The organism is Ruegeria sp. CL5, assembly GCF_056536485.1.
This window is the reverse complement of sequence record NZ_JBQFPS010000001.1, coordinates 113,722-225,139: the sequence shown is the minus strand read 5'-3', so window position 1 is coordinate 225,139 and position 111,418 is coordinate 113,722. Positions and strand designations below refer to the sequence as shown.

Genomic DNA, 111,418 nt, shown 5'->3' with positions numbered 1-111,418 from the left:
CCACTGCCATTCTGGCTCATCTGGGATATGAGGTCGCAGCAGTAACCGGTCGCCCGGATACCGCTGAGTACCTAAAGTCTTTGGGTGCAACCACAATTGTTCCGCGCGACGAATTGAACGAAACCACCAAGCGTCCGCTGGAAAGTGAAACCTGGTCCGGGTGTGTTGACGCAGTGGGTGGCGCCATGCTCGCCCGCGTATTGGGTCAGATGAAATATGGGGCATCAGTTGCTGCCGTTGGACTTGCCGGAGGTGCGGGTTTGCCTGCGACTGTGATCCCATTCCTACTGCGTGGCGTGAATCTGTTGGGTATCGACAGCGTCATGCAGCCCTATGACAACCGTGTTCGGGCTTGGCAGCGTATCGCTACCGATCTGCCCATGGAAAAGCTTGAGGCCATGATTCACCCAGCAACACTGTCTGATCTGCCGCAATTGGGCGCGGATATTCTGCAGGGACAAGTCAAAGGTCGCGTCGTAGTCGATGTGAACACCTGATATTGATTGTACCAAGAAGAATCCGACCGAATTCAGTGTTCGGTCGGCCCCTTGGTCGCGATTGGGGCCGGAATGCCGGAAACAGTTCTGGTCATTGCCACAATTCATCCGCATGATTGCTATACATCCCAATTGTGATGGCTTAAGACCCATCCAAACATCACCTGAAGACGGGGAGTGAGCAGCATGTCTGATGATTTCGTACTCGACACCGATGATCTGAAACGCCGTATGGACGGCGCAATGGCCAACCTCAGAACCGAATTCGCTTCATTGCGGACCGGGCGCGCTTCGGCCTCGATGCTTGAGCCCGTGATGGTTGACGCGTATGGCTCGATGACCCCAATCAATCAGGTCGGCACCGTAAACGTCCCCGAACCACGTATGGTTACCGTAAATGTCTGGGATAAAGGTCTTGTGGGCAAAGTTGAAAAAGCAATTCGCGAAAGCGGGCTTGGTATCAATCCACAGCTGAATGGCACGATCATCATGCTGCCGATTCCCGAGTTGAACGAGGAACGCCGACGTGAATTGGGCAAGGTTGCAGGCCAATACGCTGAAAGCGCGCGTGTTTCGATCCGGAACGTGCGCCGCGACGGCATGGACCAGATCAAGAAAGCCAAAGCCGATGGCATGTCCGAGGATGATCAGAAATTCTGGGAGGTAGAAGTGCAGGAGCTGACCGACACGATGATCAAATCCGTCGATGAGGCACTTGAGACCAAGCAAGCCGAGATTATGCAGGTCTGAGACTCGGTCATGCCAAAGGATCCCGATAACGCTTTGCAAGCCGGTCCGCGCCATGTGGCAATTATCATGGACGGTAATGGTCGATGGGCTCAGGCACGGGGACGGCCTCGGTTGTTTGGCCATCACGCAGGCGCGCGGCGTGTTCGTGAGGTGGTCGAGGCCTGCCCAGGGCTCGGGATCAAATATCTGACGATCTTTGCGTTTTCGACCGAAAACTGGAAGCGTACGCAGGTGGAGGTTGCAGGCCTCATGAGCCTGTTCCGACGCTATATTGTCAAAGAAACCAATACGCTAAAGAACAACGGTATCCGGGTGCGATTTATCGGTGACCGCGTACGTTTGGATGCCAAACTTACCGAGCTGATGGATACGCTTGAACGTGAAACGCAGGATAATGATCTGGTCCATCTGACAGTCGCCTTGAACTATGGCGGTCGAGATGAGGTTGCTCGCGCAACCAAACGTTTGGCACGTGACGTGGCCGAAGGTGTTTTGCGTCCCGAAGATGTGGACGAAGAAACTCTGCCCAAATATCTGGACACGCGGGTTCTGCCGGACCCTGATCTGGTTATCCGTACCAGTGGTGAAGCCCGAATTTCGAATTTCTTGCTCTGGCAATCTGCCTACTCAGAGTATGAATTCATAGATACATTGTGGCCCGACTTTACTGCTGCCGAGTTGGAACGTTTATGCCTGAACTATGGATCGCGTGAACGGCGATTTGGGGCGGTTCCGGCATGAGTGATGGCCGATGGTCTGATCTGACCGCTCGGGTTTTGTCAGCGTCCGTGTTGGTCCTCATAGCGGCCATCATGGTGTGGCTGGGTGGACTTTGGTTCGAGGCATTTATTGCCACTGCGTGCGGGCTCATGACGTGGGAGCTGGTGCGGATAGTCGACCCTCAACAACGAGGTGTCGCGATACAGCTCGCGATATTGACCGGTGTCGCCGTTGTTCTGAGTTACCATTTGCCGCCGCTGTATAAAATTCCATTTTTGTTGGCACCTGCTTTGGTTGGCGCGGGTCAAATCAAGTGCGCGCGTGGTACCTACGCGCTTTTTGCGATCTGGATAGCAACTTCGGGGCTGGGGTTTATCTCGATACGCGAAAGCTTGGGGTTTGGATGGATGGTGTGGCTGATCCTTGTTGTCATAGCGACGGATGTTGCCGGGTATTTTGTGGGCAAAACGCTTGGTGGACCTAAGTTTTGGCCAAAGGTCAGCCCCAAGAAAACATGGTCCGGAACGATAGGGGGATGGGTCGCCGCAGGAATAGTTGGTACATTATTTGCGTTCTACGCGGGTTTTGGTTTGGCTTTCGTAGTTGTATCGGTTCTCGCCTCTATGGCGAGCCAGATCGGCGATATCGTCGAAAGCTCAACAAAACGCAGGTTTGGAGTTAAGGACAGTTCGAACTTGTTACCTGGTCATGGTGGCTTTCTGGATCGGTTCGACGGGATGATGGGGGCCTCGGTCTTTGTCCTGTTGGCGGGGTTGCTTTATGCACCCGGAGGCATGTGATGCGAAAGGTATCGATATTCGGCGCGACGGGATCGATCGGGCAGAACACGCTTGATCTGATTTCGAGGAATCCGAATGCCTATGATGTCGTCGCGCTGACCGGTGGCGGCAATATTTCGAAATTGGCGAAAGATGCGGTCCGTCTGGGCGCAGATGTTGCTGTCACCGCGTTTGATGACAGGTTGGATGACCTGCGTTCAGCCTTAGCCGGAAGCGGTGTTCAAGCGGCTGCGGGGCAGGCGGCTTTGATCGAGGCAGGTGCGCGCCCTGCAGATTGGGTTATGTCAGCGATTGTCGGCGCTGCGGGACTTGCTCCGGGGATCGAAGCCCTTAAGCAAGGCGCGACGCTTGCGCTGGCGAACAAGGAAACGCTGGTATGTGCAGGACCTTTAGTTCTGGAGACTGCGCAGAACTACGGCGCAAGGCTACTTCCTGTCGATAGTGAGCATTCGGCAGTCTTTCAGGCCCTTGTTGGCGAAGACATGACAAGTGTCGAGCGGATTATTATCACGGCAAGCGGTGGCGCATTTCGGGATTGGCCGCTGAGTGATCTGGCGAACGCAACTGTCGAACAAGCGTCAAGCCATCCGAATTGGAACATGGGGCAGCGAATTACAATCGACAGTGCTTCTATGTTCAATAAAGCACTGGAAGTCATAGAAACAAAAGAATACTTCGGCATTCAGCCCTCTGAAATCGAAGTTCTGGTGCACCCCGAATCTATTGTTCACGCGATGGTTGGGTATCGGGATGGTGCCGTGATGGCACACATGGGTGCGCCCGACATGCGCCATGCCATCGGATACGCATTGCACTGGCCCGAGCGGCTTGATCTACCTGTCGCAAGGCTTGATCTGGCTCAATTGGGGCAATTGAGCTTCAGCGCTCCAGATGACGCCCGGTATCCTGCGTTGCGTCTCGCACGCGAAGTGATGCAACGCGGCGGATTGTCGGGTGCGATCTTCAATGCCGCAAAAGAGCGCGCGCTGGACCACTTTATCGCCCGTAGAATTCGGTTTCTGGATATGGCTGACGCAGTTTCGTCGGTTTTGGAGCGATTTGAGGCGACAGATGGCCTTATTGATGCTCAGTTGACTCTTGATAATGTACAGCAAACGGACCATCTCGCACGTCAGTGGGTCGATGAAACCGTATTGGAACGAGCAGGATAATACCTTTGGACATACTCTCTTTGATCCCGCAATTCGGCAATCTTCTCTATACGATAGTTGCCTTTGTTATTGCGCTTTCAGTGATTGTCGCTGTGCATGAATACGGTCATTACATTGTCGGGCGCTGGTCGGGCATTCATGCCGAAGTGTTTTCGATCGGCTTCGGTCCGGTTCTGTGGAGCCGGGTAGATAAGCGCGGCACACGGTGGCAGGTCGCGTTGCTTCCATTTGGCGGATACGTCAAGTTTTTGGGGGATGCCAACGCTGCGTCTGGCAAAGATACGGATGCGATAAACGAAATAGTCGAGCAGAGCCCTGAAGAATTGCGTCGAACGATGCATGGGGCGCCGCTGTGGGCACGTACCGCCACTGTGGCGGCTGGGCCTATATTCAACTTCGCGATGTCGATCCTGGTTTTTGGATTTGTGTACTGGTCGCAAGGCGTATCACGAGAACCTTTGACAGTCGGTTCCTTGCAGCCGCTCCCTGGAGTCGAGCAGGGGTTGCTTGAGGGGGACGAAATTGTTGCGATTGCAGGCGTGCCGACACCGGATTTTGATAATGCAGGCAGTTGGTCGGAATTCGTTGATGCTCTGCCCGTACTGCCTGAACTGGACTATACTGTAATCCGGGACGGTGAGACCATCGATGTTTCTGCCCCGTGGCTGTTTCCAGCGTTGATCCAGCAGGTTACACCACGCAGCGCTGCAATGGACATACAATTGCAGCAGGGCGACGTAATTACAGCCGTCGATGGCGACCCGATTTTCAATTTCGAACAATTGAAAGAACGTGTCGAAAGCTCGGACGGGCGCGTGTTGCTTCTGGACGTTTGGCGCAATGGAACCGAGCTTGAATTTGCGCTGGCCCCCAGACGTACTGACGAGCCGAAAGCAGATGGTGGTTTTGTGACCCATTGGCGGATCGGGATCGTTCGGGGAATGATGTTCGAACCTCAGACTGTTCCCGCCGGTATCTGGGATTCCGTAAAAACCGGTTTTGCTCAGACCGGACGCATTATCGAAGGGTCATTGTCAGGTATGTGGCACATGATCACGGGGGCGATCAGCACGTGCAATATTTCCGGCCCGATCGGGATTGCGGAAACCTCTGGCGCGATGGCCAGTCAAGGTGCACAGAATTTCATCTTCTTTATCGCGGTACTTTCTACGGCGGTTGGGCTGCTGAACTTGTTCCCGATCCCAGCGCTTGATGGCGGACACTTGTTGTTTTACGCCTACGAAGCCGTCTCGGGCAAACCACCCAGTGACAATGCCCTGCGGATTTTGATGGGAATTGGGATAACGCTGATCCTTTCGTTGATGATCTTCTCTGTCAGCAATGACCTGTTCTGCTGAATAAGGCGTGACAGGCGCCATTTGGACGCAATATTGCCGCAATTGAAGCGTATCTTCATTGGTGTAATTCAATGAGCGGGCTTGAGAGCGATGACCGAAGCGTTGCAGAGATCTTACAAAAGCGTCAGCGTCCTTTTTCAGTTGAACTGGGATGTATTACTTAGCTTTGGCGTAACCGCCTTGGCATTGGCTGTAGGCGGATATCTCGTCGGTTTGTGATTCTTCAGACCAAGGCTATGAAAATGCAACGGCCCACCGGGCCGTTTTTTTGTGTTTGCTCTTTTGACATGGCTTCTCAATCCGGCTACTCAGCAACTACAGGCTGAGATTTCTGGGTAGTGATAAAAATGACTGATTGCAGGGGCACGAGCACATTCTGCGGCGCTCGAGGGCAGAAGACCAATATTTTGTGGCAGGCACTAACGCTCTTTTTTCTATTTGCTACACCGGGTTTGCTGGTATTACCGGATCCTGCTCAGGCGCAATCTTACACGATTAACCGCTTCGAGGTTGAAGGCAATCGACGGATCGAAACCTCGACAATCATCGCACGAACGGGAATCGAACCGGGGCAAACTGTCAGTGCCGGACAGATAAATGATGCTTTTCAGCGTTTGCTTGACAGTGGTGTTTTTGAAACAGTCGAACTGACTCCTCGCGGAAACACACTGGTTATTGTGGTTGAAGAGTACCCGACGATTAATCAGATCAGCATTGAGGGGAACCGTCGCGTTAAGGATGACGTACTGCTCGAGGCGATCTCATCCCAGACCCGCCGTGTCTTCACCCCGCAATTGGCAGAAGCCGACGCAGATTTGATCGCCGAGATCTATTCTGCGCAGGGCCGGGTGTCGGCAACGGTGATTCCACGCATCATCCGCCGAAATGACAATCGTGTGGATTTGGTTTTTGAGGTGGCCGAAGGCACCACCATCGAAGTTGAGCGCGTCAGCTTTGTTGGCAACCGTGCTTACTCGGACCGCCGCCTGCGTCGTGTGCTCGAGACCAAACAGGCAAATATTCTGCGGACTTTCCTGCGGGGCGACACGTTTATTGCTGATCGTATCGAATTCGATAAGCAGGTCATCCGCGATTTCTACCTTTCGCGCGGTTATATCGATTTCCGAGTAAACAGTGCCAATGTGGAATTCACGCGTGAACGGGATGCGTTTTTCCTGGTCATGAATATCACCGAAGGTCAGAGATTCGCCTTTGGTCAGATTTCAACTGTAAGTGAAATTCCTGGCGTCGATCCGGCACCCTATCAGGCAGCACTAAAGGTCAAGCCTGGTGTTATCTACTCGCCGACTTTGATTGAAAACTCGATTGCTCGACTTGAGCGTCTGGGCCTGAAACAGGGCGTCGATTTCTTGAGAGTTGAACCTCGGGTGACGCGCAACCCGCGTGATCTGACGCTGGATGTTCAGTTTGTCCTAACCCGCGGCCCGCGTATTTTTGTCGAACGCATCGACATCGAAGGCAATACCACAACACTTGACCGGGTGATCCGGAGGCAATTCGATACCGTGGAAGGTGACCCCTTCAATCCCCGAGAAATCCGTCAGAGCGCCGAACGTATTCGTGCGCTGGGCTTCTTCTCAGCCGCTGATGTTGAAACCCGCGAAGGTACATCTCCAAGTCAGGTCATCGTTGATGTCGATGTTGAAGAACAACCAACCGGATCGCTTAGCCTGGGTGGTAGCTACTCGGTCTCGGACGGTTTCGGGATCGCCATTGGCCTGAACGAATCCAATTTCCTTGGCCGTGGCCAGAATTTAGGGATCACGCTTTCGACGGCTCAAGATTCTGAGCAGTATACAATTAACTTTACCGAACCTTATCTGCTGGGGCGGAAATTACGCTTTGATCTTGGGGTGGGTCTTGCAAGCACCAACTCAAGCTTTGCGAGTTACGACACCAAAACCGTCTTTTTTAATCCTCAGGTAAGCTATGCCATCGGCGAACTTTCAGCGCTGCGTTTGCGTTACGGCTGGAACCAAAGCGAAATGACCCAGCAGAGCAATGAGACCAATGGGGCGGTCATCGCTTCTGAAATTGCTCAGGGCAAAAGAACCAGCAGTTCGATTGGTGTTTCTTATGTCTACGACAGTCGATTGGGTGGCTTGAATCCCAATGCAGGCGTCTTGTTTGAGCTTGGCGTGGATGCAGCTGGATTGGGCGGCGACAACGAGTATATCAAAACCACAGCCCGCGCGATCGCTCAGAAGCGCGTGCTCAACGAGGAGGTTGTGCTTAGGGCATCTCTGGAACTTGGCGCGCTCAACTGGACCGGGGATGATTTTAGCCGGACCATTGATCGATTTGTGCTTGGCCCGAACACGTTCCGTGGTTTCGAACCTGCCGGTCTTGGGCCGCGCGACCTTTCCAACGGTCAGGACGATGCCATCGGTGGTAACTATTATTGGGTTGCCCGGTTCGAGTCTGATTTCCCCTTGGGCTTACCTGAAGAACTAGGATTGCGAGGTGGTCTGTTCTACGATGTAGGCAACCTGTACAACATCAACAACGTGGATACGTCGGGTGCCGATATCGTCGGAGCCAGCGGATCCATCCGCCATGTGGTAGGCGTCTCGGTTCTGTGGACAACGCCATTTGGTCCTCTGCGCTTCAACTTTTCGCAAGCGCTGAAGAAAGAAGAGTTCGACAAGGAACAGAGCTTTGACCTGACCATTCAGGCACAGTTCTGAACCCAGATGTTGACCAAAGTCATGAACATTCTGCAGGGCCCGCTAAGGGCCCTGTGTGTTTGGGCGGCCCTGATGGCGCCAAGTCCATTGTTGGCGCAACAATTGGGCGTTCCGCAATCTGACGTACTTACCATTTCAAGTGAACGGCTGTTTGCTGATTCTCGTTTCGGTCAGCGCATATTTCGCGAGATAGAAGCTGAGAGCGCTCTGCTGTCGGATGAAAATGAGTTGATCGTGGCACAGCTCAGCAAAGAAGAGAAAGACCTGACGGACAAACGCTCTGAAATGTCCGCCAGTGAATTTCGACCTTTGGCCGAGGCGTTTGATGAGAAAGTCCAGTCGCATCGGGATGGCCAACGCGCCAAACTGGATGCTTTGGCACGGCACGGAGAAGAAGCACGCAATCAGTTCTTTGAGATGGCTCAACCTGTATTGATCGAACTTCTACGCGAATATGGGGCGTCGATTGTCATCGAGCGTTCAAATGTTGTTCTCAGCTCGGATGCGTCGGATATTACCGATACCGCAATTGCCCGGATTGACGCGGCAATTGGCGACGGGTCTGCACTTGAAGACGCTAATGACGAATAGGCTGGCTTGCCCTTAAGTACGCGTATTGCTAACCACGCTTGAAAGAGACATCCAAAACAGGACATCCGCACCATGACCACGGAAACCCAGAGCGCCGACATTCAGCTGATTCAGCGTATATTGCCGCATCGCTATCCGTTTTTGCTGGTCGACAAGGTCGTGGATATTGACGGCTATCAATCTGCAGTTGGCATCAAGAATGTCACTATGAACGAGCCGCATTTTCAGGGTCATTTTCCCGGCACGCCGATCATGCCCGGTGTGACCATTGTCGAAGCGATGGCGCAGACTGCAGGTGTCATGCTGGGTGTTGGCATGGACGTGATCGACAGTGAATTGCTGATCTATTTCATGAACATCGACAAATGCAAATTCCGCCGCAAAGTCGTGCCCGGTGACGTGCTTGAGATGCATGTTGAAACTGTGCGTGGCAAGAAAGGCGGCAAGATCTTCAAGTTCAGTGGTCGCGCGACTGTTGAAGGTGAGGTCGCCGCCGAAGCCGAATTTTCGGCCTATGTCGACTGGGACATGGAAAAGACAACATGAGCGGCATTCATCCCAGCGCCATTATCGACGACGGTGCGCAGATCGGGCAGGGCTGTACGATTGGTCCGTTCTGCCATATCGGGCCGTCCGTCCGTCTAGGCGATCGGGTTGAGCTCAAGTCCCATGTGGTAGTCACCGGCGATACTTCAATTGGTGAAGACACAGTGATCTTCAGCTTTGCCGTTGTCGGCGAAATCCCACAAGACAAAAAGTTTGGTGGCGAAAATACACGGCTTGAAATCGGTGAACGCAATCGCATTCGCGAGCACGTCACCATCAACACCGGCACGGATGGCGGCGGTGGCGTCACGCGGATTGGCGATGACTGCCTACTGATGGCTGGTGTCCACGTTGCGCATGATGTGCAGATCGGTAACCGAGTCATTTTGGTGAACCACGCAGGCGCAGCAGGTCATTGTATAATCGAGGATGACGTCATCGTTGGCGGTATCTCAGGCCTGCATCAGTTCGTGCGCGTTGGTCGCGGGGCCATCATCGGTGCGCTGACTATGGTTCCGAACGATGTGATTCCATATGGTCTGGTTCAGGCACCACGCGGTGAGCTTGATGGATTGAATCTGGTTGGGTTGAAACGGCGCGGTGTCACGCGCGAGGATATCTCAGCGCTGCGCGCGGCATTCAAAGAGTTGTCGGAAGGTGATGGCACCTTCATGGATCGCGCCAATCGTTTGGGCGAGGAGGCAGACAACGAATATGTGCGCCAGATTGTCGAGTTTGTGACGGGGCAAACGGACCGTTCCTTCCTGACGCCGAGGAAATAAGAGATGTTGGCGCTGATCGCGGGAACTGGGGCATTGCCGGACGAGGTGGTTGCATGTTTGCCGAACCGACCTTTGATTTGCGCGCTGGAAGGGTTTGAGCCTGAAAGGTTGAATGTTGACGTGGTCTTTCCGCTTGAGGAATTGGGCAGCTTTATCGCCGATCTGAAAGCGCGCGGCGTGACCGAGATTTGCATGGCTGGGGCTGTGCGCCGGCCCACCGTAAATCCTGCGCGCATTGATGCTGCGACGATGCCATTGGTCCCGATTTTACAAAAGGCCATAATGGCCGGTGATGACGGTGCCCTGCGCACGGTTATCGGGATTTTTGAAGATTCTGATTTGACGGTCCGTGCCGCGCACGAGATCGCACCGGATTTGCTACCGCCGCTCGGCGCGCTGACTGAGGCACAACCCTCGGATACTGATCACGCAGATGCTGACCGTGCGGCAGGTATCCTGCGCAGCATGGGGACTGCAGATGTCGGTCAGGCATGCGTAGTGCTGAAAGGGCAAGCGCTAGCAATTGAGGGCATCTATGGAACTGCTTGGATGTTGCAGTCGCTGACCCAACGCCCTGACGCGGGTGGGGGTATTCTGTACAAAGGCCCCAAACCCGATCAGGACCGGCGCGCGGATATGCCTGCTATCGGACCCGACACCGTATCGGGCGCGGTTGCGGCGGGCTTGTCAGGTATTGTCATCGAAAAGGGTGGTGTCATTGTCCTGCAACGGGACCGAGTGATTGAAGAGTGCAATCGCCTCGGTCTATTTCTCTACGTTCGCGAGCGCACCGTCTGATGCGCGTATTCTTGGTCGCCGGTGAACCGTCGGGCGACCGATTGGGCGCCGCTTTGATGGAGGGACTTAAAACCCTTTCGCCAGAGGTGTGGTTTGATGGCGTCGGCGGTCCACTGATGCAGGCGCAAGGACTGAGCAGCCGCTTTCCCATGTCCGAACTCAGCGTCATGGGATTGGTCGAGGTTCTGCCCAAGTTCTTTCACTTGAAACGCCGGATCGCCGAAACCGCTCATGCGGTTCTGGACACGCAGCCGGATGTGTTGATCACCATCGACAGTCCGGACTTCTCGCTGCGAGTCGCTAAACTGGTGAAGGCGTCCAGCAGTATTCGAACCGTCCACTACGTTGCACCCAGCGTTTGGGCCTGGAGGCCCGGGCGCGCCGACAAAATGGCGAAGGTGATCGACCATGTTCTGGCGCTGCTGCCGTTTGAACCGCCCTATATGGAGCGGGCAGGGATGGAGTGTGATTTTGTCGGTCACCCCGTCGTCAACGAGCCGATTGCGTCTGAACAAGATATCAAGAGATTCCGTGTGGATCATGACGTGGGCGACGCTCCTATTGTGCTCGCATTACCTGGTTCTCGGCGGGGAGAGGTCGAGCGGTTAGCCCCGATATTTGGCGCTGCTCTGCAAGAATTCCTGACAGATCGACCCGATACCCGTGTCGTCGTGCCTACAGTCGCGCATATGGTTGATGTGGTTGCCGAACAAGTTCAGGATTGGCCGGGACATCCGATTGTTATCGATCCACGAAAGTTGCCGTCGGACCATGCACAGGTTCAGAAGAGGGCGGCCTTCGCGTCAGCCGATCTGGCATTGGCGGCATCGGGCACCGTGTCATTGGAACTGGCTGCACAGTCAACGCCGATGGTGATCGCTTATAATCTGAATTGGCTGACCACATTGATCGCGAAGCGCATGGTCAAGCTCGATACGGTGACGCTTGTCAATCTGGTCTCGGACACGCGTGCTGTACCTGAATGTCTGTTGGACGACTGCCAGCCGCTAAAGATCGCGGCAGCACTGGAAGAGGTTGCAGCTACGCCGGACGCCCAACATGAGGCTATGGCGTTGACGATGGAGCGTCTTGGGCGGGATGGAGAGGCGCCGGGTCTGCGCGCGGCAAAAGCCGTTTTGGACAGAATGAACACGTGATGCTGGATCACGTGATTTTTGCCGCCTCTGCCTACATGGCACAGGTTCTGACTAACCTCGACAACCTCGCAGCGCTTGTTGCGCTGATGATGGTTTCCGGTCCGCGACGGACCGTTGCGGGGTTCCTGCTTGCGCAGATATTGATCATCGCCGCCGCCTTGTTGCTGGCCTTGGGTGTCGATGACGTGGTGCCACATTGGGCTGGCTATCTGGGTGTGATCCCGCTTGGCCTCGGCGTGATTGGGGTTATCCGGCAGTTTCGGGGATCAGAGACCGAGGAGGCTCCGCAAGTATCCTCAGGTGCCTCAACCGTTGTAACGATGTTGCTCTTCATAAGCCTGTCGATGGATACGTTCGCTGTGCTCGCACCGCTTTTGGCAGACTCGGCCCCAAGCTACCGTATTGCAGGCTTTACAGGTGCGGTTGCTGCGGCCCTGACGCTAACCATGCTTGGTCTGCTAGGCGCGCGATCTCCGATCATGACCGGCGGGTTTGCGCGGCGACTTGAGAAACTGGTTCCTTACGTAATGATCTGTGCCGGTATCTATATCCTCAGCAATTCCTGGACCGACGCGATTTAATAACCGCGCCAGATCCAGCCGCCGCCAAAGATGCGGCTTCCACCAGTTTCGTAAAACACACAAGCCTGACCCGGAGAGATACCTTCTTCGGGCGTAAACAGCTCAACCTCGGCCGTCGTGTCGGACAGAGGCCGAATGATCGCCTCGCGCGGCGGGCGGGTCGAGCGGACCTTGACCGACACATGCCATTCGTCTTGCGAAGTGAAGGGTTCATCCCCAAGCCAATTGATTTCACGCACCGGAACGGTTCGGGTGGCCAACATCTCTTTGGGGCCAACAACAACCTGTTTCTTGTCCACATCCAGCTTGACCACATACAACGGCTCACTCAGGCCACCGATACCAAGCCCCCGGCGCTGACCGATTGTATAGTGAATCACTCCATCATGCTGAGCTAGAACACGGCCATCGGCATGTACGATTTCACCCGGCTCTGCAGCACCTGGGCGCAACTTTTCGATTACGCTGGCGTAGTTGCCGTTGGGTACAAAGCAGATGTCCTGGCTGTCAGGTTTGTCCGCAACCGCCAACCCATATTGCGCCGCCATCTCGCGCGTGGCGTCCTTGGAGGGCAGGTGCCCCAAAGGAAAGCGCAGGAAATCCAACTGCTCGGGCGTTGTCGAGAAAAGGAAATAAGACTGGTCGCGGTTGGCATCCTCAGCACTATGCAACTCGGCCCCATTGGTTCCCAGCTTGCGCTGGATATAATGACCAGTGGCCATACAGTCGGCCTCTAGGTCCTTGGCGGTTTCCAACAGGTCCTTGAACTTCACCCGCTCATTGCAGCGGATGCAAGGCACCGGAGTCGCTCCTGCCAGATAGCTGTCAGCGAATTCGTCGATTACAGCATCTTTAAAGATGTTCTCATAATCCAGAACATAATGAGGGAAGCCGCGCTCTTCGGCCACGCGGCGTGCGTCGTGGATATCGATTCCCGCACAACAGGCACCTTTCTTGGCAAGCGCCGCACCGTGGTCGTAAAGCTGCAGCGTAACCCCTACAACGTCATAGCCCTGATCAGCCAGATAGGCCGCGACAACAGAGCTGTCCACGCCGCCAGACATAGCCACAACCACCCGCGTTTCCGAGGGCGGTTTGGCAAAGCCAAGCGAGTTTAGCGGGGTCTCGGTATCGAGGGCCATTGACGGTTCCAGTCCGGGTTAAGAAAGACCGGCAGAATATAGGAAAATTCTACACACTCTCAAGGGGCGGTTTCACACCGTTTTAAGTAGATTGGATGCAGCTTTGTCGCAGCAGAAGAAGGTGGAACAGATGTATTTGCACAAAGTGGAAGGTCCAAGATCGGTCACCTTGCCGGATGGAAGCGTGCTAACACGCGCCGATCTACCCCCGGCAGACACGCGGCGATGGGTAGCTTCGCGCAAAGTAATTGTCGTGCGTGGAGTGCTTTACGGGCTGATTTCCCTGTCTGATGCAAAGAAACGCTACGGCATCAGCGATGAGGAATTCAATTCCTGGGTGTCAGCCGTCGCAGAGCACGGAATCGATGCGCTGAAGGTGACTGCATTAAAAAAATATCGACAACCTAAAGGAGAAGATGAATAAACGATTCAACGGTAACGTCAGATTAACCATTTTTATTCAGGCTCAGATCAGTTGAAGAATTTGACCTAATTGGAGCAGTGAAAAATGCGCATACTTCTTGTCGAGGATGATCCAACCACGTCCAAGAGCATTGAATTGATGCTGACGCACGCAAATCTCAACGTATATGCGACGGACCTTGGCGAAGAAGGAATCGATCTGGCCAAGCTGTATGATTATGACCTCATTCTGCTTGACCTGAATTTGCCTGATATGAACGGCCACGAAGTGCTGCGCCAACTGCGGATCGCACGCGTGGAAACACCGATCCTGATCCTGTCGGGCGCGGACGACACCGAAAGCAAAATCAAAGGCTTCGGGTTTGGTGCAGACGATTACCTGACCAAACCCTTCCATCGCGAAGAGCTGGTGGCGCGTATTCATGCGATCATCCGGCGTTCCAAGGGGCATTCCCAGTCCGTGATCCACACAGGGCAGGTGGCCGTCAATCTGGATGCCAAGACCGTCGAGGTCGAAGGAAAGACCGTGCACCTGACGGGCAAAGAATATCAGATGCTTGAGCTTCTAAGCCTGCGCAAAGGTACAACTCTGACCAAAGAGATGTTCCTGAATCATCTCTACGGCGGCATGGATGAGCCAGAATTGAAAATTATCGATGTGTTCATCTGCAAGTTACGTAAGAAGCTCAGCAATGCCACTGGTGGTGAGAATTATATCGAAACAGTCTGGGGTCGCGGTTATGTTCTGCGCGATCCACAATCCAGCAATATGGGTGAAGCCCGCCTTGCCGTTGGCGCCTGAATTGATCTGACTGCTACCGTCGATGGTCCAGGACGGTAATTTCACTCGCGTCTCAGCACAACACTGGACCTGATCATGGCCTCGTCCTATCACTGGATTCTAATATGACGTGACAGGGCAGGGCCATGAGCGATACCACTGCAATCGCAGAATTGACGGAAGACGAAGCACGTGCAGAACTAGCTCGGCTTGCCAAGGAGTTGCAGAGGGCCAACCAGCTTTATCACACTGAAGATGCTCCGGAAATATCAGACGCCGATTATGATGCCCTCAAACGTCGCAACGCCGATATTGAGGCGCACTTTCCGGAACTAAAACGTGCAGACAGCCCTTCGGATCAAGTAGGGGCACAAGTTTCAGACGGGTTTTCCAAAGTCACGCATGCAGTGCGGATGATGTCACTTGGCAATGCCTTTGACGAGGAGGATGTTGCCGATTTTGACCGCTCAATCCGCAAGTATCTCGGGTTAGGGGAAGACGCACCACTTGAATATACAGCCGAGCCAAAGATCGATGGCCTCTCGTTATCCTTAAGATATGAGCACGGCGAGCTGATTCAGGCGGCGACCCGAGGGGATGGTGAGACCGGGGAAAACGTGACCGCCAATGCGCGCACTGTGTCGGATATTCCGCCTCGAATTAAAGGTGCTCCAGATATATTCGAGGTTCGCGGCGAGGTTTACATGTCTCATCATGATTTCGAAGCGCTGAACGCACGGCAAATTGAAACAGGTGGAAAGACTTTCGCAAATCCGCGTAACGCAGCGGCTGGTTCGCTGCGTCAACTGGACTCGGAAATAACTCGATCACGTCCACTAAAGTTTTTTGCCTATGCCTGGGGCGAACTGTCGAAACCTCTGGCTGAAACGCAAATGGGGGCAATCGAACGACTCAAAGCGTTGGGCTTCCAAGTCAACGCGCTTACGCGCCTCTGTTCCACGACAGGTCAGATGCTGGATCATTACCGCGCGATCGAAGAACAGCGTGCGATTTTGGGATATGACATCGACGGGGTGGTCTACAAAGTTGATGATCTGAGTCTGCAATCCCGGTTGGGATTCCGTTCGACAACGCCCCGCTGGGCGATCGCGCATAAATTTCCGGCCGAACTGGCCTGGACCCGGCTTGAAGCGATCGACATTCAGGTGGGTCGGACCGGAGCGCTTAGCCCGGTTGCACGTTTGCATCCTGTGACTGTCGGTGGGGTCGTTGTGTCGAACGCGACGCTGCACAATGAGGACTATATCGCGGGGCGGGACGCCAAAGGCGGGGTTATCCGCGATGGCAAAGACATACGCATCGGCGATTGGGTGCAGGTTTATCGGGCAGGGGATGTGATCCCAAAGATTTCGGATGTTGATCTGTCTAAACGACCGGATGATGCGAAACCTTATTCCTTTCCAACGACATGCCCGGAATGTGACAGTGAGGCAATCCGCGAAGAAGGTGATGCAGTACGCCGATGCACCGGGGGTTTAATTTGCCCTGCACAGGCGGTGGAGAAACTCAAACATTTCGTGTCGCGCAAAGCCTTCGATATTGAAGGGCTCGGTGCCAAGCAGATCGAGATGTTCCACAACGACCCCGTTCTGCCTATCAACACACCTGCCGATATCTTTACCTTGAAAGAACGGGACGCTGAAAATCTTGCCCGTTTGAAAAACCGTGACGGTTGGGGAGAGACCTCGGCCAGCAATCTGTTCGCCGCGATCGATGACAAACGAACCATTCCCTTCGCTCGATTGTTGTTTGCACTCGGAATTCGCCATGTGGGCGAAGTCGGCGCCCGGGATTTGGCCCTGTTCTATCGGGATTGGGATCAAATGACCGCGTCAATCGATACGGCGCGACCCGCAGCACTTGCGCAGCGTGCCGCTGACGAAGCGGAAGATGCAGAAAGGAACACAGCTATAGAAGAAGGTCGGCGCGCCAGAGTCAAAGAGGCGCGGGATGCTACGGTTGCTAAGCTAAATGTACCAGCGGACGCTGCCAGCGCTTGGACGGATCTGATTGGAATTGATGGCATTGGAACCACGCTGGGGCTATCGCTGTCTGACGCCTTTGCCAACCCGGACGAACGCAAGGCGTTTGGTGAACTGCGCAGTCACTTAACCATCGTTCCGCCGGATGCGCCTGCATCGGATAGCCCGGTTGCAGGAAAAACGGTCGTCTTTACAGGAACGCTTGAAAAGATGACGCGCGCCGAGGCCAAGGCGCGTGCCGAGGCGTTGGGCGCCAAGGTGTCGGGTTCGGTCAGCCAAAAAACCGATTTGTTGGTAGCGGGTCCGGGTGCGGGATCGAAGGCGAAGAAAGCGGCCGATTTGGGTATCGAAACCCTGGATGAAGACGGCTGGCTTCAACTGATCGGCGATCTATGAGCGGCAGGCCAGAACAACTCTTTCCGCTCTTCGCAGGGCTTGAAACACTGGATGGTGTGGGGCCAAAAACCGCGCAGCTTCTGGGCCAATTGGGGATCGAGTCACCGCGTGATGTCTTGTTTTCGCTTCCCTATGCAGTGATCGATCGGCGGCGACGCGATACGATACAGGGCGCAGACCTTCCGACCACTCTGACAGTTGAGGTTACGATCGGGGCACATCGACCGCCGCGGAATAAAGGTGGCGCATACCGCATTCATGTGGAGGACAGCCAGGCGGATTTCCAACTGGTCTTTTTTCATGCACGCGGAGATTATCTGAAAAAGCTGTTGCCGCAGGGTGCGCGCCGGGTGGTGTCGGGAAAGCTTGAACTGTTCGATGGCATGGCTCAGATGGTGCACCCCGATCATATGGTCGCGCCTGAGAACGCAGGCGAATTGCCCGAGTTTGAGCCGGTTTATCATCTGACCCAGGGCGTGACGCAAAAGACAGCCTACAAAGCGGCTCAAAGTGCGTTGGCGCGGGTGCCTGTATTGGCCGAATGGGCGGACCCCGCCCAGGTGGCGCAACAGTATTGGCCCGATTGGGCAAAGGCCACTCACGCGGCGCATCGCCCGAAGGGGGCGGATGACGTCGCACCTTTTGCGCCCGCGCGGGAACGGCTTGCCTATGATGAACTGCTCGCACATCAATTGACCTTGGCCCTGGCGCGGCAGCGTGAGCGTAAGGCGCGGGGGATCGTCAGTCTGGGCACGGGTGCGCTGCAATCCAAGGTTCTGGCAAGCCTTCCATATCGACCAACCGGAGCGCAGACCCGCGCGATCGAGGAAATTTCGGAAGATATGGCCTCGGAAACGCGGATGAACCGGTTGCTTCAGGGCGATGTGGGGGCTGGAAAGACTCTGGTGGCATTTGTTTCGCTGCTGATTGCCGTCGAAGCGGGTGGGCAAGGGGTAATGATGGCCCCCACCGAAATCCTCGCCCGGCAGCATCTTGAAGGGCTGCGACCACTGGCCGAAGAGGCTGGAGTTGTCCTGGAAATCCTGACCGGGCGTGACAAAGGGGCCGAACGTCGGGCGAAGCTGGCCGCTCTGAAGCAGGGAGATATTCAGATTTTGGTCGGCACCCACGCCGTGTTTCAGGACGATGTCGAATTCAAGGCCTTAAGGCTGGCCATTGTTGATGAGCAGCACCGTTTTGGCGTCCGTCAGCGCATGGAGCTGTCCGAAAAAGGCCAGCGCGCGGACGTGCTGGTGATGACCGCGACACCCATCCCGCGCAGTTTGGCGCTTGCGCAGTACGGCGACATGGATGTTTCGGTGCTGGATGAAAAGCCGCCGGGCCGTAAACCGATCAAGACCGCGGTCGTCAGTACGCAGCGCATGGACGAAGTTGTGGCCCATCTTCGCGGCGCGATTGATGCAGGCAAACAATGCTATTGGGTGTGCCCGCTGGTTGATGAATCCGAGGTTTCGGACCTAACCGCCGCCGAAGAGCGTTTCAAACGCCTTCGCGCGATATTGGGGGAAAACGTGGTAGGTTTGGTACACGGCCAAATGCCACCCGCCGAGAAAGACGCGGCAATGGCGGCGTTTCAAAGCGGTCAGACCAAAGTGCTGGTTGCAACCACGGTGATTGAAGTTGGCGTCAACGTGCCCAACGCCACCATCATGGTGATTGAGCGAGCCGAGATATTTGGATTGGCGCAACTGCACCAGTTACGGGGCAGGGTTGGACGGGGCGAGGATGCCTCGACCTGTTTGCTGATGTATCAGCCTCCGCTCAGGGAGGGTGGACGTAAACGGCTGGAAGTACTGCGTGAAACCGAGGACGGGTTCCGCATTGCCGAGACCGATTTGCAGATGCGCGGTGCGGGTGACCTGATCGGAACCGCTCAATCTGGCTTGCCAAAGTTTCGTATTGCCGATCTCGAAAGGCAAGCTGGGCTGATGGCGGTGGCGCAATCAGATGCGCGCGCTTTGCTGTCCGCAGACCCCAAACTGACCTCGGATCGAGGGCAGGCTGCGCGCATTCTTCTGTGGCTTATGAAGCAGGATCAGGCGATCCGTTTGATATCAGTGGGTTAGGCCGTAGATCCCAATAAGTTCACAAATGTTCTCAAAAAGTTCTTTACCGACTCGTTTAAATATGAGAACAAAAGGTCAACAAAGGATTAAACCTGACCGGAGGTGAGACCATGCTGAGCCAGATCAAAACTGCCTTTACCCGTTCGCAATCCACGATTTTGCAGGATGCGGCGGGTGCGGTTTCACTGGTTGTGATGCTGGTGGTTGCCCTTCATCTGCCAACCGGGTTCTAAGCCTTTCTGCCTGCGATCTCGTGCCGATCACACCGCGCTTGTCTCCCCGTCATAGTCAAGGGTGACCTGCCTGTCCCATTTCCCTTGAAGGGGCCTGCCTCGGCCCCGTGCGGTTATCCGGACCCTACATGAGAAACGCATGACTTGCCGCCGCCCTTTCCGCCCGGAAGGTGCGGCGGTTCTTTTTTCAAAGCTGACCAGTTTTGATAATCTCAATCGTCGCCGACAGGACAGAGTTGACCGCGACCGAGGCCAGTATCATCCCCATTACGCGGCTGATGATGGCTGCACCAGAATGTCCGATTAACCGGATGATCGGTTCTGCCAATAGCATCAGCACAAACGCGATGGCGATCACGGCTAGCATAACCAATGCAGTGATACTTTGATCAGCGACGCTGTATCGGTTGTTGTCGGTCAAAACAACGATAGCGAGCATCGCGCCAGGGGAGGCGAGGGATGGAACGGCGAGCGGGAAAATGGCCGGGTTGGTCTTGTGCATTTTATCGTCCAGGTCCTCTTCGGCCTGACGTTGTTCAATCTCTTGCTTGCTCTCGCCAAAGATCATGGTCAACGCGAAGAGGAACAGGATTATCCCGCCGGCTACTTGAAACGAGTTTAGGCCGATGTCCAATGCCTCGATTACAAGTTGTCCGAAGATGAGAAAGAACATTAGTATTCCCGCACTCACCAATGCCGCCAATAGGGCGGTCTTGCGACGGGCCCCAGCGGCAATACCCGCAGTGACGGCGATAAAGACGGGGATCGTGCCGATAGGGTCGATCACAACCCAGAGCGTCACGAAATGTTCCAGCAAATTGTTCACGTTAACCCCCAAATCAATTGGGGGCACACTATACGTCTTTGTTTGGAAAGGCCACGATCAGGCGCAATTGGCTTGTTCTACCTGCTCCATCGCTTCCGCAGTTGCGTCCAGTGCCAACAAGATCGACGCATGCCGGTTCTTATAGTCCCGTGCGGGCATTAAAACCTCGAGCCCGTCAAATGGAGCGTCGGGGGCCGGGCCGTCTTTCTTCAACATTGCCGAAAGCTGATCGCGCGCGGTTTCTACCTGAGCCCGTGTCGCACCGATCACCGCGCTGCCGACAACCGAAGCCGAAGCCTGGCCCAAAGCACAAGCCTTAACATCCTGCCCGAAGTTGGTAATCCGCCCATCCTCGACTTTGACGTCAACAGTTACTGTCGAGCCGCATAAAGGTGCACGTTTTTTCACTGTCGCATCGGGACTTTCCAAGCGATCCAGATGCGGAATATTCGCCGCCAGCGCCAGAATGCGTCCGGAATAGAGCTTGATTAGATCGGTTTCGCCGCTCATGGCTTTCCCTCGTTTTCTATTCCCCATACATAATGGCGAGATTCTGGGATGCAAAAGGTTTTTGCGATGGCTGACAAAGTCTTGTTCGATCCGTCGACACTGAAATTCAACGAGGCTGGTTTGATCCCTGCGATTGCGCAGGATGAAGAAACCGGCGAGGTTCTTATGATGGCGTGGATGAACGCCCAGTCTATCGAGCGCACGCTGGATACTAGGCGCGTCACCTATTGGTCGCGGTCGCGACAGGCGTTCTGGGTCAAAGGCGAAAGTTCGGGCCATGCGCAGGAGTTGGTGGATTTTCGCGTCGATTGTGACCGGGATTGCCTTCTGATCGCAGTGAAGCAAACCGGTCCGGCCTGTCACACAAATCGGCGGAGTTGTTTCTATACAGCGGTTCGCGATGGCACTGAAGTCGAGCTTATGTCACCGATGGAATGAAGCGCTTGGCGATAGGGTTGATTCTAAGATTAAAGCCCGACCATCGTTCTGATTTCGGCCGGTGTAATACCTTGGTCGCGATAGAGAGAAATCGCGCGCGCATCATCGCGTTTTGCAAGCCGTTTGCCAGCCTCGTCCCGGATTAGACGGTGGTGGTGATATACCGGCGTTGGCAGCCCAAGCAAGCCCTGCAGCAAGACGTGTATCTGCGTAGCGTCGAACAGATCTTCACCTCGGACCACATGCGTTATGTTCTGATCAGCGTCGTCAACGACGACGGACAAATGATAAGAACTGCCCATATTGCGCCGAACGAGGATGATATCGCCGACTGCGTTAAGAAACGTATCGGCACGAAGTGAGTGCGTTCCCGCATGTTTCGCTCCGGTTTCACTAAAAATGCGAAGCTCTGACGCTTCTAGCGCTTTTTCCATATTGAGGCGAAGAACATCCTCGGGGCCCGCATCGAGCAGGAGCCGCTGACGGCATGTACCCGGATAGATGCGCCCATCTGGTCCAAACTGGGGCGCTCCTTCCTGTGGAGCCCCTGCCGCGGCCTCGATATCGGCGCGCTTACATTGGCAAGGGTAGACCAACTCCAGATCGATCAAGGTTTCGAGCGCCTCTCGATATTTTTGAATTCGATCTGATTGGCGCATCGCCGGCAGAGGCCATGTCAGGCCAAGCCAGTGCAGATCGTCATAGATTTGGTTTTCCCAATGAAGGCGAGAACGCGACTGATCTATATCTTCGATCCGCAAGTGGAATTCTCCACCTGCTGCCTCTGCCTGATCATGGGCCAGAAGTGCAGAATATGCATGGCCCAGATGCAATGGACCTGTCGGAGAAGGCGCAAAGCGCGTTGTGAATCTCACGCTTTTTCAACAACGTAGACGTTAGATTTCATGTCCATTCCGGGGAGGTGAGGGCCATATTCACGAAATAACAACCGTGCGTGCCCCATGTCCAGCCAATCGTTGAGACGCGCGGTATAGGCGTGATCGGCCAAGGTATGGTCATTGAAAGAAAAGGCCAGATACCCACCGCGTGGTAACGCATTCATCAGAAGATCAAATGTTTCAGGCGGAGCCGCGCCGGCTCCAATAACCCCTATAGATGTGATGGCAGAGTAAGCACCCGCCTCAATCGGTTCGGGGTTGGTGACGTCAAAGCCTATCAGATTGCGATAGACACCCTTGGCCGCTGCCCCTTTCAGCATATTCGGCGATGGGTCCATGCCGTCGATCACGTGGAAACCGGCCTTGCTCAGCGCAACACCTGAAAGCCCTGTGCCACAGCCATAGTCCAGAACCGGCACTTCGGCATCTGCGATAAATGACCACAATGCGGCGGCAACACGATCCGGGGTGACGTAGCCATGCTCATCGACTTCATCATCATACGAAGCCGCCCAATTCTGATAGTGTTCCTGCGTTTCCTGGGCAGAGTTCAGATTGTATGTGTTTTTCAGAAACTTGTCGCTCATACCTTACATGTTAGGCGCAGGGTAGGCGTGCCGTCCAGTCAACACTGGTTTAACCAGTCTCTCCAGACAGCTTTTGCCCGGTCTGTATACGCCTTGTAGCGATCTTTACGGCCCCGACGACCACCTTTCAGACCATCGACCGGGCGGAATAATCCGAAATTCACGTTCATGGGCTGGAACGTTTTGGCCTCAGCACCGCCGGTAATATGGTGGATCAACGCGCCCATCGCGCTGTCTTGAGGCACTTCGGGCAAGGTCTTGCCCAAAATCTCGGCGGCAGCAAGACGACCAGCCAGCAGGCCCATCGCAGCACTTTCAACATAGCCTTCAACCCCGGTGATCTGGCCAGCAAATCGAATATTGGGCCGGGATTTCAGCCGCATCTGCGCATCTAGTAATGTCGGGGAATTGATGAAGGTATTACGATGAATGCCACCCAACCGCGCAAAGCTGGCGTTTTCCAGCCCTGGGATTTTACGAAAAACATCCGTTTGTGCGCCGTATTTCATCTTGGTCTGAAAACCAACGATGTTGAATAAGGTGCCCAAGGCATTGTCACGCCGCAATTGAACAACAGCGTGTGGCTTTACATCCGGTTGGTGCGGATTGGTCAGACCAACGGGTTTCATCGGACCGTGACGCAAGGTTTCACTGCCGCGCTCGGCCATTACTTCGATCGGCAGGCAGCCGTCGAAATAACCAGCGGTTTCGCCCTCGTGGAACTCGGTCTTGTCAGCCGCCAGCAGCGCATCAATGAAGGCTTCGTACTGTTCACGATCCATCGGACAATTGAGATAGGCCGTCCGTTCTTCTTCGGTCTCGCCCTTGTCATAACGCGACTGCATCCACGCTTTGCTCATATCAATGCTGTCGGCGTAGACAATAGGCGCTATGGCGTCGAAAAAGGCTAGTGCTTCGGCACCTGTCTCTGACCGTATGGCCTCACTCAAACCGGGTGAGGTCAGCGGGCCTGTGGCGAATATCCAGTGGCCCTCACTGGGCAGGCTGATGACCTCCTCGTCAGTGACTGATACGTGTGAATGTGCCTTCAACTTGGCGGTCACAGATTCAGCAAAAGGATCACGGTCAACCGCCAGGGCACCACCTGCTGGTAGGCGGTGGCTATCAGCCGTGGTCATAATCAACCCGTTTGCTGCGCGCATTTCCCAATGCAGCAATCCGACAGCGTTCTGTTCATCATCATCCGAGCGGAACGAGTTCGAACATACCATCTCGGCCAAATTGCCGGTCTGGTGGGCAAAGGTGCCTACATTAGGTCGCATTTCGTGGATCACAACATCCACGCCCAGTTCCGCCGCCTGCCAGGCGGCCTCGGACCCGGCCATGCCGCCGCCCACAATATGCAATTTGTCTGTCATGCGATGCCAAATAGGGCACTGCAACGTCATACGCAATGTGCAGATATCAGCAACTTTAAACGGAGAAGTTTTTGGGGTCGCCGCTGCGGGAATGTCTGCGCCGGTGAGAGAAACCAGCTGGAGGGACCTTCCGCCCACGGCGACCCAAAAGCATATTCAGGCCTTGGCCTTGTCCCACCATTGCCACAGTGTCGCCCTTTTGAAAAGTGAAAAAATGCGAACAGTGCTGAAAAATGTATGAAATAACAGCGTCACTGATGCCAATTGGGCGGACGTTTCTCTATAAATGCGCTTATGCCTTCCTCGGTATTCCGGTCCATCATATTCTGTGCCATTACTTCGGCAGTGTACGCGTAGGCCTGGTCAACGGGCATGTTAACTTGTTGATAAAAAGCTGTTTTACCGATTTTCACCGCACTGCTAAGCTTTGCCGCCAACTTCTCAGCAAGCGTATCAGTTTCTTCCGCCAGCAGGTTTTCAGGGACAACCCGGTTGACCAGACCAAGCTCGGCTGCGCGCTCGGCTGAAATAAAATCACCGGTCGTCAGCATCTCAAACGCCTGTTTACGCGGAATATTCCGGCTGAGTGCCACCATCGGGGTCGAGCAAAACAGGCCGATATTAACGCCATTTACGCCAAACCGTGTACCCTCGGCCGCAATTGCCATATCACAGGTTGCTACCAACTGACAGCCTGCCGCCGTAGCGATTCCGTGCGTCTGGGCAATAACAGGCTGGGGCAGGGACTGGATAGACAGCATCATCTTTGCGCAGCGGTCGAACAGATCCTGAAAGTAGGAAAGCCCTCGGTCGCTGGCCTGTCGTCCCTGCGTCATCTGTTTCAGATCGTGCCCGGCACAAAACGCTTTTCCCGCCCCTGAAAGAACAACGACACGAATCGAATTATCATCACGCAGTGCATCGAGCTCGGCCTGCAACGCGGCGAGCATTTCGTCACTCAGTGCATTCAAACGCTCAGGCGCATTCATCTTGAGCCGCGCAATAGCTCCTGTGTCGTTACGTTCCAGAATTGCCATCTTGCCCTCCCGCTGGCGTTCGGGCCAACTCTAGGCGGGCAGAGCCATGAGGGGAAGCATGTCGTTAGCACTGAGCAAACAAGATTTGACAGAGTATCTGGAAGAAGTATTTCCACAGGTCCACAGCGATTTTGTTGTGGAAGAACTGACCGAGACGTCAATCACGATGCGACTAAGGGTCGAGGACCGACATCTGCGCCCTGGCGGCACCGTATCCGGGCCGTCCATGTTCGGGCTGGCAGATGTTAGCGTTTATGCGATGGTTTTGGCGCGAAAGGGTCGGCAATCGCTGGCGGTAACTACAAACAGTTCGCTGGATTTCCTTCGCAAGCCGGAAGGTGGCACCGACTTAATTGCCGAATGCAAGTTGCTGAAATTAGGTCGAACATTGGCAGTAGGGGATGTGCTGATGTACTCGGACGGCTCGGACAAACCGGTCGCACGGGCGAGTATGACGTATTCCATTCCTCCAGAAGGTTCAGCCGCCGCCGCGTTTGGATAAAAAAGGGCCGGGGACAAACCCCGGCCAGGAAGAGGTCCCTTAGATGGGACTGGGGATAATTATTTCATCCAGAAGTAGCGGCTTACTTCTTCATCAGCGCGATGGCGGGTCAGTCCAACATCGCGAAGCAGCCTGTCATCCAGCTTGCCTAAATTGACACGGCTGCGGCGGCGTTGCTCCCACTGTGTGACAATCGCCGCAAACCGCACGGCCAGCGCGGCGATCAGCGGCAGCCGAGGGCTGTCGTTCAGCAGCAAGAGGGCGGGGTTGTGCATTGCGCGTGTCATCTTGGGTATCCTTTCAAATTGTATTGACACAAAGCTAAGATGTTCGGTACAGTGCGTTGATACATTCAACATTGTATCGAAATCAAAGGAAGAATTGTAATGGATACAATTTGGCCAGAGGCATTACCTAAATCCAAAGGTCCAAAGTACACTCTGGTTGCCGACACGATCCGAAAAGCAATAGATAACAAGACACTGGAGGTTGGAAAGAAACTGCCTCCGGTGCGGGAACTGGCGTATCGATTAAAGATCACACCAGGCACTGTCGCGCGTGCCTATACGATCCTGACCGATGAAGGCTTGCTACAAGCCGAGGTCGGGCGTGACACATTTGTCGCCCCGCCGCGATCGCCCATTCTGGATGATGTCTGGTCACGACAGTTACATCTGAGGGACGATAAATATGAGTCCAACGTCAGCCTGTTCAGCCCACGCCTGCCGGATGTAGGGCAGGTGACCTTAATCCGCGAATGCCTTGAAAAGGTTGCAAAAGGCGATCCGCGGATGTTCATGAACTATCCGACCCGCGATGCTTATCTACCGGTGCGCCAAGTTGTGGCTGACTGGTTATCGGATCTTCCACTTGGTTCATTGAACGCAGATGACATTGTACTGACGCATGGCGGACAAAGTGGTATTTGTGTTGTTTTTCAAACCGTTCTGAGGGATCCAAAACCTGTCGTGCTGGTCGAGGATCTGTCGTATGCCGGTTTCCGGCGGGCCGGCGAGTTGATGCGCGCCGAGATTGTCGGGGTAAAGATGGATAAATGGGGCATTAGCCCCGACGCGCTGGATCACATCCTCAGGCAAACCAAGGCGCAGGCGATCTGCGTCTCACCCGAGGTGCAGAACCCGACGGGCGGGCATTCTCCGCTGGAGAGGCGTAAAGAAGTGGTCGAGATAGCGCGAAAGTATGAATTGCAGATCATCGAAGATGATTGCTATCGCATGGGTGAGGCACGCGCGCCCAGCTATCGTGCGTTGGCACCTGAGCGGGGCTGGCATGTCTCTTCAATTTCCAAAACGCTGACGCCAGCGCTACGTGTTGGATTCGCGATTGCCCCGCGGGAGCGAAGCGTAGATTTGCGCCGATCTGCCGAGTACGGGTACTTTGGGTTGGCCCAACCCTTAGCCGAATTGACGCGACTATTGTTGGGGCACCCAGAGGCGAGGAAACTGGCACGAGATGTTCGCTCCAAGATGGGAGAATATGTGCGGGTCGCAGTAAACGCCTTGGGCGGCTTTGACCTCAATTGGGATTCAGAGATTCCCTTTGTGTGGCTGCATCTACCTTCGGGTTGGCGCTCTGCTGCCTTCAGTCGCGCAGCTGAACGTGAAGGTATTCAATTGCGATCTGCCGACGAATTCGCGCTTAGGGACGGCAGGGCACCGAATGCTGTCCGAATTGCAGTGAACGGGCATGTCTCGTTAGCTAAATTCGAAGATGCAATGCTGCGCCTGCGCGCGTTGTTGGATAACCCACCCGAACAAATAAGCGTCTAAGCCTTAATTCAACGGGGTAGGGTCGCCAAAAAAACCGGCCAGATGCCCGATCTTGCCATCGGCATCGAGGCGGATGAAATCATGCCCCGCAACCATGATCGAACCATCGGGTGAAACCATATGCCAAGTGAAGTGGACGACGTCATGATGTGAGGTGGGGGCGCTTGTCAGTTCAACGCGGCCTTGCGTATCTTTCAGGACTTCTCCGATATGTGCGGACAACTTATCTCTTCCAGTTACCGCAGCGGTAGGATCGACATAGCGGCCATTGCCAGCAAAACATTGATCAAGCAGTTCCAGTCGTCTATTCGGGTTCGTTTCCTGCCAGGCCGCACCATAAGCGGCAATTACATTGTTTAGTTCTTGCATGGTAGCCTCCGGGGACAGGTTGGTTTTAATGAGTGGGTTACAGTTGCGCGCCTAATAGATTTAGATAGGTTGGCGGATAAATCATTGGGGTAAAATAATACCTATTTTGTAAGTATCTGTTATCGCATAATTTATTCTACCTTGCGTGTATTGACCTGCATCACAAGTAGGTCTAAACCCCATCCATCGAATTCGGGCCGCTCCGCCACGGGGCGGTCTTTCACATCAAACAGGACTATCCTGCCATGAAAACCTTTTCTGCAACACCTGCAGACATCGACAAGAAATGGATCCTGATCGACGCAGAAGGCGTTGTTCTGGGCCGTCTTGCCTCGATCGTCGCCATGCGCCTGCGTGGCAAGCACAAAGCGTCGTTCACCCCGAACATGGACATGGGCGACAACGTCATCGTGATCAACGCTGACAAAATCCAGATGACCGGCAAGAAGCGCGAAGAGAACTTCTACTGGCACACTGGCCACCCGGGCGGCATCAAGTCGCGCACCAAGCAGCAGATCCTCGAAGGGGCACACCCCGAGCGCGTCGTGACCCAAGCGGTCAAGCGTATGCTGCCGGGCAACCGTCTGGCACGCCAGCAGATGACCAATCTGCGCGTTTACGCCGGTGCCGAGCATCCTCATGAGGCGCAAGCGCCCGAAGTTCTGGATGTTGCATCCATGAACAAGAAAAACACCCGGAGCTAATGACCGATGGCTGATCAGATCAATACTCTCGAAGAGCTGAGCGCCGTCGCAGGCGTTGAAACCGTGGCCGAAGAAGTCATCGTGCGTGAACCCGTACGTGACGAACTGGGCCGCTCCTATGCCACCGGCAAGCGTAAAGACGCCGTTGCCCGCGTTTGGATCAAGCCGGGTTCCGGCAAGGTCACCGTGAACGGCAAGGATCAGGACAAGTATTTTGCGCGTCCCGTTCTGCAGCTGATCCTGCGCCAGCCGTTCCAGGTTGCTGGTGTTGAAGGTGAGTTCGATGTTGTTGCAACCGTCAAAGGCGGTGGCCTGACGGGGCAGGCCGGTGCGGTCAAGCACGGCATCTCGAAAGCGCTGCAACTGTACGATCCGAACCTGCGTGGCGCTCTGAAAGCCGCTGGCTTCCTGACCCGCGACAGCCGCGTTGTGGAACGTAAGAAATACGGTAAGCGCAAAGCGCGTCGTTCGTTCCAGTTCTCGAAGCGTTAATCGCTGCGAACTTCGAATTGGAAAGGGCTCGCAACTGCGAGCCCTTTTTCTTTGGTGGTTTTATTCTTCGTAAACCAGTTTCCAAGCACCATTCTCAACGACGCTGACAAAGACAGTATCAGCACCCTGATGGTCATCCGGCCCATAGGTGATCTGGTTGCCGACCAGTTCATCCATGTAATCCAGCGATTCCATTGCGGCGATGAAACTTTCGTGGGTCAGATCAGGCCCTGCGGCCTCAAGCGCTTTGACCATCATTTCGGCGGCTGAATAGCCAAGCATTGAGAAACCGACAGGATCTTCACCTGTGGCCGCTTTGTATTCCGCGATAAACGCCGCCGGGGCAGGTTCTTCCGCGCGTGCCCAGAGGTCCAGCCAAGACGCCGCGGCATAAAATCCGTCCGTGACGCCACCGGGCACCTGTGCGACCACGGTCAAGAAGCTGGCCGAGGTTCCGAGGAATTTCATGTCGGTCAGACCCATCTTTTTGGCCGTTCCAACAACGGTGATCGCCTGACGTACGCCGAGGGCCATCGTGACGATATCGCAACCCTCTTCCTTAAGCTTGCTCAGGGAACCGACGAAGTCCGTCTCGTCAGGCTTATGGGTGGTCTCTGCACCAAACGAAATACCAGCTTCTTCAGCTCCGGCTTTGCTGCCTTCCAGGATTTCCTCGCCGAAATCGGTGGGTAGATACATTGTGCAGACGGTTTGCGATCCGAATTCACCATTTAGATATTTCACTCCAATCCGCGCCTGGTCGTAATAGGTCGAGAACGAGGTGAACTTGTTCTTCATCGGCTCTTGCAGCATCTGCCGCGCGGCGGTCAGAGGAGCGACGTTGGGAATACCTTTCGGGTCCAGCAGTTTGAACCCGGCAACATTCATCGGTGTGCCCAGCGACTGCAACATGGCAAACACCTTGTCGCGGTTCAGAAGCTTGTTATAGCCCTGCATCGCGCGCGGCATTTGATAGCCGTTATCCTCGACCACAAAGCGAATCTGACGCCCGTGAACGCCGCCCTCAGCGTTGACCCGATCAAAGACTACATTCGCGCCCTTGGTGGCCGGGACGCCCACGGCAGCGAAGATGCCACTGAGGTCGTTAACAGAGCCAATGACGATCTCATCATCGCTCACACCCTGGGTTTGCGCCCAGCCTATTGTGGCGGATGCAGTTAATGCCGTGGCTGCAGCAAACCCTTTAAACAGTTGTTTCATATTTCTCCTCCCTGTTGGGTCGTCCCTTAACTAATTGTACATATCATCAATGAGATGTGCGTGTTTCTTTTCCACAAGACCACGCTTGAGTTTCATCGTCGCAGTCAGCTCTTCATCCTCTGCAGTCAGCAACACATCGATCAAACGAAAATCCTTGATCTGTTCGACCCGTGCAAACTCTTTGTTTACGGCTTTGATCTCTGCACCAATTAGTTCGGTGACTTCCGATGCCGCACAGAGGGATGCAAAATTCGAGAAGGGGATTTTACGCTCTTGCGCGAATTTCTCGACGTTCTCCTGATCGATCATGATCAGAGCAGTTAAATACTTACGCCTGTCCCCGATGATTACCGCGTCCGAGATGTACTGACTGAACTTCAATCCACTCTCGATCTCAGCGGGCGTGATGTTCTTGCCGCCCGCAGTGATGATTATGTCCTTGAGGCGCCCTGTGATGGTGACAAAACCATCCTCGTCGATATGCCCCATATCCCCGGTGCGCAGCCAGCCGTCGCAGGTGAAGCTTTCAGCTGTCTTGGCATTATTGCGCCAGTAGCCCTGAAAAATGTTCAGACCTTTAACCTGAATTTCCCCATCATCCGAAATACGCATATCGTTGCCGGGCACTGGCATTCCAATGGTGCCGATCTTGTTGACCCCAAGTGTGTTCAACGCCGCTATGCCGGCAGTCTCGGTCATCCCGAACCCTTCGACAATTGGTACGCCGATGGCCCAATACCATCTAAGCAGATCAGGAGAGATCGGCGCTGCACCAGAACCACCCCGACGAAGCCGGTCTAGGCCCAGCATCCGGCGCAGGTTGCGCAGTACTAGCCGGTCCCAGAACCAGAACCGCATTGCGACCGGCGAGGGCACGGGCTTGCCCGTAAGGATGTAATCAGCCCGCGCCGTGCCCGCCTTGAGCGCCTGCACAAAGGCGAAACGCCCGGTCGGCGTGGTTTCTTTCGCCATGAACATGACCTGCGAGTAGATTTTCTCCCACACGCGTGGAACGGCGGTAAAGGTGGCGGGAGAGACTTCTTGCAGGTTGGCGAATACCGTTTCGGGGCTTTCGGCGAAATTCACGGTGCTTTTCATCGCCAGCGGGTAATAGATTGACACATCGCGCTCGAGGATATGACAGAGCGGTAGAAAACACAGCTGTTCGTCGGTCGACTGAGAAGGCAGGGAATGCGCCCCGGCCTCGATCGCCGCCATGATGTTTTCATGGCTTAGCATGGCGCCCTTAGGATTGCCGGTGGTGCCCGATGTATAGATGAGCAAGGCAGTGTCTTGTGGCGAGGCCGCAGCGATCTCTGCCTCGAATGCGCCAGGTTCTTCGGCCTCAGCCTGCCGCCCCAGAGCGTACAAGTCCCCAATCATCATGCAACGCGGATGGTCGAGATCGTGCAGGCCTTCGTCTTCAAGGATGATGACCTTGAGCAGATCAGGTAGGTCCTCTTCCACCTCGAGGAACTTGTCCAACTGCTCTTCGTCTTCAACGATCAGAAACCGGCTGCCACTGTCGTTGATCAGATATCTCAGCTGGTTGGCAGAGTCCGTTGTGTAGACGCCTGAAGCAATCCCTCCGACGCATTGGATGCCCATATCGAACCATGCCCATTCCTTGCGGTCCTCGGACAGGATTGACACAACTTCGCCACGTTGCAGGCCCAACTTACGCAGGGCCAGCCCGATCCATCTGGCGTGCTGCCAGTAGTCGGCCCAGGAATAGGATTTCCAGATGCCGAAATCCTTTTCACGATGCGCTGTGCGTGATCCCAACTCGGCACAACGTTTTTGGAACAGCTCGCAAATCGTCACGCAACCATCGACCCGCAGCGGACGCTGCCCGGGCGTCGCGTTGAACTGCACGCCGTTGATCGTGATCTGAGGGGGCAGGGGGTTCGCGTCCATCCGGCTCACCTCCACGTCTTCTTGCGTTTCCAGCGGCGGTTTTCGCGCGCGCCTTCTTCCTGAACGCCCAGATAGAAGTTCTGGATGTCCTCGGATCGCAGCAGTACATCGGCGGCACCATCCATGACGATCCGCCCGATCTCCATAACATAGCCATGATGGGCAAGTTCCAAGGCGGCATTGGCGTTCTGTTCAACCAGCATCATCGTCATTTTCTGCTCGTCATTGAGGCGCTCGAGGATGCCAAAAATCTCTTGCACCAACAACGGTGACAGGCCCAGCGAGGGCTCGTCCAGCAGCATGATACGGGGGTTGGCCATCAAACCGCGCCCGATTGCCAGCATCTGCTGTTGCCCGCCAGACAAGGTGCCGGCCTCTTGACCCCGGCGTACTTTCAGAACGGGAAAGTAGGAAAAGACCAGATCGCGATCGTGATCGATCTGACCTTTGTCTGACAGGGTATACGCGCCAAGGCTCAGGTTCTCATCGACGGTCAGTAGCGGAAAAACCTCACGTCCTTCAGGCACATGTACGATGCCTTTTTGAACAACCTTGTGAGGTTCGGAGCCTTGTATTTGCTGGCCGTCAAATGTGATCGTGCCTTTTTCGGGGTCCATCACGCCCGAGACGGTTTTCATTAGTGTCGTCTTGCCTGCACCATTCGCGCCAAGGATCGAGACGATCTGCCCTGCATGCACGTCGAGCGAAACGCCGCGAATGGCCATGATCGGGCCATAGAAGCTTTCGATATTGCGGATTCTGAGAATTGGCTCATTCATGAGGCTTTCCCCAGATAAGCCTCGACCACGGCTGGATGCGATTGAACCTCAGCAGGGGTTCCTAGCGCAAGTTTCGCTCCGTCCGCCATCGCCAGCACCCGGTCGGAAACGCCCGAGACCAGTCCCATGTCATGTTCCACCATCAGCACTGTGATCCCCATCTGCCGCCGAATGTCGTCGATCCACCAGCGCATATCGGTGGTCTCTTCAACCGAGAGGCCCGAGGCGGGTTCGTCCAGTAGCAGGAGTTTTGGATCGGTGGCCAGCGCGCGTGCGACCTCGACCACCTTGCGTACACCGTAGGGCAGGCCCGAGATCATCTTGTCGCGGAAAGCCTGAAGGTCGAGGAAGTCGATGATCTCTTCTACCTTTTCACGGTTTTCAATCTCTTGCTTGCGCGCAGCGGGCGTAAACAGAATTTCCGAAAACAGGTTGGTTTTGCGGTGCCGGTGGCGCCCGACCAGAAGGTTCTGTAGAACGGTCGCGTGTTCGAACAGTTCAATGTTCTGGAATGTACGTGCCACACCATAGGCCGCTACGGCCGAAGGTTTTACGCGCAGCAAGTCGTGCCCATCGAACCGGATCGCCCCCGCATAAGGATCGTAAAATCGTGAGATCAGATTGAAGACAGTAGATTTGCCAGCCCCGTTCGGACCAACGATGGCAAAAACTTCACCCTCCTGAACTTCAAATGACAGATTATCGACTGCAGTCAGACCGCCGAATTTCAGGGTGACGCTTTCAAACTCCAGCAAGCTCATCTCAGACGCTCCGTCTTGAGATACGATTTTTGCCGTTTGAACATGTCCTTGCGGTAGAAGGGGAACAGCTCGAACCAAGTGCGGATTTTCAGCCATCGGCCATAGAGGCCCATTGGTTCAAACAGGATGAAGGCGATCAAGATCATGCCGAATACGCCGAACTCCAAGCCCGGAATGGCAACGGTGTTGCCGCCAAATAAGGCTGCTACATATTCTTTCGAGATCGATAGGAACTGCGGCAGGAAACCGATCACGATTGCACCCAGAAACGCGCCATGGATAGAACCCAATCCGCCGATCACGATCATCATCAGCAACTGGATCGAAATGACGACACTGAAAGTCTCGTTATTGAACGCTCCCGCAAACATTCCCATCAGTGCGCCTGCCAGCCCGGTGACCGCACAGGAGAGGGCAAATGAGATCGATTTGGTGCGCGCGATATCCACGCCCATCGCCTGCGCTGAGACCTCCGAGTCTCGTACGGCGATGAAGCTGCGGCCCAAGGGCCCGCGCAACAGGTTGATATAGCCCAGTGTCACGACAACGGCGACGGCCAGCACCAGCCAGAAGAACGGGGCCGGGGTGGCCCAACGATCGACCAGATGTCCAAAGATCTCGACACCACCCAGATATTTACCCGCGACACCTCCGGTGATGGGTTCGGCCAGAACGATGATGTCGTCCATGAGCACAGACAGGGCCAAAGTAAAAATCGCAAGATAGATGCCGTGCAGGCGCAGGGCCGGGATGGCAACCGTTGCACCAACGATACCGGTCAACAGGCCCGCCACAGGGAAAGCCAGTAGAAAAGGTACGCCCGCTTCTATGAGCACAACATTTGCATAGCATCCGACGGCCAGAAAGGCGGCGTGGCCGAGGCTGGCTTGTCCAGTATGACCTGTCAGGATCATCAGGCCGAGCCCGGCTATTGCCCAGATCAGCACATTGGTCAGCTCACCCAGATAGAAATCATCCAGCCACCAGGGCGCAGCGGTAACGATCGCCAAAAGGATAAGATAGAGGCTGAGTTGATAGCCATCCTTCCAGGGGCGGATGTCTTGCATATAGTCGGTTTTGAACACGATCCGCATGGTGCTCAGACCTTCTTGACCCGCACCTGGCTGAACAGCCCGTGCGGTCGAAAGATCAGTACCGCCAGCAAGAGCGCATAAGGGGCAATCTGGCTGTATCCAGCGGCGACATAGCGACTAGCAAAGGGTTCGATCACTCCGACAATCAGCCCTCCGGCCAATGCACCCGGAAGGCTGCCGAACCCTCCGATCACTGCGGCCGCAAAGGCTTTGATTCCCAGCAATCCGGTCGTGGGATCAACCGAGCCTTTGGCGGCGAATAATATTCCGGCGATTCCGGCAACGACTCCTGCCAAGGCCCAGATAAACCCCTGAACGCGCTTGACCGGGATACCCATGTAATAAGCTGCCAACTGGTTTTGCGACGCACCCTGCATGGCAAGCCCCAACTTGGTCTTGCTGAAAAACACATAAAGGCCCCAGGTTAGTAGGATAGTGACGACGATAACAGCCACATCTTCCATGCCTAGAACCAGTCCATCAAACCGGATTTCCTTTCCGGCCAGAGGATTCTGCAGCGTTTGTGGCTCGTGCCCCCAGATCAGACCGGCGGCAAACCGGATCACAAAGCCCAAAGCGATGGTCAGGATCACGACCGCGGTTTGGCTTTCGCCAAACAGGCGACGGATGATCAGCCGATCAATCAGATATCCCAACGCCCCCATAATCATCAATGAGATTGGCAGCGCTAGCCAGAAGGGCAGACCCATATATTCAGTATTCGTAAGGCCGATAGTGACAAACGCACCCAGCATCATGAAATCGCCCTGCGCGAAATTCACCGCCTCGGTCGCTTTGTAAATCAGAACAAAGCCCAGAGCGATCAGGCCGTAAACGCAGCCATTCGCCAGCCCGCTGATCAGCAGCTGTGCGTTATCCAATCTCACCCTCCCTCAGCCGGTTATGTCCGGCGCTTTGTTCTACTATGGCGTGATAATCACCTTGCCGTCACTCTTTTTTAGAGCGTCTGCCAGATTTGGCAGCACTTCTCGCAACGAAAGCCTTGCGGAAACATCTGTGTGCCAGCGTCCGTCCGCAAATCGTGCCTGTACTTCGCCGACAACGCGCATTTGATCAGCCGGGGGCGTGTCCATCATCCAGCGGGTCAACCAAAACCCTTCGATCCGTTTGCTCATAAAGATCAACTGTCCCATCTGGGTCAGCTTCGGCAATTCAGAGCTGAGCTTGCCGTAACACACCCAGCGCGCGCCATTGGGCATGGCACAAAACACATGCTCGGACAGTTGGTCTGCAACGGCATCAAGGAACACACGAGGCTTTAGGTTTTTGCTGATAGTCGCGAACTGCGTGGCTGCATCAGCGCCACCAGTTACCACCACCTCTGCAGCGCCGAGGGCCTTTAGCGGGTCAACCGTCTCAGCTCGTCGCACCAACGCGATTGGTTTCAACCCAAGGTCCCGCCCAAGGCTGCACATCAATTTTCCGAGTTGGCTGGTCGCAGCGGATACCACAAAGGCCTCACCTGCATTCTTCGCGATATCCACCATCGCCATAGCTGTCAGAGGGTTAACAATCTGCGCAGCACCGTCTTCGTCTGAGATATCGGGCCGCAAAGGGATGCACATCTGAGCTTGCGTGACGACATATTCGGCCCATGCACCTGAGCCTGCTGCAACAAACGCCACCCGCTGATCCTGCAGGGCTTCAGCGCCGGCACCTGTGGCGACAACGTCTCCACATCCTTCGAAACCTGCAGCAGCACCTTTGACCCGAGGCTGACCGTATTCGCCTTTGATAAAATGGATATCAGATGGGTTAACCGAGGCAGTTCGCAATCTGATCAACACCTGACCCGGCCCGGGAACGGGCAAGGGCAGATCAGCTTCGGCCAACCAATCCGATGCCTTTTCCAAAGTGGGTCCGGTAGCAGTACCGGAATAGCCGTCATGTGTTTGAACAATGGCAATCATGGAGTCGGGCAGAGCGGTCATTTTACAATCCTTTTGGAAAGGAAGTTCAACACAATGTGGAAACTACTTCAACGTAACACTCTGACAAACATCTAAAATTGTATTTCCCCGTGTTGCAGAACTAAGCATTCGTGGGTTTGCTGCATTACTTTGCACGATCGCAACACTAAGAAATCAAAGCGCCCAAGCTTAGCTGAACCAGCCCCAACCGGGCTGGTTCAAAGTGCCGCGCTACTGCGTCAGCAAGTTGCGCAGGTCTTGTATCTTGGCGACGATCAGCTCGGGCGATGCTTTAATATCGTCGAGAATCGTAAGAGCTTTGGATTTAACATCCTCAGTTAGAGTGCTGTCCTGGATCGATGTGACCATGGCGTCATAGTCAAAATTCTGTGCAGTCAGCATTCCCTCTTGAACCCAGGAATTAAACAGCTCTTGCCCCTGCGCCGTGAGCGCTGCAACTTGCTCTCCGGCGTCGGAAGCTGCATCGCTGGCTTGTTCTGCGACAGATGACGCCGCTTCACTTGCCTGATCTGCAACCGAAGATGCGGCCTCAGACGCTTGCTCGGTCGCCGCTTCAACCGCATCGCTCGCAGCCTCTTGAATGGCTGTGGCTGCCTCGCCAACAGCGTCGGATGCGTCCTCGGCAGCCGATTGAAGCTGTTCGGCTGGTGTTGGTTCAGGTTTTGTGGCGAAATAGTATGCCCCTCCGCCAATGATGGCGATGGCTACGACAATTAAAAGACGCGACATGGGGTGTCTCCTTTGAATGATGTGTCGCTGAGATGAGATGAACCTACGACAACGAAAAGGGGAAAACCCGTGAATTTGCAGCATTTTGCGGGTTTGAGCCACACTGCGCTGATTGACATGATCGCAAGTGGCAACATCATGCCATCACCGAACGATACGGTGATTGGAAAACGCAAACCTATCTTGATAGATAAGAATATTTATGGCGGTGGACGCAGTCTGGAGCGAACCGGTCTCTGCGAAGACCGGCGGCAAGACTAGGCATTTTCGCGGTTGTTGGCCTGATTTACCTGTTTTTCACAGTTTTGCGTGTTTTGTATCAGCTCTATTGTCGTAGTTCTCCGATATTATCCCAAGGTTTCCGCGAGTTAGTCGAATTCAGGTCGCTTTGAAAAACACGCCAGAAACACGAGCAAAACACGTGATCTACAGGGTAGGGGGCTTGGAAATCAGGATCAAATCAGGGTCGGTGCACGCGGTTGATTCAGCGGCAACCCATAATATGACCCCAAATGGGGTTGACTTATCGAGGCGCGAGTATTAATTCGACCCTAAGTCAAGCTGAATTGGGTGCACCAATGTCAAACCAAACCTATGGTCGCGGACAAGCCGAGTGGGCACTGTGGAAGAGTTTCACGGTTGGGAGCGGTGCGTCTGATGACGTCCCAAAGGTCTTCCGGACCCGGGTGAAGCGCCTTCTTGATGTGGATCGCGAACACGACTTTTCTGAGGCCTCTGCGCCACCGCCTGTGCGATGGTCCTTTGTGGCGCCGCCGGAAGAAAGTGGCGCGGAAGCCGCCTATACCGCGATCGACGTGTTCTGTTTGGCGATTGGACTGGACCTGCTCGATGCCGGGTTCAAGCAATCAGAGATCGTGTTTCTGATGCGATACCTTCGGCCCGAGCTGGAGGCGCGCATGCCAGAGCTTGTTGAACGCCCGTCGCTTAACGCCCGCCAAAGGTATAAACCCGAGGTCGACCCCTCTCTCCCGACATACGGCGAGAACCGAAAGAGATACCTGGATGCCCGCCAGTTTGTCGTTTTGAGCAAGATCGAGCTGCGGGAGATCGTGCCGCAGGGCAGGGCCCGTGCGCAAAAGACGCCGCTGTTCCTTGAGCCGGACTTCTGCGGCGGGATCGAAGCGCTGAGTGAGGTTCTGAGCGACGCGATGCCCAATCGCCGCCGGGTCGTTACCGTCCTAGAGCTGACTGCCACGGCCCAGGCAGTTGTCAATTCCCTTGAACAAGCCCCAAGCATCCGGCGCGGACGACCCAAGGCTTAAGGCGTGAGAGATGATCCATTCCCGTCCCAAAGCATCGCCTAAATCAACCCTTAGTGAGGTTAAATAATGAGAACTGTTAGACTTGAGACGATCGATCCAGACGGTCCCAACAGAGCTCTGAAGGGAACAGCGACACTACCAATCGCGCGCCTGAAGCCGCATGATCGGCGGGCGCGGACTCATTCAAAGCGACAAGTCCGCAAGATCGCGGCATCAATCGAACGCTTTGGTTTTGTAAACCCGGTGCTTGTGGATGGAGACAATGGGATCATCGCTGGTCACGGCCGCGTTGAAGCCGCCAAGTCTCTTGGCTGGACAGAGGTTCCCACACTGCGCGTCGAGCATCTGAGCGATGCTGAAAAGCGTGCCTACATTCTGGCGGACAATCGTCTTGCAGAGGAGGCGGGTTGGGACCGGGAAATCCTCGCGATCGAACTTCAGGGGCTTATCGACGTTGACTTCTCCGTTGAGTTGACGGGCTTCGATCTCGCTGAGGTGGATCTTATCCTCGAGGAGCAGGCGACCGGTCAGGCAACTGACCCCGGCCGCGAAGACGAAATCCCGCAGGTGCCCGACGACGCTGCCGTCATCAGCCGTGTCGGCGATCACTGGGAACTTGGATCACATCGTCTGCTCTGCGCCGATGGAACGTGCCCTGCCTCCTATGAACGGCTTCTCGGCGACGATGTCGCCTCCCTGATCTTTACCGATCCGCCTTACAACGTTCCCATTGCCGGGCATGTGTCTGGCCTCGGAAAGGCGCAGCATCGCGAGTTTCCGATGGCGTCGGGCGAGATGTCGTCGGAGGCCTTCCAGACCTTCCTGGCCACCGTCTTTGGGCACATGGCGGCCCATTCAGGTGATGGTTCGATCCATTTTATCTGCATGGATTGGCGCCACATGGGCGAGACCCTGGCGGCCGGGGATAGTGTTTATGACGAGCTCAAAAATCTCTGTGTCTGGGCCAAGTCAAACGGCGGCATGGGTACATTCTATCGGTCGCGACACGAGTTGGTCTTTGTCTTCAAGAGCGGGACAGCGCCGCACATCAATACATTTGAGCTTGGCCAAACCGGGCGCTACCGAACCAATGTCTGGGAGTACCCAGGCGTTAACAGCTTCGGCGAAGACCGCGACGCGGCCCTGGCCATGCATCCGACCGTCAAGCCTGTCGCGCTGGTCGCGGACGCCATCAAGGATTGCTCCAAGCAGCGGCAGATTGTGCTTGATCCCTTTGGCGGGTCAGGCACAACCCTGATCGCGGCAGAAAAACCGGCCGGCGAGCACGGCTCTTGGAACTTGATCTGGCGTATTGCGACACGATCATCCGTCGATGGCAAAATCTGACTGGCAAGCATGCGCGGTGCGCTGAAACGGGCACGCGATTTGCAACAAAGGCTTCCGAACACGAGGCCGAGGTGCAAGCACCGTCCGCGACGGACGCCGAGCCAGCCTGCTGACATCCAACCATCAAATGAAAGGTAGATTGATGCGCAAAGAAGATGAAAACGCGCCTGATGTGGGCTCGAAACCGACAGACCAGAGCCGGGATGCCCGCGGCCGTTGGCGCAAGGGTCATTGCCCAAATCCGAAAGGGCGACCGCGCAAAAAGAGGTTCAAGAACTACGACCCGTCTGATGTGAAGCACTTTGCCAACACACAAATCGAATTGATGATCGGCGGTGAGCCGGTGAAGCTGGATCGCCGTTCAGCGCTTTTGAACAAGATATTTGAGAGCGCGATGAAGGGAAGGGTCTCGCAGCAACGCTATTTGATGGGGTTGTTTGAAGAGAAAGATGCCGAACTTGCCGAGCTCAGGCACCAATACGAGCGATTTCTGCACGAATGGGTGTTGGACAATCCAAACTTCAAGAACTTCGATGACAGCCTGTCCCATGAGCAACAACTCATATTGCTTAAGATGGGTGCCACCCTCAATCACTACTATCCCGGGCAGTTTACTGCATTTCTGGGGATCGATGATATTGACGAAGAGGTCGGCTAAACGGACAAAAGCGGCTGTTAAGGCGCAGAGCAGCGAATGGCGGTAACGAGCCCAAATTGCCGGTTTTCTGCTAGGCCGCGAATGGCTCCTATATTCAGACGATCCGGTGGGTTCGGCACAAGCCTTAGTCGCTTGTCTTAGTCCGCTGGATCAAGCGAACGCTCCATGAAGTAGACATATTTTCGCCACTCATCCGGAAAGCCCTGAGGGTGCGGCATGTCAACGAAACCAGCGGTTTCATACATCGCTCTTGCATGGGTTAAGAACTTCGCCGACGAGAACATAACTTTTTCATAGCCATCCAAAATCATCTGCTTGAACATTCCTTCCAACATCAACCGACCCAGGCCATGACCCCTGCCTTCCTCACTCACGAACATGCGGTTGAATTCAGCGACACCCGGAATTGCTTCGGAATACATGACACATCCCGCAGGTCTCCCATCTACTGAGGCAATAAAGATGCCGCCTCGCGGACGTGCATGCAGGTCGGGTAACGCGTCAATAATTGTTTGGAACCGGTCTGGATCCATTGGATGGTCAGGCCCCTTCGGTCGCCAATCGGCGGGATAGTTTTTCCAATGCCAATCCAACCACTCGTGGCATAGGGCGCGAGCGGCTTCGATATCGGCTTCGTCTGCGGCCATCCGCACCAAAATATCAGTCATTTTTCCACCCCACGGCTCAATTACGCCGAATGATCCGGGCGAAGGCGAAAGAAGTCAATCGAATGCTCAGTATGGAAGCGGCCTTTGGTTTGGAAAAGGCAAACGGCAGCAAAGTCCGCACAGCGGTCGTTCAAATGTACTGCCGCGAATAGCTGCTTCGAGCCCGAAGTTACCGATGCTGCGCCAGGCATAAATGGCAGCGAAGCGTAGGAAACGAACTTTGCGAAATCGTGAGAATAGGCTCTTAGTCACTGTTCGAACCAAGGCTAGTTTTCGGTCTGACAATTCGCCAAAAGTGGGAGCATCACGATGTTTCTATATGCGAAGTAAGCGCCAGCTCGGTGTCAAGCCGGATTGCTCGCAAAAAGTGCGAGTATCCAGGCCCGAAAATACACCGTCTTGCGCGACAAGGACTGTACGCCAACCCCGTGCTGCTGCGCCGAGGATATCGGTGTGAAGAGTGTCACCGCACATTGCGATGCGTTCAGGTGGAATACCTGGAAGCGTGGCTTCGACCATTTCAAATACTTCCGGAAATGGCTTGCCAAAGAACCTGATGTCTTGAAGGCCCTCATCCGCCAGCAAATGCCCGAAATGACCGGGCTCTAGTGAGAACCCGAAGTCTCGGGGCGCTGCCAGATCAGCATTTGCGATCACCACTGGGCGCGGGTTGGCCAACAAGCTGTTGCAAAGCATGGATTGTTGAGATTGCTGCCAGGTTTCAGTCGAGAGAAACAAGAAACCGTCAGCCCGGTCAAAGTCTGCCTGGTCGGCCTCAAGCCTGATCGTGTCGGACAAGATGTCCGTCAGGTCGTCAGACGGCGAGGCGATGCAGCCCCACAGACCGTCGTTCAGGTTTGCCAAGGCTGCGTCGCGGCTGGTTACAATCTCATCTGCGTCAACCTGCATTCCGAGCTTTTGAAATTTGGCAGTCGCGCCCTGATGATTATAGCTGGCAGCATTAGAAAGAATGCGAATCTGGTGTCCGCCCTCCCTGAGCTGCTTCAAACGAGCTGCCGCGCCGGGAACCGGAGTTTCCCCAACATTTAGAACGCCAAAAGCATCAAAAACAAAGGCGTCTACTTCGTTGCCAATATCCAGAAGTGACTCAATATCCAGAGTGGCCGCGTTGAATGTTGCTTTTGGGAGTCTGGGGCGAATGGACTGATAACGCGAAAATATCGAGTTGGCGTCAAGCATGTGTCCAAATGTCCTTTTCGATGGCGCGCCGCCGACAGGTTTGACGCAATCCAGAATGTAACATCAACAATATAAATTGGAAGAAAAAACAACATTTTTAGTAAATCGTTGCTGGGGAGCTTCAAATTTTCGCGATCAAAACATTTATAAATTTAATCTTTTCGGCGCTAACAGCCAAAACACCCTTCAGAGACTTGTGTGGCTTTGGTTAAAAAATGTTGTTTTGTTGTTTTTTGGTGATATGGTTTTGGCAACTTGAGGGGGATAAATGGCGTCAAAGAAGATCAGGCGGAGGGATTTAATCCAGCAGGTCGTGCAAGAGCGTGGCGGTATCAGTGTGGGGGCCTTAGCGGAAATGCTAGGGGTCTCGACGCAAACCATCCGCCGTGATCTGGACATTTTGTGCGACGGTGAAAACCTGCGGCGCGCGCACGGGCGGATCGAGCTGGCTGAAAGCCGTTTGAATACCCCGTTTGATCAGAGAGCCGGAACGAACTTACGTGGCAAACGGTCGGTTTCCGAACTTGTTGCGAGCATGATCCCCAACGGGGCGAACGTATTCCTTTCAATCGGATCGACTCCGCTCGAAGTGGCCAAGGCACTGTCCGGCCACCAGGAGTTAACGGTCATCACGAACAACCTGAGTGCCGCGATGGCGCTGAGTAATGAAATCTCAAACCGTATCCTTTTGCCGGGAGGCGAGCTGCGCCTGCCTGATCGTGATTTTATCGGCGAAGAAGCAACCGATTTCTTTGACAGGTTTCGTGCCGAGTTCGCAATATTTGGCGTCGCCGGTGTGACGCATGATGGGGGGTTGTTGGAATTTCATCCAGCGGAGGTTCGGGTGAGAATGAAAATGCAGCAGCACGCGGCCAAATCGATTCTCGTAATAGACAGCAGTAAATTTGGTCGCATTGCGCCGGCATTGGGCGGCAACATCTCGGATGTCGACGTTGTCGTGTGCGACCGCCCTCCGGCCCCTGAATTTTCCGATCTCGCAGACAGTTTGGGCGAGGCCATTACTTACTCACAAGGAGAGCGCTGAATATGGCCGAACCGTTTGTTCACGTCGACAATATTGCCAAGCGCTGGAATGGGCAGCTTGGCGTCGAGAATATCAATCTTTCGATCCCGCGTGGTTCGTTCGTAGCGCTGCTTGGCCCTTCGGGCTGCGGCAAGTCAACGACGCTGAGATTGCTGTCGGGGCTAGAATTGCCGGATGAGGGACGGATCGTCATTGACGGGCGTGACATCACAACTTCTGCCCCTGCAGAACGCAATCTGTCGATGGTGTTCCAGTCTTATGCTTTGTTCCCGCATCTGAGTGTTGCAGAAAATGTCGTCTTTGGCCTCAAGGTGCGAAAAGTCGGCGCGGCGGAACGGCGCGAGAAACTGACCCGGGCGCTCGAGATCACTGGCTTGCTGGGCTATGAGCAGCGTAAGCCGGGGGAATTGTCGGGGGGTCAGCGCCAGCGTGTGGCGCTTGCACGTGCGATCGTGGCAAACCAGCCGCTGTGCCTGATGGATGAGCCGCTTTCGAACCTTGATGCCAAGCTGCGCGCCTCTGTGCGCAAGGACATCAAAAAACTTCAGGTCGATTTGGGCATCACCGTAGTTTACGTCACGCATGACCAAACCGAAGCGATGAGCATGGCCGACATGGTCGTGCTGATGAAAGACGGCCATATCCAGCAGACAGGTTCACCGGAAGAGCTTTACTACAAGCCTGCTAACACCTTTGTCGCCGAGTTTGTCGGTGCCCCGCCAATGGCGCTGATCAAGTCTGAAGGCGTGCCGGGATTTGAGCGCGCAACGACAATTGGCCTTCGCGCCGAAGCGGTGAAGGTGGTGGAATCGGGCAAGGGCAGGCTGACGTGTAAAGTATCGGAGTGCGAATTCCTGGGTTCCGAAACATTCATTGGCCTGTCACATCCTGCTGCCAATGGTCTGACCGTGTCCATGCCCGGACTGAAACATATTCCGGCAGGAGAAGATCTGGAGATCAGCTTTTCCGATGAAGACCTGCATTTTTTTGACGACATGGGCAAGCGACTGGCCGGGTAGGTCAAGCAACTGAACTTTGGAAAGACAAGAATAACTGTCATCACTGGGAGGAAAAAATGAACGTTATTAGAAAGATAAGTTTGGCTGCCGTCTCGGCCACCGCGCTGGCTTCAGCCGCGGCGGCAGAGACGGAACTAACCATGTATTATCCTATCGCGGTTGGCGGCGCGCTGACCGAGGTAGTAGATGGCATCGTTGCCGATTTTGAAGCTGCCAACCCTGACATCAAGGTCAACGCGATCTATTCAGGCAACTATGACGACACGCGTGTGCGTGCCTTGTCCGCACTTGCATCGGGTGAACCGGCTCAGCTGGCTGTGATGTTCTCAATCGATGCCTATGATCTGATCGAGCAGGATCTGATCGTGGCCTACGAAGATATCGACGGGGTTAACCCGGACTGGCTAGACAGCTTTTATCCGGCGTTGATGGCCAATGGCCGGATCGAGGGCAAAACTTGGGGCATTCCGTTCCAGCGTTCAACTATCGTTGCCTATTACAACAAGGACCAGTTTCGTGCGGCAGGTCTTGACCCTGAGGCACCGCCCAAGACCTGGGACGAGCTGATCAACATGGGCAAGGCACTGACCAACGACGACACCTATGGCCTGATGATCCCATCGACAGGCTATCCCTATTGGATGTTCCAGGCGTTGGCGATCCAGAACGGCAAGGAGGTGATGTCCGATGACGGCCTGACCACCTATTTCGATGACGAAACCGTTGTCGATACGTTGGAATTCTGGCAGTCGCTGTCGCAGGAGCATGGCATCATGCCCACTGGCACCGTTGAATGGGGTACCCTGCGGCAGGCGTTCCTCGAAGGTCAGACTTCGATGATGTGGCATTCGACCGGCAACCTTACGGCTGTGAAGAACAACGCCAGTTTTGACTTTGGCGTCGCCGAGCTTCCGGCAAATGTGCGTCTGGGTTCACCCACCGGTGGCGGCAACTTCTATGTTTTCAAAGAGACATCGGACGAAGAGCGCGCGGCAGCTATGAAGCTGATCGAATTCATGACCTCGCCCGAGCAAGCGGCAGCGTGGTCCATCGCGACTGGCTATATGGGGGTGTCTCCGGCAGCGTATGAAACCGAGGCGCTTAAATCCTATACAGAAGAGTTCCCACCCGCTCTCGTTGCCCGAAACCAGCTGGAAAACGCGGTTGCCGAGTTCTCGACCTTTGAAACCGCACGCGTGCGTGAGGGTCTGAACAACGCAATTCAGGCGGCTTTGACCGGCACAAAATCGGCTGAAGACGCGCTAGGGGAAGCCCAGACAGCGGCCGTGCGCCTGCTGCGTGATTACCAGTAACCTCAACTCCCTGGCGTCGGGCAGAGATGCCCGACGCACCCAACCTTGAGGGTCGCTATATGGCAGAGCATGTGAATATCGAGCGTCGTCGACAGGCCATCTACGGTTGGATCCTGTTGTCACCAGCGGCAATTCTACTGACGACCTTTGCGTTTTATCCTTCGCTTGCGACCTTGTGGTCGAGCTTGTTCAGCCGAGAAACCAGAAGACGCCCTAGCGAATTTGTCGGCGGTGAGAACTATACTGACCTGTTTGCCGATCCAACCTTTTGGAAGGTTGTCGTGAACAACCTGATTTATGCCGGCGCGACCATACCTATTTCTATTGCCATTGCGCTTTCGATGGCGCTTTGGGCGAACTCCAAGATCCCGGCGCGCGGGTTTGTACGCACCGCCTATTTTACGCCCACGGTCCTGCCAATGATCGCAGCGGCAAACCTTTGGCTGTTTTTTTATACTCCCGGATTGGGTGTGCTCGATCAGATCGGCGGTCTGTTTGGCCTTCCCTCGATCAACTGGCTGGGACAGCCTGAAACTGCGCTGTGGGCTGTAATCATCGTGACGATCTGGAAAGAGGCTGGGTTTTTCATGATCTTCTATCTGGCGGCCTTGCAGACGATCCCCGAGGACCTCAAGGAAGCTGCCGACATTGAAGGCGCCAGCCGCTGGACCTATACGCGCCGGATCGTGCTGCCGTTGTTGATGCCGACGACGCTCTTTATCATGGTCAATGCGTTGATCAACTCTGTGAAATTGATCGATCACTTGTTCATCCTGACCAAGGGCGGGCCCAACGACGCCTCCAAGCTTATCCTTTATTACATCTGGGAAATGGCCTTTGCCTTCTTTGATGCGCCCCACGCAGCGGCAATGACCATCCTGGTGCTTGTCGTGCTTGGTGTGGTTGCCGGCGTCAAGTTCACCATTCTCGACAAGCGGACCCATTACCAATGAGCGCATTTTCCAGGCATATCGAATCCTTTGGCGCACTGTTGTTGGCCGTGATCTGGATTTCCCCGCTGGTCTTTGCCTTTTGGGCGGCGTTCCACAGCACCTCTGACGCGGTCAACTTTAACATCACGTCGCCATGGACGCTCGACAATTTCCGCACCGCTTGGGAGGGGGCGCCGTGGCTACGCTATTTCCTCAACACCTTCCTTTTAGTGACGGTGATCCTTATTGGTCAATTCTTTGTCACGACGCTGGCAGGATTTGCCTTTGCCCAGGTCCAGTTTCCGGGTCGGGATTTCGTGTTCATCCTCGTGTTGATGCAACTTTTCATCCTGCCCGAAGTGTTGATCGTGGAAAACTATGCAATGGTTTCGCGCCTCGGATTGTTTGACACGATTCTTGGCGTCGGAATGCCCTATATGGCCTCTGCCTTTGGCATTTTCCTAATGCGGCAGGCGTTTAAGGGCGTTCCTATAGAACTGCATGAGGCAGCGCGCGTCGAAGGCTGCGGCTGGTTCGGAATTCTTTGGCGAGTCTATGTGCCCTTGGCGCGCCCGACATATCTTGCTTATGCGTTGGTGTCGGTATCGACCCACTGGAACAACTTCCTCTGGCCGCTCATCGTGACCAACTCGCCCGACACTCGACCGCTGACGGTTGGCCTGTCGATCTTTGGCGCACCGGAAAATGGTGTGGATATAAGCGTCATTTCGGCAGCAACAATGATGTCCGTTGCGCCCTTGTTGATCGCGTTCCTCGTGTTCCAGCGTCAATTCGTTCAGGCCTTCCTGCGCACGGGGATCAAATAGTAGTGGCGACATTTCTTCATCTCAGTGACTTGCACGCGGTATCGCGTGACGATTTGTGTTCAGGCGTACTTGATACCCGCGCGATCCTGATTGGGGTCATCGACCGATTGATCGAAAGAGGCGAAGCTCTTGGCCCGCTCGACGCGGTTCTAGTCACTGGTGACGTCAGCGAAGATGGCAGCCCGGACAGTTACGATTTCGCGCGCGCACAACTGGAGCGGTTTGACCTGCCGATTTATGTTGTTCCTGGAAATCATGATGCGCGCAAGCCAATGCAAAAGGCCTTTTCAGGTTTGGACATCATGCCGGTGGACGGGCTTATTGATTGGGCGGACACGGTGGGCGATACCCGTGTTATCGGGCTTGACACGCTGGTTGAAGGACAGGGCGGTGGCAGGCTGCGTGTGGAAAGTCTTGATTTTTTGGAGCGGGAGCTTTCTGGGTCTGACGGGCCGGTTGTCGTTATGTTGCATCATCCGCCATTTAGCACCAGGATTGATTTCATGGATGTTATCGGATTGGAGAACCATTCCGATCTGGCAGAAATTCTTGCGGTGCACTCTGGGGACATCACGGTGTTGGCTGGGCATGTCCACGGCGTTCACATTGGTCGCGTTGGCGGTCACGTTGCCATGACAGCGCCCGGCCTTTGCAGCGGTTTTGCACTGGACCGACGCGCGGTGGCTCCGGTTGGTTTTTTTTCTGGCCCTACGGGCTGCGCAGTTCTCGAGACCGGAAAGAGTGGTGTCTGGAGCGCCGTTTCGCTAGACGCTGTCGAGGGACCGTATTCATTTTGAAAGCGGACTTCGTGGCTAAGGAAGCGAACGGCAAGTTTGTCCGCGTTGCAGACCTTGAACCCGAGCTTCAGCAATGACTGCAATGCGGACTAAGCAGACGAGCTATCAATATCGTAAGCTGGCTTTGGCCTTAACGGCACGGGCACCTCAATGGCGGGATCGTACTGACAGTAGCCGAAATACATAGCCACTGATACTTTCGGCGCTGAGGTCACCCTGCGAGGTAAGAAATGAAGAGATACTGGTCATTTGCCGCAACCATGCTTCTATCTGTTTCCGCAACGGCAGTAAGTGCCACGGAAGACATTCGACTTGTCGTGCAGATAACAGTGGATGGCCTGCGTGGAGATTTGATTTCCCGGTACAGCGCCTCTTTTGGAGATGGAGGGTTTTACAGACTTCTGAAAACCGGTGTCTGGTACACCGACGCTCACCATAGACACGCCAACACTGAAACTATTGTCGGCCACGCGACTCTTGCGACTGGGGCATACCCCTCTGAACATGGAATGATTGGCAATGCCTGGTTTAACAGGAGTGAAGAGCGTTTGGGGTACAATATTGAGGACCCGAACTTTCCAATGCTAGCTGTTACCGGCTTTGGGGGTGAGGTCGATCAAGTTGACCCAACACAGGCAGCCGCTACGACCTCAGGCCGTTCGCCTGTTAACCTGCTGGCCACAACTTTCGGAGATGAATTGTCGAAGTCCAATGCGGGCCGATCCAAAGTGTTTTCTGTGTCTGGCAAAGACCGTTCGGCGGTTGCAATGGCCGGACATGTCGGCAAGGCCTTTTGGATGTCGACGGCCACTGGCGCGTTTGAAACAAGCACGTACTATTATGACGCATATCCTGACTGGGCAAACGATTGGAACGCCAAGCGCCCGGCAGATACGAAAATCGAGAGTGAATGGTGGCCGGAATGCTCGGACGCGCCCTACCTGATGGACAAAGAGGAACGTCCATTCGTAACAAATCTCGGCACGTTCGGTCGTACTTTCCCACATTTCTATGGAACGCCGGAAGATGGGCTCTATTACACACAGGTCCTGGTTTCACCGCATGGAGATCGGATCACGGCGGATTTTGCAAAAACTGCTATCAAAGAAGAAGAACTAGGCCATGACGAGTGGCCCGACTACCTCTCCATCAGTTTCTCGGGCGTGGACGCAACCAACCATTTCTTTGGACCAACCAGCCTGGAAAATGAAGAAATGGTGCGCTGCTTGGACGAGACGCTGGCAGATTTTTTCGCCTTCCTGGATCGAGAAGTCGGACCCGAGAATGTACTTTACGTGCTTTCCGCAGATCATGGCATGCCCGAAGCCCCGGAAGAGATGGCTCAAGCCGGACTCACGACTTTCCGAAACTCCACCGAAGTACTGATGGCGGAAGTAAATAACACTATTGCTGATGAATTCGGTGTTGAGGGCGTGATTCAGTTCTTTTTTCGTCCATATGTTTATCTCGACCACAACGCTATATCGTCGGCAGGCGCCGACCTCCGGTTGATCGAACAGCGCGTCGCCGAAAGGTTAATGGCTGAACCGGGTATTGAGCTTGCCATGCCGACTGTACCGCTCGCTGAACAACAGGGTCACACGCTGCAAAACCAAATCCGGCGCAATTACCACCCAACACGCTCTGGAGACATTTACGTTGTGCAGACGCCGTACTCATTTCTGTTTGAGGATGGTCCGATTGCCGTAATGCACGGATCACCTTGGCGCTATGACACTCACGTTCCTATCATCTTCTCTGGGCCCGACATCAAACCGGCTAGAGTAAGTCGCCCAGTTTCAACAGTGGATGTCGCTGTTACATTGAGCAATTTTTTGGGTATCAGCCAACCTAGCAGCGCTGCTGGTGAACCGTTAATGGAAATTGGCCCTCCGAGTCCTTAAGGTGGTAGTACTGGGCTCAAGGCAGACGTTCGCTCTCGACTCAAAACTGCCATTCGATCGAACAGATACGCTATTGCTACTCAACGGTTTAGACACTTCAATATCGGTGACTGCAGGTGCTGAATTCAAAACCCCGATTCTTCATCTGCTCATAACTGTGAGGAATAAGCCAATGAAAAGAATTATTTGTTAGACCGCTCTCATATTATCTCTTTCCGTTAGTTCGTCTATGGCTGTCTCACCCACAGGCTCAGACTTTGCCGACACTGGCGACATTCTTGCCCGCTCGGCTGAGATTGAAGACATCGAATATCAAATCATGGTCCAGCGGGCGACGCAGGCGGCGATCTACTACATGCCAGCTGTGGCCCAAGTCGACTTCATCAAGGCCACCGTGCGGGCCGGCGGCGATTACGATACTGTCAACTACGTGACCGAACCCTTTGGGTCCGAGAAGGGTTTTCTCACAGCGAACGACACGACGGCCTATGCTTGGGGGTCGATCACATCCAAAGACGGCCCGATGGTTGTTGAAGTCCCGCCAATGACGGACAAAGTGGACTATTTCGGCTCCTTCATCTCAGCGTGGCACGTCCCGATGATCGACGTTGGATCGAAAGGGGCCGACGAGGGCAAGGGCGGTAAATACCTGTTCTTACCGCCCGACTACGATGGCGCGTTCGGCACGGCGGAAAAGCTGGAAGCACAGGGCTATATAATTGTACCTAAGTACGACACGTATGACGTCTCATTTTCGTTCCGCCCGACGCTTTTAAACGGAGCCACACACGCGGAAGCTGGAGAGCACGCCAAGGGCATTAAGATCTACTCGTTGGAAGAAGACGTTAACGGAACCATCGAGCCCACGCATTACCTCGATGCCACCGAGCTCGCTTACGACTGTCTGCCGTATTACAACATGACCTTTATCGAAGACATTAACGATGTGGTGCAGAACAACCCGATCCGAGAAAAGGACCGCGCCATGTACTCGATGCTGGAAAGCTTCGGTATCGAGAAGGGTGAAGCGTTTGACCCCACGGAGACGCAGAGGAAAGCTGCGCTTGAGGGGTTGGAGCTCGCCTACGCCCACATGCAGAACAAGTTCGTCACCGAGGGCGAAACGGTTGCTCCTCTTTGGACTAAAGATGGTGAGAAACTGTCTGAGTGGTCTTTCTGGAACTTTGGTCCTCAGGCCCAGATGGGTTTCCCATTTGAGGATGGTGCGGAAATCCTCATAGACAAAAGGGCCGCGACCTTCTTTTACGTGACCTTCCTTCCGAGCAAGTTGGGCGGTGCTACCTTCTACCTGACTGGTCTGCGCGATTCAGATGGGAACATGCTCAATGGTGAGGACACCTACAAACTCAACGTACCTGCCGATGTGCCCGCTGAGGATTTCTGGTCGGCTATCGTGTACAATATGGAAACCAAGAACTTTAATCGCGGCGTTGATCGGGTCGGGGCGTCGACCAAAGACTTGGACAACATGGTGAAGAATGACGATGGCTCTGTCGATGTTTACTACGCTCCCAATCTTGATGAGGTGCCAGAAGGCTTTGAAGCCAATTGGGTGACCACAGAGAGCGCCACCAATGCCAACGATTGGTTCTTCCTGTTCCGCCTCTACCGCCCCGTGAGTGAGGACTGGTTCAAGGACTGGATGCTGAATGACGTTGTGAACATCTCTACTAAGTAGAGAATCCAAGGGCTCTTTCGGGAGCCTTTTTTTCTGCCGCGCTAGTAGTATTGCTTTGTCTGGTGACTGCGCAATGCTGACACTTGACAGTTTCACAGCATCGTCGCCTTTGGGCTCGTAGCTGTTGTTCGCTGTGTCTTGAACGAATGGCGGGTTTTGGAGCTGAGGGGCCTTGGCTTTGTCCCAGTCGAGCACCACTAGCCGGTGCGACTGGCGTTTGCTCACAATGTTTTCTGGGAAGTTGGGCGGACCCTCTCCAACTTTGGACAAATGACTGGACTACGCGGGCATAGTGAGCGTGTGTGGTGCTGTGGTGACGCACTCATGTCGCCAGTCTCCGCCCGGTTTCCCGGGCTTGTAGCGGTGCGGGGCGCTGGATGGACCAGCAACGATCACCACAGGAGACAAACATGACAACGCAAACAGGAAAGACTGCAGCGAGCAAAACGAAGAAGGCCCGGCTGGTGGGGCTTCTCGGGCGCCCAAGAGGCGCCACTGTCGGGCAGCTTCAGAAGGCGCTGGACTGGCAGCCGCATATCATTAGGGCCGCGATTTCCCGCCTCAGGAAGGACGGAACTGAGATCACCCTCCACCACAGCGGAAAGACACCGGCCTATCGGATCGACGCCGTTTCATGAGCGGGCAAGGGACCCGCGATCTCCCGGAACAACTTCGGGAGATCGCCCACATGGACCACGCCGCTTGTACCGAAGCACTGGCGGCCGTGCCGGGGATCACGCTGCCATCTCGCTTACGGGTCCAAACACTGAGACGGTTGCTGGCCTATGAGATCCAGGCGCGGGCTCTTGGCGGGTTGAGCCCGAAAGAACAGCGCGCACTCAAAGCCATTGCCGGAGGCAAGAGTGCCGGTGATGTGGGTGCCGCGACCCCGTCGACTGGCACGCACCTGGTGCGGGAGTGGAATGGCCGAACCTATCGGGTTGAAGTGACAGACGAAGGCTATGTGCTGGATGGCACGACGTACCGCTCGCTCTCTGCTGTCGCCAAACGGATCACCGGCACAGCTTGGTCGGGCCCGCGTTTCTTTGGGTTGGCAAAGAAGCGATCGGCATGAGAAAGACCCGCTGTGCGATCTACACCCGCAAGTCGAGCGAGGAGGGGTTGGATCAGAACTTCAACTCACTCGACGCGCAGTATGAAGCCTGCGCGGCTTATATCGCTAGCCAGCGCCACGAGGGCTGGGTTCTGGTCAAAGACCGATATGACGATGGCGGCATATCAGGCGGGCATCTCGATCGCCCGGCACTGCAACAGATGATGGCAGACATCGCCTCAGGCCGCATCGATCGGATCGTCGTCTACAAGATTGACCGGCTGACGCGGTCGCTCACAGACTTTGCAAAGCTCGTCGAGACGCTCGATGGGGCAGGGGCGTCCTTTGTCTCCGTGACCCAGTCCTTTAACACGGCAACCAGCATGGGGCGGCTCACGCTGAACGTGCTCTTGTCGTTCGCCCAGTTCGAGCGGGAAGTGACCGCTGAGCGCATCCGCGACAAGATCGCTGCGTCGAAGAAGAAGGGCTTGTGGATGGGGGGAAATGTTCCACTCGGATATGTGGCGGCAGACCGAACACTTTGTATTGTGTCAAAGGAAGCAGAGACGGTTAGGGCACTCTTCGACCTTTACGAACAACTGGGCACGGTGACGTCGGTCACAAAGGAAGCCGCGAAGCTCGGATTGAGATCAAAGAGACGGATTGGCCGAGACGGAACACCCCGCGGCGGATCGATCATGGGTCGCGGCCAGGTCCATCACGTGTTGTCGAACCCAGTCTATGCAGGGCGCATCCGCCACAAGGCCAAAGTGCATGAAGGCCAGCACGCAGCGATCATTGATCCCGACCGTTTTGATGCCATCCAGACCCGGCTGATGGATCGCTCGGCCAAACTACGCAACAAGCCTGCCACAGCCCATGTATCACCGCTGGCGGGCAAGATCTTTGATGAGACCGGGGATCGTCTGACCCCGTCGCACGCCTGTAATGGTGGCAAACGTTATCGCTATTATGTCTCTCGGCGACTCGTGACCGGAGCATCCGATGACGGCACCGGATGGCGGATTCCGGCGGACCGGCTGGAGAGAGATCTTGCCAGCTCTTTGCAGAAGCACCTCGTGGAATGCATCGATCGCGGTGACATAGCGGAGAGCCGCGTGCAGGTGATCGATCGGCTTAGGTCAGACGCAGATGCGCTCGGGCTTCAGGTTCTGGGCATCGTAGGAGCGGCAAGGTTTGCGGATGGCGCCGTTGCGATCGATCTCGATCCCGGTGAGATCGCAAGGAGGATGCAGATTGCACGGACCAGCATCTCATCGGAAGCGCTGTCGTTGCGACTGCCGTTCCGGCAGCGTCGCCGTGGCGTCGAGAACCGGCTGGTCATCGGTGCTGGACAACCCGCCAGAGATGATATCCTGATCTCCAATATTGCGCGGGCATCAGCCTGGCGTGAAGCTCTGTGCATGGGCGAGGACCTTGCCACCATTGCCGCCCGAGACGGCATTGCGGTAAATTATCTCGGAGCGATGCTGAACTTTGCGTTCCTGTCACCAAAGCTTGTTCGCCTGATCTGTGAAGGTCGCCAACCGCCGATCCTAACTACCAACTGGATCCGCCGTCACGGCCTTCCGGCATCCTGGGCCGAACAGGACAATATCCTCGCGCAGCTCTGAGCATCCCACGCATCGCTAAGTCTACTCTGGAAAAGGGAAGCTGAGACTCTTGGCCGAAAGGGCCTGCATTCGGGTCTCACTGTCGGTCTCTGGATGCACCACCGCCCGCTAGTCCCCGGAAATGCGGGACTATTTTGGCGCCGGTGGAAATCAACTGTCGAGACAGGACTGTGTGGCGGAGAGACAGGGATTCGAACCCTGGGTGGGCTTGCACCCACAACGGTTTTCGAGACCGCCCCGTTCGACCACTCCGGCACCTCTCCGCGGGGGTCTGTGAAGGGGGGATTTAGTGGTGAACGGGCAGGGGCGCAAGGGGAAAATTCCGGAATTTAGTGATCCTGGGATTTTCCATTGCCAGAGACAAGAAAACTCCTAGGCTGATGGGTATGACCTACCATCTACGCCAGTTTACCATCAGTGTTGTACTTCTGCTTCTTTCGCTAGGTGCCATGACGGCGCAGTCGCATGCCGCCAGCCGAGACCAGATTGAGGCATTTCTGACTACAACAGGGTTTGATGTTGCGTTGGAAAGTATCGCGCATGCGTCTGCCTCGGCCCCGCAAATGCTGGGAATTGACCCCGACGGTTTCGGTTCAGATTGGACGCGACTGACTGAAGAAGTATTCGATACAGAACTCATGTACGATACCGCTGTTTCAATCCTCGAGCAGACGCTCAGCGACGAGGCGTTGGACCATGCTGTGACATTTTATGCATCCGCGCTGGGGCAAAGACTCGTCGTTGCCGAAAACGCGGCTCATTCGGATGAAGATGATGATGCGAAGCAGCTTGCGGGGCAGGAAATTGTGTCCGAGCTCATCAAAAATGGATCTTCCCGCGTCGAAAGCCTGAAACGAATGAACCGCGCTGTAGATGCAAGCGGCACTTCCTTACGTGCACTGCAGGAGATTCAGGTTCGGTTTTTGATGGCGGCCAGTGCGTCTGGCATCATCGACTTGCAACTCAATGGGGATGAGCTGCGTGAAATGATGCGCCGCAACGAAGGCGATATGCGTCGGTCGCTGCAACTGTCAGCATTGGCCGGCGCGGCTTACACCTATCAAGAATTCTCAGATGATGATGTCGACGCTTATGTCGAGGCCTTGGAACAACCTTTGATGCAAGAGGTGTATGAGCTGTTGAACGCGATCCAATACGAGATCATGGCAATGCGCTTTGAGGTCTTGGCCGCCCGCATGGCCGAGCTTCGTCCGGCGCAGGATATTTGATGCGCGTTCTCGCCGCTGCGATCTTGTTGGTCGTATGGGCAGTGCCCTTGGCAGCCAATCAGCAGGCTGAACGGTTGATGCAGGCCATGCATTTGTCGGATTTCCTGGAAATACTAAGCGAAGAGGGCTTGGACCAAGGGAAGTCGATTGACGAGTCGATGCTAGGCGGATCGGGAGGGTCGTATTTTCAGGCTCAGGTTGCTGAATTGTATGATCCGTCATCCATGTACGAACGCCTGTCGCAATCGGTTGGGCGCATAATGACCAATGCACAATTGGAACAGTCTTCGATCTTTTTCGAAAGCGATCTTGGGCAGAGCATTGTTTCTCTTGAAAATTCAGCACGGAAGGCTCTGGCGGATGATACGATCGATCAGATGGCGCGAACGGCCTATTTTGAGACTGATCGTGAAGACATGTTTTTTCGTTTGGTGGACGAGTACGTACAAGTTAATGACCTAATCGAACAGAATGTCCGGGGAACGATAAGTGCAGACTTCAGTTTCTACCGTGGGCTCGCCTCGGGACAGAACGGGTCATTGGATGAGGCATCCGTGTTGGATGAATTGCTGTCCCAACATGAGCAGACCAAGGCAGAAACGACGGAATGGATGTACTCATTTCTTCTTTTAGCCTATCGGCCTTTGAATGAAACGCAATTGCGCGAGAACATTGCCTTTTCGCGCACGGATGCCGGACGCGCCCTAAACGCGGCTTTGTTCAAGAGTTTTGACGAGATGCTCAACAGCATCTCATACCAGCTTGGCCAGGCCGTTGCGCAGGCAATGAGCGCCTCAGAACTTTGATCCCGGTTTTGGGTTGACTTTGGCAGGCAATGCTTGGATAAGCGCGCATCCCGGCCGGTTTTCCGCGCCGGGTATCGTTATTCTTTGACCCGATAGCAACGCGATAAGGGTCATCCACACTGCCCGAAAAGGGCGCGCTGTTCGAGGTGGCGAAAGCCAGAAACACCCAACCGGGGACCACAGAACGCGGTTAGACAAAGGAAAGACGCATGTTTGCGGTCCTCAAGACTGGCGGCAAGCAGTACAAGGTTCAGGCGGGTGATATCCTCCGCGTTGAAAAGCTGGCTGCCGACGCAGGTGAAAAAGTTCAATTCAACGATGTTCTGATGCTGGGCGGTGACGCTCCGGTTGTTGGTGCACCTTTCGTTGAAGGCGCAGGCGTACAGGCCGAAGTGGTCGAACAGATCAAAGGTGAAAAGGTCATCAAGTTCGTCAAGCGCCGTCGTAAGCACAGCTCAAAGCGTACCGTTGGCCACCGTCAGAAGCTGACACTGGTCAAAATCACCGACATCTTGTCGTCGGGCGCTGACAAGTCGGGCATCAAAGCTGCAACCGGTTCAGCTCCGGCTGGCGAAGCGGCACCTGCTGCAAAGCCTGCCAAGAAAGCCGAAGCCAAAGCAGAGGCACCCGCCGCTGCTGCTGCTGACGATCTGACCAAGCTGAACGGTGTCGGCCCTGCCGCTGCCAAAAAGCTGGTTGAGGCCGGTATCGAGAGCTTTGCCGCTCTGGCCGCCTTGTCGGATGAGCAGATTGCTGCTATCGACACCATCAAAGTGAAACCCGAATGGGTTGAGCAAGCCAAAGAGCTGGCTCAAGGCTAAGGAGAGAGAGAATGGCACATAAAAAAGCTGGCGGTTCCTCCCGTAACGGTCGCGACTCAGCAGGTCGCCGCCTTGGCGTGAAACTGTATGGTGGCCAGGCAGCCATCGCAGGCAACATCATCGTACGTCAGCGCGGCACCAAGTTCTGGCCGGGCGAAGGCGTAGGTATGGGCAAAGATCACACAATCTTTGCAACTGTCGATGGCGCCGTGAAGTTCCATAAGGGACTTAAAAACCGCACCTTTATTTCGGTCCTGCCAGTGGCGGAGGCCGCAGAGTAAGCCGAAACCCAGAAGGTTTAAGAAAAATTCATGGGGGACCGGCACAAAGTGCCGGTCCCTTTTTCGTTTTAACGCAGTCGTGATCACCAGAGCCGATGACAGTCGCAACCACCAGTTTCCTGATTTTTGCCGCCTCGCAGGTTGGCACACCGGGACCAGCCAACATGGTCCTGCTGGGAACAGGTGCGCGTTATGGGTTTCGGTCGGCACTGCCGTTTGTAGGCGGGGTCATTCTGGGCAAGCAGTTGATCATCTGGCCGGTTGGTTTCGGACTGATGCAAGTGGCCGATCAGGCGCCGCTGGTGTTTGAGGCGCTCAAATATGCTTCGGCTGCCTATATTTGCTGGCTTGCGTGGAAAATCGCCAATCTGCGGCTTTCTCGCGGTCAAACGGATAAGCAAGTGCCCGGATTTCTGGCGGGGTTAATTGTACACCCGCTTAATCCCAAGGCCTGGGCGATGATTATTGCGGGCTTCACTGGATTTGTGGCCGCAGGGACACCGAGTTTTGAGGCGACTCTCACGATCGCTCTCTGTTTGTTGATCTGCCAGATCGTGTTGCACCCGATTTGGACATTTGCAGGAGATCGGATCGCCCATGCGGTTGAAGGTCGGCCTGCCGAAAAATATCTGATGTGGACGTTAGCCAGTTTGACAGTTGCGTCCGTACTTTTTGTGTTGTTCGGAGGAGGAACGCACTCATGAAACTTGAGGCAATAATAAATCAGCCGGTCATTGAAACCGAGCGGTTCGACCTGCGCCCCCTGCGCCGGTCGGATATGGGACTAATTGAGCACTACGCCGGCGATGAACGTGTCGCGCGCATGACCACGCGGATCGCCCATCCGCTGCCGCCCGGAGCTGTCGAGGCGTTCGTAACGCGCGCCATGTCGGACGAGCGGGACGAGGACGTTTGGGCGATGGATGCGACCAAAGATGGCGGGCCCGAGCTGATTGGCTTGATTTCGCTTGAAAAGCTGGATCGCAATCAATCCGAAATCGGCTATTGGGTCGCGCCGGTTTATTGGAACACAGGCATTGCATCTTTGGCTGTTGAAACGCTGGTCAAAGCCAATCCGCTGGAAAACGCGACCATGTTCGCCAGCGTGTTTCAGGACAATCCGGCCTCAGCTCGGGTGCTGACTCATTGCGGGTTCCAGTATCTTGGCGATGCGGAAACTTATTCGGTGGCGCGCGATGCGAATGTGCCCACCTGGACGTATACAAAGAAACTCTGACTTGTGGCCGATGGGGCCTTTGCAGTAGGGGACAGCTATGAAATTTCTCGATCTTGCAAAGGTCTACATCCGGTCCGGGGCCGGAGGTGGCGGCTGCGTCAGCTTCCGACGCGAAAAGTACATCGAATACGGCGGACCCGATGGCGGGGACGGCGGTAAGGGCGGTTCGGTATGGGCCGAGGTCGTAGACGGACTAAACACCCTGATCGACTTCCGTTACCAGCAGCACTTCTTCGCCAAAAACGGTCAACCCGGGCGCGGTCAGCAGCGTACTGGCAAGGATGGTGATGACATCATCCTACGTGTGCCTGTCGGAACCGAGATTCTCGATGAAGACGAAGAGACCGTGATCTGCGACCTGACGGAAGTTGGTCAGCGGGTCCTGTTAGCCAAAGGTGGCAACGGCGGGTTCGGTAACCTCCATTTCAAATCAGCCACCAATCAGGCTCCACGCCGTGCCAATCCGGGGCAGGCGGGGATTGATCGCACGATTTGGTTACGCCTGAAGCTGATTGCGGATGTGGGTCTGCTTGGGATGCCCAATGCGGGCAAGTCAACCTTTCTGGCCGCAACATCAAACGCTCGGCCCAAAATCGCTGACTATCCCTTTACTACGCTGCACCCAAATCTGGGCGTTGTCGGCGTAGATAACGTGGAATTCGTCGTCGCAGACATCCCCGGCCTGATCGAAGGCGCGCACGAAGGGCGTGGGATTGGAGATCGCTTCCTCGGCCATGTCGAACGCTGCGCCGTTCTGCTGCATCTGGTCGATGGCACGTCCGAAACCGTCGCCGAAGATTACCGCACCATCATTCACGAACTTGAGGCCTATGGCGGCGAGCTTGCGAACAAGCCGCGTATCACCGTTCTGAACAAGGTTGACGCTCTGGATGAGGAAGAACTTGAGCTTGCCAAGGAAGAGCTCGAGCAATCCGTGGGTGGCCCGGTTATGACGATGTCTGGTGTTGCGCATCTGGGTGTAACAGAAGTGCTGCGCGCTTTGCGGGCACAGATTGATGAAAACCGCCTGCGGCAAAAACCCACCGAGGAGGCAGAGCCTTGGCAACCCTGACCGCCGCAAACCGCATGGTGGTCAAGATTGGGTCCGCCTTGCTGGTGGATCGGAATACCGGCCAGTTGCGATTGGAGTGGTTGCAATCGCTCGCACAGGATGTGGCATGGCTAAAAGGGCAGGGGACAGATGTCATCCTGGTATCTTCAGGCTCGATCGCGCTTGGGCGTGGAGTTCTTGGATTGCCAATGCAAACCCTGCCGTTAGAGCAGTCACAGGCTGCGGCTGCTGTTGGTCAAATTCGGTTGGCCCGAGCGTATGAAGAAGTATTAACGCCACATGACATCAAGACCGCGCAGGTTTTGGTGACGCTAGAGGACAGTGCAGATCGGCGGCGATACCTGAACTCTCGCGCGACGCTTGAGACATTACTTGGGTTAGGTGTTGTGCCTATCGTTAACGAAAATGACACAGTGGCGACCGATGAAATTCGGTATGGGGACAATGACCGGTTGGCTGCACAGATCGCCGTGACGGTCGGCGCAGATCAATTGATTTTGTTGTCAGACGTTGACGGGTTCTATACTGGCAACCCGATCGAAGATACCACCGCAACTCGATACGAGGTGATCAACCAGATCACGCCCGAGATCGAGGCCATGGCCGGTGATGCGGGATCGGGTCTGTCTAAAGGCGGAATGAAAACCAAGCTTCTCGCCGCCAAGATGGCAACGGCTGCCGGCTGCACCATGGCAATAACTGAAGGGTCAACATTGAACCCGCTGAAAGCGCTGGAAAACGGCGCGAATTGCACTTGGTTTACAGCAACACTTGATCCGCATGCTGCCCGGAAACGCTGGATATCGGCCATGAAACCGCGTGGTGAGATCATGATCGATGATGGTGCGGTTACAGCTCTGACAAACGGTAAAAGCCTTCTTCCTGTTGGAATTGTTGAAGTGACCGGCGAATTTGGACGCGGTGACCCAGTTACGATCCTAGACCCAGCAGCGCGACCACTGGCGCAAGGCCTCAGCCGCTATACCGCGCAAGAGGCCGACGCGATCAAGGGGCGCAAGTCCTCTGAAATCGAAACCACACTAGGCTACCCGGGCCGCGCAGTGTTAATCCATCGCGATGATCTGGCGCTTTGATAGAATAGAGAGAACCACCTGAAAGGCTTACGAGATGAAAGACTTCGACAGTATTCCCAGCCTGATGGAAGACCTCGGCAAACGCGCGAAATTGGCTTCGCGCGAACTGACATTTGCCAGCGCCGAACGAAAGCACGCGGCGTTGATCGCGGCTGCAGATGCCGTATGGAACAATCGCAATGATATCATTGAGGCCAACAAGAAAGATTTGGAGTTTGGTCGCGAGAAGGGCCTAAGCCCCGCGATGATGGACCGCCTGATGCTGGATGAGGCGCGCGTTCAAGGTATGGTTGACGGCTTGCGAACCGTGGCTGAACAGGCCGATCCGGTGGGTGAGGTTCTGGCCGAATGGGACATGGCCTCGGGTCTGAACATTCAGCGTGTACGCACGCCTTTGGGTGTGATCGGAGTGATCTATGAAAGCCGCCCCAATGTGACGGCGGATGCGGGTGCGCTATGCCTGAAATCGGGCAATGCAGTAATCTTGCGCGGCGGGTCCGAGAGTTTTCATTCGTCAACCGCTATTCATGCCTGTTTGGTCGAAGGACTGAAGGCCGCCAACCTGCCCGAAGATGCAATCCAACTGATACCGACCCGTGATCGTGCCGCAGTGCAAGAGCTGCTAACGATGACAGATTACGTTGACGTCATTGTCCCGCGCGGCGGCAAAGGTTTGGTCGGTCTTGTGCAGCGCGAGGCGCGCGTGCCGGTCTTTGCCCATCTTGAAGGCATTGTTCATATCTATGTCGATAAGGCTGCAGACCCTCAGAAGACGCTGGATGTGGTATTGAATGCCAAGACGCGGCGCACTGGCATCTGTGGTGCTGCGGAGTGTTTGTTGGTGCATCAGGACGTGGCGGAAACGCTTGGGCGTGACGTCATTGCGGCGCTTCAAGCGGCGGGTGTCGAGGTACATGCACAAGGCATCTTGGCCAATGATCGCACTATTGCCGCAACTGATGAGGATTGGGGCAAGGAGTTTTTGGATAGCATCATCGCAGCCAAGCCTGTTGCTGACATCGATGCTGCGATCGATCATATCAATACGTATGGTTCCAGCCATACAGATTGCATCATGACAGAGAACACTGCTGCTGCAGCGCATTTCTTCGAACGCCTCGATAGCGCGATACTGATGCACAACGCCTCAACCCAGTTTGCCGACGGTGGCGAGTTCGGAATGGGTGCCGAGATCGGCATCGCCACGGGCAAGATGCATGCTCGCGGACCTGTCGGGGCAGCTCAGTTGACCAGCTTTAAATATCTGGTTCGTGGAAACGGAACGACGAGGGCTTAGAATCTCAGTTTCACCAGGGTTGTGGTCGTTTCTACCGCAACCCGACGCCCCATCGCAGCGGCGGTATCGGGCAACAGTGCAAATTGAACATGTGCCGGACTGACTTTGCTGGCAAAACAGCCGGTTGAAACCCCTTTCCACAAATCGGGGTCGAGGTTCAGTTTGTCGGCTGTTCCTGTCACAGTCCACGCATCACCCCGAGTTTCGATCTCCACCTCACCACCAAACGGCATCGCGCTTTCGCAGCACATCACGGCGAGGAAGGCGAGTTTAACCTGATTGCGCGGCACGGGTTCGGTCAGGTTCCATGTGATCCGAACCCGGCTCGCCTTTTCAAGATCCTTCAGCAGTTCAATTACCTCAGTTCTTCCCAGCGGTTGATCACTGGCTGCCCCAAAGGCCACGCGAAAGAACCGGATGCGCGCGCGCGCGCTTCCGACGCTGCCGGTAATCAGCTCCATCTCGGGACCCTGGACTGCGCCAACCATCTCCAACAGTTCAAGCCCGTTGGTGATTGCCCCAATTGGGCTGATCAGATCATGACAGATCCGAGAGCCGATCAATTCGGCCAGGTTGACGTCTGAAGCGCCCATGCGTACCTCCTGCTGCATCTGCCTCAGGACCCGGAGCCCAATATGACAGATCTGAATGCCATTCTTGCACCGGGCATGTATGTCCGCCACCCCGATTTCCCCGATTGGGGCGTTGGACAGGTGCAGTCCAATATCGGGGGCAAGATCACCGTAAACTTTCGCGAGCAGGGGAAAGTGGTAATCGACGGGACACGCATAGCCCTGATGCCGGTCTTTGATCCGTGAAACTGGTTTAGGAAAGGTTAACAACTCAGGCGAAACGCGGGCTTGTTGCCTTTCGTAATGCAATCGCGCTATCAGCGCGCAATCACAAATAACGGACCAAATATTGATGCCGAATAAAGGCCCCTCATTCACCGTAAAACTTGCTGAAACCGAGGCTGAACAACGCTCAGCCCAGCGTCTGCGTTACGACGTCTTTGTGCGTGAACTCGGCGGCGGTGGTGAGATGGTGGACCACGAGTTCGGGCTCGAGAAAGACCGGTTCGACCCGCATTTCGATCATATGCTGGCCATCGATGATTCAACGCGCGCGGTTATCGGCGTCTATCGATTGCTTCCCGGTGAGCGAGCGGCCGAATTGGGGCAGTTCTATTCCGAGGATGAATATGACCTCACCGTTTTAAAGCAAAGCGGGCGCAAACTGTTGGAACTTGGGCGCTCGTGCGTGCATCCGGATTACCGCGGTGGCACCGCGATGTATCACCTGTGGAATGGGCTGGCGGCCTACGTCACGGAGCGCGAAATCGAAGTTTTGTTCGGCGTCGCAAGCTTTCATGGCACCGATGTCCAGAAGCTGGCACAGCCGCTATCGATGCTGCATCACAACCATCTAGCCCCTCCAGACCTTAGGGTCCGGGCACAGCCGGGCGTGTTTCAGCCCATGGACCTTCTCCCGGTCAATGCCCTGGATCGTCGTGCCGCCATGGTTCAGGTGCCATCCCTGATCAAGGCTTACCTCCGTCTGGGTGGTTTCGTCGGTGAGGGGGCCTTTATCGATCATGCATTCAATACAACCGATGTGTGCCTGATCCTCGACACCACCCGCATGAACGCGCGTCAGCGACGCATTTACAGTGGAGCGTAACGAGGTGAGCGATCCCTCATGGCAGAGCGAAGACGAACCTGATCCGATCGAACTTGGTGTTCTTGGCTGGATATTGGTGTTTTTGCGCGGCGTCCCTCTGGCGGTGCTAGTTTTTGGGGGCCTGATCGTTCTGCTGTCGATACGCTTGATCGAACGTCCATTATGTGGCGTTCAGCGACCAGTTACACCTTTCATCAGTCAATTTGTCTGCCGCAACGCGTTCAGGATCCTCGGGATAGGATTTCATAGCTCTGGTGAGTTGATGCGGGAACGTGGCGCCGTGGTCGCAAATCACACGTCGTGGCTGGACATTTTTGCGCTGAATGCCCGCAAACGCGTGTACTTTGTCTCGAAAGCCGAGGTGGCGAAATGGCCGGGGATTGGTTGGTTGGCACAAGCAACCGGTACGGTATTCATTGAGCGAAATCGCCAAAAAGCTCGCGAACAGACCCGCATATTCGAAGCGCGCCTTAAGGCCGGGCATAAGCTATTGTTCTTCCCAGAGGGCACTTCGACAGATGGTTTGCGAGTTTTGCCATTCAAAACAACGCTTTTCGCCGCGTTCTTTACGGATGAGCTGCGTGAATTCATGTATGTCCAACCCGTCTCGGCCATTTTTCATGCGCCCAAAGGGCAGCCTGCACGTTTTTACGGTTGGTGGGGTGACATGGATTTCGGACCGCATCTGCTCAAGACGTTGGGCGCGCGACGACAAGGTTGGGTGGAATTAATATATCATGAGCCCGCCAAGGTCAGCGATTTTGAGAACCGTAAAGCTCTGGCAGCACATTGCGAACAGGCCGTGCGGCACGCTCACAGCTTGGCGCGGCTTGAAAAATAAGGGCATTTGGCCCTTGCACTGTCTCAAATCCTGTCATATACGCGCGCCATTCAAACCCGCAGGCGGGGTTTGGGTCATTTGAGGGAGACATCCTTATCTGGCCCGCCGGTTGGAGCATCCGCTTCTTTCACCCCCGCCGAGGCGTAAACCGGAAAAGGAAAATAGCATGGCTCTTCCCGAGTTCTCCATGCGTCAGCTGTTGGAAGCTGGCGTTCACTTTGGTCACCAGACACAGCGTTGGAATCCCCGCATGGGCCCGTTCATCTACGGCTCGCGCAATGGTATCCACATCATGGACCTGACCCAGACTGTTCCGATGCTGGATCAGGCTCTGCAGGCAGTTCGTGACACCGTCGCAAAAGGTGGCCGCGTTCTGTTCGTAGGCACCAAGCGTCAGGCTGCTGGCCCGATCGCTGAAGCCGCTGAAAAGTCGGCTCAGTACTACATGAACCACCGCTGGCTGGGCGGCACGCTGACCAACTGGAAAACTGTTTCCCAGTCGATCAATCGTCTGAACCAGATCGACGAAGCGATGGAAGCGGGTGCCGAAGGCCTGACCAAGAAAGAGCGTCTGGGCATGGAACGTGACCAAGGCAAACTGCAGGCATCGCTGGGCGGTATCCGCGAGATGGGCGGCGTTCCTGATCTGCTGTTCGTCATCGACGTCAAGAAAGAAGCGCTGGCCATCGCCGAAGCCAACAAATTGGGTATCCCGGTTGTGGCTGTTGTCGACACCAACTGCTCGCCCGACGGTGTTGACTACATCATCCCCGGCAACGACGACGCAGCGCGCGCCATTGCCCTGTACTGCGACCTGGCCGCACGCGCCGCTCTGGACGGCATGACCGCACAGATGGGTGCTGCAGGTGTTGATCTGGGTGCATTCGAAGAAGCTCCGGTTGAAGAAGCACCCGCAGAAGAAGCCGCGCCGGAAGCCAAAGCCGAAGCGTAAGCTGCCCGTCACGTAAATGACATATGGGGCAGGGTAGACCTGCCCCAATTCCGTTTGAATTGAGGAGAGCCAAAAGATGGCAATCACAGCAGCAATGGTAAAAGAACTGCGCGACTCGACCGGCGCAGGCATGATGGACGCAAAAAAAGCGCTGACCGAAACCGGCGGCAACATGGACGAAGCCGTTGACTGGCTGCGCACCAAAGGCCTGGCCAAAGCAGCCAAGAAATCGGGCCGTACCGCCGCCGAAGGTCTGGTGGCCGTTCACGTCAACGGCGGCAACGGTGTTGCAGTCGAAGTGAACTCGGAAACCGACTTCGTTGCGAAAAACGGCGAATTCCAGGAAATGGTCGGCAAGATCACCTATGCAGCCGAAGGCGTCGATGATGTCGAAGCTCTGCTGGCAGCGGATCTGGGCGGCAAGTCGGTTGCAGACACCCTGACTGACAAGATCGCCACCATCGGTGAGAACATGTCGGTACGCCGCATGTCCAAGCTGAGCGGTGACACTGTCGTGTCCTATGTCCACAATGCTGCAACCAGCGGCATGGGCAAAATCGGCGTTCTTGTTGCTCTGTCTGGCGGCGATGAAGCCTTCGGCAAGCAGGTTGCAATGCACATTGCAGCAGTGAACCCGGCGGCCTTGTCTGAGGCGGACATGGACCCGGAAGTTGTCGAGAAAGAGAAGCAGGTCCAGATGGACATCGCCCGCGAATCCGGCAAGCCGGAGCAGGTGATCGATAAGATGATCGTCGGTCGTATGAAAAAATTCGTTGCCGAGTCGACTCTGCTGAACCAGGACTTCGTTGTGAATCCTGACCTGACCGTCGAAGCTGCGGCTAATGAAGCGGGTGCAACCATCACCGGATTTGTCCGGATGGAAGTAGGCGAAGGCATCGTTGTCGAAAAAGAAGACTTCGCAGCCGAAGTTGCGAAGGCAGCTCAAGGCTAAAGATAAAATGCAGCCTCACTGAGGGGCTGCAATCCATAAAAAACCCGGTTGCGATGCAGCCGGGTTTTTTTGTGCTAGGCAGCTTTTCAATGCGCAGTAAACAACATCAAGGAAAAGAGGAGATTGAGGGGCCCTGCATGATGGGGATGGAAGGGCCCCTCAAAAATTCCGACAAAGCGACGCGGACGAATAGACGCCTCTATGTCAGAGCGATCAGAGAGCTTTGGTATTACAAAGATCCAATCAAAACGTTCCCTGGCTAAAGCCACCACTCACGGAACAATACCAATTTGCAATTTATGGGGGAGATTCGGAAAGTCATGTATTCCTTACCCTAGGTCAATTTGACGCAATGTAGCGTCAAATCAGGGTCAGGCTTCCATTACAAACATCTGGTTATGCAAAGTCGCCTTAAGCACAGCCTGCGCTGTGGTTTCAACCGAAAGCGCCTCGCGCGCCAGCCTTAGGTGCTTTTCCACCGTCGCGGCAGTCAAACCCATAAGCAACGCGATGTCCTGAGTGGTCTTTCCATCCCCAACCCATTGAAGCGCCTCTCGCTGCCGCTTAGTCAGAGCGCGGTTCGGAGCGTTGTACGGTAAGGTAAGGATTTTTAGATGAGCAACATTGTTCATCAGCAAAATATCCTTGCCGTGTTCCTGCCAGATCTCGTCCACTTCATCCTGATCATGCATTCGGGCTGCAAGTGAGATCGCGCCTTTGGTTCGCATCGAAACCGAGTTGAAGCTGACCGTATAACCCGATGTAAGACCCAAAGATTTGTTAAACTCATAAACCCTAAGTTCTTCGGGTGTCATAACACCGCTGGACATCATGTCATTGATCATGCTCCAGCTTGCCGCGCCCTCATGATCCAAGGCCCATTTCAACATCGGAGCGTGAAAATACAATCCCGAGCGGAGGAACCCATCAAGGTAATCTTTGCAGTGGTTGGACAGGATGACGAAATCCTCGGGGTCCCCCAATGATGTCGCCGTGCGATACTGGGTGTAACCATACAGCAACCGATCAAATCCGAACTTTGCCATCTGGCGGCAGTGGGCATCCCACAGCTCTTCCAATGTCTTGGTATAGCTCAGAAAGTTCAGATAATCGTTGAGGTTCATCCAGTGCCCCCCTCAGCCAAATGGGCCGCAAGGGCATTCAGCGCAAGCACATAGCTATGTGCGCCGAATCCACAAATCTGACCAATGGCAACTGGGGCGACGTATGATTTGTGTCGAAACACTTCGCGCGCGTGAATATTTGACAGATGAACCTCTACAACCGGGACTTCGGCGGAAGAAATCGCATCCATCAGCGCGACCGACGTATGGGTGTATCCACCCGCGTTCAAGACGATTCCATCCTGTTCGCCGCGTGCTGCGTGAATCGCATCAATCAATGCGCCTTCGTGGTTGGTTTGAATATGCGTGATCGTCTGATTCAGTGCCTGACCATGAGCAACACACAGATCCTCAATCATCTTCAAGGTCGTTGATCCATAAACCTCGGGCTGCCGCGTCCCCAGCAGATTCAGGTTCGGACCATTCAGAACCAATATTTTTTGCATATTCAAACTGTCCCCATCTTCTTCTTTTTCATAAACCCGAAAATTTGAGGCGTCCAGCGATCATCGCCCCTTTGGCGCGAGTGGTTGTGTCGCATATTGGTAAGAATCTAAAGTTTTGAATGAATATCAGCTCATTTAGTTCCCATTGTGACCACAACTTTACCGAGAGTTTTGCGCTGGTCCATCTTGGCGATCGCTTCCGCCGCGCGTTCAAGTGGGAACCGGGCGCTGATACGAGGGCAGATGGCACCGCTTCGATACATTTTGAACAGTTCACCCACATTCTGAGAATGCCCTTTCGGATCCCGAAACACTGACGCGCCCCAAAACACGCCGACGATTTGACATCCTTTGAGCAGCGTCAGGTTCAACGGAATGCTGGGAATGCCTGCTGGAAAACCGACGACCAGATATCGGCCTCCCCACGCCAAACTGCGCAAGGCAGGTTCGGCGTAGTCCCCGCCAACGGCGTCATAGACCACGTCCACACCTTCGCCACCGGCCAGCGATTTGATTTCGGCAGACAGCGCCTTTTGCGCCGCTCGGTCCAGATCTCGTGGATAAATCAGTGTTTTATCTGCACCAACGTTTTTGCAAAACTGTGCTTTTTCTTCGGACGAAACTGCCGCGATCACATGCGCACCCATGGCTTTGGCAAGCTCTATCGCGGCAGAGCCAACGCCACCCGATGCGCCAAGCACAAGTACGGTTTCCCCCGAGAGCAGCTGCGCTCGATCTTTGAGCGCATGGTAAGACGTGCCATACGTGAATATGAAACACGCGGCGTCTTCATATGGCATATCATCCGGGATTTTGATCGCCGTCGCTGGTTTGAGCGTCAGGTGCGTGGCGAACCCTCCATGTCCTGTCAGCGCCAGAACACGATCACCGGGCAAGAAATCAACGACATCTTTGCCGACGCTGGTGATCTCACCTGCAATCTCGCCACCTGGGGCAAATGGACGAGGAGGCTTCATCTGGTAAAGGTCCCGGATCATCAGCGTATCTGGAAAGTTCACTCCGGCCGCGTGTATTCGCACCAATATCTCACCAGCCTTTGGCACGGGATCGGGCAGGGTGGTCAACTCCAATGTTTCTGGTCCGCCCGGTTTGACGCTGAGTAATGTCTGCATATGCCCCACTTGCCCCTTGCTTCGTTTGAATTGAAATCGTTGGATTACACGAACGTATTGTCAAGATGACCGCCGCTCTGGGTCTCAAACGATAGGCGCAAAGAGCAGATCACCTGAAAGGAGATTTCATGACGCCCGAGACATTGTTTTCACTCAACGGAAAAACTGCGCTGGTGACAGGTGGGGCCACGGGTATTGGCCGGATGGCAGCCGAGGCGCTTGTTCGCGCCGGTGCTCATGTTCTGATTGCCTCGCGCAAGGGTGATGCATGTGAACAGGTTGCGGCAGAGTTGAACGCGTTAGGCACCGCCGGATCTGCAGAAGGTTTTGCAGGCGATATCGGCAGCGAAGTGGGTATTGATGCATTAGTTGGTGAGGTCAACAAACGAACGCAATCTATTGAAATATTAATGAATAATGCTGGTGTTACCTGGGGCGCACCGATGGGCCAGTTTCCCCACTCGGCGTGGGACAAAGTGATGTCCGTCAATGTCGCAGGTATATTCGATCTGACCCAAAAGCTACTACCGCTTTTAATGAAATCAGCCAGCGACGATGATCCAGCACGGGTCGTAAATATTGGATCGGTTATGGGCGAGGTCCCGATGGGTGACGGGGCCTACAGCTATTCCGCGTCAAAAGCCGCGGTGATTCACCTGTCAAAAATCATGGCCAAGGAACTTGCGCCGTATCGTGTCACAGTAAATGCTCTGGCGCCTGGGCCGTTCGTATCGCGCATGACCGCGTTTGCAACCGAAGATGAAAGTAAGCGCGAGCGTGTCGGCAAGGCGGTACCGTTGGGTCGCGTGGGTCGTGACGAAGATATCGCGGGCTGTATGTTGTTCCTGTGTGGCCGCGGTGGCAGCTACATCACGGGTGCGGTGTTGCCGGTATCCGGCGGGATCAACGTCCAGACAGGGGGTAACATCTTTGCCGATGCTCTTTAGCCCCAGATCGACCGCAGGATTGGTAGATGAAAGAAACCGATAGTACATTAGATATCAACGCAGTTGAGACCTATCTTAACTCTCATCTTCATGGGTTTCACGGTCCATTGAAGGCGACAAAGTTCACCGTAGGCCAATCCAACCCGACATATTTGCTCAGCACACCGCGTGAGGCATATGTTTTAAGGCGCAAGCCGCCGGGGGTTCTGCTGAAATCAGCCCATGCAGTGGATCGCGAGTTTCGCGTCATGAGCGCGCTTGCTGGCAGCAATGTGCCCGTGCCGAAAGTTCACCTGCTATGCGAAGATGACCGGGTGATAGGGTCGGCTTTTTACGTAATGGAATATCTGCAAGGGCGTACGTTTGTAGATCCGGTCATGAAGGGTGAAGACAACGACATACGTACGGGCGTGATTGATGAAATGAACCGCGTTCTGGCTGAGTTACACATGGTCGATATCGATGCAGTTGGTCTTTCGGATTACGGGCCACCTGGCAACTATTTCGAACGGCAAATTGCCCGCTGGACCAAGCAATATCGTGCTTCTGAGACCGAAACTATCCCAGACATGAACCAGTTGATTACCGCGCTCGAGCATCAAGTTCCCGAGGATGAAAACCAAAGGACGTTGGTGCACGGGGATTATCGCATCGACAATCTGATGTTTGAAACGAATGGCACAGGCTGCATCGGGGTCCTGGATTGGGAATTGTCGACCATCGGCCACCCATATGCGGATCTCGCGGCAGTTATCATGCAATGGCAGCTGCCTCCGGGAAAAGAGGGGCGCGGATTGGCGGGCGTAGACCGAGAAAACCTTGGCTTACCAACAGATCGCGCCTTTGTCGCAAACTATTGCGCACGTCGCGGCATTCCAGCGATCGAGAACTTTGGGTTTTACCTTGCTTTCAATTTCTTTCGAATGGCTGGAATTCTGCAAGGTGTTTACAAGCGCGCACTTGACGGAAATGCATCTGATCCGAAGCGGGCACAGGCATTTGGTGCCTATGTCCCAATCTTTGCCCAACATGGCTTGTCTGCTCTACGCAGCGAGGCGTAAGCGGTTTGACCCAAACGGAGTTGCCTCATGGGATTTGATCCGACCTCATTGGCCAATATTCGCAAATGGATGAACAGGTATGTGGACCAGCGCAAATATGCGGGCAGCGCGCTTCTGATCCGCCAGCACGGGAAAGAGGCGTTCTTTCATACTTGTGGGCGGCGTTGCATAGAGAACGACCTTCCCTTCCAACGTGATAGTTTGGTTCGGATATATTCGATGACGAAACCGGTGACCTCAGTTGCCCTTATGACTCTGGTCGAACAGGGATTGTTTCATCTCGACGCTCCAGTTTCCGAGTTTCTGCCTGAATTTTCGTCCATGAGGGCCCTTATTCCGGACGCAACTAGTCTTGATCAGACTGAGGATGCGCCGTCACCGAGCTTGCATCAGCTTTTGACCCATACCAGCGGGATGAGTTACCCGTTCAATCCCGGCCTGCTGCCCAAGGCCATGGACGACCTTGATCTGATCTTTTCACCACAACAAGGCCCTCTGTCAGAAAGGGTTAAGCTGTTGGCGCAACTCCCACTGGCCTTTCAACCCGGTGCGCGATGGGAATACTCGGTCGGAATAGATGTATTTGGGCGCGTGATCGAAGTGGTATCAGGCAAATCGCTCGACGAATTTCTGACTGAACATATCTTTGAGCCCCTGGGTATGAATGAAACCGCGTTCTCAGTGCCTAATGGGGCAGGGGACAGGTTTGCCTCACTCTACACCCCGTTGGAAGGTGACGCGATGGCGCTGAACGCCGCAAAATCAGGCGGCGAAACACTCCGATTGGTGGATAATTTCGGGCAATCTCCATTCGAGGCGGCGACTACTTTTTCCGGAGGCGGCGGGCTGATCAGTACGATCGACGACTTCAGTAAATTCGCCGAAGTGTTGCGGAGCAAAGGAACAGGAAATGGCGTGAGAATCCTGGGGCCAAAGACGATGGAGTTTATGTTTCGCAATCACTTACCGGCCGACATTGCATCAATGGGGCCGCAAAGTTTCGCGGAACAACCCATGGACGGGACAGGTTTCGGTATCGGAGGAGCGGTGGTTCTAAACCCGGCACTTGCCAAATGCCCTGGTTCGGTTGGTGACTTCGGCTGGGGTGGTATGGCATCGACGTATTTCTGGGTCGATCCAGTCAATGATCTGACGACCGTATTCTTCACTCAGCTTTCGCCGTCCAGCTCCTATCCATCGCGCGCCGAATTGAAGGCCCTTGTGCATGCAGCACTCGTTGAATGATCGGTTGTCGAATGATACCGGAAAAGTCTGGATGCAGGAGACCCCAAGATGACCGAAGCCGAACGTGTACTGCTTGATCTGCTGAATATCGAGAGGCTCGAAGTCGATCTATTCCGCGGCACCGGTTCAGGCGGTGAAACGCCAACGCGCATCTTTGGCGGTCAAGTGATTGCACAGGCGCTTGCGGCAGCCTACCGGACGGTTGAAGATCGCCTGTGTCATTCGCTACATGCTTATTTCATTCGCCCCGGCGATCCGTCCATTCCCGTTATATATCAAGTGGATCGCGCACGAGATGGAGGTTCATTTACGACCCGTCGCGTGGTTGCGATCCAGCATGGCAAACAGATCCTGAACATGTCCGCCTCATTCCACAAACAGGATGATGGGTGGGATCATCAGCATCCGATTCCCAATGTTGATGGTCCAGAACACCATCCATCGCGTGACGATCTGCGGCAAAAGTATCTTGGCCGCGTGCGGGACAAGCTGAAGTCAGAGTTTCTGCGTGAACGTCCCATCGAAGTGCGCGAAGTTGATCCTCTGGACCTGTTCACGCCCTCAAAGGCAGATGATAAGAACTATCTCTGGTTTCGCATGGGTGCGGCGAATGATGCGGACACGATTACGCAACATCTTCTCTTGGCCTATGCCTCAGATATGGGGCTGCTCACTTCCGGGATGAGGCCCCATGGGCTGAGTTGGTTTACTGGTGAAATCGACGGTGCCAGTCTGGACCACGCCATTTGGTTTCATGCACCCGTTAAGTTTCAAAACTGGCATCTTTATTCAATGGAATCACCATGGACAGGGCAGGGGCGCAGCTTCAATCGCGGATCGATCTTTTCTCAGGACGGAAAGCTGGTTGCGTCAGTCGCGCAAGAAGGCCTGCTCAGACGGCGTCGGTCACGTCAGATATCACCGATAAAGCGTTGATTAATCTTATTCATATTACTTAACCATCCATCATAGTCTTCGATCTTCATGCGCATGTAATCAGAGACTTGCGGATGCGGAAGAACCAGAAAACGCTCGGCAGTAATTGCCTCAACACAGGATTGTGCAACTTCAGCAGGCTCAATTATTCCGTCGAACGCGGCAACAGAATCTTCATATCCACGCATCATCTCCGACCGCACAGCTTGCGGACACAAAACAGAAACTCGGATGCCACGGTCGCGATATGTCAGAGCGATCCACTCAGCAAATCCTACGGCCGCGTGCTTGGTTACTCCATACGGCGCAGCGCCGGGTATGTTGAGCAGTCCAGCGGCAGATGCAGTAAACATCATGTAACCGCCACCACGCGCAACCATCCTTGGGATCAGATGCCGAGCAGCCCAGACATGCGACATTACGTTGATTTGCCAGATGCGCTCCCAATCCGTGTCAGGTACGTCAAGCCCACCAAACGTTAGAATGCCAGCGTTGGCACAGAACAAATCAATCGGAGCAATGGTATCCTCGACTACATCGATCAGCTTTCGAATATCGCTTTCTTTGGAAACATCACATCTGATTGCATCGCCGCCGATTTTCTCGGCCACGACTTGCGCGCCAGTAAGATCGATATCCGTACAGACCACATGTGCGCCTTCCTTTGAAAACCGTTCTGCAAGACCTTTGCCAATGCCACTTGCTGCACCGGTGATTACAACGGTTTTTCCATTTAGATCCATCACGATATCCGTGTTCTACATTTCAAACACAGCGTAACATCCTGGGAAACCACAGCCAATGCGGATTAGGCAGCTGTGGTTTATCCACCCGATTATTTACATAATACCGATTATACGTTTAATCGATAAAGCTTCAGTAAAACGCCTGCAAACCTGTTTGCGCCCGCCCCAGGATCAATGCATGGACGTCATGTGTCCCCTCATAGGTATTGACGGTCTCCAGATTGATCATGTGGCGCACGACTTGGAATTCGAGCGATATCCCATTGCCGCCGTGCATATCACGCGCCATTCGAGCGATGTCCAACGCCTTACCGCAATTGTTGCGTTTAATGATCGAGATCATCTCAGGTGCAGCCTCGGCCTGATCCATCAAACGTCCGACACGCAAGCTTGCCTGCAAGCCGAGTGAGATTTCGGTTTGCATCTCTGCTAGTTTGCGCTGAAAAAGTTGGGTCTGTGCCAGAGGGCGATTGAATTGCTTCCGATCTAATCCGTATTGACGTGCTGCGTGCCAACAACATTCCGCCGCACCCATCGCACCCCAACTGATACCAAAGCGTGCGCGGTTCAAGCAGCCGAACGGGCCCTTTAGGCCTTGAACATGAGGCAGCAAGGCACCCTCGTCCACTTCAACACCATCCATGACGATTTCACCGGTGATCGAGGTTCGCAGACTCAACTTGTTTTCGATCTTCGGAGCGCTCAATCCCTTGGCACCTTTGTCCAACACAAATCCGCGGATCTTACCGTCATGCGCATCGGATTTGGCCCAGACCACAAAAACGTCGGCAATCGGCGCGTTTGAGATCCACATCTTACTGCCGGTCAAGCGATAGCCACCATCAATCTTCTCGGCGCGGGTTTTCATTGCCGCCGGATCAGAACCCGCATCCGGTTCCGTCAGGCCAAAGCAGCCGATCCATTCTCCGCTGGCCAGTTTCGGCAGGTATTTGCGCCGCTGTTCCTCGCTGCCATAGGCATAGATTGGATACATCACCAACGAGCTTTGCACCGACATCATCGAACGATAGCCAGAATCCACACGTTCGACTTCGCGCGCTACCAGGCCATAGGTGACATAACCGGCACCAATTCCACCGTATTCCTCAGGAATTGTCGTGCCGAGCAGACCCATTTCGCCCATCTCACGAAAGATTTCTGGATCCGTTTCTTCGTTTTGGAAAGCCTGCGTAACGCGCGGCTGTAGTTTTTCTTGAGCATAAGCACGCGCGCTGTCGGCGATCAGGCGTTCATCCTCTTCCAACTGGTCAGACAGGCGGAATGGATCATCCCAGTTGAAACTGCCAAGTTCGGGTGCATCCTTCGCGCGCAGGACCGGTTTTGTATCTGGAGCATTCATTTTGTTTCTCCGGCAGGAATTGGTTTGTACAATCATAACCTGAGCTATTGTCAAAAAACAGCGAGACATTTGCATGGTTTCATGATCAAAACGCATAGATGAGACCGATCCGCCCTACTCTACCGCCCGTATCTGCACTGCGCGCGCTTGAAGCTTTGGATCGACTTGGGTCAGCATCGGCAGTCGCTGATGAAATGGCTCTGACGCAAAGCGCTGTCAGCCGACAACTTCAGACGCTCGAGGCGCATTTGGGCGCCGAGTTGGTTAGTCGTGATCGAAAGCGGCTATCACTCACAAAGGCGGGGCAAGACTACGTTCGGGAAATTCGGCCAGCCTTGTCGCAGATCGCACAGGCTGCATTGAAATTGCATGTTGCTCCGGCCGGCGGAACACTAAACTTGGCGATCCTGCCAACGTTCGGAATGCGTTGGCTGGTGCCGCGTCTTCCCGACTTTGCGCGGCTCCACCCTGATATTACGATCAACATGACCACGCGACTGAGGCCATTCAGCTTTGCATCCGAACCCTTTGATGCGGCATTACATTTTGGGGAGCCGGATTGGCCTGGAACCGATCGCTTGTTGTTGAGTATGGAGCGTGTTCTACCTGTTTGCGCGCCCGGTCTCTTACCGCAAGGCGCGCCAACCTCACCTCGAGACTTACTCAAACTGCCTTTGTTGCACATCCATACCCGACCCCGTGCATGGCAAGACTGGTTTCGCCAAATGGGAATCGAACATCAGCACCCTCTACCCGGCACGGTCCACGACCAGTTCAACACGATCAATCAAGCTGCGTTGCATGGATTGGGTGTGGCGCTACTGCCGAACTATCTGGTCGAACAGGACCTGGCGACCGGCAAACTGATTGCGGCTTTCCCAAACGCAATTGAGGCTATGGGTGCCTATTATCTGGTTTGGCCGCGCGAAAAGTCCGACGACGACGCCCTGCGGCAGTTCAGACATTGGTTGGCGTCTCAAGCACAAACCGAAGAAGCGCTACCGCGTTAGCCCAACGCGTACCCTGCCCCACGAACCGTACGCACCGGATCTTCACCGCCGTGCTGTGTCAATGCTTTGCGCAAGCGACCGATATGGACATCAACGGTGCGTGTATCGACATAGATATCGCGCCCCCAAACACGGTCAAGCAATTGCTCGCGGCTCCAGACACGGCCGGGTTTTTCCATGAATGTGCTCAGCAGCCGGAATTCAGTTGGTCCCAATTTCAAAGGCTTATCGTCTCGGCTGACCTTGTGGGTCTCGGAATCCAGAATGATATCATCGAACTCCAGTCGGATACCTACTGTCGCTGGCCTCACTCGGCGCAGTTGCGTCCGGACACGCGCCATTAATTCCACGATCGAGTACGGTTTGACCACATAATCATCCGCGCCCGTCTCAAGGCCGCGCACCTTGTCGACCTCCTCGGACCGGGCCGACAGCATGATGATCGGGATCGAGCGCGTGTCAGACCGCGATTTCAATCGACGGCAGACCTCGATACCACTGAGATTGGGCATCATCCAATCAAGAACGATTATGTCAGGGCGATCTTCTTCGACCAGCAGTAAAGCTTCTTCCCCATTGGCAGCGCGTGATACGCGAAACCCTTCGGCATCCAGATTATAGGCCAGCACCTCTCGCTGAGCCAGCTCATCCTCAACCACCAGTACCGTCGGTTGATCAGCGGACATGTCGAAAGTCTCCTAGATCGTTTGAGACGTGTTATCAGCTTTGGGCCGGGCTTCGCTGGGCCGCTCACCAGTAACGAGATAGACAACCTGCTCTGCGATCGCTGTCACGTGGTCGCCCATCCGTTCGATGTTCTTTGCGATGAAATGCAGGTGCATGCAGGATGATATGTTGCGCGGGTCCTCAGCCATGAAGGTCAGGAACTCGCGGAACAAGCCGTTATACATTTGGTCCACTTCCTGATCGCGTTCGATTACGTCGGTGGCCAATTCTGCGTCTCGCTGGATGTAAGCATCCAGCGCATCTCGCAACATCAGTTCAACTTCGCGCGCCATGCGACGCAGCGCGGCGGCGCTGCCGTTGATCTCGCCCGCATTGACCAGAACGGTGGTTCGCTTTGCAATGTTCTTGGAGTAATCGCCGATCCGCTCGAGGTTGGCTGAAACCTTGAGCACAGACAGAACCAATCGTAGATCACCTGCCGTGGGGGCACGCAACGCAATCAGCCGTGCGGTTTCTTCGTTGATCAATTCTTCCAGCGCATCGATGGCCTTATCGCCCTGTCGCACTTCCTGCGCCAATTCCTCGTCGCGGGTTTCCAGCGAACGGGCGGCGCCCATGATGGCGGCTTCGACCAAGCCACCCATCTTCATAATATGGGCTTGAATGGCCTCGAGATCCCGGTCGAACGCGGATGCAATATGTTGTTCGGTCATGTCTGAATACCTGTTCTCAGCCGATCCGGCCGGTAATGTAGCTTTCGGTCCGGGGGTCTTCGGGATTTGTAAATATCTGGCCGGTCTCACCAAATTCGACCAGATTGCCCAGGTGGAAAAACGCGGTCTTTTGGCTAACACGCGCGGCCTGCTGCATTGAGTGGGTAACAATCACCACCGAATACCGCTTACGCAGATCATCTATCAGTTCTTCGACCTGTGCCGTCGCAATCGGGTCTAGCGCCGAGCATGGCTCGTCCATCAGCAAAACCTCTGGTTCGGTCGCGACGGCGCGGGCGATACATAGGCGCTGCTGCTGGCCACCGGACAGGCCTGTTCCGGGCGCGTCCAGACGATCCTTCACCTCGTCCCAGATAGCACCGCGGCGCAGGGATTTCTCAACGATCTCATCCAGTTCCGCTTTGTTTTTCGCAAGGCCGTGGATGCGAGGACCATAAGCGACGTTGTCATAGATCGACTTTGGAAACGGGTTGGGCTTCTGGAACACCATGCCCACTTTGGCGCGCAGCTGCACAGGGTCGACCCGTTTGTCATAGATATCTTCACCATCCAACAGAATATCCCCGGTGACGCGGCAGATATCGATGGTGTCATTCATCCGGTTCAGGCAGCGCAGGAACGTGGACTTGCCGCAGCCCGAGGGGCCGATGAAGGCGGTAACCGTCTTGTCTTCGATCTCGACATTCACGTCCTTGATGGCATGGGTATCGCCATAGTGGACCTGAACATTATTCGCGGCGATCTTGATTGCTTTGGAGTCCACGGTTCTCTCCACTCGTGTCATATCGTTCATCATTGCCCCCTCTTACCAGCGGCGTTCAAAGCGGCGGCGCAAGATGACCGCAATGGTGTTCATTGTCACGAGGAAGATCAACAGAATGATGATGCCCCCCCATGCGCGTTCGTAAAAGGCCGGGTCAGCGCGTTTGGACCATTCATAGATCTGCGCAGGCATGGCCGAGTTCGGAGACAGGAACCCCGCAACGATTCCGTCCGGCGGGTTTGAAGCGATAAAGCCTACCATCCCGATCAGCAGCAACGGAGCCGTTTCCCCCAGCGCTTGTGCCAGGCCGATGATAGTACCTGTCAGGATGCCCGGCGCTGCCAGTGGCAGGACATGGTGGAACACTGCCTGCATTTTCGAGGCCCCTACCCCAAGCGCCGCATCTCGGATCGAAGGCGGCACCGCCTTAAGTGAAGCGCGGGTCGAGATGATGATCGTGGGCAGCGTCATCAGCGTTAGCACCAATCCACCCACCAGCGGGGCTGAGGTCGGCAGGTGCATGTAGTTGATGAACACCGCCAGTCCGAGGATACCAAACACAATGGACGGTACGGCTGCGAGGTTCGAGATGTTCACCTCGATGATATCGGTCAGCCGGTTTTGCGGCGCAAATTCCTCAAGATAGATTGAAGCGGCTACACCAATGGGCAATGCCAGTGCCAGCACCACGAACATCATGAACAGTGAGCCAAGCATGGATACACCGATCCCGGCCGCTTCGGGCCGTTGGTCAGAGGCGTCCGAGCCAAAGATGAAATCCGGGTTGAAGGCTTTGTACAAGATGCCCGCATCCCTTAGCTGGTCAACAAAGTCCAACTGCGCGACCGAGATGCTCTTGTCATTGGCAATAGACTCGCGCGTCACGCGACCTTTCATGTAACCATCGACACGGCTGTTGACCAGAAAGCGGAAGCTTACGGTTTTTCCAATCTCATCCGGATTGGCGATAACATAGTTCCTCAGTTCTGCTTGTGCGGCCTTCGACAGAATCTTACCCATTTCTTTGGGTTTCAGATCTGTTTGAATGCCAAGCATTTGTACTTCGGATTCCAACGCCGAAGCGATCAATGGGGCGTAACCAAAGGTTGAGACCTTTTTGATATCCTCGATGTTACGATTGCCCTTTTTATCCAGCTTGTCTTCCTTCAGCTCGACATTCAGCTCTAGAGAGCTTTGTTGGAAAGCGCCAGTACCAGCGGTCACGATATTGGTCACCAGAACGATCAACATCAGCAGACCGATACCAATGGCGGCGATGCCATACAGTTTGAACCGCCCCTCAGCGGCATTGCGACGTTTAGTGCGTGCATCCTTATCAAACAGCGAACCTTTGGGTTTCGCAGCAGAAGAAGCGCCAGGGGATTGGGAAATATCGGTCATTCGTACTGCTCCCGGTATTTGCGTACGATGTAGAGGGCGAAGATATTCAGCCCCAGCGTGATGACGAACAGCGTGAGACCCAGTGCGAAGGCCACCAGCGTTTCAGGGCTTGCAAAGTCGGTATCGCCGGTCAGTTGGCTGACGATACGGGTGGTGATAGTCGTCATCGCCTCAAAGGGATTACCCGAGAATTTCGCAATCGCACCGGCCGCCATAACCACGATCATGGTCTCGCCAATGGCCCGACTAGCAGCCAACAGGATCGCACCGACGATACCCGGCAGCGCTGCTGGCAAGACCACCTGACGCACAGTCTCGGACTTGGTTGCTCCCAACCCAAGCGAGCCATCTCGCATCGATTGGGGCACCGCATTGATGATGTCATCCGATAGTGAGGATACAAACGGGATCAGCATGATCCCCATAACCAGACCTGCAGTCAGAACGGCGTTGGAACTTGCCATCCAGCCAAGCCCCAGTGCCCCGCCGTCCCCGAACAGGGACACCAGCGCCGGACCAACGGTCAACAAAGCAAATAAGCCGTAAACGATGGTTGGGATACCGGCGAGAATTTCAAGCAGCGGCTTGGCAATCGAACGGGTCGCTCCGGTCGCGTATTCCGACAGATATATCGCCGCAAAAAGGCCAATCGGCACCGCCACCAGCAGCGCGATTACTGAGATGTATAGCGTGCCCCACAGCAGCGGCAGGATCGAAAGCTCACTACCTCCACGGAAGTTCGGGGCCCATGTGCTGCCAAAGAAAAAGTCTTTCCATGAATGCAGTTGGAAGAAATTCATCGTCTCGAACAGCATTGAAAGAACGATGCCTACGGTTGTCAGAATGGCGATAGAAGCGGCCAGAAGAAGCAGCGCCAAAATACCTTGCTCGACTACATTGCGGGCGCGGAATTCCTTGTGCGTGCGGATATACGCAAATGCGGCTCCCAAAAGCGCAACGACCAGAACCATGATCTGCATTGCGGTTGAACCGGTCGACGTCATGCTACGGTATTTTTGAGCGGCCAACAGAATGGGCTTTGAGATGTCTTGAGTCAGAACCTGACCTGCATCTTTCAACGATTGTGTCAGTGCTTCGATATCTGCATCGGCGTTGCGCGCCTGCACCTCGGACAGCAGTCCAGACGCAATCGCACCGTCTAACCCATAGGCGACGCGGCGAACTTCGCTCATGACCAGACCACGATCAGAGCCTTCGGCGATCGCAGTGTCAGGGATCATACCTGACACCGTGTTGTTCACAATCAATGGCTGCACCAGAAGCCACAGGATCAGCAATCCCAGCGCGGGGACAAGCGCGGTAAGCGCGACATTGTACCCATAATAGGATGGCAAGGAATGCAATGCGCGCGCATCACCCTCGGCACTTGCCAAGGCGCGGGACCGGCCCGCGAAGTACCCAAGCACCGCCAAAGCAAGCAGGGTGAGCAAAATCCAGGATAACGCCATGTGAACTCCGTGGGTATGGCAGAGTTGGAGTCAAAAAGAACCGGGGCGTGTTTGCATCGCCCCGGTTCATAAGTTCTATGGTTTAAGAACCGCCGCCCAGAACGGTTTCATTGGCAACAGCTTCCTGAACCTTGATCAGTTCCGGGTCCGATACCAGACCGTATTCAGCCAGCGGGCCATCAGGGCCAGCAATCTCGTCCGCGACGAAGAATTCAGCATATTCCTTCAGACCGGGGATCACACCGATATGCGCTTTCTTTACGTAGAAGAACAGCGGACGAGAGACCGGGTATTCACCGGTTGCAATCGATTCGGTCGAAGGAACCACGTCGGACATGGTGGCAACCTGCAGCTTGTCTGTGTTGTTCTCGTAGAACGCCAGACCAAAGACGCCGATGCCGTCTTTGTTGCTGTCGATGCGGGCCAGAGTTTCAGTGTAGTCGCCGTCGATGTCTACTGAAACGCCATCAGTACGCAGCGCGATACAAGCTTTTTCAGCGGCTTTTTTCTTGGCTTTGTCGCTATCACCTTCGGCAGCGGCCAGATAGGCGTCAAAATCGCCGGTGTGCTCGCAACCTGCCAGGATCACTTTGTCTTCGAACACTTCACGGGTGCCGTGTTTGGTGCCAGGAACGAAGGCAGCAATCGGCTGAGCAGGGAAGTTTGGGTTCACCTGATCCCAAGTTTTGTAGGGGTTGTCGACCAGCTGGCCGTCAACAACAACCTGAGCGGAAAGGGCTTTGTACCAGTCATCCGGTGTGAACGCGAACGAGTTGCCGTTGATGTCGGATGCAAACACGATGCCGTCATAGCCGATCTGAACTTCGATGATGTCGGTAACACCAGCATCTGCGCAGGCTTTGATCTCTTTTTCGCGAATCTTGCGCGATGCGTTGGCGACGTCGATGGTGTTTTCACCCACGCCTTCGCAGAAACGCTTGAGACCAGCAGAAGAGCCACCGGATTCAACAACAGGTGTCGGAAAATCAAAGTTCTCACCGAAGGCTTCAGCAACAATCGAAGCGTAAGGCAGAACGGTTGACGAGCCAGCAACCTGAACCTGATCACGAGCGGCCGCAGTGGTCGCCGATACGGCAGCGATGGCCAGAGCCGAAGCCGACAGTTTTACAAAGGACATCCCAGTCTCCTTGAGAAATATACGTTCTGATCACCCCTATGATGATCTGGGCGAAGCACTATGACGCTCGCGTAAGTCTTTTGTGACAGGCATGTAACAGTTTCATGACAACTCACGAATTTCTCAGAAATTCTTAACTTGACGAGGCGTCATGACTGGATACCAACCGTCCGCGCAATTTCAACGCGGCAAGATCACCGTGAAAACGGCACCTTGTCCCAACTCGCTATCCACTTTCAGTCGTCCGCGATGGCGATTGACGATGTGTTTTACGATCGCCAAACCCAGCCCCGTTCCGCCCAATTCGCGTGAGCGGTGGCTGTCTGCCCGATAGAATCGCTCGGTCAGCCTGGGAAGATGCTTGGCATCGATGCCGGGACCCTGATCTATGATCTTGATCCGCACGGCTGGCCCGCGCATTGCGGTATCTCGCTCGGACAGATTCACGATCACATCGACTCGGCCACCACTCCCGCCGTATTTGATCGCGTTTTCAACAAGGTTAGTGAAAACTTGACGTAACTGATCGCTGTCCCCAACCATTGTGATTGGATCGTTCGGGGCATCCAGTGATAGCTCGACACCTGCATCATCTGCCAATGGCCGTAGCGTGTTCAACGTCGACTGAATTAACCCGGTCAGCTCCAATGGTTCCTTGGGCCTGACCCGCTCTTCACTTTCGACCCGATTAAGCGAGAGCAGATCCCCCACCAGCCGGTTCATTCGATTGGCCTCATCCGCCATGATCTGCAGAAACCGATCACGTGCTGCTGTGTCATCGCGGGCTGGGCCTTGCAGGGTTTCGATAAACCCCATCAGCGCCGTTAGAGGTGTCCGCAGTTCATGACTGACATTGGCTACAAAATCGCGGCGCATCTGGCCTGCCTGTTCCAGATGCGTGACATCCTGAAACACGACCAGTACGGCATCGGTCCCATTGACGGGCCTGCACTGCACTTCAAAAGTGGTATCCTGCGCACCGTCATTTGACAGATGTCGCGCCCGACCCGGTTCTTTCGACCGGAGGCTCTGCTCAACCGCATCTATGATCTGCGGTTGCCGCAGGATCGTTGCAAAGTGCCGGCCTTCAATGGCTTGGCCCAACAGAGACAAGGCCTCAGTGTTCGCAACTACGATCCGCTCGGTTTGCCCGACCAGAAGCGCTGGTGCGGGAATGGCAGAGACAAGATCAGCGAGCAAAGTGTCAGTCATGCAAACTCAGACCGGTCGCAGAGAATCGCGAAAATTACGCATGTTTTCCTGATAATGCAGCGCACTCAAAGTCAGCTTTTGCGCAGTTGTATCATCGATCTGTCGCACGATCTTACCGGGTGATCCCATGACAAGTGAGTTATCGGGGATTTCCTTGCCTTCCGTAACAAGCGCCCCTGCCCCGATCAAACAGTTTTTGCCGATCTTTGCGCCGTTCAATATGATGGCGCCCATACCGATCAGAGAATTGTCTCCGATTGTGCAGCCGTGCAGCATGACCTTGTGACCAATGGTGCAATTCTGACCTATCGACAGCGGATATCCGGCATCGATATGCATCACGCAGTTTTCCTGCACGTTGCTGCCAGCCCCCACTCGTATTTCCTCGTGATCCGCGCGGATGGTGCAGCCGAACCAAACCGAAGACCCCTGTTCCAATACTACCTTGCCAATCAGGTTGGCATCAGGTGCAACCCAAGTGTCTTCGTGTATCTTTGGTGTGTGTTTGCCCAAGGCGTAAATCGTCATGATAGACCATCGAATTCGGTTTGCAGAGCGCGGATGTGGTTTTGCAGGCTGGGCTGCTGAATACGGCGCATCCGTTCGGCACTGACAATGGTTTTCAGTTTTTCCTCGGTTGCATCCAGATCATCGTTGATCAGGACGTAATCGTAATAACCCCAATGGCTGATCTCATCCCAACTTTTTAGCATGCGTTTGGCGATCACATCATCACTGTCCTGTCCGCGCCCTTCCAGTCTGCGCCGAAGCTCACGGATCGAAGGAGGAAGGATGAAAATTGACAATGCGTGTTTGCCAAGATCAGAATTGCGAATCTGCACCTCACCTTGCCAATCAACATCAAACAGCACGTCACGCCCTTGCGTGATGGATTCACGCACCGGCCCCGCAGGTGAACCATAGAAGTTACCAAAAACATGAGCGTGTTCCAGCATTTGGCCATCTGCGACCTGTTGCTTGAACTCATCTTCCGAGAGGAAATAATACTCTCGCCCATGTTCCTCACCCGGGCGCGGCGCGCGGGTAGTGGCTGAGATTGAAAACTCTAGGCCGACATCCCACTGCATCAGGCGACGGGCCAGAGTAGATTTGCCTGCGCCCGACGGCGACGACAGAATGATTAGTAGACCGCGGCGATCCGCCATGTGATGTATCCGTCCTTATTCCACGTTCTGTACTTGCTCGCGCATCTGATCGATCACGGCCTTCAGCTCTAAACCGACGGCTGTCAGTTCGGCATTTTGCGATTTCGAGCAAAGCGTATTCGCTTCACGATTGAACTCCTGCATCAGGAAGTCCAGCTTGCGCCCGACCGGTCCGTCTTGCGACAACAGCACGCGTGCCGCTGCAACATGCGCGATTAATCTGTCGATCTCTTCGGTAATGTCAGCCTTCACCGCAATAAGCGCAAGCTCCTGCGCAACTCGTTCAGGATCGGTACCTTGGGTGTTATCGAGAACCCGCGCGAGATTGTCTCGCAATGCCTGTTCCATTTGCATCCGACGACCTTCGGCCAGTTTGACAGCCTGGTTTGTCAATTCAGCGATCTGGTCTAATTGCCCGCCAAGTATACCTGCCAGCGCTTTTCCTTCAGCACTTCGCATTTCAATAAATTCCAAAAGCAGCCCGCCAAACTCCGCTTTCAGCTTCTCAACAAGTGGCTCCGGATCATCACTATCACCGCCTACTTCCATCATCCCCTTCAGGGAAAGCAGATCGCTGGCCTTCGACGGCGCCAATAGCACGCCGCGCGTGCCAGCCATGGCCTCAGTCTGAGCCAGCGCCTCCAGTGCAGCCTCCATCGCAGAAGTGTTCAGTTGAATATCTGCAGCGGCTTCCTCGCGACTCAGCCGCAGGGACAGTGTGACATTGCCGCGATTGACTTGCTTTGACAGGTCGCTTCTCAGCGCGGCCTCAAGACCTGTCAGCCAGTCCGGCATTCGCAGACGCAGGTCCAACCCTTTGCCATTGACGCTGCGCAACTCCCAAGTCCAGCTATGGGGCCCGAACGCGCCCTTACCCGAGGCGAACCCGGTCATGGATTTGATCATGACTGCCCTTTCCGTCAAATTCACTGGTCGCACCTAATGCCATTGACCAGCAGGGGGCAAGTCCTTGCTCAAATCCGGATCAATTCCGAGAGGTTAACCATTCGTTAAAGAATTGCTCCAAAATTGTATTAACCCCTGTCAATCTTGCAGCGGAAAAGGCTGGTGGGTCGCAGCATCGCCAATTAGGTGGCATTTTAGAAAAATCGTGATCGATTGACGTTGGGGTGATGAAATGAAGAGGTTTTTCAGTACTAAATCCGGTTCTGAATTTGGAAAGATCATCGCGATGGACCGATTTGACAGTGGACGCAGCCTGTCCCCTATTCGTCAGGCCGAAGCCTATTGGACAGCATTGCTGACAGCAGATGGCGTTCCAATGCGGTCACAAATCGATCCGCGCGGGCTTGAGAATATACTGGAATACACCTTCATTCTTGAACGCATCGCACCCGGTCTTGCCCGATTTCGTCTGGCCGGGAGTCATCTGAATAAACTGGCGGGAATGGAAGTTCGCGGGATGCCGCTCACTTCGTTCTTCGAGCCCGATGCCCGAGATGACACCAAGCGGCTTCTAGATCAGGTGTTCTCTGCACCTGCAGTTGCCGAACTTGGGCTCGTCTCAAAGGGCAAGTTGGGTCGGGTAATCTTACAAGCGCGCATGATCTTGCTACCACTCAAGAGCGATCTGGGAGACATCAGCAGAGTCCTGGGTGTCATGGTCAGTGATGGGATGATCGGTGTCACGCCGCGTCGGTTCACACTATCCGATCACCGGGTACACGAGGTTTCAGATCTACAGACCCCGACAAAACACGTGCAGAACATGGCAGAGGGATTTGCCGAAAGTCCGAGCGGTTTCAAAGGCGCACCGCACCTAAAGCTGGTTTCGTCGAGGGATGAATAAAAAAACGGCGGGCAACTTGCCCGCCGTTTTCGTCTTTGAACCATTGCTACTTTAGCTCGCGGCGCGCTTGCCCCGATCCCGGCGCAGATTGGTCAGTTCTTCCGCAACAAGGAAGGCCAGTTCTAGCGACTGCGACGCATTCAGGCGCGGGTCGCACGCTGTGTGATAGCGATCAGAAAGATCCTCTTCGGTCACAGCGCGGACACCGCCGGTGCATTCGGTGACGTCCAGACCGGTCATCTCGAAATGCACCCCACCCGGAACGGTGCCCTCGGCCTGATGCACTCCAAAGAAGTCGCGTACTTCGCGCAGCACGGAATCGAACGGTCGTGTCTTGTACCCGGTCGCCGATTTGATCGTGTTGCCATGCATCGGGTCACAAACCCAAGTGACCTTGGCACCTTCTTCTTTCACAGCCTGGACCAGACGCGGCAGATGCTCACCCGCTTTGCCTGCGCCGAAACGCGCGATCAAAGTCAGACGACCCTCTTCGTTTTCCGGGTTCAGTTTCGACATCAGAACCTTGAGGTCTTCGGCGCTGGTTGTCGGACCGCATTTCAGACCGATCGGGTTCAGGACACCGCGGCAGAATTCGACATGCGCACCATCGGGCTGGCGGGTACGATCGCCGATCCAGATCATGTGCCCCGAGCCGGCCAACCAATTGCCCGAGGTCGAATCCAGACGGGTCAGCGCCTCTTCGTACTCAAGCAGCAGGCCTTCATGGCTGGTGTAGAACTCTACCGACGAAAACTCATGCGTCGTATCCGCAGTGATGCCCGCCGCCCCCATGAAATCAATCGAATCCTGAATGCGGTCGGCGATCTCAGAGTATTTCTGAACGTCTTGTCCGTCGGCAAAGCCCAGTGTCCAAGAGTGGACATGGCTCATATCCGCGAAACCACCGGTCGAAAACGCGCGCAACAGGTTTAGTGTAGCAGCCGCCTGAGTGTAGGCCTGCAGCATCTTGCTCGGATCAGGAATTCGGGCCTCTGGCGTGAAGTCCAGTTCGTTGATGATATCACCACGGTAGCTGGGCAGTTCTACACCATCCACAATTTCCGTTGGCGCGCTGCGTGGCTTGGCGAATTGACCTGCCATGCGGCCAACTTTGACCACTGGCACCTTGGCGCCATATGTCAGCACCATCGCCATTTGCAGCATCACCTTGAACGTATCGCGGATAGCGTCCGCACTGAACTGTTCAAAGCTTTCAGCACAATCACCGCCTTGCAGCAGGAATGCCTCACCCCGGCCTGCAGCCCCCAAATGCTGCTTGAGCCGCCGCGCTTCGCCGGCAAAAACAAGCGGGGGATACTTTGAAAGCTGCGCCTCGACTTTTCCCAACGCAGCCGCGTCGGTATAGTCGGGCATCTGAACTCGGGGCTTGTTGCGCCAGTTCGTTTTTTGCCACTCGGTCATAGCTTGGATCTCCGCTGAGGTAATTCAGATCGCCTCTATACAAAAAGCATTGAAGAGAGGCCATATGCGATTTGCACCTCTTGACGGCGCAAACAAGCTTTGAGCATGTTGACGGGCATATCTGCCGTCGCCAAGAAGCTGACGTGTACCGAATCAAGGACAGTTCGCCATGCAAGAGCAACGCCAAGTTGTCACCGTGGAAAATGACGCGGGCAAACCGCTTAATTTTGTGTTTGTCCTTTTGGACAAGTTTTCACTGCTGTCCTTTGCATCGGCCCTCGACAGTCTGCGCATCGCCAATCGTATGGCAAATCGCGATTTGTATACTTGGACGCTGGCGGGTGAAGGCGGAGAGCTGGTGCATTGTTCAGCCGGAACCACCTTCAAATTGGATGCAGATCTTGAAGAATTGCAGCGCGATGAAGTGATCCTGATCTGCGGTGGGGTCGACGTTCAGGCGGCCACCACAAAACGGGTGTTGAACTGGCTGCGCCGCGAAGCCCGCAAGGGGCTGAAGATTGGTGGTCTCTGTACTGCTGCTTATACGCTTGCGAAAGCGGGATTGCTGGAAGGTAAACGGGCCACAATCCACTGGGAAAACTCTGATAGCTTTGCCGAGGAATTCGATACGGTCGAACTGACCAAATCCGTATTTCTGGTGGATGGGAACCGAATGACCACCGCAGGTGGAACATCGTCGATTGATCTGATGCTTAAACTAATTGCCGATGACTATGGCGAAGATCTGGCAAATGCAGTCGCGGATCAGATGATATATTCCTCAATCCGCACGGATCAGGACACTCAGCGTCTGTCGACACCTACGCGGATCGGTGTGCGTCACCCCAAGCTCAGCCAAGTCATCCTGATGATGGAAAAGAACATAGAAGAGCCGATCTCGCCTTCGATTCTGGCCAAGGACGTGGGCATGTCCACGCGTCAGCTTGAACGCCTGTTCCGCCGCTATCTTAGCCGTTCCCCCAAACGCTACTACATGGAGCTGCGCCTGCACAAAGCGCGCAACTTGCTGATGCAGACAGATATGAGTGTCATCAACGTGGCGCTGGCCTGTGGCTTTGCCAGCCCATCGCATTTCTCAAAATGCTACCGGGCACACTATAATACGACGCCTTATCGTGAACGTGGAGCGCAGAGCGGGCGATTGTCTGTTTGATCCAAAGACGCTGCCAGACCTACAGCTCTTTTTCGAAGTAATGCAGGTGCGGCCGAAGCATTGGTTGATCCAGATAGGTTGTGGTTTCGATCGGTTCTTCGAGCTCAACGAATCCGAGCTTGGGATACAAGCTTCGCATTTCGACATTTGGCGTCAGTGTGTCAGCGATCAGGCGCTTAAGACCCATATCGCGTGCAGCTTGTTCACGGGCCATGATCAGGGCGCGCCCCGCCCCGGTTCCTCTTGCTCCCTCGATCACAAAGACCCGCTTTAGCTCACCCGTTCGGGAATCAAACCGTTTCAGCATCCCGCATCCAATTATGTCTCGGGTTTGGTTTCTTGCCACGACCAAACATCCATTCGGGGGCAAATAGTCATCCGTATTTGCCCAGAACTCGGCCAGCGCGCTTTCAGGGGCAGCCGGATCTATCTCAAATCCCATTGCCTGCATTCTGACAACGATAAGCGCGTAATACTCTTTCAAGATCGAATTCAGTTCGCTCTTCGGCGGTATAGTGCTGCACAGTTCAATTACGAAGCCACACATTTGGCACCTCAAATCAACTGGCCACCGGGTTACTCAAACGCTCCGATGACTTGGAAAATTCAATAACTTCGTTGCAGGTTATCAGAGGCGCGACATCCTATAAACCGCGCCTTGCCCGACCGAAATGAACCAGATCGACCCATCGGACGCTTCTACGATATCACGGACACGTTCTGTTTCAGGACCCTTGATCCGTTCTACCTCGCGCAGTGGATTGCCCGAAAGCCGTGCGATATAGTCAAATTTCAAAGAGCCTACGAACAGATCCCCCTTCCACTCTGGCCAGAGCTTACCTGAATACACAAGCAATCCCGAGGGCGCGATAGACGGGTCCCAATAGTGTTTAGGCTGCTCCATCCCCGGTTTCGACGTTCCTTTGCCAATCTTCTGCCCCGAGTAATGTACCCCATAAGAGATCACGGGCCATCCATAGTTAGCTCCGGGCCGGATCAGATTGACCTCATCGCCCCCTTTGGCCCCGTGTTCAGACACCCAAAGCCGACCCTGCAGATCCAAGTTGGCTCCCTGAGGGTTCCTGTGTCCAAACGACCAGATTTCGGGCCGGACATCGGGATTGTCCACAAACGGATTGTCACGAGGAACTGTTCCATCTGGATTTATTCGAGAAACCGTTCCCAAATGGTTTGACCGGTCTTGAGCTGCCGGTCGATCCCCACGATCTCCGATCGTGACAAACAACGAGCCATCCTCGGCCTCGACGACACGCGAGCCAAAATGCCGACCCCCGGAACCGCCGGGCACGGCCTCAAAGATTATGCGCAGGTTGGTCAGGCGATCCCCGCTTTCGGAGAACCGCGCGACTGCAACTGCAGTACCCGCACCACCTCTTTGCGGCTTTGAAAACGTTAGAAAAAGCTCTCGGGTTTGACTGAAATTCCGAGCAATCGTGACATCAAGCAAACCACCCTGCCCGTTCGCGGCCACTTTTGGCACCCCTTTGACGCGCTTTGCCTCGCCTTCAGCGACATAAAGAAGCTCTCCATCGCGTTCGGTCACGATGAAACTGTTGTCTGGAAGAATGCCAATGGCCCACGGCGTGTCCAGGCCTTTCACGACTTGGTTGAATTGAATTTTCCCGACTGAAGTCTCGATAACATCGGACCAGCCGGACACCGACCAACAGGACAGAACCAGAACCGCTAAAATTCTATGCATCTCTACCCTCTTCTCAACAATACTTCGGTATTAAGGCTCAGTTCCCATCAAAGCAGATAGATTGTCTGCGGACAAAAGCACTTTTTTGTTAGGACTTTTCTTTTCCGAGCAGCTTGCCTAGGGTCATGCCCAGAACGACGACGTTCAAACAATAAATAGGGAGTAACCTAATGAAAAAGCTGCTTACCGCTACTGCAGCAACCGCCCTGCTGGCGGGAACCGCAATGGCCGACGACGTTAAGCTGGGCGTACTGTTTGGCTTTACGGGTCCGATTGAATCGCTGGCACCTGCCATGGGTTCGGGCGCTGAACTGGCAATGGCCGAAGTTACCGAATCCGGGAAGCTGCTGGATGGCTCAACCGTTACCGGAACGCGTGCTGACACCGGCTGCATCGACAACGGCCTGGCGACATCGAACGGCGAACGCATGATCGCGGATGGCGTCGCTGGCATCATCGGCGGTGACTGCTCGGGCGTAACTGGCGCCATCCTGCAGAACGTTGCGATTCCGAACGGCATGGTCATGATCTCACCCTCGGCAACATCGCCTGGCCTGTCGACCATGGAGGATAACGGCCTGTTCTTCCGCACCGCCCCGTCGGATGCGCGTGAAGGTCAGGTGATGGCAGATATCCTGAACGATCGCGGCATCAGTTCGATCGCTCTGACATACACCAACAACGACTACGGCAAAGGTCTGGCAGACGCGATCCAGTCTTCATTCGAAGCTTCGGGTGGTGAAGTCACCATCGTCGCTGCACATGAAGACGGCAAGGCTGACTACTCGGCAGAAGTCGGCGCGCTGGCCTCCGCCGGTGGCGACATACTGGTGGTTGCGGGTTATCTGGACCAAGGCGGTCTGGGCATCATCCAGTCAGCACTGGACAGCGGCGCGTTTGACACGTTCGGTCTGCCTGGCGGCATGATCGGTGACTCGCTGCCCGCAAATGTCGGCCCCGACCTGAACGGCTCGTTCGGACAGATCGCCGGTTCCGGCGGCGAAGGTGCTGAGAAATACTTTGCCATGGCTGAAGCTGCTGGTTTCGACGGCTCTTCACCCTATTCGCCCGAAGCTTACGATGCCGCAGCGCTGTTCATGCTGGCCATGCAGGCCGCAGGTTCGACCGCTCCGGCAGAATACGGTGCAAAGATCATGGACGTTGCCAACGCTCCGGGTGAGAAAATCTATCCCGGTGAACTGGCCAAAGGTCTGGAACTGTTGGCTGCTGGTCAGGAAATCGACTATGTCGGCGCATCTGGTGTTGAACTGATCGGACCCGGTGAAAGCGCAGGTTCCTATCGCGAGATCGAAGTGACCGACGGCGAGAACAAGACCGTCAACTTCCGTTGATCCGAACTTCATAGTCATAAAATCAAGCAGCCCGGGCCTTGTGTCCGGGCTGTTTCAATGACAAAAGGCCGCACCTCCCTTAAGGGGATGTGACAACAAGAACGCCGAACAGGGCGGCAAGGGGAAAAGATGATCGTCGTCGAAGACGTGCACAAGCATTTCGGCGGGTTTCATGCGGTGGACGGGGCATCGCTGGAAATCCAAAAAGGGTCCATCACCGGTCTGATCGGTCCGAACGGGGCCGGAAAAACCACTCTGTTCAACGTGATCGCGGGTGTTCTTCCACCGACCAGCGGCAAGGTCCACATGGATGGTGAGGATATCACTGGCCTGCCTCCGCATGAGCTGTTTCACAAAGGCCTGCTGCGTACCTTCCAAATTGCGCATGAGTTTTCCTCGATGTCCTGCCGCGAGAACCTGATGATGGTACCCGGTGCACAATCGGGTGAATCGCTGTGGAACACATGGTTCGGGCGTAAACGTATCGCCGATGAGGAACGCGCACTGAAAGCCAAGGCTGATGAGGTGCTGGAGTTCCTGACCATCGAGCATCTGGCAGATCACAAGGCCGGTCAGGTCTCGGGTGGGCAGAAGAAACTGCTGGAACTTGGCCGCACCATGATGGTCGACGCCAAGATCGTGTTTCTGGACGAAGTCGGCGCGGGAGTGAACCGCACCCTGCTTATGACCATTGCTGACACGATTCTGCGCCTGAACAAGGAACGCGGCTATACCTTCGTCGTCATCGAGCACGACATGGATTTCATCGGCAAGATTTGCGACCCGGTCATTTGCATGGCCGAGGGCAAGGTGTTGGCCGAAGGCACTCTGGACGAGATCAAAGCCAATGAACACGTGATCGAAGCTTATCTGGGCACCGGCCTTAAGAACAAAGACAAGCTGGAGGCGGGCGCATGAGCGACAACCCCTACCAGGACGATAAGGGCAACAAGGACGCCTCAATCACCAATCCGCATGGTGTCGGCACCATGACTCCAGCGCATCGCAAAAGTGGTGAGACTCACAGAGTCGAGGGCGGCCCTTTCCTGATTGGTGACACCATGACCGGCGGCTATGGCAAAGGGCCGGACATCCTGCATGATTGCACCATTGCCGTTGACAAGGGTGAGATTGCGGTGATCGTGGGACCCAACGGTGCGGGTAAATCGACCGCAATGAAGGCCGTTTTTGGCATGCTGGACGTACGCCAAGGGTCTGTGCGCCTGGATGGCGAAGATATCACCAATCTCAGCCCGCAGGATCGTGTGCAGCGTGGCATGGGCTTTGTGCCACAGACCTCGAATATATTTACGTCGATGACGGTCGAAGAGAACCTTGAGATGGGCGCTTTCATCCGTCGTGACGATTTCACGGACACGATGGAGCAGGTCTATGACCTCTTCCCCATTCTCCGCGACAAGCGCAATCAGGCCGCCGGAGAGCTGTCAGGTGGTCAACGCCAACAGGTCGCTGTGGGCCGCGCGCTGATGACCCAGCCCAAGGTACTAATGCTGGACGAACCCACCGCTGGTGTCTCACCCATCGTGATGGATGAGTTGTTTGATCGGATCATTGAGGTCTCGCGCACCGGCCTGCCGATCCTGATGGTCGAACAGAACGCCCGCCAGGCGCTGGAGATTGCGGACAAGGGGTATGTGCTGGTTCAGGGACGCAATGCCTATACCGGCACCGGCAAGGAACTGCTGGCCGATCCCGAAGTGCGTAAGAGTTTCTTGGGGGGATGACGCCAGTGACAGCTACTCCTGTGTTTGATCACTCTGAAATCAGGTCGAAAAGACGAACGAAATTGGAAAATGAGGTAACGAACTAATGGACTTCCTCAACGCCCTTGTGGCGCTCTCCAACTTCGTTCTTGTTCCCGCAATCGCCTATGGCAGCCAGTTGGCGCTGGGCGCGTTGGGGGTGACGCTGATCTACGGCATCCTGCGGTTCTCGAACTTTGCCCATGGCGACACGATGGCCTTTGGTGCGATGATTGCCGTACTGGTGACGTGGGGTCTGCAGGCCGGCGGGGTCAGTTTTGGGCCGTTGCCGACCGCTCTGCTGGCCCTGCCCTTTGCCATTCTGGGCTGTATTGTTCTAGTGCTAATCACCGACCGACTGGTTTATAGGTTCTACCGGGAACAAAAGGCCAAACCGGTTATTCTGGTGATCGTATCCATGGGCGTGATGTTCATCATGAACGGGCTGGTACGGTTCATCATCGGGCCAGATGACCAGAGGTTCTCAGACGGTGCGCGGTTCCTGATTAAAGCGCGGGATTTCAAGGCTTGGACGGGACTGAACGAGGGGCTTGCGATCAAGACCTCGCAAGCCATCACGGTTGTTGTCGCTGTGGTAGCCGTGGCCGCCTTGTTCTGGTTCCTCAACAAGACCCGCACCGGCAAATCGATGCGCGCCTATTCGGATAACGAGGATCTGGCATTGCTGTCCGGTATCAACCCCGAACGCGTGGTGATGATCACTTGGATCATCGTTGCCGCCCTGGCGACCACTGCAGGTGTGCTTTACGGGCTCGACAAAAGCTTCAAGCCTTTCGTCTATTTCCAGCTTTTGCTGCCGATCTTCGCATCGGCCATTGTGGGCGGCCTCGGAAACCCTCTGGGCGCCATCGCGGGCGGTTTCATTATCGCGTTTTCTGAGGTGACCGTCACCTATGCGTGGAAAAAGGTGCTGACCTATCTGGCACCGGAAAACCTGGAACCGTCCAGTTTGGTCCAGTTCCTGTCCACCGACTACAAATTCGCCGTCAGCTTCGCCATCTTGCTGATCGTGCTGCTGTTTAAGCCGACAGGACTGTTCAAAGGAAAAGTTATATGAGCGAGCCCGTCAAAAACACTCTGCTTTTTGTTGTCGTTGGCGGCCTGATCCTGTTGACCGGGTTCACGCAGAGCTGGAACGCCGCGATCCTGATCCTGAACATGGGCCTGATCTCAGCCATCATGTCGATTGGGGTGAATCTGCAATGGGGTTTTGCAGGCCTGTTCAACGTCGGTGTCATGGGCTTTGTCGCGCTGGGCGGTCTTGCGGTTGTTCTGGTCTCAACCCCACCGACGCCTGGCGCATGGTCTAGTGGAGGATACGGTGTCATCCTTTCGCTATTGCTGGGCGCGGCAACGGTGGTCGCGGCCGTTATGGTCGCGCAGAAGATGCCGAAAGGGCGCACACGGTCGTTTGCGATCATCGGCATTCTGATCGTTGGCTTTTTTGTTTACCGCGCAATCTTTGATCCCAATGTTGCTTCGATCGAAGCGATTGATCCTGCTGTCGCAGGCAATATTGGCGGGCTGAACCTGCCGGTCCTATTCGCTTGGCCGGCTGGAGGGCTGCTGGCCGCAGGCGCGGCGTGGCTGATCGGTAAAACCGCTCTGGGTTTGCGGTCGGACTATCTGGCGATTGCTACGCTTGGGATCGCAGAAATCATCATCGCTGTTATGAAAAACGAAGACTGGTTGGCCCGGGGGGTCAAGAATGTCTACGGCATACCACGCCCCGCACCAGTGGTGGGCTATGAGGTTGAGCTGCAGCAAGACCCCTCTTTCATCGCGCGGGCCGAATGGTTCGGGCTGGACCCCGTCACCGCCTCGACCCTATCCGTGAAGCTTGGGTATTCGTTGCTGTTCCTGATCGTTTTGCTGGTACTGCTCTGGATGGCTCAGATGGCGTTAAAAAGTCCTTGGGGCCGCATGATGCGTGCCATTCGTGACAACGAAGTTGCGGCTGAGGCGATGGGCAAGGACGTCACCCGCCGTCATTTGCAAATCTTTGTTTTAGGCTCAGCCATCTGCGGCATTGCCGGCGCAATGATGACCACGCTCGACGGGCAGCTGACACCAGGTACCTACAACCCCTTGCGCTTTACCTTCCTTGTTTGGGTCATGGTCATCGTCGGTGGATCGGGCAACAATTTCGGAGCCGTACTGGGAGCGTTCCTAATCTGGTTCTTGTGGGTGCAGGTTGAACCCATTGGCCTGTGGCTGATGAACCTGATCACCGCAGGAATGCCCGATGGCAGCGCTTTGAAGTCGCATCTGATAGACAGCGCAGCACATATGCGGTTGTTCACGATGGGACTTATTCTGCTGATTGTTCTCAGATTCAGCCCAAGAGGGTTGATCCCAGAGAAATAAGCAAAATTTCGTGAGAATTTCCCCTAACGCGCCGTGAACCGGCGCGTTTTATTGTGCGGAAGATCAGAAAGGGCTAAACCTGCACATTGCGAACCACCACATCGCTGCTGTGCCAAGCTCTGCGCGAGATTGGCGCAGGGTTGTTAACGATCTGAAGTTTACCAGGATGAGAGCGTCGACCTCGCTATGAACAAACCACTCAAAATATTCGCTATGGCCGTTCTGACAATGGCAGTGTTATCGGCCTGCGTACCCACGCCAGAGGAATTGGAAACCACCCCGGTCAAGGTGCAGACACCCAAAGGGGTCGTGACCTGCCAGCTTTACCGGCATGACAGGGTCAGCTGGGATCGTGCGATCGATTTCCCCGCCACCAAGATGTCGGTGCCCGAGGCAGACAACTACTGCAAACAAGAAGGCCTGCGACGATTGAAGCGCTGATCAGGCGGCGTGCGACCTGTTGATCGCGCGCCTGATCGAACGCCTCAGCGATTGCGAAACAATCCGCCCAGGATGCCACGAACGATACGGCGACCTGTCGTTCCTTTCAGCTCTTTGATCACGGCTTCGCTCATGGCCGTGGCGAAAGTATCCTTCTTTCGCGAGACACGCGAAGAAGAGCGCCCAACACGACTGCCCGAATATCTGCGGGCCGAGGCATACTCCCGTTCCATCGGGCTCTGTTGCTCCAAAACTTCGTCAGATTCGGCCAGTTCAGCCGCGTTGGCCGCCGCATTGGCCCGCGCCTGCAGGATTTCAAAGGCAGATTTGCGATCGATCCGGGTGCCGTATTTGGCACCCATCGTAGACGCTTCGATGAACGATTGACGCTCTGCTTTGGTTATCGGGCCAAGTTGAGAACCCGGCGGTCGGATCAGGGTGCGTTCGACGACACCCGGGACCCCTTTTTTTTGCAGCATCGAGGTTACCGCTTCGCCCACGCCGACTTCGCGAATCGCGGCCTCGGTATCGAAGGCGGGATTCTCGCGATAGGTCTCTGCCGCCAGACGCAGGTTTTTTCGATCGCGTGCGGTAAATGCCCGAAGCGCATGCTGGATCCGATTGCCCAGCTGGCCGAGGATATCTTCGGGAATGTCGGCTGGGTTTTGCGAGATAAAGTATACGCCCACACCTTTCGACCGGATAAGCCGCGCCACTTGTTCGACCTTGTCCACCAGCACTTTCGGAGCGTCCTCGAACAGCAAATGCGCCTCGTCAAAGAAGAACACCAGCTTGGGTTTTTCCGGATCACCAACTTCGGGCAATTCCTCGAAGAGTTCACTGAGCAACCATAACAAGAAAGTCGCATATAGACGCGGAGACCCCATCAATTTGTCCGAGGCCAGGATGTTCACCATACCTTGCCCGCTTTCGTCAGTTTGCATCAGATCTGAAAGTTCCAGCGCAGGCTCACCGAACAGGTTCGTGCCGCCCTGATTTTCAAGCACCAGCAAACGCCGCTGAATGGCACCAATCGATGCCGTGGAAACGTTGCCATATCGTAGCGACAGCTGGGCTCGGTTTTCGCCAATCCAGACCAGCAATGCCTGCAGGTCTTTCAAGTCCAGCAGCGGCATGCCCTCTTCATCCGCGACCCTAAAGGCGATATTCAGAATACCTTCCTGCGCCTCGCTAAGCTCCATCAGTCTGGATAACAGCAGCGGGCCCATCTCTGTCACGGTCGTTCGGACGGGATGGCCTTGTTCACCGAACAGGTCCCAAAAAGTAACCGGGCACGCGGTGTACGAGAATGTATCGAACCCGATCTTTGCAGCGCGGTCCTGAAAGGCTTGATGCAGCTTGTGACTTTCGCTACCGGGCAGCGCCAATCCCGACAAGTCACCTTTGACATCGGACAGAAACACCGGAACACCGGCTTGCGAAAATCCTTCGGCCAGAATTTGCAGCGTTACCGTCTTACCTGTTCCGGTCGCGCCGGCGATAAGACCGTGGCGGTTCGCGTATTTCAATGACAACCCCTGTGCCACTGAGTATCCATCACCGCCGCCGCCTACGAATATTTTGTTGTCCATTAAGAAACTGCCCTGAATTCTACCGATCTGCTGCAAGCATACAAAGTTAACCTTTCGCTGCGAGAGTAAATGTTGCTCATCGTGGTCTGACTGCGGTGGCAAACTTCCTCCCTGTCGACTGGCCGTGCCTTCGGGCACGGCTTTTTTATGAATTCTGACCAAATCCAACGATATCGGTTCTTTTTTTTGGGGGTTAGCAGTTGACCGATGGGTTTCGCTTTCGTAACGTCTGCGCATAACTAAGTCGGCCAGTCCGACGGGGAGAAAAATTCAAGAAGGGAGCCGCTCCACCGGCTCCCTTTTTCATTGCCTGTTCACTGCTTAATTTGCTGTGTTTGGCGCGTATCGGCAAAAAATTGAGTAATTTGCAGACCGTCGTTCGGATTGTTCCTGACACCGCCCTACAACAATGTTAGACGAGGCAAAAAGCTGGATCATCAAGATGAGGCATTTATGATCAGGAAATTGGCACCCCTTAGCATCGTGGCGGCAGGACTTTTCTGCACCACGGCCCTGGCGCAGGAAAGCGCCGACGCTCCGGAAACCGGGGCCGAGGTCGGTTCTGATCTGGATTTGGGCCAGACCGGTCCCCGGATTGGCGAGCAATATGAGAAAGAGCAATCGGGCGATTGGAAAATTTCTTGCATCAAATCCGATGCTAGCCAGGATCCGTGCGCCATGGTTCAGATTCTGAACAATCAGCAAGGCGATCCAATCGCCGAGGTGTCGATCGGCAAGTTGCCGCAAGGAGGTGCCGCCGTCGCTTGGGCAAACGTCGTGGTTCCGCTTGAAACACTTCTGCAGGCTCAGTTGGCGGTTTCAATCGATGGTGCGCCGCGCAAGTTGTATAACTATCACCACTGTGTCCCGGTAGGATGTCTTGCGCAACTAGGACTGACTCAGGGCGATATCGATGCCATGAGATCGGGATCCACTGCAGTGCTCTCGCTGGTCCCAGCCCGCCTGCCGGATCAGGTGCTGAACATGGAGATGTCGCTAAGCGGTTTCACCGCAGCATTTGATGGCCTGACTGAGTCAGCAAACTGATACCGAATTTAGCTAAAACCCGGGCCGTTGCTTAACAGCGACGGCTTTTTCATATCCGCTTTAGCGCGAGAACGGCATTCAATCCGCCAAAGGCAAACGCGTTGCTAAGTGCGACATCGACCTTCGCCTCACGCGCTTCGTTCGGCACCACATCGAGTGCACATTCGGGGTCAGGCTCTTCATAGCCGATAGTCGGGGCGACAATTCCGTCGCGTAAGGCCATGATACAGGCCAGCAACTCGACCGCGCCAGTTCCACCAATCAAATGACCATGCATTGATTTGGTGGACGAGATCATGAGGTCGTCTGCATGAGGGCCAAATACATCAGCAACCGCAGCGCATTCGGTTTTGTCATTTGCAGCCGTGCCAGTGCCATGCGCGTTAATATACCCCACGTCACTGGCGTTTAATTTGGCATCCGCCAAGGCACCGGCCATCGCGCGAGAAGCCCCTTGTTTGCTTGGCATAACGATGTCGGCCGCATCTGATGACATGGCAAAGCCCACGACTTCGCACAAGATTTCAGCGCCACGCGCACGCGCATGTTCATATTCTTCAAAGACAAAGACACCCGCGCCTTCGCCTTGCACCATCCCGTTTCGGTTCGCACTGAATGGGCGGCAGGCATCTTTGGACATGACACGGAGCCCTTCCCACGCCTTAACACCGCCAAAGCACAGCATCGATTCCGACCCACCTGTCACCATGGCTGGAGCAGCCCCACTGCGCACCATCTGAAACGCCTGTGCCATGGCATGATTCGATGATGCACAAGCAGTCGACACCGTGAAGCTGGGGCCTTTTAGGTTGTGTTCCATCGAAACGTGGCTGGCTGCCGCATTGTTCATCAATTTGGGGACAACAAATGGATGCACCCTGTTTTTACCGTCCTCGTAGACCGAACGATAGTTGTCATCCCAGGTTGAAACACCGCCCCCGGCGGTTCCCAAAACAACGCCTGACCGTGCCGCGGTATCGCCCGAGAACACAATGCCTGACTGGTCAATCGCCTCTTTGGCAGCTGTCAGCGTGAACTGTGTGAACCGATCATACAGCGTCATCTGCTGACGATTGAACCGCCCCTCAGCCTCAAAACCGCGCACTTGCCCGCCGATCTTGATCGACAACCGGTCTACATCACGGAACTCAAGATCTGAGATACCGCATCGGCCTTCACGCATGGCTTCCAGCGTATCGGGGACAGAATGACCCAGAGAATTGATGGTGCCCGCACCCGTAATGACGACGCGTTTCATACCGGAGGTCAGACCTTTTCCGATACAAGTTTTTCTATGCCCGCAATAATCGCGGCCACGTTTGAAATATCGAAATCACTTGCAGTGGGTTCGTTCGCGTTGAAGGGCACCGTGATATCAAACTCTTCTTCGATGGCAAAGATGCTCTCGACCAGACCCAGGCTATCGATGCCCAGATCCTCGAGCGTGCTGTCGGGCGTCACATCCGAAGGCTCAAGCACGGCCTGCTCGGCAATGATTGCAATGACGCGGTCGCTGATGCTCATCTCGATCCCCTGGTTATCGTGTTGGGGTTGATTTAATCGCTTGGAGCCTGTTTGGAAACAGCCTTTTTCAACGCCTCAACGTCACGGGCCAAACGGGGCAATCGGCGTTGGGCTTTGTAAATCTCTGTGTGGCTTTCCATTTTGACCCCTGGATAACCCATAATCACGCGGCCAGCAGGCACATTCGACAGGATCTTGGTGCCTCCACCGGATATTACCCCATCACCGATAAAGATGTTGTCGGCAACGCCAGTCTGACCACCCAATACAACGTTATTTCCGATCTCAACCGAACCGGAAACTCCAGTCTGACCGCAGAGCAAGCAATCCTGCCCCACGCGCGTGTTGTGACCCACATGTACAAGGTTATCCAACTTGGACCCGCTTCCGATCACGGTGTTGCGGATAGTGCCGTTGTCGACGGTACAGTTCGACCCAACTTCAACATCGTCACCAATCTCGACCGCCCCAAGTGAGTGAATGCGCAACCAGCTTTGCGCTTTTGCATCCCCTTGATCGCCAAGTGTTTTCCGCGCGTTTTCTGCGCCTGATACCTCAGGCGTGACGTAGCTGAACCCGTCACCTCCGATACGCGCGCCCGGCTGAGCAATAAATCGATCGCCAATCTGCGCCCGTGCCCCGATGCTTACCATCTCGCGAAGCAGAGCGCCTTCACCCAGCGCTGCATCCATTCCAATCACGCAATGCGCGCCGATAACCGAACCCTTACCGATCTTTGCCCGCGCTCCGATCACGGAGAGCGGACCGACCGATACGTCCTCTCCAATCTCTGCAGTTTCATCGATAACAGCCGATGGGTGGATCCCCAGTGCAATGCCCTGCCCGCGATCCAGCATCGATGTTATTCCGGCCATCGCCATACGCGGGCGCTGTACAAAGATGGCCGCCTCAAGACCCAATGCCCGCCAATCCGCCCCATCCCAAAGTACAGCGGCCCGCGCCGCGCCATTCGCCAAGGCCTCGGCATATTTGGGCGACATTGCCATCGCCAGATCGGTTGGTCCCGCATCGCCTGGCTCGGCTGCGCGAAGGATCGTCAAACTCGTCTGACCCTCGGCCACAGCACCAAGAGCGTCGGCGATTTGCTGAACTGTGAATTGCATGCGGGCTTCCTCGTGGCGCGTAGTTGCCCCGTGATTACCCCTGAACGTCCGGCAGGGCTACCCCTGCCTTTTGCAATGCCTCCCAGATCTTGCGATCACGGTCATATACATCACGGCGATATTGAACCTCACCCTTCGGTCCGACATAGGCCGTTCTGTAGATCAGATGCACCGGCACCGGGTTTTCAAGGTTCACCTTCGTCTCTTTTCCAGTGTTCAACACACGATGGAAGAAAGATTTTGGATCCTCTTCCTGTTTGGCCAGCAATGCATATGCAAATTCAAATGGCTGCGCCAATCGAATACATCCGTGTGAGAAAGCCCGAACCTCGCGCGCGAACAAAGACTTCTGTGGCGTATCGTGAAGATAGATGTTGTGCTTGTTCGGGAACATGAACTTCACCAGACCCAGCGCGTTGCTTCTGCTTGGTGGTTGACGCATCGAGAACGGGAAGTTCCTTGCGGTGAACTGGGTGAAATCAACAGCGCCCCGGTTAACTTGCCGCCCCCCACGATCAGTAATCTGGATATGCCCCACTGCGTTCGGGTTAGCTTGTAATTTCGGCAGGTACTCTTTGGTGATGATCGAGCGCGGGACATACCAGCTGGGGTTGATCACCATATGCTCCATCTCGTCCGAAAACTCTGGACTACGGCGATCATGTGTATTTTTGCCAATGACTGCGCGTGTCTCGAACGTGACCTGACCGTCATCAACGATCTTTGCCGAAAAGTCTGCCTGATTCACCAGAATGTGGCGCTCACCACGTTCTCCGGGCAACCAACGCTCACGTTCCAAAGCAACGTAAACCGCTTTCAGACGGTCGGATACTGGCCGATTGATCTCGGTGATGGTTCCATTACCTGCAACGCCATCCGGTTCAAGCCCATGTGCGGTTTGAAACGCCTGAACGGCAGCAAGCAACACGTCATCATAGTTGGGGCTTGCAGTGGGTTTCAAATAACCCATAGCAACCAACCGATTGCGCAATTTGATGACATTCGCGCCTGTGTCTCCGCGCTCAAGCTTTGTGACAGGAACGGTCTCACCCCACCCGCCCTGTTCGATCAGCGTTTCGAGCGCAATTTTCTGCTTCATCAAAGCGCGATACTGGCGTGATTGAGGCATAATCTCACGGAAGTACTCATCACCATCGCCGGCAACAAGACGCTTCAGGTGTTCTTGCGTGCTGCGCCGTTCAACATCCCGTACAAGGCCAGCATCGATTTGCGAAGGTGAAGTAACACCGGACTGTATATCGTTGGCATATTTAGCAAAAACTTGACTTAGCTCAGCCTCGATCAAACCTAAATCACGGGTTGTTCTGGCGTCCTGCATCTTCGCGATCAATGCTGAGACATCATAGCGCGCGCGTGGAAGCCCATGCATGTCGATTGTTGACAAAGCCTTGATCAAGGCAGCGCGCCGCGCTTCATGTTCAGGAGTGCTGCCTACCCACACCGGATCAAACGCATTTTTTCGGTAGAATTCAGCGATCGCAGTGTTTGAAATCGTGCTTTCAGCCACCGCCATCTGGAAGGCGGTGCCAGATGTCCCCGCCAATGCGACAGAAGCTGAAACTGCCACAAAGGCAGCTGCAAATACACTAGAACGAGCGCGAGAAACAAACGACATCAGATAGCCTTGGTTATTCAATGATTTGCCGCAAAATTTCTACGGCGTTTAGAAATAATGTTTGGAGGCGCAGTCAATGTCTATTCACAAATATATCAATTAGCCTCTTCTTTTTACCGTGATGCGTGTTTGCATCGTTGGAACTTGGATTGCAGAATTATCATGCATGTTTGCATCAGTTGCGCAAAAAACTGCCGAAAATTCCCCCTTGATTAAGGCGCAGGCAAAGACTCCTTGGCGGATGATTCCGACTGTGCAATAAATCCCGCATCTGGGATGGGATAAAAATTAATACAGCACGCGTAACATCGTGTGCAGGCAGGAACAGTACGGGACGAAACTAAAATGACCAAGAGCAGTACATCGGGCTTGACCCGGCGTGCCCTATTGGGCGCATTCGCCGCAACGGCGGTTGTCGCGGCACCAACCTATTCCAAAGCAGCAGGTTTTCTTCGCGGCGGTGGCGACATCCGCCGCATTCGTATGTATTCGGGCCGCACCGGTGAGCGGATCGATATGGTATATTGGGTTGATGGAAAATATATCAAGGACGCGGTGAAAGAGGTTAACCACTTCATGCGTGATTGGCGCAGCGATCAGGTCAAGGACATGGACCTGCGCACGATCGACATCATGGCTGCGGCGCATAATATGCTGGATGTAAGCGAACCCTATATGCTGCTGTCTGGTTACCGCTCTCCGCAAACCAATGCCATGCTGCGCCGTCGCTCTCGCGGTGTCGCCAAGAATTCCTTGCATATGAAAGGTCAGGCTGCAGACTTGCGTTTATCCTCGCGCTCGGTCTCGCAAATGGCGAAAGCTGCAATTTCCTGCCGCGCCGGGGGCGTTGGCCAGTACTATCGGTCGAATTTCGTGCATATGGATTGCGGTGTCATCCGTTCCTGGCGCGGCTGATTTAACTCATAATCCCGTACCATAATGTGAACCCCCTCAGTTAATGTGAACCCCCTCAGTTATCTCTGTTGGGGGTTTTGTTTTGTCGGCAGCTAGATTGCATACCAATCGCTACTGAGTGGAGCAAAAACAAACACAAGAGAAGTGGCGCACCTGAGAGGATTTTCTACCAACTTTTGCATCGTTATTTTTATTATTTTACAGTTGCTTGCGCCAATAGAAAAGTCAAATGTGTCACTCGTTGTGTCACCATCAAGAATATTGAAAGCAATATGATGGATATCTGGTTAGGGGTGGGACTTGGTGCGATGAATGCACATGGTTTTTATCGAAGTTTGGGAAGGTACGTGCGCGATAAGGAGCATCCGGCAATAAGCGGTTTGATATCGATCCCATTCTAATAACTAGGAGTGCACGACACGCCCAACCGATAGAACTGCCTAATCCCCACAGGGCGCCTGCCACAGTGTGAACACCGCATACGGTTCAGTATGTCGTGGAACGTCGAATCCGGTCCTAGCTTCTTCAGTAACTCACCCGGCCAGAAGTCCCGGCCCCGGTGACACCTTCGATCCTCACAGCAGACATGTATCCCGAAGTCCTCGGGTATCTCGGCTATGGGTAGGGGTAAAATTCGAGTCATATACTAATTAGAACATAATAGCGAACTTCAGTGTGACTGGGTGCGAGAGCTTTTCACTGTTTCTTTGTGTGGCGATGTAAAAGCGACAATCACAAGCGGGTCACTACCTCTGGGGCAAATGAGTCCCGCTTACGCGCTTACAGGGGAAGGCATAGGTGTTAACACCAATCGGTAAACGGGACTCTGTACCTGCTGACTAGGTACGAGCCTGTAGCTGTATCGGTCGACAAGGAAGACAAAGAGACATTTCGTCCCACTAGCGTTGTCCGCAGAGTAGCTGCGTCGGCAAAAGACGGAATTGTCCGTAACTCAGTCATCGAACCGTTTCTTAGCCAACGTCGGCTCACGGTCGAAGCCCCAAAACAGGTCGTTTCACCAATGCTAGAAAGGCAATAAAGTAAAAAGGCACTCGCATCGTGAAAACGATCTTTGGCCGACGCGTCAAAATAGGTGTCAGCACCAAACGCAATCTTGGAAAATAAGCTCATTTTCTCTACCTTAGGGCGACTGATGGGTTGGCAAGTGGGAAAGACTGGTTTGCCCGCAACCCTGATTGTACCGTCAATTGGTCTAGTATTCAGGATCGGTATTAACCTGTATCCAAACCACTACCCATGTAAGGAAGCCAGAGGGAAGGTAATGCGTCAGAGAGCATTCGGTGACTTTGGGTTTGCTCCAAGCAGCTACAAATTCAACGAGTAACCAAATGCCATTTCTCTAAGCGATTTCAGCCATTGGATGCTTTTTCATAGTTTCATCAGCATTTACTGCGCACCTTAGCGTCTACTTCAGCGCTGGCCTTCCACAGACGCTGACTCGCGAGCCTGATTCACGATCCGATAGACCGATCTCTGAGAAATACTTAAGCGCTGGGCGATCTCGTGCTTCTTGTACCCTTGACCCAGTAGCAGAAGCACCTCGGAGGTTCTCATACGTGCCGTTGGTTTTCTGCCTTTGTATTTACCCTCGGCTTTGGCTTTGGCTATTCCCTCTCGCTGCCGCTCCAACATCATCTCTCTCTCGAATTGAGCGATGGACCCAAGGACATTCAGCATCAGGTTCCCTGTAGCCGTTGAAGTATCAAGGGATATATCGAGTACTCTTAGAGCGACGCCTCTTTGAGTTAAGTCATCCACGATCTCGCCTAGATGCCTGACTGAACGAGCAAGGCGGTCGAGCTTGGTGACAATGAGGACATCTCCTTCTCTGCAGTAGCTGAGAGCTTCACTGAGCGCCTCTCTACGGGCAACAGAGGAGACTTGTTCCGAGTAAATTTTCTCGCATCCAACCTCCGAGAGTGTCTTCTGTTGGGCTTCCAGTCCTGCTTGTTGTTCCAGTGTAGATGTTCTTGCGTATCCGATGATCATGGTGGTGGTCTCCTTTAGGTTCCTAGACGTTGAGGCAATTGCTCGCCAAAAGCCGAGATCGACTTCATTGCCACCATTTCCGCCACCCTAAGCGGGTGGACACAGAACCTTGGCCCATTGGCAGCATTTTTGTCTGGAAACAAAGGGGTGGGGGGTTTTAGAAACCGACTTCAAAAAGGAGGGGGTTTATTGTTCTTATTATTACCTCTGAAAAAACGGTTCCTTAGTGGTGCAGAATCTGAAAGATTCGAGCACCGGACATTTGATGGCTAACAGAAGTTGTCAGATGACCGCTATGAGCCCATACTGCCCACTGGTCAGGATTTGACAAATTCGTGGGAATCCTCTCCATTTATCACGTGCGAGATAGATGGGGAACGACGAGTTGGCTGGAAAAATTAAAAGAGTTGCGGGGTTTAAGTACAGAGTCGAGGAGGATGAATTTGTTAAGTTGTTGAAATCGGCAATGAGAGGAAAAGTGCCTCTCACTTTCGCTTATTGCGAACACAGCAGCAAAAGAAACGAAAAGAATGTATATTTCGGGGCTGATCTAAAACAATCGATGGGCGCTCTATTCAAAGAGGCCAGACGCGTCTACGGCGGAGCAAAAACAACTTACGGAAAGATTGAATTCAATGTTTTTGATGGATGCCTCGAAGCCCAATTCGTGAATTGTAATTTTAGCACAGAGGCACACCTTAAACCTCTAAAAAAATTAGTTACCAAGGCCACTAAGTTGAAGTCTTTCAGGGTCGTCGAAACCCAAGATGACGATCCCAAAGCAGATGTTTCTCAAGGTGACCCAAGTGCAGCTAGCCAAGAGACAGAGCAGGAAACCGAAGCTCCATCAGCAACAGAGAAGGAAGCCAAGACGATTGATACTACTTTAGCGAGCCGTTTGCAGACAATCCGTGAACGTATCAAGCTTGTGCCAAGAAATTACGCCTTGAAACTTAAGGATAGTTATACCGAGGTTGTGAAACTCGTTCATACTGGAGATATCCAGCAGGTTGAGGTGCGAGCGCAAAAGATTGAAGCAGCACTTGATAAAATCGAAAAAGCGATTGAGAAAATAAAAAGGGCATAATTTCTTATGGATTAACTAATGCCTCTTTCACAATGCCGTAGATAACAGAGTTCCCGAAGCCCTTAACGTTTACCCAGATTTGGTCTCTCGCCGAACTTTCCTGAACAAACATTCTAAAATTGGTAAGTTTGGAATGGATGGATGACATTCTACGATCAGATAGACTCCGTCGGTGATGAAGTTTGTCTCGTAGACGTAGGTATGGTTTGTGTATTTGTTTGTTTTGACTGCTTCACAAGCGCGAGTTTTGTATAAAGCGGATGACAGCTTTGTCCGCAAAGCAGAGCTTGATGAACCCTGCTGTTAATGCCCCCTTTGTGCGAACAGTAATGGCTGCACAATCCTATTTCGGTCGAGCAGCAATCCGACAAGTATACAAAGCACTGGGAAGTTGTCTGTTGAAATCTCAAGAGCTCTTATTGACGCCTTAAAGGTCGGAGGTTGAAACCAACTTCAAAGGCAACTACCAACCAATTGATATCAAGTTAAATTAGACGCAGTATCCACTGACCTGTAGCCCCCCAGAGAGCCCCGTAGAGCTCCGTAGGGCGGTCCATTGCGACCTCTTGGCCTTCCCCTACCAGAAAGAAGCAAACGGCCCCGTACTGCTCCTTTGGATTGATCCAATGAAGCCAAGCATCTCGTTGATTGTATTGATGAATTACTGACTCTCAGAGCTACTCAAACTTGACAAACACTCGGAGCCATTCGACGACGCCCTTAGCGTTCATAGTAACCCGCAAGGTAGGACATTATGGTATCTACCGTTAGCGTATTAGAAGTAGACTACAAGCAATCTAATACACATCGTATGGTAAACCCAAATCTTACACATATGAGCAGTAAGTAATTGAAGCAGATAAGGTAATAGTCTCAGTATCTACTGAGAATTCTTCTTCATCAAAGTTCCACCTCTAATGTAGGCTTAACTCCAGCATGCTCAATAAAAGCTTCGGTGAACACTTCTTTTGCAGCATCTATGTCCTTTGCGCGAACAATGAGACAATCATGGATTGGAAGTGCTGGTACATTGTGTTCACGTTTCAGCATAAGGAGAGTTTGATTCATTATGTTTGAGTCAATTGCCTGAAGTTTCAGAGAGTTAAATCCATGAGCTTCTAGATCATTCAAGAAGGGGTAGTACTCTAGAAGCTTAGTTTGGACTGGATTGCTTCTTCTGCTTACCCTTCCATTGCCGACAATTGTGTTTTCCCGCCGAAATTGATCTATAGGCATGTCTCCGTTGACCTTTATGAACCTCTGTGTGGCTCGGTCAAACTGAGGGTCTGATGACCGTCTTGGATGAAAGTACAGGTGTTTCTCGATAACTTCGGAGAAGCTGGGGCAAGTAAGTTTGTTCAGTTCGTCACCTTCAGCGTAAAATAACTCAGCTGCCATCCTAAGGCCTGCTGGTAGTCGTTCCTTTACGATACCGGGGTTGTTTCCGTAAGGGTCGTGAGAGTGAGCGAGAAGTTCGCCTACAAACTCTTCCGGCTCTATGTCGTATTTGTCGTACTCAACGGCTTGACCCGGCTTCAGGCCATACTTTCGCAGTACCGCCATCCCCTCTTCTCTGGTCTGAAGGTCTGATTGCCCCTTAGACCTCAACAGGCTCCATTCCTTGTCTATACGCCTAGTTTCTTCGAATGACCGCTTTGCCGCCAACGCAGGGTTGTCTGTCTTAAGTGAGGAAAACAGATGGGCTTTTCCATTGTATTTATTCTGTAGGTCGGACGGAATTCGACGGCGATAGTAGGCCGTACCTCTACGCCACTCCACGTATTTAATCTTCATACTGATTGGGCCGATTTTGAACCAACTTGCTGTCATGTGTCACCTATTGTGTCACCTAACAGAGCGCAATATCAATCTAACTCTTTGTATTTATTTCATTATCTTCATTGATATGGCGCACCTGAGAGGATTCGAACCTCTGGCCTCTGCCTTCGGAGGGCAGCGCTCTATCCAGCTGAGCTACAGGTGCCTTGGCCGTTAGCTACCCTCGTTCCAATCTGGGTGCAACTGCAAATGCGACCACATCAGGCAAACAGATCGTGGGCCAATTCCAAAGCATCGATCAGCGTGTCGACCTCTTCGGTCGTGTTGTAGAGGCCGAAGCTGGCGCGGCAGGTGGCGGTGACACCCAGATGGTCCATAAGCGGCCCCGCGCAGTGATGGCCCGCACGCACTGCGACACCCTTTTTGTCAAGTATCGTCGAAACATCGTGGGCATGCCCTGCCCCGTCCAGCGTAAAGCTGAAGATTGCGGCCTTGTCGGGTGTGGTTCCCTGAACCTGCAGCCAGTTCAGCCCGTTCAGTCGTTGCATCGCATAGTCGCGCAGACCCGCCTCATGTGATGCAATGTTCTCCATGCCCAAATCCATCATGTAATCCAGCGCAACGCCCATACCGATGGTCTGCACGATGCCCGGCGTTCCGGCTTCGAACTTCATCGGTGGGTCATTGTAGATCACCTGATCTTTTGACACCTCTTTGATCATGTCGCCGCCCCCGATAAAAGGGCGCATTTCGGCCATGCGTTCCGATTTGATGAATATCGCACCTGAACCGGACGGGCCGTACAACTTATGGCCCGTTATCGCGTAAAAGTCGCAGCCGATATCCTCGACATTCACGGGCATATGGACAGCGCCTTGGCTACCGTCCACCAGTACCGGA

At 54.6% G+C, this 111,418-nt stretch carries 112 protein-coding genes, 2 tRNA genes and 1 pseudogene (2 of these 115 running past the window's edge); 67 read left to right on the top strand and 48 right to left on the bottom strand.

The genetic code is table 11. From position 1 onward, the window contains the following. The 13 genes from acuI to ACR0IU_RS01070 form a co-directional block, all read left to right on the top strand. On the top strand, positions 1–497 hold the final stretch of the coding sequence (acuI, locus tag ACR0IU_RS01130; protein WP_480714958.1) for an acryloyl-CoA reductase. The gene continues 499 nt to the left of window position 1, outside the view; 497 of the gene's 996 nt are visible here — the last part of the coding sequence; the start codon falls outside the window, past its left edge; its stop codon occupies positions 495–497. Positions 498–683: 186 nt separating this feature from the next. Beyond that, the gene (gene frr / locus ACR0IU_RS01125; protein ID WP_170470041.1) at positions 684–1,247 is read left to right on the top strand and encodes a ribosome recycling factor; all 564 of its coding nucleotides are present in this window, start codon (positions 684–686) and stop codon (positions 1,245–1,247) included. A 9-nt stretch (positions 1,248–1,256) separates the two neighbouring features. Then, positions 1,257–1,988, top strand: a complete 732-nt coding sequence (locus ACR0IU_RS01120) for an isoprenyl transferase (protein ID WP_170470044.1) — start codon at positions 1,257–1,259, stop codon at positions 1,986–1,988. Continuing rightward, positions 1,985–2,767, top strand: coding sequence for a phosphatidate cytidylyltransferase (locus ACR0IU_RS01115; protein ID WP_480454844.1), 783 nt, complete (start codon positions 1,985–1,987; stop codon positions 2,765–2,767). Before ACR0IU_RS01120 ends, ACR0IU_RS01115 begins: the two co-directional genes overlap by 4 nt. Beyond that, positions 2,767–3,939 (top strand): 1-deoxy-D-xylulose-5-phosphate reductoisomerase, encoded by a 1,173-nt coding sequence (dxr, locus tag ACR0IU_RS01110; RefSeq protein WP_480714957.1) that lies wholly within the window; start codon positions 2,767–2,769, stop codon positions 3,937–3,939. The genes ACR0IU_RS01115 and dxr overlap by 1 nt, the downstream gene beginning before the upstream one ends. 5 nt (positions 3,940–3,944) lie before the next feature. Further along, positions 3,945–5,297, top strand: a complete 1,353-nt coding sequence (rseP, locus tag ACR0IU_RS01105) for an RIP metalloprotease RseP (RefSeq protein ID WP_480714956.1) — start codon at positions 3,945–3,947, stop codon at positions 5,295–5,297. A 347-nt stretch (positions 5,298–5,644) separates the two neighbouring features. Continuing rightward, positions 5,645–8,005: an outer membrane protein assembly factor BamA gene (bamA, locus tag ACR0IU_RS01100; RefSeq protein ID WP_480714955.1), complete on the top strand. Its 2,361-nt coding sequence runs from the start codon at positions 5,645–5,647 to the stop codon at positions 8,003–8,005. A gap of 72 nt (positions 8,006–8,077) precedes the next feature. Continuing rightward, complete coding sequence (locus ACR0IU_RS01095) at positions 8,078–8,596, top strand: OmpH/Skp family outer membrane protein (RefSeq protein WP_480714954.1); 519 nt, start codon at positions 8,078–8,080, stop codon at positions 8,594–8,596. A gap of 72 nt (positions 8,597–8,668) precedes the next feature. Beyond that, entirely contained in the window at positions 8,669–9,142 is a 474-nt protein-coding gene (fabZ, locus tag ACR0IU_RS01090) for a 3-hydroxyacyl-ACP dehydratase FabZ (RefSeq protein WP_010439978.1), read from the top strand. Next, positions 9,139–9,924: an acyl-ACP--UDP-N-acetylglucosamine O-acyltransferase gene (gene lpxA, locus ACR0IU_RS01085; RefSeq protein WP_480714953.1), complete on the top strand. Its 786-nt coding sequence runs from the start codon at positions 9,139–9,141 to the stop codon at positions 9,922–9,924. Before fabZ ends, lpxA begins: the two co-directional genes overlap by 4 nt. Before the next feature lie 3 nt (positions 9,925–9,927). After that, complete coding sequence (locus ACR0IU_RS01080) at positions 9,928–10,722, top strand: LpxI family protein (RefSeq protein WP_480714952.1); 795 nt, start codon at positions 9,928–9,930, stop codon at positions 10,720–10,722. Next, complete coding sequence (gene lpxB, locus ACR0IU_RS01075; protein ID WP_480714951.1) at positions 10,722–11,879, top strand: lipid-A-disaccharide synthase; 1,158 nt, start codon at positions 10,722–10,724, stop codon at positions 11,877–11,879. Before ACR0IU_RS01080 ends, lpxB begins: the two co-directional genes overlap by 1 nt. Further along, positions 11,879–12,460: a cadmium resistance transporter gene (locus ACR0IU_RS01070; protein WP_480714950.1), complete on the top strand. Its 582-nt coding sequence runs from the start codon at positions 11,879–11,881 to the stop codon at positions 12,458–12,460. The genes lpxB and ACR0IU_RS01070 overlap by 1 nt, the downstream gene beginning before the upstream one ends. Here the strand turns inward: ACR0IU_RS01070 and mnmA are convergent. Beyond that, positions 12,457–13,602: a tRNA 2-thiouridine(34) synthase MnmA gene (gene mnmA, locus ACR0IU_RS01065; protein ID WP_480714949.1), complete on the bottom strand. Its 1,146-nt coding sequence runs from the start codon at positions 13,600–13,602 to the stop codon at positions 12,457–12,459. The two genes, ACR0IU_RS01070 and mnmA, sit on opposite strands and share 4 nt — an antisense overlap. A 130-nt stretch (positions 13,603–13,732) precedes the next feature. On the opposite strand from mnmA, the gene sciP reads away from it, so the two are divergent. From sciP to ACR0IU_RS01040, 5 genes are all read left to right on the top strand, one after another. Continuing rightward, a complete protein-coding gene (sciP, locus tag ACR0IU_RS01060) occupies positions 13,733–14,026 on the top strand; it encodes a CtrA inhibitor SciP (protein WP_170470893.1) in 294 nt (97 codons plus the stop codon). Between the two features lie 84 nt (positions 14,027–14,110). Further along, positions 14,111–14,827, top strand: coding sequence for a response regulator transcription factor CtrA (ctrA, locus tag ACR0IU_RS01055; protein ID WP_170470075.1), 717 nt, complete (start codon positions 14,111–14,113; stop codon positions 14,825–14,827). A gap of 125 nt (positions 14,828–14,952) precedes the next feature. Beyond that, positions 14,953–17,205 carry an NAD-dependent DNA ligase LigA gene (gene ligA / locus ACR0IU_RS01050; protein ID WP_480714948.1) on the top strand — a complete coding sequence of 751 codons (2,253 nt, stop codon included), beginning with the start codon at positions 14,953–14,955 and terminating at the stop codon, positions 17,203–17,205. Then, positions 17,202–19,292 (top strand): ATP-dependent DNA helicase RecG, encoded by a 2,091-nt coding sequence (gene recG, locus ACR0IU_RS01045; RefSeq protein WP_480714947.1) that lies wholly within the window; start codon positions 17,202–17,204, stop codon positions 19,290–19,292. Before ligA ends, recG begins: the two co-directional genes overlap by 4 nt. 110 nt (positions 19,293–19,402) lie before the next feature. Beyond that, positions 19,403–19,525 (top strand): hypothetical protein, encoded by a 123-nt coding sequence (locus ACR0IU_RS01040; RefSeq protein WP_255612104.1) that lies wholly within the window; start codon positions 19,403–19,405, stop codon positions 19,523–19,525. A gap of 187 nt (positions 19,526–19,712) precedes the next feature. On the opposite strand, the gene ACR0IU_RS01035 is transcribed toward ACR0IU_RS01040, so the two are convergent. Both ACR0IU_RS01035 and ACR0IU_RS01030 read right to left on the bottom strand, forming a co-directional pair. After that, complete coding sequence (locus ACR0IU_RS01035) at positions 19,713–20,351, bottom strand: MarC family protein (protein WP_170470084.1); 639 nt, start codon at positions 20,349–20,351, stop codon at positions 19,713–19,715. 57 nt (positions 20,352–20,408) lie between these two features. After that, complete coding sequence (locus tag ACR0IU_RS01030) at positions 20,409–20,861, bottom strand: iron-sulfur cluster assembly scaffold protein (RefSeq protein WP_480714946.1); 453 nt, start codon at positions 20,859–20,861, stop codon at positions 20,409–20,411. A 48-nt stretch (positions 20,862–20,909) separates the two neighbouring features. Between ACR0IU_RS01030 and hisI the strand changes: the two genes are divergently transcribed. Further along, on the top strand, positions 20,910–21,299 hold the full coding sequence (gene hisI / locus ACR0IU_RS01025; protein ID WP_480714945.1) for a phosphoribosyl-AMP cyclohydrolase: 390 nt from the start codon (positions 20,910–20,912) through the stop codon (positions 21,297–21,299). A 29-nt stretch (positions 21,300–21,328) separates the two neighbouring features. On the opposite strand, the gene gluQRS is transcribed toward hisI, so the two are convergent. The 4 genes and pseudogenes from gluQRS to ACR0IU_RS01005 form a co-directional block, all read right to left on the bottom strand. Beyond that, entirely contained in the window at positions 21,329–22,174 is an 846-nt protein-coding gene (gene gluQRS, locus ACR0IU_RS01020) for a tRNA glutamyl-Q(34) synthetase GluQRS (protein WP_480714944.1), read from the bottom strand. Further along, a complete protein-coding gene (locus tag ACR0IU_RS01015; protein ID WP_480714943.1) occupies positions 22,171–22,785 on the bottom strand; it encodes a class I SAM-dependent DNA methyltransferase in 615 nt (204 codons plus the stop codon). The genes gluQRS and ACR0IU_RS01015 overlap by 4 nt, the downstream gene beginning before the upstream one ends. A 38-nt stretch (positions 22,786–22,823) precedes the next feature. Continuing rightward, positions 22,824–24,164 (bottom strand): methylenetetrahydrofolate--tRNA-(uracil(54)-C(5))-methyltransferase (FADH(2)-oxidizing) TrmFO, encoded by a 1,341-nt coding sequence (gene trmFO / locus ACR0IU_RS01010; protein WP_480714942.1) that lies wholly within the window; start codon positions 24,162–24,164, stop codon positions 22,824–22,826. Between the two features lie 251 nt (positions 24,165–24,415). Beyond that, positions 24,416–25,210: pseudogene (locus ACR0IU_RS01005) on the bottom strand (enoyl-CoA hydratase); the annotation flags it as partial. Positions 25,211–25,259: 49 nt separating this feature from the next. On the opposite strand from ACR0IU_RS01005, the gene ACR0IU_RS01000 reads away from it, so the two are divergent. Beyond that, positions 25,260–25,703: a PaaI family thioesterase gene (locus ACR0IU_RS01000; RefSeq protein ID WP_010440015.1), complete on the top strand. Its 444-nt coding sequence runs from the start codon at positions 25,260–25,262 to the stop codon at positions 25,701–25,703. 59 nt (positions 25,704–25,762) lie between these two features. On the opposite strand, the gene ACR0IU_RS00995 is transcribed toward ACR0IU_RS01000, so the two are convergent. Beyond that, positions 25,763–25,990: a DUF1127 domain-containing protein gene (locus tag ACR0IU_RS00995; protein ID WP_010440019.1), complete on the bottom strand. Its 228-nt coding sequence runs from the start codon at positions 25,988–25,990 to the stop codon at positions 25,763–25,765. Positions 25,991–26,089: 99 nt separating this feature from the next. Here ACR0IU_RS00995 and ACR0IU_RS00990 point away from each other — a divergent pair, with 99 nt between their 5' ends. Next, positions 26,090–27,493: an aminotransferase-like domain-containing protein gene (locus ACR0IU_RS00990; RefSeq protein ID WP_480714941.1), complete on the top strand. Its 1,404-nt coding sequence runs from the start codon at positions 26,090–26,092 to the stop codon at positions 27,491–27,493. A gap of 3 nt (positions 27,494–27,496) precedes the next feature. On the opposite strand, the gene ACR0IU_RS00985 is transcribed toward ACR0IU_RS00990, so the two are convergent. Beyond that, the gene (locus ACR0IU_RS00985) at positions 27,497–27,862 is read right to left on the bottom strand and encodes a nuclear transport factor 2 family protein (RefSeq protein ID WP_480714940.1); all 366 of its coding nucleotides are present in this window, start codon (positions 27,860–27,862) and stop codon (positions 27,497–27,499) included. Positions 27,863–28,107: 245 nt separating this feature from the next. Between ACR0IU_RS00985 and rplM the strand changes: the two genes are divergently transcribed. Together rplM and rpsI are read left to right on the top strand one after the other, a co-directional pair. Then, positions 28,108–28,566 carry a 50S ribosomal protein L13 gene (gene rplM / locus ACR0IU_RS00980; protein WP_010440027.1) on the top strand — a complete coding sequence of 153 codons (459 nt, stop codon included), beginning with the start codon at positions 28,108–28,110 and terminating at the stop codon, positions 28,564–28,566. Between the two features lie 6 nt (positions 28,567–28,572). Then, positions 28,573–29,058 carry a 30S ribosomal protein S9 gene (rpsI, locus tag ACR0IU_RS00975; protein ID WP_010440030.1) on the top strand — a complete coding sequence of 162 codons (486 nt, stop codon included), beginning with the start codon at positions 28,573–28,575 and terminating at the stop codon, positions 29,056–29,058. 60 nt (positions 29,059–29,118) lie between these two features. Here rpsI and ACR0IU_RS00970 read toward each other — a convergent pair whose 3' ends face one another. The 8 genes from ACR0IU_RS00970 to ACR0IU_RS00935 all read right to left on the bottom strand — a co-directional run bounded on the left by ACR0IU_RS00970 (position 29,119) and on the right by ACR0IU_RS00935 (position 37,511). Continuing rightward, entirely contained in the window at positions 29,119–30,279 is a 1,161-nt protein-coding gene (locus ACR0IU_RS00970; protein WP_480714939.1) for an ABC transporter substrate-binding protein, read from the bottom strand. Positions 30,280–30,309: 30 nt separating this feature from the next. Continuing rightward, positions 30,310–32,196 carry an AMP-dependent synthetase/ligase gene (locus ACR0IU_RS00965; protein ID WP_480714938.1) on the bottom strand — a complete coding sequence of 629 codons (1,887 nt, stop codon included), beginning with the start codon at positions 32,194–32,196 and terminating at the stop codon, positions 30,310–30,312. Between the two features lie 5 nt (positions 32,197–32,201). After that, complete coding sequence (locus ACR0IU_RS00960; RefSeq protein WP_480714937.1) at positions 32,202–32,975, bottom strand: ABC transporter ATP-binding protein; 774 nt, start codon at positions 32,973–32,975, stop codon at positions 32,202–32,204. Continuing rightward, positions 32,972–33,736, bottom strand: coding sequence for an ABC transporter ATP-binding protein (locus tag ACR0IU_RS00955; protein WP_480714936.1), 765 nt, complete (start codon positions 33,734–33,736; stop codon positions 32,972–32,974). Before ACR0IU_RS00955 ends, ACR0IU_RS00960 begins: the two co-directional genes overlap by 4 nt. Next, positions 33,733–34,830, bottom strand: coding sequence for a branched-chain amino acid ABC transporter permease (locus ACR0IU_RS00950; RefSeq protein WP_480714935.1), 1,098 nt, complete (start codon positions 34,828–34,830; stop codon positions 33,733–33,735). The genes ACR0IU_RS00955 and ACR0IU_RS00950 overlap by 4 nt, the downstream gene beginning before the upstream one ends. A 5-nt stretch (positions 34,831–34,835) precedes the next feature. Beyond that, positions 34,836–35,711, bottom strand: coding sequence for a branched-chain amino acid ABC transporter permease (locus ACR0IU_RS00945; protein WP_480714934.1), 876 nt, complete (start codon positions 35,709–35,711; stop codon positions 34,836–34,838). A gap of 42 nt (positions 35,712–35,753) precedes the next feature. Beyond that, complete coding sequence (locus ACR0IU_RS00940; RefSeq protein WP_480714933.1) at positions 35,754–36,782, bottom strand: alcohol dehydrogenase catalytic domain-containing protein; 1,029 nt, start codon at positions 36,780–36,782, stop codon at positions 35,754–35,756. 210 nt (positions 36,783–36,992) lie between these two features. After that, on the bottom strand, positions 36,993–37,511 hold the full coding sequence (locus ACR0IU_RS00935; RefSeq protein ID WP_480714932.1) for a hypothetical protein: 519 nt from the start codon (positions 37,509–37,511) through the stop codon (positions 36,993–36,995). 578 nt (positions 37,512–38,089) lie between these two features. Between ACR0IU_RS00935 and ACR0IU_RS00930 the strand changes: the two genes are divergently transcribed. From ACR0IU_RS00930 to ACR0IU_RS00920, 3 genes are all read left to right on the top strand, one after another. Then, positions 38,090–38,794 (top strand): hypothetical protein, encoded by a 705-nt coding sequence (locus ACR0IU_RS00930; RefSeq protein ID WP_480605631.1) that lies wholly within the window; start codon positions 38,090–38,092, stop codon positions 38,792–38,794. A gap of 66 nt (positions 38,795–38,860) precedes the next feature. Continuing rightward, positions 38,861–40,141 carry a site-specific DNA-methyltransferase gene (locus ACR0IU_RS00925; RefSeq protein WP_480714931.1) on the top strand — a complete coding sequence of 427 codons (1,281 nt, stop codon included), beginning with the start codon at positions 38,861–38,863 and terminating at the stop codon, positions 40,139–40,141. Between the two features lie 142 nt (positions 40,142–40,283). Further along, on the top strand, positions 40,284–40,799 hold the full coding sequence (locus tag ACR0IU_RS00920; protein ID WP_480714930.1) for a DUF5681 domain-containing protein: 516 nt from the start codon (positions 40,284–40,286) through the stop codon (positions 40,797–40,799). 137 nt (positions 40,800–40,936) lie between these two features. On the opposite strand, the gene ACR0IU_RS00915 is transcribed toward ACR0IU_RS00920, so the two are convergent. Then, positions 40,937–41,467, bottom strand: coding sequence for a GNAT family N-acetyltransferase (locus tag ACR0IU_RS00915; protein ID WP_480714929.1), 531 nt, complete (start codon positions 41,465–41,467; stop codon positions 40,937–40,939). Positions 41,468–41,782: 315 nt separating this feature from the next. Next, on the bottom strand, positions 41,783–42,667 hold the full coding sequence (locus tag ACR0IU_RS00910; protein WP_480714928.1) for an HAD-IIA family hydrolase: 885 nt from the start codon (positions 42,665–42,667) through the stop codon (positions 41,783–41,785). Between the two features lie 268 nt (positions 42,668–42,935). Here ACR0IU_RS00910 and ACR0IU_RS00905 point away from each other — a divergent pair, with 268 nt between their 5' ends. The 11 genes from ACR0IU_RS00905 (at position 42,936) to ACR0IU_RS00855 (ending at position 54,891) form a co-directional block, all read left to right on the top strand. Next, complete coding sequence (locus ACR0IU_RS00905) at positions 42,936–43,712, top strand: DeoR/GlpR family DNA-binding transcription regulator (RefSeq protein ID WP_170359564.1); 777 nt, start codon at positions 42,936–42,938, stop codon at positions 43,710–43,712. A gap of 2 nt (positions 43,713–43,714) precedes the next feature. Then, positions 43,715–44,731: an ABC transporter ATP-binding protein gene (locus tag ACR0IU_RS00900; protein WP_170352098.1), complete on the top strand. Its 1,017-nt coding sequence runs from the start codon at positions 43,715–43,717 to the stop codon at positions 44,729–44,731. 56 nt (positions 44,732–44,787) lie between these two features. Further along, complete coding sequence (locus ACR0IU_RS00895) at positions 44,788–46,044, top strand: ABC transporter substrate-binding protein (RefSeq protein WP_480610065.1); 1,257 nt, start codon at positions 44,788–44,790, stop codon at positions 46,042–46,044. Between the two features lie 59 nt (positions 46,045–46,103). Then, the gene (locus tag ACR0IU_RS00890) at positions 46,104–46,997 is read left to right on the top strand and encodes a carbohydrate ABC transporter permease (RefSeq protein WP_480610141.1); all 894 of its coding nucleotides are present in this window, start codon (positions 46,104–46,106) and stop codon (positions 46,995–46,997) included. Continuing rightward, positions 46,994–47,803 carry a carbohydrate ABC transporter permease gene (locus tag ACR0IU_RS00885; RefSeq protein ID WP_480610063.1) on the top strand — a complete coding sequence of 270 codons (810 nt, stop codon included), beginning with the start codon at positions 46,994–46,996 and terminating at the stop codon, positions 47,801–47,803. The genes ACR0IU_RS00890 and ACR0IU_RS00885 overlap by 4 nt, the downstream gene beginning before the upstream one ends. A 2-nt stretch (positions 47,804–47,805) precedes the next feature. Further along, a complete protein-coding gene (locus ACR0IU_RS00880; protein ID WP_480714927.1) occupies positions 47,806–48,600 on the top strand; it encodes a metallophosphoesterase in 795 nt (264 codons plus the stop codon). A gap of 230 nt (positions 48,601–48,830) precedes the next feature. Then, positions 48,831–50,504 carry an alkaline phosphatase family protein gene (locus ACR0IU_RS00875; protein ID WP_480714926.1) on the top strand — a complete coding sequence of 558 codons (1,674 nt, stop codon included), beginning with the start codon at positions 48,831–48,833 and terminating at the stop codon, positions 50,502–50,504. A gap of 229 nt (positions 50,505–50,733) precedes the next feature. After that, on the top strand, positions 50,734–52,203 hold the full coding sequence (locus ACR0IU_RS00870) for a DUF1214 domain-containing protein (RefSeq protein WP_480714925.1): 1,470 nt from the start codon (positions 50,734–50,736) through the stop codon (positions 52,201–52,203). 410 nt (positions 52,204–52,613) lie between these two features. After that, complete coding sequence (locus ACR0IU_RS00865) at positions 52,614–52,841, top strand: DUF3489 domain-containing protein (protein WP_480605690.1); 228 nt, start codon at positions 52,614–52,616, stop codon at positions 52,839–52,841. Then, positions 52,838–53,278 (top strand): DUF2924 domain-containing protein, encoded by a 441-nt coding sequence (locus tag ACR0IU_RS00860; protein ID WP_480605693.1) that lies wholly within the window; start codon positions 52,838–52,840, stop codon positions 53,276–53,278. Before ACR0IU_RS00865 ends, ACR0IU_RS00860 begins: the two co-directional genes overlap by 4 nt. Continuing rightward, positions 53,275–54,891 (top strand): recombinase family protein, encoded by a 1,617-nt coding sequence (locus ACR0IU_RS00855; RefSeq protein WP_480714924.1) that lies wholly within the window; start codon positions 53,275–53,277, stop codon positions 54,889–54,891. The genes ACR0IU_RS00860 and ACR0IU_RS00855 overlap by 4 nt, the downstream gene beginning before the upstream one ends. A 173-nt stretch (positions 54,892–55,064) precedes the next feature. On the opposite strand, the gene ACR0IU_RS00850 is transcribed toward ACR0IU_RS00855, so the two are convergent. Continuing rightward, positions 55,065–55,154 (bottom strand) — tRNA-Ser (locus ACR0IU_RS00850). Positions 55,155–55,277: 123 nt separating this feature from the next. Here ACR0IU_RS00850 and ACR0IU_RS00845 point away from each other — a divergent pair. The 9 genes from ACR0IU_RS00845 to ACR0IU_RS00805 all read left to right on the top strand — a co-directional run bounded on the left by ACR0IU_RS00845 (position 55,278) and on the right by ACR0IU_RS00805 (position 62,728). After that, positions 55,278–56,120, top strand: a complete 843-nt coding sequence (locus ACR0IU_RS00845; RefSeq protein ID WP_480714923.1) for a DUF2059 domain-containing protein — start codon at positions 55,278–55,280, stop codon at positions 56,118–56,120. Then, on the top strand, positions 56,120–56,926 hold the full coding sequence (locus ACR0IU_RS00840) for a DUF2059 domain-containing protein (RefSeq protein ID WP_170778607.1): 807 nt from the start codon (positions 56,120–56,122) through the stop codon (positions 56,924–56,926). The genes ACR0IU_RS00845 and ACR0IU_RS00840 overlap by 1 nt, the downstream gene beginning before the upstream one ends. Positions 56,927–57,135: 209 nt before the next feature. Further along, entirely contained in the window at positions 57,136–57,747 is a 612-nt protein-coding gene (locus ACR0IU_RS00835; RefSeq protein ID WP_480714922.1) for a 50S ribosomal protein L21, read from the top strand. An 11-nt stretch (positions 57,748–57,758) separates the two neighbouring features. Beyond that, positions 57,759–58,028 (top strand): 50S ribosomal protein L27, encoded by a 270-nt coding sequence (gene rpmA, locus ACR0IU_RS00830; protein WP_010440093.1) that lies wholly within the window; start codon positions 57,759–57,761, stop codon positions 58,026–58,028. A 95-nt stretch (positions 58,029–58,123) separates the two neighbouring features. Then, positions 58,124–58,732, top strand: a complete 609-nt coding sequence (locus ACR0IU_RS00825) for a LysE family translocator (protein WP_010440095.1) — start codon at positions 58,124–58,126, stop codon at positions 58,730–58,732. Continuing rightward, positions 58,729–59,265 (top strand): GNAT family N-acetyltransferase, encoded by a 537-nt coding sequence (locus tag ACR0IU_RS00820; protein WP_010440096.1) that lies wholly within the window; start codon positions 58,729–58,731, stop codon positions 59,263–59,265. Before ACR0IU_RS00825 ends, ACR0IU_RS00820 begins: the two co-directional genes overlap by 4 nt. A 37-nt stretch (positions 59,266–59,302) precedes the next feature. Then, entirely contained in the window at positions 59,303–60,337 is a 1,035-nt protein-coding gene (gene obgE / locus ACR0IU_RS00815) for a GTPase ObgE (RefSeq protein ID WP_480454882.1), read from the top strand. After that, on the top strand, positions 60,325–61,431 hold the full coding sequence (gene proB / locus ACR0IU_RS00810) for a glutamate 5-kinase (RefSeq protein ID WP_170470191.1): 1,107 nt from the start codon (positions 60,325–60,327) through the stop codon (positions 61,429–61,431). Before obgE ends, proB begins: the two co-directional genes overlap by 13 nt. A 34-nt stretch (positions 61,432–61,465) precedes the next feature. Next, positions 61,466–62,728 carry a glutamate-5-semialdehyde dehydrogenase gene (locus tag ACR0IU_RS00805; protein WP_480714921.1) on the top strand — a complete coding sequence of 421 codons (1,263 nt, stop codon included), beginning with the start codon at positions 61,466–61,468 and terminating at the stop codon, positions 62,726–62,728. Here the strand turns inward: ACR0IU_RS00805 and ACR0IU_RS00800 are convergent. Then, a complete protein-coding gene (locus tag ACR0IU_RS00800; RefSeq protein WP_480714920.1) occupies positions 62,725–63,321 on the bottom strand; it encodes a histidine phosphotransferase family protein in 597 nt (198 codons plus the stop codon). The genes ACR0IU_RS00805 and ACR0IU_RS00800 overlap by 4 nt on opposite strands. A gap of 42 nt (positions 63,322–63,363) precedes the next feature. On the opposite strand from ACR0IU_RS00800, the gene ACR0IU_RS00795 reads away from it, so the two are divergent. The 5 genes from ACR0IU_RS00795 (at position 63,364) to tsf (ending at position 67,153) form a co-directional block, all read left to right on the top strand. Continuing rightward, positions 63,364–63,546, top strand: a complete 183-nt coding sequence (locus ACR0IU_RS00795; protein WP_010440107.1) for a DUF3553 domain-containing protein — start codon at positions 63,364–63,366, stop codon at positions 63,544–63,546. A gap of 106 nt (positions 63,547–63,652) precedes the next feature. Beyond that, entirely contained in the window at positions 63,653–64,408 is a 756-nt protein-coding gene (gene olsB, locus ACR0IU_RS00790; RefSeq protein WP_480714919.1) for an L-ornithine N(alpha)-acyltransferase, read from the top strand. A 4-nt stretch (positions 64,409–64,412) separates the two neighbouring features. Further along, the gene (gene olsA, locus ACR0IU_RS00785) at positions 64,413–65,249 is read left to right on the top strand and encodes a lyso-ornithine lipid O-acyltransferase (RefSeq protein WP_480714918.1); all 837 of its coding nucleotides are present in this window, start codon (positions 64,413–64,415) and stop codon (positions 65,247–65,249) included. Positions 65,250–65,415: 166 nt separating this feature from the next. Continuing rightward, entirely contained in the window at positions 65,416–66,201 is a 786-nt protein-coding gene (gene rpsB / locus ACR0IU_RS00780) for a 30S ribosomal protein S2 (protein WP_480714917.1), read from the top strand. Between the two features lie 76 nt (positions 66,202–66,277). Then, a complete protein-coding gene (gene tsf / locus ACR0IU_RS00775) occupies positions 66,278–67,153 on the top strand; it encodes a translation elongation factor Ts (protein ID WP_480714916.1) in 876 nt (291 codons plus the stop codon). Between the two features lie 371 nt (positions 67,154–67,524). Here the strand turns inward: tsf and ACR0IU_RS00770 are convergent, their stop codons facing one another. The 3 genes from ACR0IU_RS00770 to ACR0IU_RS00760 all read right to left on the bottom strand — a co-directional run bounded on the left by ACR0IU_RS00770 (position 67,525) and on the right by ACR0IU_RS00760 (position 69,856). Then, positions 67,525–68,277 carry a LuxR family transcriptional regulator gene (locus ACR0IU_RS00770; protein ID WP_170770871.1) on the bottom strand — a complete coding sequence of 251 codons (753 nt, stop codon included), beginning with the start codon at positions 68,275–68,277 and terminating at the stop codon, positions 67,525–67,527. Further along, on the bottom strand, positions 68,274–68,723 hold the full coding sequence (gene aroQ, locus ACR0IU_RS00765) for a type II 3-dehydroquinate dehydratase (protein ID WP_010440129.1): 450 nt from the start codon (positions 68,721–68,723) through the stop codon (positions 68,274–68,276). Before aroQ ends, ACR0IU_RS00770 begins: the two co-directional genes overlap by 4 nt. 131 nt (positions 68,724–68,854) lie before the next feature. Further along, positions 68,855–69,856: an NADPH:quinone oxidoreductase family protein gene (locus tag ACR0IU_RS00760; RefSeq protein WP_480714915.1), complete on the bottom strand. Its 1,002-nt coding sequence runs from the start codon at positions 69,854–69,856 to the stop codon at positions 68,855–68,857. Between the two features lie 128 nt (positions 69,857–69,984). Between ACR0IU_RS00760 and ACR0IU_RS00755 the strand changes: the two genes are divergently transcribed. The 4 genes from ACR0IU_RS00755 to ACR0IU_RS00740 are packed head-to-tail and all read left to right on the top strand — an operon-like array spanning position 69,985 to position 74,045. Beyond that, a complete protein-coding gene (locus ACR0IU_RS00755) occupies positions 69,985–70,803 on the top strand; it encodes an SDR family NAD(P)-dependent oxidoreductase (RefSeq protein WP_480651297.1) in 819 nt (272 codons plus the stop codon). 26 nt (positions 70,804–70,829) lie between these two features. Continuing rightward, positions 70,830–71,864 carry a phosphotransferase family protein gene (locus ACR0IU_RS00750; protein ID WP_480714914.1) on the top strand — a complete coding sequence of 345 codons (1,035 nt, stop codon included), beginning with the start codon at positions 70,830–70,832 and terminating at the stop codon, positions 71,862–71,864. A 27-nt stretch (positions 71,865–71,891) separates the two neighbouring features. Further along, a complete protein-coding gene (locus ACR0IU_RS00745) occupies positions 71,892–73,109 on the top strand; it encodes a serine hydrolase domain-containing protein (RefSeq protein WP_480714913.1) in 1,218 nt (405 codons plus the stop codon). Between the two features lie 48 nt (positions 73,110–73,157). Continuing rightward, positions 73,158–74,045: an acyl-CoA thioesterase gene (locus tag ACR0IU_RS00740; protein ID WP_480714912.1), complete on the top strand. Its 888-nt coding sequence runs from the start codon at positions 73,158–73,160 to the stop codon at positions 74,043–74,045. Here ACR0IU_RS00740 and ACR0IU_RS00735 read toward each other — a convergent pair. Continuing rightward, positions 74,021–74,788, bottom strand: coding sequence for an SDR family oxidoreductase (locus ACR0IU_RS00735; RefSeq protein WP_480714911.1), 768 nt, complete (start codon positions 74,786–74,788; stop codon positions 74,021–74,023). The two genes, ACR0IU_RS00740 and ACR0IU_RS00735, sit on opposite strands and share 25 nt — an antisense overlap. A 133-nt stretch (positions 74,789–74,921) precedes the next feature. Next, positions 74,922–76,151 carry an acyl-CoA dehydrogenase gene (locus tag ACR0IU_RS00730; RefSeq protein ID WP_170539713.1) on the bottom strand — a complete coding sequence of 410 codons (1,230 nt, stop codon included), beginning with the start codon at positions 76,149–76,151 and terminating at the stop codon, positions 74,922–74,924. Between the two features lie 98 nt (positions 76,152–76,249). Here ACR0IU_RS00730 and ACR0IU_RS00725 point away from each other — a divergent pair, with 98 nt between their 5' ends. Beyond that, the gene (locus ACR0IU_RS00725; RefSeq protein WP_480714910.1) at positions 76,250–77,161 is read left to right on the top strand and encodes a LysR substrate-binding domain-containing protein; all 912 of its coding nucleotides are present in this window, start codon (positions 76,250–76,252) and stop codon (positions 77,159–77,161) included. Here the strand turns inward: ACR0IU_RS00725 and phoB are convergent. The 10 genes from phoB to ACR0IU_RS00675 form a co-directional block, all read right to left on the bottom strand. Beyond that, on the bottom strand, positions 77,158–77,847 hold the full coding sequence (gene phoB / locus ACR0IU_RS00720) for a phosphate regulon transcriptional regulator PhoB (RefSeq protein WP_010440149.1): 690 nt from the start codon (positions 77,845–77,847) through the stop codon (positions 77,158–77,160). The genes ACR0IU_RS00725 and phoB overlap by 4 nt on opposite strands. A gap of 12 nt (positions 77,848–77,859) precedes the next feature. Next, on the bottom strand, positions 77,860–78,561 hold the full coding sequence (gene phoU / locus ACR0IU_RS00715; RefSeq protein WP_010440152.1) for a phosphate signaling complex protein PhoU: 702 nt from the start codon (positions 78,559–78,561) through the stop codon (positions 77,860–77,862). Positions 78,562–78,577: 16 nt separating this feature from the next. After that, positions 78,578–79,375, bottom strand: a complete 798-nt coding sequence (gene pstB, locus ACR0IU_RS00710) for a phosphate ABC transporter ATP-binding protein PstB (protein ID WP_010440155.1) — start codon at positions 79,373–79,375, stop codon at positions 78,578–78,580. A 12-nt stretch (positions 79,376–79,387) separates the two neighbouring features. Next, positions 79,388–80,746 (bottom strand): phosphate ABC transporter permease PstA, encoded by a 1,359-nt coding sequence (gene pstA / locus ACR0IU_RS00705; protein WP_480714909.1) that lies wholly within the window; start codon positions 80,744–80,746, stop codon positions 79,388–79,390. Beyond that, complete coding sequence (pstC, locus tag ACR0IU_RS00700; RefSeq protein WP_480714908.1) at positions 80,743–82,215, bottom strand: phosphate ABC transporter permease subunit PstC; 1,473 nt, start codon at positions 82,213–82,215, stop codon at positions 80,743–80,745. Before pstC ends, pstA begins: the two co-directional genes overlap by 4 nt. 82 nt (positions 82,216–82,297) lie before the next feature. Continuing rightward, positions 82,298–83,353 carry a substrate-binding domain-containing protein gene (locus ACR0IU_RS00695; protein ID WP_170470255.1) on the bottom strand — a complete coding sequence of 352 codons (1,056 nt, stop codon included), beginning with the start codon at positions 83,351–83,353 and terminating at the stop codon, positions 82,298–82,300. A gap of 180 nt (positions 83,354–83,533) precedes the next feature. Next, entirely contained in the window at positions 83,534–84,565 is a 1,032-nt protein-coding gene (locus tag ACR0IU_RS00690) for a sensor histidine kinase (protein ID WP_480714907.1), read from the bottom strand. 6 nt (positions 84,566–84,571) lie between these two features. Next, positions 84,572–85,093, bottom strand: coding sequence for a gamma carbonic anhydrase family protein (locus tag ACR0IU_RS00685; protein ID WP_480714906.1), 522 nt, complete (start codon positions 85,091–85,093; stop codon positions 84,572–84,574). Further along, entirely contained in the window at positions 85,090–85,731 is a 642-nt protein-coding gene (gene gmk / locus ACR0IU_RS00680; protein WP_170539741.1) for a guanylate kinase, read from the bottom strand. The genes ACR0IU_RS00685 and gmk overlap by 4 nt, the downstream gene beginning before the upstream one ends. A 15-nt stretch (positions 85,732–85,746) precedes the next feature. Further along, positions 85,747–86,637: a YicC/YloC family endoribonuclease gene (locus ACR0IU_RS00675; protein WP_480714905.1), complete on the bottom strand. Its 891-nt coding sequence runs from the start codon at positions 86,635–86,637 to the stop codon at positions 85,747–85,749. A 232-nt stretch (positions 86,638–86,869) separates the two neighbouring features. Between ACR0IU_RS00675 and ACR0IU_RS00670 the strand changes: the two genes are divergently transcribed. Beyond that, a complete protein-coding gene (locus tag ACR0IU_RS00670) occupies positions 86,870–87,541 on the top strand; it encodes a PAS domain-containing protein (RefSeq protein WP_480714904.1) in 672 nt (223 codons plus the stop codon). A gap of 51 nt (positions 87,542–87,592) precedes the next feature. Here the strand turns inward: ACR0IU_RS00670 and ACR0IU_RS00665 are convergent, their stop codons facing one another. Next, the gene (locus ACR0IU_RS00665) at positions 87,593–88,963 is read right to left on the bottom strand and encodes a class II 3-deoxy-7-phosphoheptulonate synthase (protein WP_010440176.1); all 1,371 of its coding nucleotides are present in this window, start codon (positions 88,961–88,963) and stop codon (positions 87,593–87,595) included. 169 nt (positions 88,964–89,132) lie between these two features. Here ACR0IU_RS00665 and ACR0IU_RS00660 point away from each other — a divergent pair, with 169 nt between their 5' ends. Further along, on the top strand, positions 89,133–90,137 hold the full coding sequence (locus ACR0IU_RS00660) for a GlxA family transcriptional regulator (protein WP_010440177.1): 1,005 nt from the start codon (positions 89,133–89,135) through the stop codon (positions 90,135–90,137). A gap of 19 nt (positions 90,138–90,156) precedes the next feature. Here the strand turns inward: ACR0IU_RS00660 and ACR0IU_RS00655 are convergent, their stop codons facing one another. Together ACR0IU_RS00655 and ACR0IU_RS00650 are read right to left on the bottom strand one after the other, a co-directional pair. After that, entirely contained in the window at positions 90,157–90,579 is a 423-nt protein-coding gene (locus ACR0IU_RS00655; RefSeq protein WP_319547185.1) for a GNAT family N-acetyltransferase, read from the bottom strand. A gap of 186 nt (positions 90,580–90,765) precedes the next feature. After that, positions 90,766–91,860, bottom strand: coding sequence for a PQQ-dependent sugar dehydrogenase (locus tag ACR0IU_RS00650; RefSeq protein ID WP_480454903.1), 1,095 nt, complete (start codon positions 91,858–91,860; stop codon positions 90,766–90,768). A gap of 170 nt (positions 91,861–92,030) precedes the next feature. Here ACR0IU_RS00650 and ACR0IU_RS00645 point away from each other — a divergent pair, with 170 nt between their 5' ends. The 6 genes from ACR0IU_RS00645 (at position 92,031) to ACR0IU_RS00620 (ending at position 97,804) form a co-directional block, all read left to right on the top strand. Continuing rightward, positions 92,031–93,212, top strand: coding sequence for an ABC transporter substrate-binding protein (locus ACR0IU_RS00645; RefSeq protein WP_170470285.1), 1,182 nt, complete (start codon positions 92,031–92,033; stop codon positions 93,210–93,212). 129 nt (positions 93,213–93,341) lie between these two features. Next, positions 93,342–94,130 carry an ABC transporter ATP-binding protein gene (locus ACR0IU_RS00640; protein WP_170470288.1) on the top strand — a complete coding sequence of 263 codons (789 nt, stop codon included), beginning with the start codon at positions 93,342–93,344 and terminating at the stop codon, positions 94,128–94,130. Next, positions 94,127–94,957: an ABC transporter ATP-binding protein gene (locus ACR0IU_RS00635; RefSeq protein ID WP_480714903.1), complete on the top strand. Its 831-nt coding sequence runs from the start codon at positions 94,127–94,129 to the stop codon at positions 94,955–94,957. The genes ACR0IU_RS00640 and ACR0IU_RS00635 overlap by 4 nt, the downstream gene beginning before the upstream one ends. An 85-nt stretch (positions 94,958–95,042) precedes the next feature. Continuing rightward, on the top strand, positions 95,043–96,053 hold the full coding sequence (locus ACR0IU_RS00630; RefSeq protein WP_480714902.1) for a branched-chain amino acid ABC transporter permease: 1,011 nt from the start codon (positions 95,043–95,045) through the stop codon (positions 96,051–96,053). Beyond that, on the top strand, positions 96,050–97,363 hold the full coding sequence (locus ACR0IU_RS00625) for a branched-chain amino acid ABC transporter permease (protein ID WP_480714901.1): 1,314 nt from the start codon (positions 96,050–96,052) through the stop codon (positions 97,361–97,363). The genes ACR0IU_RS00630 and ACR0IU_RS00625 overlap by 4 nt, the downstream gene beginning before the upstream one ends. A gap of 186 nt (positions 97,364–97,549) precedes the next feature. Further along, positions 97,550–97,804 carry a hypothetical protein gene (locus tag ACR0IU_RS00620; RefSeq protein ID WP_480714900.1) on the top strand — a complete coding sequence of 85 codons (255 nt, stop codon included), beginning with the start codon at positions 97,550–97,552 and terminating at the stop codon, positions 97,802–97,804. A gap of 44 nt (positions 97,805–97,848) precedes the next feature. Here the strand turns inward: ACR0IU_RS00620 and ACR0IU_RS00615 are convergent, their stop codons facing one another. Then, on the bottom strand, positions 97,849–99,396 hold the full coding sequence (locus tag ACR0IU_RS00615) for a helicase HerA-like domain-containing protein (RefSeq protein WP_480714899.1): 1,548 nt from the start codon (positions 99,394–99,396) through the stop codon (positions 97,849–97,851). A gap of 453 nt (positions 99,397–99,849) precedes the next feature. On the opposite strand from ACR0IU_RS00615, the gene ACR0IU_RS00610 reads away from it, so the two are divergent. After that, on the top strand, positions 99,850–100,443 hold the full coding sequence (locus ACR0IU_RS00610; RefSeq protein ID WP_480714898.1) for an invasion associated locus B family protein: 594 nt from the start codon (positions 99,850–99,852) through the stop codon (positions 100,441–100,443). 49 nt (positions 100,444–100,492) lie between these two features. Here the strand turns inward: ACR0IU_RS00610 and ACR0IU_RS00605 are convergent, their stop codons facing one another. From ACR0IU_RS00605 to ACR0IU_RS00590, 4 genes are read right to left on the bottom strand one after another with little or no spacing between them, the layout of a single operon-like run. Beyond that, on the bottom strand, positions 100,493–101,701 hold the full coding sequence (locus tag ACR0IU_RS00605; RefSeq protein WP_170470313.1) for a beta-ketoacyl-[acyl-carrier-protein] synthase family protein: 1,209 nt from the start codon (positions 101,699–101,701) through the stop codon (positions 100,493–100,495). An 8-nt stretch (positions 101,702–101,709) separates the two neighbouring features. Continuing rightward, positions 101,710–101,967 (bottom strand): acyl carrier protein, encoded by a 258-nt coding sequence (locus ACR0IU_RS00600; RefSeq protein ID WP_010440190.1) that lies wholly within the window; start codon positions 101,965–101,967, stop codon positions 101,710–101,712. Between the two features lie 32 nt (positions 101,968–101,999). After that, positions 102,000–103,091: a UDP-3-O-(3-hydroxymyristoyl)glucosamine N-acyltransferase gene (gene lpxD, locus ACR0IU_RS00595; protein ID WP_480714897.1), complete on the bottom strand. Its 1,092-nt coding sequence runs from the start codon at positions 103,089–103,091 to the stop codon at positions 102,000–102,002. Between the two features lie 34 nt (positions 103,092–103,125). After that, complete coding sequence (locus ACR0IU_RS00590) at positions 103,126–104,727, bottom strand: L,D-transpeptidase family protein (protein ID WP_480714896.1); 1,602 nt, start codon at positions 104,725–104,727, stop codon at positions 103,126–103,128. A 345-nt stretch (positions 104,728–105,072) separates the two neighbouring features. On the opposite strand from ACR0IU_RS00590, the gene mepK reads away from it, so the two are divergent. Continuing rightward, positions 105,073–105,642 carry a peptidoglycan L,D-endopeptidase MepK gene (gene mepK, locus ACR0IU_RS00585; RefSeq protein WP_010440193.1) on the top strand — a complete coding sequence of 190 codons (570 nt, stop codon included), beginning with the start codon at positions 105,073–105,075 and terminating at the stop codon, positions 105,640–105,642. Positions 105,643–107,073: 1,431 nt separating this feature from the next. Here mepK and ACR0IU_RS00580 read toward each other — a convergent pair. Then, entirely contained in the window at positions 107,074–107,652 is a 579-nt protein-coding gene (locus ACR0IU_RS00580) for a recombinase family protein (RefSeq protein WP_480714895.1), read from the bottom strand. Positions 107,653–108,022: 370 nt separating this feature from the next. Between ACR0IU_RS00580 and ACR0IU_RS00575 the strand changes: the two genes are divergently transcribed. After that, positions 108,023–108,739: a hypothetical protein gene (locus ACR0IU_RS00575; RefSeq protein WP_480714894.1), complete on the top strand. Its 717-nt coding sequence runs from the start codon at positions 108,023–108,025 to the stop codon at positions 108,737–108,739. Between the two features lie 900 nt (positions 108,740–109,639). Here ACR0IU_RS00575 and ACR0IU_RS00570 read toward each other — a convergent pair. From ACR0IU_RS00570 to ACR0IU_RS00560, 3 genes are all read right to left on the bottom strand, one after another. Then, positions 109,640–110,569 carry a DUF6538 domain-containing protein gene (locus ACR0IU_RS00570; RefSeq protein ID WP_480714893.1) on the bottom strand — a complete coding sequence of 310 codons (930 nt, stop codon included), beginning with the start codon at positions 110,567–110,569 and terminating at the stop codon, positions 109,640–109,642. Positions 110,570–110,646: 77 nt separating this feature from the next. After that, positions 110,647–110,723, bottom strand: a tRNA-Arg gene (locus ACR0IU_RS00565). Between the two features lie 55 nt (positions 110,724–110,778). After that, positions 110,779–111,418: the 3' portion of a cysteine desulfurase gene (locus ACR0IU_RS00560; RefSeq protein ID WP_480714892.1), read on the bottom strand. 581 nt of this gene lie beyond the right edge of the window; 640 of the gene's 1,221 nt are visible here — the last part of the coding sequence; its start codon lies beyond the right edge, outside the window — the gene reads right to left on this strand; the stop codon is at positions 110,779–110,781.

What these genes read in the sequence shown, in the direction of transcription:
- ACR0IU_RS01120 (WP_170470044.1), top strand. Translation starts at nt 1,257, where the DNA reads ATGCCAAAGGATCCCGATAACGCTTTGCAAGCCGGTCCGCGCCATGTG.
- ACR0IU_RS00990 (WP_480714941.1), top strand. Translation starts at nt 26,090, where the DNA reads ATGGATACAATTTGGCCAGAGGCATTACCTAAATCCAAAGGTCCAAAG.
- lpxD (WP_480714897.1), bottom strand. Translation starts at nt 103,091, where the DNA reads ATGCAATTCACAGTTCAGCAAATCGCCGACGCTCTTGGTGCTGTGGCC.
- ACR0IU_RS00960 (WP_480714937.1), bottom strand. Translation starts at nt 32,975, where the DNA reads ATGAATGAGCCAATTCTCAGAATCCGCAATATCGAAAGCTTCTATGGC.
- sciP (WP_170470893.1), top strand. Translation starts at nt 13,733, where the DNA reads ATGTATTTGCACAAAGTGGAAGGTCCAAGATCGGTCACCTTGCCGGAT.
- ACR0IU_RS00835 (WP_480714922.1), top strand. Translation starts at nt 57,136, where the DNA reads ATGTTTGCGGTCCTCAAGACTGGCGGCAAGCAGTACAAGGTTCAGGCG.
- phoB (WP_010440149.1), bottom strand. Translation starts at nt 77,847, where the DNA reads ATGTCCGCTGATCAACCGACGGTACTGGTGGTTGAGGATGAGCTGGCT.
- ACR0IU_RS00970 (WP_480714939.1), bottom strand. Translation starts at nt 30,279, where the DNA reads ATGAAACAACTGTTTAAAGGGTTTGCTGCAGCCACGGCATTAACTGCA.
- olsB (WP_480714919.1), top strand. Translation starts at nt 63,653, where the DNA reads ATGCCGAATAAAGGCCCCTCATTCACCGTAAAACTTGCTGAAACCGAG.
- ACR0IU_RS00870 (WP_480714925.1), top strand. Translation starts at nt 50,734, where the DNA reads ATGGCTGTCTCACCCACAGGCTCAGACTTTGCCGACACTGGCGACATT.
- ACR0IU_RS00625 (WP_480714901.1), top strand. Translation starts at nt 96,050, where the DNA reads ATGAGCGAGCCCGTCAAAAACACTCTGCTTTTTGTTGTCGTTGGCGGC.
- obgE (WP_480454882.1), top strand. Translation starts at nt 59,303, where the DNA reads ATGAAATTTCTCGATCTTGCAAAGGTCTACATCCGGTCCGGGGCCGGA.
- ACR0IU_RS01000 (WP_010440015.1), top strand. Translation starts at nt 25,260, where the DNA reads ATGTCGTTAGCACTGAGCAAACAAGATTTGACAGAGTATCTGGAAGAA.
- ACR0IU_RS00865 (WP_480605690.1), top strand. Translation starts at nt 52,614, where the DNA reads ATGACAACGCAAACAGGAAAGACTGCAGCGAGCAAAACGAAGAAGGCC.
- hisI (WP_480714945.1), top strand. Translation starts at nt 20,910, where the DNA reads ATGCAAAAGGTTTTTGCGATGGCTGACAAAGTCTTGTTCGATCCGTCG.
- ACR0IU_RS00825 (WP_010440095.1), top strand. Translation starts at nt 58,124, where the DNA reads ATGACAGTCGCAACCACCAGTTTCCTGATTTTTGCCGCCTCGCAGGTT.
- ACR0IU_RS00665 (WP_010440176.1), bottom strand. Translation starts at nt 88,963, where the DNA reads ATGACCGAGTGGCAAAAAACGAACTGGCGCAACAAGCCCCGAGTTCAG.
- frr (WP_170470041.1), top strand. Translation starts at nt 684, where the DNA reads ATGTCTGATGATTTCGTACTCGACACCGATGATCTGAAACGCCGTATG.
- ctrA (WP_170470075.1), top strand. Translation starts at nt 14,111, where the DNA reads ATGCGCATACTTCTTGTCGAGGATGATCCAACCACGTCCAAGAGCATT.
- ACR0IU_RS00955 (WP_480714936.1), bottom strand. Translation starts at nt 33,736, where the DNA reads ATGAGCTTGCTGGAGTTTGAAAGCGTCACCCTGAAATTCGGCGGTCTG.
- ACR0IU_RS00570 (WP_480714893.1), bottom strand. Translation starts at nt 110,569, where the DNA reads ATGACAGCAAGTTGGTTCAAAATCGGCCCAATCAGTATGAAGATTAAA.
- ACR0IU_RS00650 (WP_480454903.1), bottom strand. Translation starts at nt 91,860, where the DNA reads ATGCATAGAATTTTAGCGGTTCTGGTTCTGTCCTGTTGGTCGGTGTCC.
- mnmA (WP_480714949.1), bottom strand. Translation starts at nt 13,602, where the DNA reads ATGGCCCTCGATACCGAGACCCCGCTAAACTCGCTTGGCTTTGCCAAA.
- ACR0IU_RS00995 (WP_010440019.1), bottom strand. Translation starts at nt 25,990, where the DNA reads ATGACACGCGCAATGCACAACCCCGCCCTCTTGCTGCTGAACGACAGC.
- ACR0IU_RS00675 (WP_480714905.1), bottom strand. Translation starts at nt 86,637, where the DNA reads ATGATCAAATCCATGACCGGGTTCGCCTCGGGTAAGGGCGCGTTCGGG.
- ACR0IU_RS00935 (WP_480714932.1), bottom strand. Translation starts at nt 37,511, where the DNA reads ATGTCGCGTCTTTTAATTGTCGTAGCCATCGCCATCATTGGCGGAGGG.
- ACR0IU_RS00950 (WP_480714935.1), bottom strand. Translation starts at nt 34,830, where the DNA reads ATGCGGATCGTGTTCAAAACCGACTATATGCAAGACATCCGCCCCTGG.
- ACR0IU_RS00920 (WP_480714930.1), top strand. Translation starts at nt 40,284, where the DNA reads ATGCGCAAAGAAGATGAAAACGCGCCTGATGTGGGCTCGAAACCGACA.
- rpsB (WP_480714917.1), top strand. Translation starts at nt 65,416, where the DNA reads ATGGCTCTTCCCGAGTTCTCCATGCGTCAGCTGTTGGAAGCTGGCGTT.
- rpmA (WP_010440093.1), top strand. Translation starts at nt 57,759, where the DNA reads ATGGCACATAAAAAAGCTGGCGGTTCCTCCCGTAACGGTCGCGACTCA.
- ligA (WP_480714948.1), top strand. Translation starts at nt 14,953, where the DNA reads ATGAGCGATACCACTGCAATCGCAGAATTGACGGAAGACGAAGCACGT.
- ACR0IU_RS00915 (WP_480714929.1), bottom strand. Translation starts at nt 41,467, where the DNA reads ATGACTGATATTTTGGTGCGGATGGCCGCAGACGAAGCCGATATCGAA.
- ACR0IU_RS00820 (WP_010440096.1), top strand. Translation starts at nt 58,729, where the DNA reads ATGAAACTTGAGGCAATAATAAATCAGCCGGTCATTGAAACCGAGCGG.
- lpxB (WP_480714951.1), top strand. Translation starts at nt 10,722, where the DNA reads ATGCGCGTATTCTTGGTCGCCGGTGAACCGTCGGGCGACCGATTGGGC.
- ACR0IU_RS00805 (WP_480714921.1), top strand. Translation starts at nt 61,466, where the DNA reads ATGAAAGACTTCGACAGTATTCCCAGCCTGATGGAAGACCTCGGCAAA.
- ACR0IU_RS00640 (WP_170470288.1), top strand. Translation starts at nt 93,342, where the DNA reads ATGATCGTCGTCGAAGACGTGCACAAGCATTTCGGCGGGTTTCATGCG.
- ACR0IU_RS01080 (WP_480714952.1), top strand. Translation starts at nt 9,928, where the DNA reads ATGTTGGCGCTGATCGCGGGAACTGGGGCATTGCCGGACGAGGTGGTT.
- aroQ (WP_010440129.1), bottom strand. Translation starts at nt 68,723, where the DNA reads ATGCAAAAAATATTGGTTCTGAATGGTCCGAACCTGAATCTGCTGGGG.
- ACR0IU_RS00985 (WP_480714940.1), bottom strand. Translation starts at nt 27,862, where the DNA reads ATGCAAGAACTAAACAATGTAATTGCCGCTTATGGTGCGGCCTGGCAG.
- lpxA (WP_480714953.1), top strand. Translation starts at nt 9,139, where the DNA reads ATGAGCGGCATTCATCCCAGCGCCATTATCGACGACGGTGCGCAGATC.
- pstB (WP_010440155.1), bottom strand. Translation starts at nt 79,375, where the DNA reads ATGAACGATATGACACGAGTGGAGAGAACCGTGGACTCCAAAGCAATC.
- ACR0IU_RS00735 (WP_480714911.1), bottom strand. Translation starts at nt 74,788, where the DNA reads ATGGATCTAAATGGAAAAACCGTTGTAATCACCGGTGCAGCAAGTGGC.
- ACR0IU_RS00860 (WP_480605693.1), top strand. Translation starts at nt 52,838, where the DNA reads ATGAGCGGGCAAGGGACCCGCGATCTCCCGGAACAACTTCGGGAGATC.
- ACR0IU_RS01115 (WP_480454844.1), top strand. Translation starts at nt 1,985, where the DNA reads ATGAGTGATGGCCGATGGTCTGATCTGACCGCTCGGGTTTTGTCAGCG.
- ACR0IU_RS00760 (WP_480714915.1), bottom strand. Translation starts at nt 69,856, where the DNA reads ATGCAGACATTACTCAGCGTCAAACCGGGCGGACCAGAAACATTGGAG.
- gmk (WP_170539741.1), bottom strand. Translation starts at nt 85,731, where the DNA reads ATGGCGGATCGCCGCGGTCTACTAATCATTCTGTCGTCGCCGTCGGGC.
- ACR0IU_RS00895 (WP_480610065.1), top strand. Translation starts at nt 44,788, where the DNA reads ATGAACGTTATTAGAAAGATAAGTTTGGCTGCCGTCTCGGCCACCGCG.
- ACR0IU_RS00655 (WP_319547185.1), bottom strand. Translation starts at nt 90,579, where the DNA reads ATGGGATTTGAGATAGATCCGGCTGCCCCTGAAAGCGCGCTGGCCGAG.
- ACR0IU_RS00630 (WP_480714902.1), top strand. Translation starts at nt 95,043, where the DNA reads ATGGACTTCCTCAACGCCCTTGTGGCGCTCTCCAACTTCGTTCTTGTT.
- ACR0IU_RS01095 (WP_480714954.1), top strand. Translation starts at nt 8,078, where the DNA reads ATGGCGCCAAGTCCATTGTTGGCGCAACAATTGGGCGTTCCGCAATCT.
- ACR0IU_RS00610 (WP_480714898.1), top strand. Translation starts at nt 99,850, where the DNA reads ATGATCAGGAAATTGGCACCCCTTAGCATCGTGGCGGCAGGACTTTTC.
- ACR0IU_RS01070 (WP_480714950.1), top strand. Translation starts at nt 11,879, where the DNA reads ATGCTGGATCACGTGATTTTTGCCGCCTCTGCCTACATGGCACAGGTT.
- ACR0IU_RS00590 (WP_480714896.1), bottom strand. Translation starts at nt 104,727, where the DNA reads ATGTCGTTTGTTTCTCGCGCTCGTTCTAGTGTATTTGCAGCTGCCTTT.
- ACR0IU_RS00600 (WP_010440190.1), bottom strand. Translation starts at nt 101,967, where the DNA reads ATGAGCATCAGCGACCGCGTCATTGCAATCATTGCCGAGCAGGCCGTG.
- ACR0IU_RS00855 (WP_480714924.1), top strand. Translation starts at nt 53,275, where the DNA reads ATGAGAAAGACCCGCTGTGCGATCTACACCCGCAAGTCGAGCGAGGAG.
- ACR0IU_RS00615 (WP_480714899.1), bottom strand. Translation starts at nt 99,396, where the DNA reads ATGGACAACAAAATATTCGTAGGCGGCGGCGGTGATGGATACTCAGTG.
- ACR0IU_RS00580 (WP_480714895.1), bottom strand. Translation starts at nt 107,652, where the DNA reads ATGATCATCGGATACGCAAGAACATCTACACTGGAACAACAAGCAGGA.
- fabZ (WP_010439978.1), top strand. Translation starts at nt 8,669, where the DNA reads ATGACCACGGAAACCCAGAGCGCCGACATTCAGCTGATTCAGCGTATA.
- ACR0IU_RS01040 (WP_255612104.1), top strand. Translation starts at nt 19,403, where the DNA reads ATGCTGAGCCAGATCAAAACTGCCTTTACCCGTTCGCAATCCACGATT.
- ACR0IU_RS00890 (WP_480610141.1), top strand. Translation starts at nt 46,104, where the DNA reads ATGGCAGAGCATGTGAATATCGAGCGTCGTCGACAGGCCATCTACGGT.
- ACR0IU_RS00885 (WP_480610063.1), top strand. Translation starts at nt 46,994, where the DNA reads ATGAGCGCATTTTCCAGGCATATCGAATCCTTTGGCGCACTGTTGTTG.
- ACR0IU_RS00690 (WP_480714907.1), bottom strand. Translation starts at nt 84,565, where the DNA reads ATGACTGACACTTTGCTCGCTGATCTTGTCTCTGCCATTCCCGCACCA.
- ACR0IU_RS00845 (WP_480714923.1), top strand. Translation starts at nt 55,278, where the DNA reads ATGACCTACCATCTACGCCAGTTTACCATCAGTGTTGTACTTCTGCTT.
- mepK (WP_010440193.1), top strand. Translation starts at nt 105,073, where the DNA reads ATGACCAAGAGCAGTACATCGGGCTTGACCCGGCGTGCCCTATTGGGC.
- ACR0IU_RS00925 (WP_480714931.1), top strand. Translation starts at nt 38,861, where the DNA reads ATGAGAACTGTTAGACTTGAGACGATCGATCCAGACGGTCCCAACAGA.
- ACR0IU_RS00670 (WP_480714904.1), top strand. Translation starts at nt 86,870, where the DNA reads ATGAAGAGGTTTTTCAGTACTAAATCCGGTTCTGAATTTGGAAAGATC.
- ACR0IU_RS00910 (WP_480714928.1), bottom strand. Translation starts at nt 42,667, where the DNA reads ATGCTTGACGCCAACTCGATATTTTCGCGTTATCAGTCCATTCGCCCC.
- ACR0IU_RS00575 (WP_480714894.1), top strand. Translation starts at nt 108,023, where the DNA reads ATGGGGAACGACGAGTTGGCTGGAAAAATTAAAAGAGTTGCGGGGTTT.
- ACR0IU_RS01030 (WP_480714946.1), bottom strand. Translation starts at nt 20,861, where the DNA reads ATGAGCGGCGAAACCGATCTAATCAAGCTCTATTCCGGACGCATTCTG.
- rpsI (WP_010440030.1), top strand. Translation starts at nt 28,573, where the DNA reads ATGGCTGATCAGATCAATACTCTCGAAGAGCTGAGCGCCGTCGCAGGC.
- ACR0IU_RS00635 (WP_480714903.1), top strand. Translation starts at nt 94,127, where the DNA reads ATGAGCGACAACCCCTACCAGGACGATAAGGGCAACAAGGACGCCTCA.
- ACR0IU_RS00685 (WP_480714906.1), bottom strand. Translation starts at nt 85,093, where the DNA reads ATGACGATTTACGCCTTGGGCAAACACACACCAAAGATACACGAAGAC.
- recG (WP_480714947.1), top strand. Translation starts at nt 17,202, where the DNA reads ATGAGCGGCAGGCCAGAACAACTCTTTCCGCTCTTCGCAGGGCTTGAA.
- ACR0IU_RS00770 (WP_170770871.1), bottom strand. Translation starts at nt 68,277, where the DNA reads ATGAACCTCAACGATTATCTGAACTTTCTGAGCTATACCAAGACATTG.
- ACR0IU_RS00905 (WP_170359564.1), top strand. Translation starts at nt 42,936, where the DNA reads ATGGCGTCAAAGAAGATCAGGCGGAGGGATTTAATCCAGCAGGTCGTG.
- bamA (WP_480714955.1), top strand. Translation starts at nt 5,645, where the DNA reads ATGACTGATTGCAGGGGCACGAGCACATTCTGCGGCGCTCGAGGGCAG.
- tsf (WP_480714916.1), top strand. Translation starts at nt 66,278, where the DNA reads ATGGCAATCACAGCAGCAATGGTAAAAGAACTGCGCGACTCGACCGGC.
- ACR0IU_RS00795 (WP_010440107.1), top strand. Translation starts at nt 63,364, where the DNA reads ATGACAGATCTGAATGCCATTCTTGCACCGGGCATGTATGTCCGCCAC.
- pstA (WP_480714909.1), bottom strand. Translation starts at nt 80,746, where the DNA reads ATGACCGATATTTCCCAATCCCCTGGCGCTTCTTCTGCTGCGAAACCC.
- pstC (WP_480714908.1), bottom strand. Translation starts at nt 82,215, where the DNA reads ATGGCGTTATCCTGGATTTTGCTCACCCTGCTTGCTTTGGCGGTGCTT.
- ACR0IU_RS00740 (WP_480714912.1), top strand. Translation starts at nt 73,158, where the DNA reads ATGACCGAAGCCGAACGTGTACTGCTTGATCTGCTGAATATCGAGAGG.
- ACR0IU_RS00620 (WP_480714900.1), top strand. Translation starts at nt 97,550, where the DNA reads ATGAACAAACCACTCAAAATATTCGCTATGGCCGTTCTGACAATGGCA.
- ACR0IU_RS00750 (WP_480714914.1), top strand. Translation starts at nt 70,830, where the DNA reads ATGAAAGAAACCGATAGTACATTAGATATCAACGCAGTTGAGACCTAT.
- ACR0IU_RS01015 (WP_480714943.1), bottom strand. Translation starts at nt 22,785, where the DNA reads ATGAGCGACAAGTTTCTGAAAAACACATACAATCTGAACTCTGCCCAG.
- ACR0IU_RS00755 (WP_480651297.1), top strand. Translation starts at nt 69,985, where the DNA reads ATGACGCCCGAGACATTGTTTTCACTCAACGGAAAAACTGCGCTGGTG.
- ACR0IU_RS00940 (WP_480714933.1), bottom strand. Translation starts at nt 36,782, where the DNA reads ATGACCGCTCTGCCCGACTCCATGATTGCCATTGTTCAAACACATGAC.
- ACR0IU_RS00900 (WP_170352098.1), top strand. Translation starts at nt 43,715, where the DNA reads ATGGCCGAACCGTTTGTTCACGTCGACAATATTGCCAAGCGCTGGAAT.
- ACR0IU_RS00840 (WP_170778607.1), top strand. Translation starts at nt 56,120, where the DNA reads ATGCGCGTTCTCGCCGCTGCGATCTTGTTGGTCGTATGGGCAGTGCCC.
- ACR0IU_RS00800 (WP_480714920.1), bottom strand. Translation starts at nt 63,321, where the DNA reads ATGGGCGCTTCAGACGTCAACCTGGCCGAATTGATCGGCTCTCGGATC.
- phoU (WP_010440152.1), bottom strand. Translation starts at nt 78,561, where the DNA reads ATGACCGAACAACATATTGCATCCGCGTTCGACCGGGATCTCGAGGCC.
- ACR0IU_RS00660 (WP_010440177.1), top strand. Translation starts at nt 89,133, where the DNA reads ATGCAAGAGCAACGCCAAGTTGTCACCGTGGAAAATGACGCGGGCAAA.
- ACR0IU_RS00965 (WP_480714938.1), bottom strand. Translation starts at nt 32,196, where the DNA reads ATGGACGCGAACCCCCTGCCCCCTCAGATCACGATCAACGGCGTGCAG.
- trmFO (WP_480714942.1), bottom strand. Translation starts at nt 24,164, where the DNA reads ATGACAGACAAATTGCATATTGTGGGCGGCGGCATGGCCGGGTCCGAG.
- ACR0IU_RS00730 (WP_170539713.1), bottom strand. Translation starts at nt 76,151, where the DNA reads ATGAATGCTCCAGATACAAAACCGGTCCTGCGCGCGAAGGATGCACCC.
- ACR0IU_RS00695 (WP_170470255.1), bottom strand. Translation starts at nt 83,353, where the DNA reads ATGTCCTTTGTAAAACTGTCGGCTTCGGCTCTGGCCATCGCTGCCGTA.
- ACR0IU_RS00930 (WP_480605631.1), top strand. Translation starts at nt 38,090, where the DNA reads ATGTCAAACCAAACCTATGGTCGCGGACAAGCCGAGTGGGCACTGTGG.
- ACR0IU_RS00745 (WP_480714913.1), top strand. Translation starts at nt 71,892, where the DNA reads ATGGGATTTGATCCGACCTCATTGGCCAATATTCGCAAATGGATGAAC.
- rplM (WP_010440027.1), top strand. Translation starts at nt 28,108, where the DNA reads ATGAAAACCTTTTCTGCAACACCTGCAGACATCGACAAGAAATGGATC.
- ACR0IU_RS00875 (WP_480714926.1), top strand. Translation starts at nt 48,831, where the DNA reads ATGAAGAGATACTGGTCATTTGCCGCAACCATGCTTCTATCTGTTTCC.
- ACR0IU_RS00645 (WP_170470285.1), top strand. Translation starts at nt 92,031, where the DNA reads ATGAAAAAGCTGCTTACCGCTACTGCAGCAACCGCCCTGCTGGCGGGA.
- ACR0IU_RS00725 (WP_480714910.1), top strand. Translation starts at nt 76,250, where the DNA reads ATGAGACCGATCCGCCCTACTCTACCGCCCGTATCTGCACTGCGCGCG.
- dxr (WP_480714957.1), top strand. Translation starts at nt 2,767, where the DNA reads ATGCGAAAGGTATCGATATTCGGCGCGACGGGATCGATCGGGCAGAAC.
- ACR0IU_RS00605 (WP_170470313.1), bottom strand. Translation starts at nt 101,701, where the DNA reads ATGAAACGCGTCGTCATTACGGGTGCGGGCACCATCAATTCTCTGGGT.